General features: G+C 62.2%; 105 protein-coding genes and 1 tRNA gene (1 of these 106 running past the window's edge). 47 read left to right on the forward strand and 59 right to left on the reverse strand.

What is annotated here, in order from left to right:
• Positions 1-79: 79 nt before the first annotated feature.
• Positions 80-1,060 carry an endonuclease/exonuclease/phosphatase family protein gene (locus GTP58_RS17825; RefSeq protein WP_161078579.1) on the reverse strand — a complete coding sequence of 327 codons (981 nt, stop codon included), beginning with the start codon at positions 1,058-1,060 and terminating at the stop codon, positions 80-82.
• Between the two features lie 27 nt (positions 1,061-1,087).
• Here GTP58_RS17825 and ybaK point away from each other — a divergent pair, with 27 nt between their 5' ends.
• The 8 genes from ybaK (at position 1,088) to GTP58_RS17865 (ending at position 6,730) form a co-directional block, all read left to right on the forward strand.
• Entirely contained in the window at positions 1,088-1,579 is a 492-nt protein-coding gene (gene ybaK / locus GTP58_RS17830) for a Cys-tRNA(Pro) deacylase (protein ID WP_072788694.1), read from the forward strand.
• Between the two features lie 67 nt (positions 1,580-1,646).
• Positions 1,647-2,258, forward strand: coding sequence for a glycerol-3-phosphate 1-O-acyltransferase PlsY (plsY, locus tag GTP58_RS17835; protein ID WP_072788696.1), 612 nt, complete (start codon positions 1,647-1,649; stop codon positions 2,256-2,258).
• Complete coding sequence (locus GTP58_RS17840; protein ID WP_072788699.1) at positions 2,258-2,908, forward strand: DsbA family oxidoreductase; 651 nt, start codon at positions 2,258-2,260, stop codon at positions 2,906-2,908. The genes plsY and GTP58_RS17840 overlap by 1 nt, the downstream gene beginning before the upstream one ends.
• Positions 2,909-3,010: 102 nt before the next feature.
• Positions 3,011-4,063, forward strand: a complete 1,053-nt coding sequence (locus GTP58_RS17845; RefSeq protein ID WP_161078580.1) for a sensor domain-containing diguanylate cyclase — start codon at positions 3,011-3,013, stop codon at positions 4,061-4,063.
• 10 nt (positions 4,064-4,073) lie between these two features.
• Entirely contained in the window at positions 4,074-4,364 is a 291-nt protein-coding gene (locus GTP58_RS17850) for a DUF427 domain-containing protein (protein ID WP_072788704.1), read from the forward strand.
• Positions 4,364-5,104, forward strand: a complete 741-nt coding sequence (locus GTP58_RS17855) for an AAA family ATPase (protein ID WP_161078581.1) — start codon at positions 4,364-4,366, stop codon at positions 5,102-5,104. The genes GTP58_RS17850 and GTP58_RS17855 overlap by 1 nt, the downstream gene beginning before the upstream one ends.
• On the forward strand, positions 5,097-6,263 hold the full coding sequence (locus GTP58_RS17860) for a metal-dependent hydrolase (RefSeq protein ID WP_161078582.1): 1,167 nt from the start codon (positions 5,097-5,099) through the stop codon (positions 6,261-6,263). Before GTP58_RS17855 ends, GTP58_RS17860 begins: the two co-directional genes overlap by 8 nt.
• A gap of 284 nt (positions 6,264-6,547) precedes the next feature.
• A complete protein-coding gene (locus GTP58_RS17865; RefSeq protein WP_161078583.1) occupies positions 6,548-6,730 on the forward strand; it encodes a hypothetical protein in 183 nt (60 codons plus the stop codon).
• On the opposite strand, the gene tsaD is transcribed toward GTP58_RS17865, so the two are convergent.
• On the reverse strand, positions 6,727-7,767 hold the full coding sequence (gene tsaD, locus GTP58_RS17870) for a tRNA (adenosine(37)-N6)-threonylcarbamoyltransferase complex transferase subunit TsaD (RefSeq protein WP_161078584.1): 1,041 nt from the start codon (positions 7,765-7,767) through the stop codon (positions 6,727-6,729). The genes GTP58_RS17865 and tsaD overlap by 4 nt on opposite strands.
• Before the next feature lie 163 nt (positions 7,768-7,930).
• Here tsaD and GTP58_RS17875 point away from each other — a divergent pair, with 163 nt between their 5' ends.
• Positions 7,931-8,248, forward strand: a complete 318-nt coding sequence (locus GTP58_RS17875; RefSeq protein ID WP_161078585.1) for a hypothetical protein — start codon at positions 7,931-7,933, stop codon at positions 8,246-8,248.
• Positions 8,249-8,320: 72 nt separating this feature from the next.
• Here GTP58_RS17875 and GTP58_RS17880 read toward each other — a convergent pair whose 3' ends face one another.
• Positions 8,321-9,379 (reverse strand): 3-deoxy-7-phosphoheptulonate synthase, encoded by a 1,059-nt coding sequence (locus GTP58_RS17880; protein WP_161078586.1) that lies wholly within the window; start codon positions 9,377-9,379, stop codon positions 8,321-8,323.
• 77 nt (positions 9,380-9,456) lie between these two features.
• Here GTP58_RS17880 and ybiB point away from each other — a divergent pair, with 77 nt between their 5' ends.
• The 9 genes from ybiB (at position 9,457) to GTP58_RS17925 (ending at position 18,427) form a co-directional block, all read left to right on the forward strand.
• Complete coding sequence (gene ybiB, locus GTP58_RS17885) at positions 9,457-10,443, forward strand: DNA-binding protein YbiB (RefSeq protein ID WP_161078587.1); 987 nt, start codon at positions 9,457-9,459, stop codon at positions 10,441-10,443.
• Between the two features lie 34 nt (positions 10,444-10,477).
• Complete coding sequence (locus GTP58_RS17890) at positions 10,478-11,683, forward strand: NAD(P)/FAD-dependent oxidoreductase (RefSeq protein WP_161078588.1); 1,206 nt, start codon at positions 10,478-10,480, stop codon at positions 11,681-11,683.
• Positions 11,684-11,824: 141 nt separating this feature from the next.
• On the forward strand, positions 11,825-12,037 hold the full coding sequence (gene rpsU, locus GTP58_RS17895; RefSeq protein WP_008451879.1) for a 30S ribosomal protein S21: 213 nt from the start codon (positions 11,825-11,827) through the stop codon (positions 12,035-12,037).
• A 127-nt stretch (positions 12,038-12,164) separates the two neighbouring features.
• On the forward strand, positions 12,165-12,617 hold the full coding sequence (locus tag GTP58_RS17900; protein WP_072788720.1) for a GatB/YqeY domain-containing protein: 453 nt from the start codon (positions 12,165-12,167) through the stop codon (positions 12,615-12,617).
• Between the two features lie 87 nt (positions 12,618-12,704).
• A complete protein-coding gene (gene dnaG, locus GTP58_RS17905; protein WP_161078589.1) occupies positions 12,705-14,501 on the forward strand; it encodes a DNA primase in 1,797 nt (598 codons plus the stop codon).
• Between the two features lie 483 nt (positions 14,502-14,984).
• On the forward strand, positions 14,985-17,180 hold the full coding sequence (gene rpoD / locus GTP58_RS17910; RefSeq protein WP_373924754.1) for an RNA polymerase sigma factor RpoD: 2,196 nt from the start codon (positions 14,985-14,987) through the stop codon (positions 17,178-17,180).
• Positions 17,181-17,283: 103 nt separating this feature from the next.
• Positions 17,284-17,362, forward strand: a tRNA-Ile gene (locus tag GTP58_RS17915).
• Positions 17,363-17,439: 77 nt separating this feature from the next.
• The gene (locus GTP58_RS17920) at positions 17,440-18,069 is read left to right on the forward strand and encodes a hypothetical protein (RefSeq protein WP_161078591.1); all 630 of its coding nucleotides are present in this window, start codon (positions 17,440-17,442) and stop codon (positions 18,067-18,069) included.
• A gap of 148 nt (positions 18,070-18,217) precedes the next feature.
• Entirely contained in the window at positions 18,218-18,427 is a 210-nt protein-coding gene (locus GTP58_RS17925; RefSeq protein ID WP_072788727.1) for a hypothetical protein, read from the forward strand.
• Positions 18,428-18,438: 11 nt separating this feature from the next.
• On the opposite strand, the gene GTP58_RS17930 is transcribed toward GTP58_RS17925, so the two are convergent.
• Both GTP58_RS17930 and GTP58_RS17935 read right to left on the reverse strand, forming a co-directional pair.
• Positions 18,439-18,915: an AtaL-like protein gene (locus tag GTP58_RS17930; RefSeq protein ID WP_161078592.1), complete on the reverse strand. Its 477-nt coding sequence runs from the start codon at positions 18,913-18,915 to the stop codon at positions 18,439-18,441.
• Positions 18,912-19,787 carry an SDR family oxidoreductase gene (locus GTP58_RS17935; RefSeq protein WP_161078593.1) on the reverse strand — a complete coding sequence of 292 codons (876 nt, stop codon included), beginning with the start codon at positions 19,785-19,787 and terminating at the stop codon, positions 18,912-18,914. Before GTP58_RS17935 ends, GTP58_RS17930 begins: the two co-directional genes overlap by 4 nt.
• 101 nt (positions 19,788-19,888) lie before the next feature.
• Here GTP58_RS17935 and GTP58_RS17940 point away from each other — a divergent pair, with 101 nt between their 5' ends.
• Positions 19,889-20,782, forward strand: a complete 894-nt coding sequence (locus tag GTP58_RS17940) for a LysR family transcriptional regulator (RefSeq protein ID WP_161078594.1) — start codon at positions 19,889-19,891, stop codon at positions 20,780-20,782.
• Between the two features lie 3 nt (positions 20,783-20,785).
• On the opposite strand, the gene GTP58_RS17945 is transcribed toward GTP58_RS17940, so the two are convergent.
• The 4 genes from GTP58_RS17945 to GTP58_RS17960 all read right to left on the reverse strand — a co-directional run bounded on the left by GTP58_RS17945 (position 20,786) and on the right by GTP58_RS17960 (position 25,211).
• A complete protein-coding gene (locus tag GTP58_RS17945) occupies positions 20,786-21,583 on the reverse strand; it encodes an alpha/beta fold hydrolase (RefSeq protein WP_161078595.1) in 798 nt (265 codons plus the stop codon).
• Between the two features lie 88 nt (positions 21,584-21,671).
• A complete protein-coding gene (locus GTP58_RS17950; RefSeq protein ID WP_161078596.1) occupies positions 21,672-22,418 on the reverse strand; it encodes an ABC transporter substrate-binding protein in 747 nt (248 codons plus the stop codon).
• The gene (locus GTP58_RS17955; RefSeq protein WP_161078597.1) at positions 22,409-24,442 is read right to left on the reverse strand and encodes a sensor histidine kinase; all 2,034 of its coding nucleotides are present in this window, start codon (positions 24,440-24,442) and stop codon (positions 22,409-22,411) included. Before GTP58_RS17955 ends, GTP58_RS17950 begins: the two co-directional genes overlap by 10 nt.
• 130 nt (positions 24,443-24,572) lie before the next feature.
• The gene (locus tag GTP58_RS17960) at positions 24,573-25,211 is read right to left on the reverse strand and encodes a hypothetical protein (protein WP_161078598.1); all 639 of its coding nucleotides are present in this window, start codon (positions 25,209-25,211) and stop codon (positions 24,573-24,575) included.
• Positions 25,212-25,293: 82 nt separating this feature from the next.
• Between GTP58_RS17960 and GTP58_RS17965 the strand changes: the two genes are divergently transcribed.
• Genes GTP58_RS17965 through GTP58_RS17975 form a run of 3 tightly spaced genes read left to right on the forward strand, consistent with a single transcriptional unit; the run spans position 25,294 to position 27,446 of the window.
• Positions 25,294-25,659, forward strand: a complete 366-nt coding sequence (locus tag GTP58_RS17965; protein ID WP_072788745.1) for a DUF5710 domain-containing protein — start codon at positions 25,294-25,296, stop codon at positions 25,657-25,659.
• Positions 25,660-25,701: 42 nt separating this feature from the next.
• Entirely contained in the window at positions 25,702-26,790 is a 1,089-nt protein-coding gene (locus GTP58_RS17970) for a histone methylation protein DOT1-like protein (RefSeq protein ID WP_161078599.1), read from the forward strand.
• Entirely contained in the window at positions 26,790-27,446 is a 657-nt protein-coding gene (locus GTP58_RS17975; RefSeq protein ID WP_161078600.1) for a lysoplasmalogenase, read from the forward strand. The genes GTP58_RS17970 and GTP58_RS17975 overlap by 1 nt, the downstream gene beginning before the upstream one ends.
• On the opposite strand, the gene GTP58_RS17980 is transcribed toward GTP58_RS17975, so the two are convergent.
• A complete protein-coding gene (locus GTP58_RS17980; protein ID WP_161078601.1) occupies positions 27,415-28,305 on the reverse strand; it encodes a LysR family transcriptional regulator ArgP in 891 nt (296 codons plus the stop codon). The two genes, GTP58_RS17975 and GTP58_RS17980, sit on opposite strands and share 32 nt — an antisense overlap.
• Before the next feature lie 89 nt (positions 28,306-28,394).
• Between GTP58_RS17980 and GTP58_RS17985 the strand changes: the two genes are divergently transcribed.
• Together GTP58_RS17985 and GTP58_RS17990 are read left to right on the forward strand one after the other, a co-directional pair.
• Positions 28,395-29,000, forward strand: a complete 606-nt coding sequence (locus tag GTP58_RS17985) for a LysE/ArgO family amino acid transporter (protein ID WP_161078602.1) — start codon at positions 28,395-28,397, stop codon at positions 28,998-29,000.
• 405 nt (positions 29,001-29,405) lie between these two features.
• Positions 29,406-31,484 carry a bifunctional diguanylate cyclase/phosphodiesterase gene (locus GTP58_RS17990; RefSeq protein ID WP_229215625.1) on the forward strand — a complete coding sequence of 693 codons (2,079 nt, stop codon included), beginning with the start codon at positions 29,406-29,408 and terminating at the stop codon, positions 31,482-31,484.
• Here GTP58_RS17990 and GTP58_RS17995 read toward each other — a convergent pair.
• A complete protein-coding gene (locus tag GTP58_RS17995; protein WP_161078603.1) occupies positions 31,477-31,815 on the reverse strand; it encodes a hypothetical protein in 339 nt (112 codons plus the stop codon). The genes GTP58_RS17990 and GTP58_RS17995 overlap by 8 nt on opposite strands.
• A gap of 25 nt (positions 31,816-31,840) precedes the next feature.
• Positions 31,841-33,151, reverse strand: a complete 1,311-nt coding sequence (locus GTP58_RS18000) for an NRAMP family divalent metal transporter (protein ID WP_161078604.1) — start codon at positions 33,149-33,151, stop codon at positions 31,841-31,843.
• A gap of 200 nt (positions 33,152-33,351) precedes the next feature.
• On the opposite strand from GTP58_RS18000, the gene GTP58_RS18005 reads away from it, so the two are divergent.
• The 3 genes from GTP58_RS18005 (at position 33,352) to GTP58_RS18015 (ending at position 38,369) form a co-directional block, all read left to right on the forward strand.
• Positions 33,352-35,598 (forward strand): TonB-dependent receptor, encoded by a 2,247-nt coding sequence (locus GTP58_RS18005; protein WP_229215626.1) that lies wholly within the window; start codon positions 33,352-33,354, stop codon positions 35,596-35,598.
• Between the two features lie 112 nt (positions 35,599-35,710).
• Positions 35,711-37,417: a methyl-accepting chemotaxis protein gene (locus tag GTP58_RS18010; RefSeq protein ID WP_161078605.1), complete on the forward strand. Its 1,707-nt coding sequence runs from the start codon at positions 35,711-35,713 to the stop codon at positions 37,415-37,417.
• A 64-nt stretch (positions 37,418-37,481) separates the two neighbouring features.
• Positions 37,482-38,369: an acetoacetate decarboxylase family protein gene (locus GTP58_RS18015; protein WP_161078606.1), complete on the forward strand. Its 888-nt coding sequence runs from the start codon at positions 37,482-37,484 to the stop codon at positions 38,367-38,369.
• Here the strand turns inward: GTP58_RS18015 and GTP58_RS18020 are convergent.
• Entirely contained in the window at positions 38,358-38,768 is a 411-nt protein-coding gene (locus tag GTP58_RS18020; protein ID WP_161078607.1) for a MerR family transcriptional regulator, read from the reverse strand. The genes GTP58_RS18015 and GTP58_RS18020 overlap by 12 nt on opposite strands.
• Before the next feature lie 78 nt (positions 38,769-38,846).
• Between GTP58_RS18020 and GTP58_RS18025 the strand changes: the two genes are divergently transcribed.
• Positions 38,847-40,073 (forward strand): NADH:flavin oxidoreductase/NADH oxidase family protein, encoded by a 1,227-nt coding sequence (locus tag GTP58_RS18025; RefSeq protein WP_161078608.1) that lies wholly within the window; start codon positions 38,847-38,849, stop codon positions 40,071-40,073.
• Positions 40,074-40,148: 75 nt separating this feature from the next.
• On the opposite strand, the gene GTP58_RS18030 is transcribed toward GTP58_RS18025, so the two are convergent.
• Positions 40,149-40,331 (reverse strand): oxidoreductase-like domain-containing protein, encoded by a 183-nt coding sequence (locus GTP58_RS18030; protein ID WP_161078609.1) that lies wholly within the window; start codon positions 40,329-40,331, stop codon positions 40,149-40,151.
• Positions 40,332-40,339: 8 nt separating this feature from the next.
• On the reverse strand, positions 40,340-43,291 hold the full coding sequence (locus GTP58_RS18035) for a diguanylate cyclase (RefSeq protein WP_229215627.1): 2,952 nt from the start codon (positions 43,289-43,291) through the stop codon (positions 40,340-40,342).
• Between the two features lie 293 nt (positions 43,292-43,584).
• On the opposite strand from GTP58_RS18035, the gene GTP58_RS18040 reads away from it, so the two are divergent.
• Entirely contained in the window at positions 43,585-45,063 is a 1,479-nt protein-coding gene (locus tag GTP58_RS18040; RefSeq protein WP_161078611.1) for a DEAD/DEAH box helicase, read from the forward strand.
• A 42-nt stretch (positions 45,064-45,105) separates the two neighbouring features.
• Here the strand turns inward: GTP58_RS18040 and rffA are convergent, their stop codons facing one another.
• The 13 genes from rffA to GTP58_RS18105 form a co-directional block, all read right to left on the reverse strand.
• Entirely contained in the window at positions 45,106-46,233 is a 1,128-nt protein-coding gene (gene rffA / locus GTP58_RS18045) for a dTDP-4-amino-4,6-dideoxygalactose transaminase (protein ID WP_161078612.1), read from the reverse strand.
• A gap of 9 nt (positions 46,234-46,242) precedes the next feature.
• Positions 46,243-46,605, reverse strand: a complete 363-nt coding sequence (locus tag GTP58_RS18050; RefSeq protein WP_161078613.1) for an EamA family transporter — start codon at positions 46,603-46,605, stop codon at positions 46,243-46,245.
• A gap of 7 nt (positions 46,606-46,612) precedes the next feature.
• A complete protein-coding gene (locus tag GTP58_RS18055; RefSeq protein WP_161078614.1) occupies positions 46,613-47,323 on the reverse strand; it encodes a GNAT family N-acetyltransferase in 711 nt (236 codons plus the stop codon).
• Complete coding sequence (locus GTP58_RS18060; RefSeq protein ID WP_161078615.1) at positions 47,316-48,269, reverse strand: glycosyltransferase family 2 protein; 954 nt, start codon at positions 48,267-48,269, stop codon at positions 47,316-47,318. The genes GTP58_RS18055 and GTP58_RS18060 overlap by 8 nt, the downstream gene beginning before the upstream one ends.
• Entirely contained in the window at positions 48,269-50,296 is a 2,028-nt protein-coding gene (locus tag GTP58_RS18065) for a hypothetical protein (protein ID WP_161078616.1), read from the reverse strand. The genes GTP58_RS18060 and GTP58_RS18065 overlap by 1 nt, the downstream gene beginning before the upstream one ends.
• A gap of 205 nt (positions 50,297-50,501) precedes the next feature.
• Positions 50,502-51,701: a glycosyltransferase family 1 protein gene (locus GTP58_RS18070; protein WP_161078617.1), complete on the reverse strand. Its 1,200-nt coding sequence runs from the start codon at positions 51,699-51,701 to the stop codon at positions 50,502-50,504.
• Entirely contained in the window at positions 51,691-54,648 is a 2,958-nt protein-coding gene (locus GTP58_RS18075) for a glycosyltransferase (RefSeq protein WP_161078618.1), read from the reverse strand. The genes GTP58_RS18070 and GTP58_RS18075 overlap by 11 nt, the downstream gene beginning before the upstream one ends.
• 18 nt (positions 54,649-54,666) lie before the next feature.
• Positions 54,667-55,995, reverse strand: coding sequence for an FkbM family methyltransferase (locus GTP58_RS18080; protein ID WP_161078619.1), 1,329 nt, complete (start codon positions 55,993-55,995; stop codon positions 54,667-54,669).
• Positions 55,986-57,224, reverse strand: coding sequence for an ABC transporter ATP-binding protein (locus GTP58_RS18085; RefSeq protein WP_072788810.1), 1,239 nt, complete (start codon positions 57,222-57,224; stop codon positions 55,986-55,988). Before GTP58_RS18085 ends, GTP58_RS18080 begins: the two co-directional genes overlap by 10 nt.
• On the reverse strand, positions 57,221-58,021 hold the full coding sequence (locus tag GTP58_RS18090; protein ID WP_072788812.1) for an ABC transporter permease: 801 nt from the start codon (positions 58,019-58,021) through the stop codon (positions 57,221-57,223). The genes GTP58_RS18085 and GTP58_RS18090 overlap by 4 nt, the downstream gene beginning before the upstream one ends.
• A 110-nt stretch (positions 58,022-58,131) precedes the next feature.
• A complete protein-coding gene (locus tag GTP58_RS18095) occupies positions 58,132-58,881 on the reverse strand; it encodes a Crp/Fnr family transcriptional regulator (RefSeq protein WP_161078620.1) in 750 nt (249 codons plus the stop codon).
• Between the two features lie 104 nt (positions 58,882-58,985).
• Positions 58,986-60,197 carry a tetratricopeptide repeat protein gene (locus GTP58_RS18100; RefSeq protein ID WP_161078621.1) on the reverse strand — a complete coding sequence of 404 codons (1,212 nt, stop codon included), beginning with the start codon at positions 60,195-60,197 and terminating at the stop codon, positions 58,986-58,988.
• On the reverse strand, positions 60,194-62,050 hold the full coding sequence (locus GTP58_RS18105) for a CHASE2 domain-containing protein (protein WP_229215628.1): 1,857 nt from the start codon (positions 62,048-62,050) through the stop codon (positions 60,194-60,196). The genes GTP58_RS18100 and GTP58_RS18105 overlap by 4 nt, the downstream gene beginning before the upstream one ends.
• Before the next feature lie 268 nt (positions 62,051-62,318).
• On the opposite strand from GTP58_RS18105, the gene GTP58_RS18110 reads away from it, so the two are divergent.
• The 6 genes from GTP58_RS18110 to GTP58_RS18135 all read left to right on the forward strand — a co-directional run bounded on the left by GTP58_RS18110 (position 62,319) and on the right by GTP58_RS18135 (position 73,670).
• Positions 62,319-63,686, forward strand: coding sequence for a FecR domain-containing protein (locus GTP58_RS18110; RefSeq protein ID WP_161078623.1), 1,368 nt, complete (start codon positions 62,319-62,321; stop codon positions 63,684-63,686).
• A 350-nt stretch (positions 63,687-64,036) separates the two neighbouring features.
• On the forward strand, positions 64,037-67,222 hold the full coding sequence (locus GTP58_RS18115; RefSeq protein WP_161078624.1) for a DUF4214 domain-containing protein: 3,186 nt from the start codon (positions 64,037-64,039) through the stop codon (positions 67,220-67,222).
• Between the two features lie 156 nt (positions 67,223-67,378).
• Positions 67,379-68,917, forward strand: a complete 1,539-nt coding sequence (locus tag GTP58_RS18120; protein ID WP_161078625.1) for a class I SAM-dependent methyltransferase — start codon at positions 67,379-67,381, stop codon at positions 68,915-68,917.
• Between the two features lie 201 nt (positions 68,918-69,118).
• The gene (locus tag GTP58_RS18125; protein WP_161078626.1) at positions 69,119-70,945 is read left to right on the forward strand and encodes a type I secretion system permease/ATPase; all 1,827 of its coding nucleotides are present in this window, start codon (positions 69,119-69,121) and stop codon (positions 70,943-70,945) included.
• A gap of 3 nt (positions 70,946-70,948) precedes the next feature.
• A complete protein-coding gene (locus GTP58_RS18130) occupies positions 70,949-72,310 on the forward strand; it encodes an HlyD family type I secretion periplasmic adaptor subunit (protein WP_161078627.1) in 1,362 nt (453 codons plus the stop codon).
• 10 nt (positions 72,311-72,320) lie between these two features.
• Positions 72,321-73,670 carry a TolC family outer membrane protein gene (locus tag GTP58_RS18135; protein WP_161078628.1) on the forward strand — a complete coding sequence of 450 codons (1,350 nt, stop codon included), beginning with the start codon at positions 72,321-72,323 and terminating at the stop codon, positions 73,668-73,670.
• 38 nt (positions 73,671-73,708) lie between these two features.
• On the opposite strand, the gene GTP58_RS18140 is transcribed toward GTP58_RS18135, so the two are convergent.
• Positions 73,709-74,800, reverse strand: a complete 1,092-nt coding sequence (locus GTP58_RS18140) for an acyltransferase (protein WP_161078629.1) — start codon at positions 74,798-74,800, stop codon at positions 73,709-73,711.
• Between the two features lie 91 nt (positions 74,801-74,891).
• On the opposite strand from GTP58_RS18140, the gene GTP58_RS18145 reads away from it, so the two are divergent.
• Together GTP58_RS18145 and GTP58_RS18150 are read left to right on the forward strand one after the other, a co-directional pair.
• Positions 74,892-75,980, forward strand: a complete 1,089-nt coding sequence (locus GTP58_RS18145; RefSeq protein WP_161078630.1) for an acyltransferase — start codon at positions 74,892-74,894, stop codon at positions 75,978-75,980.
• Between the two features lie 29 nt (positions 75,981-76,009).
• A complete protein-coding gene (locus tag GTP58_RS18150) occupies positions 76,010-76,213 on the forward strand; it encodes a DUF6447 family protein (protein WP_072788826.1) in 204 nt (67 codons plus the stop codon).
• Positions 76,214-76,221: 8 nt separating this feature from the next.
• Here the strand turns inward: GTP58_RS18150 and GTP58_RS18155 are convergent, their stop codons facing one another.
• Positions 76,222-77,100, reverse strand: a complete 879-nt coding sequence (locus GTP58_RS18155) for a sulfurtransferase (RefSeq protein WP_161078631.1) — start codon at positions 77,098-77,100, stop codon at positions 76,222-76,224.
• Here GTP58_RS18155 and GTP58_RS18160 point away from each other — a divergent pair.
• From GTP58_RS18160 to dnaE, 3 genes are all read left to right on the forward strand, one after another.
• Complete coding sequence (locus GTP58_RS18160) at positions 77,099-77,425, forward strand: ParD-like family protein (RefSeq protein ID WP_229215629.1); 327 nt, start codon at positions 77,099-77,101, stop codon at positions 77,423-77,425. The two genes, GTP58_RS18155 and GTP58_RS18160, sit on opposite strands and share 2 nt — an antisense overlap.
• Complete coding sequence (locus tag GTP58_RS18165) at positions 77,422-77,706, forward strand: type II toxin-antitoxin system RelE/ParE family toxin (RefSeq protein ID WP_161078632.1); 285 nt, start codon at positions 77,422-77,424, stop codon at positions 77,704-77,706. Before GTP58_RS18160 ends, GTP58_RS18165 begins: the two co-directional genes overlap by 4 nt.
• A 69-nt stretch (positions 77,707-77,775) precedes the next feature.
• Complete coding sequence (dnaE, locus tag GTP58_RS18170) at positions 77,776-81,318, forward strand: DNA polymerase III subunit alpha (RefSeq protein ID WP_161078633.1); 3,543 nt, start codon at positions 77,776-77,778, stop codon at positions 81,316-81,318.
• Positions 81,319-81,405: 87 nt separating this feature from the next.
• Here dnaE and GTP58_RS18175 read toward each other — a convergent pair whose 3' ends face one another.
• Both GTP58_RS18175 and GTP58_RS18180 read right to left on the reverse strand, forming a co-directional pair.
• Positions 81,406-81,639, reverse strand: coding sequence for a DUF6139 family protein (locus tag GTP58_RS18175; protein WP_161078634.1), 234 nt, complete (start codon positions 81,637-81,639; stop codon positions 81,406-81,408).
• Positions 81,640-81,681: 42 nt separating this feature from the next.
• Complete coding sequence (locus GTP58_RS18180; RefSeq protein WP_072788833.1) at positions 81,682-82,656, reverse strand: VirK/YbjX family protein; 975 nt, start codon at positions 82,654-82,656, stop codon at positions 81,682-81,684.
• A 230-nt stretch (positions 82,657-82,886) separates the two neighbouring features.
• On the opposite strand from GTP58_RS18180, the gene GTP58_RS18185 reads away from it, so the two are divergent.
• Together GTP58_RS18185 and GTP58_RS18190 are read left to right on the forward strand one after the other, a co-directional pair.
• Positions 82,887-84,503, forward strand: coding sequence for an ATP-binding protein (locus GTP58_RS18185; protein WP_161078635.1), 1,617 nt, complete (start codon positions 82,887-82,889; stop codon positions 84,501-84,503).
• Positions 84,490-85,104 carry a response regulator transcription factor gene (locus GTP58_RS18190; RefSeq protein ID WP_229215630.1) on the forward strand — a complete coding sequence of 205 codons (615 nt, stop codon included), beginning with the start codon at positions 84,490-84,492 and terminating at the stop codon, positions 85,102-85,104. The genes GTP58_RS18185 and GTP58_RS18190 overlap by 14 nt, the downstream gene beginning before the upstream one ends.
• Positions 85,105-85,110: 6 nt before the next feature.
• Here GTP58_RS18190 and GTP58_RS18195 read toward each other — a convergent pair whose 3' ends face one another.
• Complete coding sequence (locus tag GTP58_RS18195; RefSeq protein WP_161078636.1) at positions 85,111-87,387, reverse strand: glycosyltransferase family 9 protein; 2,277 nt, start codon at positions 87,385-87,387, stop codon at positions 85,111-85,113.
• Between the two features lie 142 nt (positions 87,388-87,529).
• On the opposite strand from GTP58_RS18195, the gene waaF reads away from it, so the two are divergent.
• Both waaF and GTP58_RS18205 read left to right on the forward strand, forming a co-directional pair.
• On the forward strand, positions 87,530-88,597 hold the full coding sequence (gene waaF, locus GTP58_RS18200; RefSeq protein WP_373924755.1) for a lipopolysaccharide heptosyltransferase II: 1,068 nt from the start codon (positions 87,530-87,532) through the stop codon (positions 88,595-88,597).
• Between the two features lie 59 nt (positions 88,598-88,656).
• Positions 88,657-90,195, forward strand: coding sequence for a sensor domain-containing diguanylate cyclase (locus GTP58_RS18205; protein WP_161078638.1), 1,539 nt, complete (start codon positions 88,657-88,659; stop codon positions 90,193-90,195).
• On the opposite strand, the gene GTP58_RS18210 is transcribed toward GTP58_RS18205, so the two are convergent.
• From GTP58_RS18210 to GTP58_RS31810, 25 genes are all read right to left on the reverse strand, one after another.
• The gene (locus tag GTP58_RS18210) at positions 90,192-90,902 is read right to left on the reverse strand and encodes an alpha/beta hydrolase-fold protein (RefSeq protein ID WP_161078639.1); all 711 of its coding nucleotides are present in this window, start codon (positions 90,900-90,902) and stop codon (positions 90,192-90,194) included. The two genes, GTP58_RS18205 and GTP58_RS18210, sit on opposite strands and share 4 nt — an antisense overlap.
• Positions 90,887-92,647, reverse strand: a complete 1,761-nt coding sequence (locus tag GTP58_RS18215; protein WP_161078640.1) for a methyl-accepting chemotaxis protein — start codon at positions 92,645-92,647, stop codon at positions 90,887-90,889. The genes GTP58_RS18210 and GTP58_RS18215 overlap by 16 nt, the downstream gene beginning before the upstream one ends.
• Positions 92,648-92,668: 21 nt before the next feature.
• Positions 92,669-94,609 (reverse strand): hypothetical protein, encoded by a 1,941-nt coding sequence (locus GTP58_RS18220; protein WP_161078641.1) that lies wholly within the window; start codon positions 94,607-94,609, stop codon positions 92,669-92,671.
• A 34-nt stretch (positions 94,610-94,643) separates the two neighbouring features.
• Positions 94,644-95,582 carry a type II secretion system F family protein gene (locus tag GTP58_RS18225; RefSeq protein ID WP_161078642.1) on the reverse strand — a complete coding sequence of 313 codons (939 nt, stop codon included), beginning with the start codon at positions 95,580-95,582 and terminating at the stop codon, positions 94,644-94,646.
• Between the two features lie 9 nt (positions 95,583-95,591).
• Positions 95,592-96,566, reverse strand: coding sequence for a type II secretion system F family protein (locus tag GTP58_RS18230; protein WP_161078643.1), 975 nt, complete (start codon positions 96,564-96,566; stop codon positions 95,592-95,594).
• 2 nt (positions 96,567-96,568) lie between these two features.
• Entirely contained in the window at positions 96,569-97,924 is a 1,356-nt protein-coding gene (locus GTP58_RS18235) for a CpaF family protein (RefSeq protein WP_084560343.1), read from the reverse strand.
• A gap of 19 nt (positions 97,925-97,943) precedes the next feature.
• The gene (locus tag GTP58_RS18240) at positions 97,944-99,113 is read right to left on the reverse strand and encodes an AAA family ATPase (protein WP_161078644.1); all 1,170 of its coding nucleotides are present in this window, start codon (positions 99,111-99,113) and stop codon (positions 97,944-97,946) included.
• 25 nt (positions 99,114-99,138) lie between these two features.
• Entirely contained in the window at positions 99,139-99,399 is a 261-nt protein-coding gene (locus tag GTP58_RS18245; RefSeq protein WP_072788851.1) for a hypothetical protein, read from the reverse strand.
• Between the two features lie 8 nt (positions 99,400-99,407).
• A complete protein-coding gene (locus GTP58_RS18250; RefSeq protein WP_161078645.1) occupies positions 99,408-101,024 on the reverse strand; it encodes a type II and III secretion system protein family protein in 1,617 nt (538 codons plus the stop codon).
• Positions 101,025-101,042: 18 nt separating this feature from the next.
• Positions 101,043-101,915 (reverse strand): Flp pilus assembly protein CpaB, encoded by an 873-nt coding sequence (gene cpaB, locus GTP58_RS18255; RefSeq protein ID WP_161078646.1) that lies wholly within the window; start codon positions 101,913-101,915, stop codon positions 101,043-101,045.
• Positions 101,912-103,318, reverse strand: a complete 1,407-nt coding sequence (locus GTP58_RS18260; protein ID WP_161078647.1) for an ATP-binding protein — start codon at positions 103,316-103,318, stop codon at positions 101,912-101,914. The genes cpaB and GTP58_RS18260 overlap by 4 nt, the downstream gene beginning before the upstream one ends.
• An 8-nt stretch (positions 103,319-103,326) precedes the next feature.
• The gene (locus GTP58_RS18265) at positions 103,327-103,902 is read right to left on the reverse strand and encodes a prepilin peptidase (RefSeq protein WP_161078648.1); all 576 of its coding nucleotides are present in this window, start codon (positions 103,900-103,902) and stop codon (positions 103,327-103,329) included.
• 166 nt (positions 103,903-104,068) lie between these two features.
• Positions 104,069-104,173, reverse strand: coding sequence for a hypothetical protein (locus GTP58_RS31945; protein ID WP_373924756.1), 105 nt, complete (start codon positions 104,171-104,173; stop codon positions 104,069-104,071).
• 222 nt (positions 104,174-104,395) lie between these two features.
• Positions 104,396-104,545, reverse strand: coding sequence for a Flp family type IVb pilin (locus tag GTP58_RS18275; RefSeq protein WP_202413753.1), 150 nt, complete (start codon positions 104,543-104,545; stop codon positions 104,396-104,398).
• A 186-nt stretch (positions 104,546-104,731) separates the two neighbouring features.
• Positions 104,732-104,899, reverse strand: a complete 168-nt coding sequence (locus GTP58_RS18280; RefSeq protein WP_072788862.1) for a Flp family type IVb pilin — start codon at positions 104,897-104,899, stop codon at positions 104,732-104,734.
• A gap of 39 nt (positions 104,900-104,938) precedes the next feature.
• Complete coding sequence (locus GTP58_RS18285; protein ID WP_072788867.1) at positions 104,939-105,106, reverse strand: Flp family type IVb pilin; 168 nt, start codon at positions 105,104-105,106, stop codon at positions 104,939-104,941.
• Between the two features lie 430 nt (positions 105,107-105,536).
• Positions 105,537-105,704 carry a Flp family type IVb pilin gene (locus GTP58_RS18290; RefSeq protein WP_072788862.1) on the reverse strand — a complete coding sequence of 56 codons (168 nt, stop codon included), beginning with the start codon at positions 105,702-105,704 and terminating at the stop codon, positions 105,537-105,539.
• Between the two features lie 39 nt (positions 105,705-105,743).
• Entirely contained in the window at positions 105,744-105,911 is a 168-nt protein-coding gene (locus tag GTP58_RS18295) for a Flp family type IVb pilin (protein ID WP_072788867.1), read from the reverse strand.
• 235 nt (positions 105,912-106,146) lie between these two features.
• Positions 106,147-106,314 carry a Flp family type IVb pilin gene (locus tag GTP58_RS18300; protein ID WP_072788862.1) on the reverse strand — a complete coding sequence of 56 codons (168 nt, stop codon included), beginning with the start codon at positions 106,312-106,314 and terminating at the stop codon, positions 106,147-106,149.
• Between the two features lie 39 nt (positions 106,315-106,353).
• Entirely contained in the window at positions 106,354-106,521 is a 168-nt protein-coding gene (locus GTP58_RS18305; RefSeq protein WP_072788867.1) for a Flp family type IVb pilin, read from the reverse strand.
• Positions 106,522-106,694: 173 nt separating this feature from the next.
• Positions 106,695-107,867: an alpha/beta hydrolase gene (locus tag GTP58_RS18310; RefSeq protein WP_161078649.1), complete on the reverse strand. Its 1,173-nt coding sequence runs from the start codon at positions 107,865-107,867 to the stop codon at positions 106,695-106,697.
• Positions 107,868-108,022: 155 nt separating this feature from the next.
• The gene (locus GTP58_RS18315; protein WP_072789752.1) at positions 108,023-108,190 is read right to left on the reverse strand and encodes a Flp family type IVb pilin; all 168 of its coding nucleotides are present in this window, start codon (positions 108,188-108,190) and stop codon (positions 108,023-108,025) included.
• Between the two features lie 35 nt (positions 108,191-108,225).
• Complete coding sequence (locus GTP58_RS18320; RefSeq protein ID WP_072789755.1) at positions 108,226-108,393, reverse strand: Flp family type IVb pilin; 168 nt, start codon at positions 108,391-108,393, stop codon at positions 108,226-108,228.
• 238 nt (positions 108,394-108,631) lie between these two features.
• Positions 108,632-109,291, reverse strand: coding sequence for a response regulator transcription factor (locus tag GTP58_RS18325; RefSeq protein ID WP_229215631.1), 660 nt, complete (start codon positions 109,289-109,291; stop codon positions 108,632-108,634).
• A gap of 16 nt (positions 109,292-109,307) precedes the next feature.
• The gene (locus GTP58_RS31810) at positions 109,308-110,993 is read right to left on the reverse strand and encodes a histidine kinase (RefSeq protein ID WP_161078650.1); all 1,686 of its coding nucleotides are present in this window, start codon (positions 110,991-110,993) and stop codon (positions 109,308-109,310) included.
• Positions 110,994-111,357: 364 nt separating this feature from the next.
• Here GTP58_RS31810 and GTP58_RS18335 point away from each other — a divergent pair, with 364 nt between their 5' ends.
• The 3 genes from GTP58_RS18335 to GTP58_RS18345 are packed head-to-tail and all read left to right on the forward strand — an operon-like array spanning position 111,358 to position 113,808.
• Positions 111,358-111,831 carry a TadE/TadG family type IV pilus assembly protein gene (locus GTP58_RS18335; protein ID WP_072789779.1) on the forward strand — a complete coding sequence of 158 codons (474 nt, stop codon included), beginning with the start codon at positions 111,358-111,360 and terminating at the stop codon, positions 111,829-111,831.
• Complete coding sequence (locus GTP58_RS18340; RefSeq protein WP_161078651.1) at positions 111,831-112,454, forward strand: TadE/TadG family type IV pilus assembly protein; 624 nt, start codon at positions 111,831-111,833, stop codon at positions 112,452-112,454. Before GTP58_RS18335 ends, GTP58_RS18340 begins: the two co-directional genes overlap by 1 nt.
• Before the next feature lies 1 nt (position 112,455).
• Positions 112,456-113,808, forward strand: coding sequence for a VWA domain-containing protein (locus GTP58_RS18345; RefSeq protein ID WP_161078652.1), 1,353 nt, complete (start codon positions 112,456-112,458; stop codon positions 113,806-113,808).
• A 16-nt stretch (positions 113,809-113,824) separates the two neighbouring features.
• On the opposite strand, the gene GTP58_RS18350 is transcribed toward GTP58_RS18345, so the two are convergent.
• Positions 113,825-114,280, reverse strand: the 3' portion of a protein-coding gene (locus tag GTP58_RS18350; RefSeq protein ID WP_161078653.1) for a DUF3108 domain-containing protein. The gene runs 198 nt beyond the window's last position; 456 of the gene's 654 nt are visible here — the last part of the coding sequence; its start codon lies beyond the right edge, outside the window; its stop codon occupies positions 113,825-113,827.

Raw genomic sequence — 114,280 nt, forward strand, 5'->3', positions numbered from 1 at the left:
TCCAAGTGCGACAGCCAGAAGAATGCGATAAGCGGTGCAAAAGCACGCCTGAAATGCAGAAAACGCGGATGGCAGTGATTCAGTGCCTGTCGTACAGACGCAACCGGACCAGCACCTGGCCATGGTCGGACGCTTCTGGTTTTTCTTGCATCAAATGTTGGTTGAGGTAGCTCACTTCCAGCACTTCGCCCATGGCGTGGCGCGAGGCTGGATGGAATTCTTCCGACACCAGTACATGGTCGATGGTGGCGTAGCGGCCTTCATGAGCGATGGTGTAGCCGCCGTCGCGGTGGCTTTCGCGGCCCGCCTGCAGCTGGCGGCTGTCGAACAGCTGGCCGTGCAGCGCGTCGCCCGGCTCGCAGGTGGTGCCCGCGCCCATGACGATGGTGGTGGTGACCGCATCGACCGTGTCGTTGAAGTCGCCCAGCACCACGCGCGGGCGGCGCTGCTGCTGGTCCATGGCACTGATGAGGGCGCGCAGCGCCACCGCTTCAGTGCCGCGCCGTATCAGCGAGCGCAGGTTGGCCTGGGCATGCACCATGGGATCGTTGCCCAGGTCGCCGTTGCGGTAATCGGGCCGCTTGGATTTGAGGTGGACCACGATGACGTCCACCATCCGTTCATCCGGCAGCACCACTTGCGCATGCAGCGGCGCGCGCGCGAAGCGGTCGGCGTCGCGGCTGCCGTCGGGCAGGGCGACACCCTCGGGGAACATGATGTAGGCCTGGGCCGGCCCCGCCAGCGGCAGGCGCGAGATCAGCGCCACCTCCGGCGTCAGGCGCGGTGCGCCGGTCAGCGGATCGGGTGGCGGTTCAAAGCCGGCCAGCGTGGCGTCGCGGTAGCGCGTGCTGTGCGCCATGACGTCGCGCAGCGCCGCCAGCGAGAAAATTTCCTGCAGGCCGATCACATCGGCATCAAGCTGGTCCAGCTGTTGCGCGGTCCACGCGACTTTCGCTTTGTATTCGGCCTCGGTCAGCGGCGTCAGATTGTCGTACAATTTCGCCCCAGGCTGGGAAAGATTGCAAACATTGAAAGTGGCAAAGCGAATTTCCTGCTGCATAATGGACAACTCCTCCCCGATCTCACCATGGCGAAAAAAGAGCATATTTCCGAAACCCCGGCCACCCAGATGCTGCGCAAGCACAAGGTGGCATTCTCCGAGCACCCGTATGACTACGAGGAGCACGGTGGCACCGGTGTGTCATCGCGCGAACTGGGCGTCGACGAGCATCACGTGGTCAAGACCCTGGTGATGCAGGACGACGCGGCCAAGCCTTTAATTGTGCTGATGCATGGCGATTGCAAGGTCTCGACCAAGAATCTCGCCCGCAACATCGGCTGCAAGTCCGTCGAACCATGCAAGCCGGAGGTCGCATCGCGCCACAGCGGCTACCTGATCGGCGGGACATCGCCGTTCGGCACCAAAAAGACCATGCCGGTTTATGTAGAGGATAGCATCCTTGCGCTGGAAACGATTTATATCAATGGCGGAAGGCGCGGCTATTTGGTGGGCATCAAGCCGCAGGTGCTGACCGAACTGCTCAACGCCAGGCCGGTGCACTGCGCTCTGGCCGAGTAAGGCGCGGCAGTGTATATTCGTTGGCTGCCTTTTACTTTTATGGCGATAACAAGATTTTGAGGAAAAGATGAATACAGTTTGGATGACCGTGGCCGCTTACCTGATCGGTTCGATCTCGTTTGCCGTTGTCAGCAGCAAGTTGTTCGGCCTGGCCGATCCCCGTACCTACGGCTCGAAAAACCCGGGCGCCACCAACGTGTTGCGCAGTGGTAACAAGGGCGCGGCGATTGCCACCTTGCTCGGCGACGCCGTCAAAGGCTGGTTTGCAGTCTGGCTGGCCATCCATTTCCAGTCGCAGCTGAATATTGGCGATGCGACCATTGCCCTGGTGGCAATTGCCGTGTTCCTGGGCCACCTGTGGCCGGTGTTTTTCCGCTTTGTCGGCGGCAAGGGCGTGGCGACCGCGGCTGGTGTACTGCTGGGGCTTGATATCTGGCTTGGCGTAGCCACCTTGGTGACCTGGCTGGCGGTGGCGTTTGCATTCCGTTATTCGTCGCTGGCAGCCCTGGTGGCGGCGATCTTTGCGCCGTTCTATTATGGATTATTGTTTGGCGTGGATGCCCAGCTGTTTGCCGTGTTTGCCATGAGCGCGCTGTTGGTATTCCGTCATAGCAAAAACATCTCCAACCTGATCGCAGGTAAGGAGAGCCGCATCGGCAGCAAATCGAAAGGAAAATAATGGCCACTCCTGTCAAGATTGACTTTGTCTCGGACGTCTCGTGCCCGTGGTGCGCGATTGGCTTGAACTCGCTGGACAAGGCGCTGGCCGCCATTGGCGATGAAGCCGAGGTCCAGATTCACTTCCAGCCGTTCGAACTGAACGCCAAGATGCCGCCCGAAGGGCAGGACATCGGCGAACACCTGACCGAGAAATACGGCTCGACGGCGGAGCAGCAGGAACAGGCGCGCGAGATGATACGTGCGCGCGGCGCCGAAGTCGGCTTCGATTTCGCCATGGGTAAACGTAGCCGGATTTACAATACCTTCGACGCCCACCGCCTGCTGCACTGGGCTGGCCTGCAAGGCAAGCAGAAGGAACTCAAGCAGGCGCTGTTCAAGGCCTACTTCACGCAGGGCCTGGACCCGAGCGCGCACGAAGTGCTGATCTACGTGGCCGGCGAAGTGGGGCTGGACAAGGAAGCCGCGCGCCAGGTGCTGCATTCCGGCGAATATGGCGCGGACGTGCGCGAGGCCGAGGAGTTCTTCCACCGCCACGGCATCAACTCGGTGCCGGCCGTGATCATCAACGAACGTCACCTGATTTCCGGCGGCCAGCCGGCTGCCGTGTTTGAAAAAGCGCTGCGCGAAATCATGGCCAAGTCGACATAAAAAAGTGACTTCCGGGCGACAGGGTTTGCTCCTGTCGCTCTTGTTTTGCTATAAACTCACTGGGTAAAAAGATAAGAACGTCGTCACTACTCAGGGAGGCCCATGCTGGCTGCAGAAAACGTACATACGCTGGTCCCCACGCGTCCCCAGGCTGACCTGTTCCGGCTGGCTGCACTGCACCGCTATCACATCCTCGATACCCCCGCCTGCGAAGATTTCAGCTTCCTCACCGAGCTGGCCACCAAGGTCTGCGAAGTGCCGTATGCCTTCATCTCGCTGGTGGACGCGGACCGGGTGTGGATCAAATCCTGTTCCGGCATGCAGATGGGCGAACTGCCGCGCGGCGAGAGCTACTGCTCGCTGGCCGTGCTGGGCGATGCCGCCACGGAAATCCCCGACCTGACGCAGGACTACCGTACGGCCGGCATGGCGTTGACGGTCAACGCCCCGCATATGCGGATGTACAGCAGCGTGGCGCTGAAATCGTCGGACGGCCACGCCATCGGCACGCTGTGCGTGCTGGACACGCAGCCGGGCCGCCTCAGCGACGACAAGCGCGCCATGCTGGTCAAGCTGGCACGCCAGGTGATGGCGCTGATCGAACTGCGCGCCAACGAGCGCACGCTGGAAGCCACGGTGCGCGAGCTGGAAATGCTGGCCACCACCGACGAGCTGACCGGCCTGCACAACCGTCGCTCGCTGCTGCAGCGCGTGAAATTTGAAGTGGCGCGCGCGCGCCGTTTCCGCTCGCCGCTGTCGGCGGTCATGATCGATCTCGATCATTTCAAAAAGATCAATGACGAATATGGTCACGCGGTGGGCGACCAGGTGCTGGCCGCTGTCGGCCGCCTGGTGCGCGAGAACGTGCGCGTGATCGACGTTCCCAGCCGCTACGGCGGCGAAGAGCTGTGCGTGCTGCTGCCGAATACGCCCGTGGAGGGCGCGTGCAAGTTCGCCGAATCGCTGCGTCTGAAGATCGAGGCGCTGGTGCATCCGCTGGGGGCGCGTCAATTGCACGTCACGGCCAGCCTGGGTGTGGGATCATTCAATCACATGGAAATTGATGACGTGGAGAGCCTGTTCAAGCAGGCCGATGCCGCGTTGTACCGCGCCAAACACGGTGGCCGCAACCGCGTCGCGTGCGGATCGGACTAAGGAGACAGGTATGCCTACCGCCAGCTGGAATGGCGTCGTCATCGCCCAGGCGAACGACGACCAAGTTGAAATCGTTGAAAACAATGTCTACTTCCCGCCGTCCAGCGTCAAGCGGGAATACCTGCAGCCGAGCAGCCATACCTCGCGCTGTCCATGGAAAGGCCTGGCCAGCTACTACACGCTCAACGTCAACGGCAAGGTCAACGAGAACGCGGCGTGGTACTACCCGGAGCCGTCCGAGAAGGCCGCGCAGATCAAGGACCATATCGCCTTCTGGCGCGGCGTTGAGGTGCAGCGCTAGTGGGATTGCTGGCCAAGCCGTATCTGCAAAGGATTACGGCGCTGTTTGGCGACGACGTGGACTGGGAGCGCCATCCGTACCGCGTGCCGGCGGTGCGCGAACTGTCATCGCTGGACTTTCACGCGGATGTGACCTTCTTCATCGGCGAAAACGGCGCCGGCAAATCGACGCTGCTGGAAGCGATCGCGCTGGCATTGGGCTTCAGCATTGACGGCGGCAGCCGCAATATCAGCAACCTGAATACGGCGCGCGAGCGGGCGCCGTTGTTCGAATCGCTACGCCTGTCCAAAAGCTTCAAGACCCCGCGCGACCGCTACTTTTTCCGCGCCGAGAGCTTCCACAACGTTGCCACGCGCATGGACGAACTCTATGGGCGCGATGCGTCGCGGTCCGACTCGCTGCATGCGCGCTCGCATGGCGAAGCGTTCATGTCAGTGCTGCTGAATACCTTTCGTGGACATGGCCTGTACCTGCTGGACGAGCCGGAGGCGGCGCTGTCGCCGAACCGCCAGCTGGCGGCGCTGCGCGTGATCCATCAACTGGTGCAGCAGGATTCGCAATTCATCATCGCCACCCACTCGCCGATTTTGCTGGCGTATCCGAACGCGAAGATCCTGCTGTTCGACGGTACCGGCATCAGCGAAATGGCGTACGAAGACACCGAACACTACGCCATCACGCGCGACTTTCTCAATCATTACCCAAAGCGGCTGGAGCAGCTGCTGGACCCGGATGGATAACCTTACACATAGCATCATTGGATTTGGCGTTGGCGAACTGGTTCACCGTAGCCTGCCGGCGGAAGCAGACTCCCTTTCACAACGCGTGCGGCATCGCCTGCTGCTGGTGTCCTGCGCGCTGGCCAGCAACTTCCCCGATCTTGATTTATTCCTGACCAAGCTGCTGCCTGCGCCGCTGGGCTATCTGCTGAACCATCGCGGTCATACGCACACGGTGGCGTGGGCGGTGCCGCAGGCCTTGCTGCTGGCGTTCCTCCTGTGGCTATGCTGGCCGGGCGGGCGCGCCTTGCTGCGCACCAGCCGCAGCGCGCGGCTGGGATTCGCGCTCAGCGTCGGCATCGGCTTCGTGCTGCATCTGGCGATGGACTACACCAACTCCTACGGCGTGCATCCGTGGTATCCGATGAGTGGGCGCTGGTTCTATGGCGACATGGTCTTCATCGTCGAGCCCCTGTTCTGGATGGCGATCGGCGTGCCGATGGCGCTCATCATGCGCTGGCGTACCTTGCGCGTCGCAGGACTGGCGGGCCTGCTGGCGGCGCTGCTGTTCTTTGTCATGCGCGGCTATCTCGGATGGATCTCGCTGGCGGTATTGCTGCTGATCGCGCTGTTGTGCGGGTACGCGCAATGGCGTGCCGGTCCGCAGGGACGTGGAGGTCTGCTGCTGGCGCTGGGCATCAGCCTGGCGTTCATCGCGGTGCAAGGCGTCGCATCGCAGCAGGCGCGCGCGCAGCTGACTGCCGCCCTGGAAGCCAGGGACCCGCATGCACGCGTCATCGACATCGCCATGACAGCGTTCCCGTCGCAGCCCCTGTGCTGGCGCTATGCCAGCATCGCAAGCGACGGCCAGCGCTACAGCGTGCAGGGCGGCGTCACCAGCCTGGCCGGTGTGGTTTGTCCGGCAACGCTGGCGGTGCAATCCGACAGCATCAGCTTCAGTGGCAGCCTGCAGGAGCTGCGGACACTGAAAGCCAGCAACTGCCGGGCCGATGCCTGGCTGCGTTTTGGCCGCATCCCGTTGCTGGCCAATGGCGAGCTGTCCGACTATCGCTTCTCCACCACCCCGCGCGGCAACTTCACCACCATGCCGGTCACCCAGGCGTCCTCCTGCCCGCAAGGCGTCCCGGCATGGGACTACCCCCGCGCCGACCTCTTTTAAAACGGGGTCAGGTCCGTCATTTCTACACGGTCTCTACCGTAGCGCCGCTACGGTAGAGACCGTGTAGAAATGACGGACCTGACCCCGGATGGCTGTCAATGCGGTGAAATCAAGATACGGTGCGTGTGTGCACGGAAACAGTGCTTCGGGCGTTGTATCGTGTGGCTACTTCGCCACAAAAGCGCCTAGAATCAAGCTGTATAGGCGAGTTTCCGCCTGTTTGGTTGGCACAACAATTGCATTGCCCTCCAGAAAGGAACATGATCGATTACATGGAGGCTGTTATGAATACCGTAACTGAAAAAGATAATAAAACCGTGATACATGAATCGCCGGCAGATGAACACCGTCTGCGCAGCGAGCGCATTGCCGCCCGTGGCATCAGCCTGGGCAAGGGTAAGGTCAAGTATCTGATCCCGCTGGTTGGCCTGGCTGTGCTGGCCGGCATGGCGTTCGCGCAGGGTTAAATCACCCGCAACTCGTCGAGCGGCCAGCGTGGCCGGACGTTGAACGAGTAGTCTTTCTTGGCCGCGTCCGGGTTGATCATCAACCGCATGGCGCCAGCGAAGGCGATCATTGCGCCGTTGTCGGTGCAAAATTCCAGTTCCGGGTAGTAGACCTTGAACTTTTTCTTGGCTGCCGCCGCGTTCAGTGACGCGCGCAGCTGCGCATTGGCGCCCACGCCCCCCGCAATCACCAGACGTTTCAGGCCCGTGTGTTTGAGGGCGGAAACGCATTTGGCGGTCAGTACGTCCACGATCGCATCAACGAAGCCGCGCGCGATGTTGGCCTTGTCCTGCTCGCAGATGTTGGCGATGATTTTTTCTTCGTGGTTTTTTACCACCGTCAGCACGGCGGTTTTCAGGCCGGAGAAGCTGAAGTTGAAGTCTTTGGTGTGCTTCATCGGGCGCGGCAGCTGGTAGGCGTCCGGGTCGCCAAACTCGGCCAGACGGGAAATCGCCGGCCCGCCCGGATAACCCAGGCCCAGCAGTTTGGCTGATTTGTCGAAGGCTTCGCCCGCCGCGTCGTCCAGCGTTTCGCCCAGCAGCGTGTACTGGCCGACGCCGTCCACGCGCATGAGCTGGGTGTGGCCGCCCGACACCAGCAGGGCGATGAACGGGAATTCCGGCGGCTCCGATGCCAGCAGCGGCGATAGCAGGTGGCCTTCCAGGTGGTGCACGCCCAGCACGGGCTTGTCCAGTGACAGTCCCAGGCTGCAGGCGACCGACGAGCCGACCAGTAGCGCCCCGGCCAGACCCGGACCCTGGGTGTAGGCGATGGCGTCGATGTCTTCAGGCTGCTTGCCGGCTTTTTCCAGCGTCTGCATCAGCAGCGGGATGGCGCGGCGGATGTGGTCGCGCGAGGCCAGTTCGGGCACGACACCGCCATATTCCTCGTGCATGGCCACCTGCGAATGCAGGGCATGGGACAGCAGGCCGTGTTGCGTGTCGTATAACGCCAGGCCGGTTTCGTCGCAGGAGGATTCAACGCCAAGAACGATCATGGAAGCAGCAGCAATCAAAAGGGGAATCCGCCATTGTAATGTAAACCGCGTGCAAGCATGCACCAGGGCAGTCCGGCATCGCACCGGCCGGGTGCAGATTTTTGCCAAATGGCCAGATTTTCATGGCACCGCTTTTGCTTCAACCAAAGCGGGAGGGAGCGCCATGGACAGACACTGGAAGCTGATATGCAAACTAAAGGATGTGCCGCTGGACGGCGTGCGCCGGGTGCCGCGCGGGCTGGCCTGGCAGGAGTTGCCGGGCGTGGCGCTGTACCGCACCGGCGAGGCAAGCGTGCAGGCCGTGCTCGAATGCTGTGGCGTGGAAGCACGCCTGAGTCATGCGCGGCGTTATTCGGTGAAGGTGGAGGGGACTAAGGTCTATCTGGACCTGGAGGAGCTGAGTGCGCCCGCCAGCATGGCCGAGGCGGCGCTGGCGGGACAGGCGGGTGTGGCCACGAGTCTCGTGGCCTATTGCTACTGACCCCCAAGCGACCGAGGGGTCTGACCCCGTACGGGGTCAGACCCCGGCGATTGGTGCCGTGCGGGGTAATACTTAAGGACGGCCGAGCAGTTGCTGATGGGCGTCGCGCAGCATCTTTTCGGTGGTGTCCCAGTCGATGCAGCCGTCGGTGACGGAACAGCCGTACACCAGCAGGCTCAGGTCCGCAGGAATCTTCTGGTTGCCGCCGACGATGTTGGACTCGATCATCACGCCGACCAGCGACTTGTTGCCCTGGACGATCTGGTGGATGACGTCGGCCATCACCAGCGGTTGCAGCTCCGGCTTCTTGTAGCTGTTGGCGTGCGAGCAGTCGACCACCAGGTTGGCCGGCAGCTTGGCCTTGGCCAGCGACTGTTCGGCAATCGCGATCGACACCGAGTCGTAGTTCGGCCGGCCATCGCCGCCGCGCAGCACTACGTGACCGTAGGCATTGCCGCGGGTCCGTACCACCGACACATTGCCCTGCGCATTGATGCCCAGGAAGGCGTGCGGATGCGCCGACGACAGGATCGCGTTGATCGCAATACTGATGTCGCCATCGGTGCCGTTCTTGAAGCCAACCGGGGTCGACAGGCCGGACGACATTTCGCGGTGGGTCTGCGATTCCGTGGTGCGGGCGCCAATCGCGGTCCAGGCGATCAGGTCACCCAGGTATTGCGGCGAGATCGGGTCCAGCGCTTCGGTCGCGGTTGGCAGGCCCAGTTCGCAGATATCCAGCAGGAACTGGCGGGCTTTTTCCATGCCGGCGTCAACGCGGAAGGAATCGTCCATGTCCGGATCGTTGATATAACCCTTCCAGCCGGTGGTGGTGCGCGGCTTTTCGAAATACACGCGCATCACCAGCAGCATGGTGTCGGCGACTTCCGCCTGCAGCGCCTTCAGGCGGCGCGCATAGTCCAGGCCGGCGACCGGGTCGTGGATCGAGCAGGGGCCAACCACCACGAACAGGCGCTTGTCCTTGCGGTCGATGATGTTGCGCAGGGCTTCGCGGCCCTGCATCACGGTCTCGGAGGCCAGATCGGTCAGCGGCAGCTTGCGGTGCAAGGCTTCCGGCGACGGCATCGGAGCAAACGAGGTGACGTTGACGTTTTCAATATCTGGGGAAATCATGCGAACTCTACTGTGTTTTCATTTCGGGAATCAGATAGTGTAGCCGAAATGCGGCGGACTGGTTTAAGCTTGCTGCCATGACTCTATCCCACGAACCCTTCCCAGCTGCGCGTTTCATCAAAGAAATAGGCCGCGGCAAGAATGGCGCGCGCAGCATGACCCGCGCAGACGCCCGTGATTTGTACCAGGCGATGCTTGACGGCCGCGTCTCCGATCTGGAGCTGGGCGGCATTTTGCTGTCGATGCGTATCAAGGGCGAATCGGTGGACGAAATCGCCGGTTTCCTCGAAGCGGCCGAGGCGGCGTTTGAGCCGTTCAACGCGCCGCCGGGCCAGTTTGCGCCGGTGGTGATCCCGACCTATAACGGCGCCCGCAAGATGGCTAACCTGACCGCGTTGCTGGCCATGCTGCTGGCGCGCGAGGGCGTGCCGGTGCTGGTGCATGGCGTGGCGGACGATGTGGGCCGCGTGGCGACGGCGGAAGTGCTGGCCGCGCTGGGCGTCACGGCCGCACGCCACCGGACTGAGGCGGAGGAGGCCATGTCGCAGGGCCGCGTGGCGTTCATCACCATTGATACCATGGCGCCGAGGCTGGCACATCTGCTGTCGCTGCGCCGCATCCTCGGCGTGCGCAATTCGACGCACACGCTGGTCAAGATCATGCAACCGTTTGCCGGACCGGCGCTACGGCTGGTGTCGTACACGCACCCGGAGTATCTGGAGATGCTGGGCGAGTATTTCACCACCGCGGCGCCGCATGACCGCGGCGACGCCTTCCTGATGCGCGGCACGGAAGGCGAGACGGTGGCCAACGCCAACAAGGCGCAGCAGATCGACTGGTTCCACGGCGGCCTGCGCACCACGCTGGTACCCAAGCAGACGCTGGTCGGCGAGCTGCCGCTGCTGCCGGAAAACAAGGATGCGGCGACCACGGCGGCGTGGATCCAGTCGGTGCTGGATGGCGCGGTGGCGGTGCCGCCGCCGATCGCCGAACAGGTGGCGCAATGCCTGCTGGTGGCGCGGACCGTGCACTCGCGCCAGCAGGTCAGCGAGCCGATCGAGTAAAATCTCGCCCCTTCACTGATTTGATCGGAACAACATGGTAAAGTTTGATGTAGCGGTAATCGGCGCTGGCGCAGCCGGGATGATGTGCGCAGCCACCGCAGCCCAGCGCGGTCTGCGCGTGGTGCTGATCGACCATGCTGCCAAGCTGGCCGAGAAGATCCGCATTTCCGGCGGCGGCCGCTGCAATTTCACCAACATCAACGCCGGCCCGGCCAACTTCCTGTCGGAGAATCCGCACTTCTGCAAGAGCGCCTTGTCGCGCTACACGCCGCAGGACTTCCTTGCGCTCGTGAAGAAGCACCGCATCGGCCACCACGAAAAGCACAAGGGCCAGCTGTTCTGCGACGACTCGGCCGAGCAGATCATCGACATGCTCAAGGACGAATGCGCCGCAGGCGACGTGCACTGGCGCATGCCGTGCAAGGTTGACAGCCTGGAGCAGACCGCAGAAGGTTTCGTACTGCACACCGATAGCGGCACGATTGAAGCGCCGAGCGTGGTGATTGCCACCGGCGGCCTGTCGATCCCGAAAATCGGCGCCACTGACTTTGGCTACCGCATTGCCGCGCAGTTCGGCCTGCGCATGGTCGAACCGCGTCCGGCGCTGGTGCCGCTGACCTTTGATGCCCAGCAGTGGGCGCCGTTTGTCGAAATGGCCGGCATCGCGCTGGAAGTCGATGTGGAAACCGGTTCGCTCAAGGGTCGCAACCCGAGCGGTGGGCGCTTCCGTGAAGACCTGCTGTTCACCCATCGCGGCCTGTCCGGCCCGGCCATCCTGCAGATTTCGTCGTACTGGCAGCCGGGCACGCCTATCGTCATCAATCTGCTGCCGGAGCTGGACCTGGCGCAGACGCTGATCGAAGGCAAAAACACCATCAAGAAACAGCTGGGCAATGTGCTGGCCCAGTGGTTGCCGGCCCGTCTGGCGGACGGCTTGCTGCAGGCGCACGGCTTTGCGCCGGATGCCCGCCTGGCCGACATGCCGGACGCGCAGCTGCGCAAGCTGGGCGCCGCCATCAACCAGTGGACGCTGACGCCGAACGGCTCCGAAGGCTACAAAAAAGCCGAAGTGACGCGCGGCGGCATCGACACGCGCGAGCTGTCGCAGCAGACCATGATGGCCAACCAGGTGCCTGGCCTGTACTTCATTGGCGAAACCGTGGACGTCACCGGGTGGCTGGGCGGCTACAACTTCCAGTGGGCCTGGGCATCAGGTGTAGCGGCGGGGCAGGCGGTCTGATATACTGGCGGTCTGCACGTTGTTGTTTTTCTCATGAAAGCCGCATGACAGGCTGTTCCCGACAGCCCATGGCTTCCATTTTCCGGAAAAAGCTGCTATAGTCTCTGTCTCCCTATAACCTCCAACGGTTTGAATTTTTACATGACCACTATTCGCCTTAAAGAAAACGAGCCGTTCGAAGTCGCAATGCGTCGCTTCAAACGCACCATCGAAAAAACCGGTCTGCTGACCGAACTGCGCGCACGCGAGTTCTACGAAAAGCCAACCGCAGAGCGTAAGCGCAAGCTGGCCGCTGCTGTTAAGCGTCACTACAAGCGTATCCGCAGCCAACAGCTGCCGAAAAAACTCTTCTAAGATCGCTACGCAGAGCAACCTGGCCTTGCCGGTTGTGTTTAGCGGCATCTAAGAGAATACCCGCTCCGGCTTTTTAGCTGCAGCGGGTTTTCGCATTTTTACTCCACTATTTTCCGAGAGAAACGCCATGGGCTTGAAAGCACAGATTACCGAAGACATGAAAACCGCCATGCGCGCCAAAGAAGCTGGCCGTCTGGCCACCATCCGCCTGATCCTGGCGGACATCAAGCGCAAGGAAGTGGACGAGCAGATTGAAGTCAGCGATGAGCAGACCGTGGCCATCGTTGAAAAAATGATCAAGCAGCGCAAGGATTCGATCACCCAGTTTGAAGCCGGTGGCCGCGCCGACCTGGCCGACATCGAAAAAGCCGAACTGGCCGTGCTCAGCGCCTACATGCCAGCCGGCCTGTCGGACGAAGAGATCGCCGCCGAAGTGGCTGCCGCCGTGGCCGCCTCGGGCGCCGCCGGTCCGCAGGACATGGGCAAGGTCATGGGCATCGTCAAGCCCAAGCTGGCCGGCCGTGCCGACATGACCGTGGTGTCCGCCCTGGTGAAAAAAGCGCTGTCCCCAGCAGCCTAAGCAAGACCGCCGTAGCCGTTTGATCCGCGTCAAAGCGGAGCCGGCGGCTGCGGTATAGCCTGATTTACCACAAGACCGCTCAGCCCAGTGATTCCACAAACTTTTATCGCCGATTTGCTGAACCGCGTTGATATCGTCGACGTTGTCGGACGTTATGTGCAGCTGAAAAAAGGCGGCGCGAACTACATGGGCTTATGCCCGTTTCACAACGAAAAATCGCCCAGTTTTACCGTCAGCCCGACCAAGCAGTTCTACCACTGCTTTGGCTGTGGCGCCCACGGCACCTCGATCGGCTTCATGATCGAGTACTCCGGCATGGGTTTTGTCGATGCCGTCAAGGAGCTGGCGCAAAGCGTCGGCATGATGGTGCCTGAGCAGGATGACAAGATTCCGCCGGCCCAGCGCGCGCAAATGCAGGCGCAGACCATGGCGCTGACCGACGCCATGACGCGCGCCAGCGACTTCTTCAAGCTGCAACTGCGCAGCGCGCCGACGGCCATTGCCTATCTGAAAAACCGCGGCCTGACCGGCGAGATCGCGGCCCGCTTCGGCCTTGGCTATGCGCCGCCCGGCTGGGACAATCTGCGTTCCGTGTTTCCGGACTATGAGGCGGTGGTGCTGGCCGAATCCGGCCTGGTCATCGACCGGGTGGACGAGGATGGCGGCAACAAAAAACGCTACGACCGCTTCCGCGAGCGCGTGATGTTCCCGATCAGAAACACCAAAGGCCAGGTCATCGCGTTTGGCGGCCGCGTGCTCGATCACGGTGAGCCGAAGTACTTGAATTCCCCGGAAACGCCTTTATTTTCAAAGGGCCACGAGCTGTATGGCTTGTTTGAGGCGCGCCAGGCGATCCGCGATGCGGGTTATGTGCTGGTGACGGAAGGGTATATGGATGTGGTGGCGCTGGCGCAGATGGGTTTCCCGCAAGCCGTGGCCACCCTGGGCACCGCGTGTACCACCAACCATGTGCAGAAACTGCTGCGTCAGACCGATACGGTGATCTTCAGTTTCGACGGCGACAAGGCCGGCCGCCGCGCCGCGCGGCGCGCGCTGGAAGCCTGCCTGCCGCACGTCACGGACAACAAGACCATCAAGTTCCTGTTCCTGCCTACCGAGCATGATCCGGACAGCTACGTCCGCGCCTACGGCAAGGAAGGCTTTGAGCAGGAAATACAGGAGGCCATGCCGCTGTCGCAGTTCCTCATCAAGGAAGCGGTGGGCGAGCATGATATGAGCAGCCCGGAAGGCCGCGCGCGCGCGCAGTTCGACGCCAAGCCCATGCTGCAGGCGATGACGCCGACCGCGCTGCGCCTGCAGATCGTCCATGCGCTGGCGCAGGTGACGATGACGTCGACTTACGAGATTGAATCGCTGTACGAACTGTCCAAGCCGGTGGCGCCGGCCAGGATCGCGCCGCCGCGCAGTCAGCGTACCCAGCCGATGGGCCTGGAGTTGCAGATCATGCGCGTGCTGGTGGCGCATCCGGCGCTGGGGCTGGAGATTGACGAGGCGGCGCTGAACGCGTTCCAGTACTTCGGCGCCGAGCCAGCGGAACGCCTGGCGCAGCTGGTGGGTGCGGCGCAGTCGCTGGGCGAGAGCGGCAACTTTGCCGCCTTTGCCCAGCATCTGAAGTCGCAGGGCGACGAGTTTGACGGCCTGATTGGCGACATCGTCAAGGAGCCGGAGTCGGAGCGCGATACCGAGCGCCTGGTGCTGCGGGCGGCGATCCGCCAGGTCAAGCACGATGCGCTCAAGCAGGAGTTGAGCCAGCTGTTTGCGGCCGGACTGTCGGCCGACCAGCTCGGCCTGCGCTACCGCGAGTTGACTGCGCAGCAAGACCAGCTGTTGCGCGAGGCGCAGGCAGAGCTGGCGAATCGCTGAGCTTGTCGTGGGTTTTGTGTTGTAATATTTCTGTCATTATTCCAGCAGGGCAGGCTACCGGTCTTCCCTCTGGAAATTGAAAAGTGACGTGCTATAATAAAACGCTAAGTGTTGTAATTTTTGGCATCGTTTTTCTGTTCAGAGTGTGTTTGTTTTCAGTGAGTTAGGCTCTTGATCGATGCGGATGGACGGGTGTCGGCGGCCAGAGCCAGCTACGGTTCAGCAAATAGTCTGTTTGCTATCTAACCGAGTCAAGGTTTCTTGCCCCCACGCACGTATCTGATGCAGTAGAATTCTTGCGAGTTCTATTTAGATACCGGTCGGCCTGACCCAGGTGTAAGTAAGTCGTAGTATTGTCGGACTTGAGTGGTTCGCAAGTCCGAAGACGTAGGGGTCCCAAAAGGATCGAAACTTTATCCGTAATCGAAAGCGCCTGTGCCAATCAAGAAACCTGAATCCAAAGCGGCTGAAAAGCCGACTAAAGTGAGCGCAAAATCCGCTAAGACGGCGGACAAGCCGGAGACGCGCGTAGCCAGTCAACCGCCTGCGGTCAGCCAGACCACGGACGCGGCAGCATTGGCCGCGATTGATACCTCGGGTTACGTGCTGCCTTCGGTCAAAGTGCCGGGCCGGCGCGGGCGCAAACCGAAAGAATTCCAGCCTGAAAACGACGAAGTCGCCGCACTGAATGCGGTCGAGCGCGCCGAGCTCAAGGCGGTCGACAAGGCCAAGGCCAAGGATCGCAAGGCCAAGGAAAAAGCCCTGCTCAAGGACGCCTTCTCGTCGGATACGGAAGCGACCGAGGAAGAACTCGAGCGCCGCCGCCAGAAACTCAAGACCCTGATCAAGTTCGGCAAGGAACGCGGTTTCCTGACCTATGCCGAGATCAACGACCATCTCCCCGACAACATCGTCGATCCGGAAGCCATTGAAGGCATTATCGGTACCTTCAACGACATGGGCATTGCCGTGTACGAGCACGCGCCGGATGCCGAGACGCTGCTGCTGTCCGACAATGTCGCCACCGTCACCAGCGACGACGAGGCGGAAGCGGCGGCCGAAGCGGCGCTGTCCACGGTCGATTCCGACTTTGGCCGCACCACCGACCCGGTCCGCATGTATATGCGCGAAATGGGCTCGGTCGAGCTGCTGACCCGCGAAGGCGAAATTGAAATCGCCAAGCGCATCGAAGACGGCCTCAAAGACATGATCCAGGCGATTTCTGCCTGCCCGGTCACGATTGCCGAGATCATTGCCGCGTCCGACCGCATCCGCGCTGACGAAATCAAGATCGATGAAATCGTCGATGGCCTCGTCGACGAAAGCGCCGACCAGGCGGCGCCTGCACCTGCAGCCGCTTCCGACGAGGACGAGGAAGAAGAGGACGAGGAAGAAGAGGAAGAAGAGGAAGAGGAAGAAGCCAGCGCCTCCGGTGCGGCGGCGGGCTACTCGGCCGAACAGCTGGAAGCGTTGAAAGCCGCTTCGCTGGAAAAATTCGACGTCATCTCCCTGCAATTCGACAAGATGCGCCGCGCCTTCGAGAAGGAAGGCTACAACTCCAAGGCCTACGTGAAAGCGCAGGAAGCGATCTCGGCAGAACTGCTGGGCATCCGCTTTACCGCCAAGGTGGTCGAGAAGCTGTGCGACACGCTGCGCGGCCAGGTCGACGAAGTGCGTCACATCGAGAAACAGATTCTGGATGTGGCGGTGAACAAGTGCGGCATGCCGCGCGCCCACTTCATCAAAGTCTTCCCGGGCAATGAAACCAATCTGGACTGGGTAGATGGCGAAGTGGCTGCCGGTCACGCCTACAGCGCGATCCTGGGCCGCAATATTCCGACCATCAAAGAGCTGCAGCAGCGCCTGATCGACCTGCAAGCGCGCGTGGTGCTGCCGCTGCCGGACCTGCGCAACATCAACCGCCAGATGGCGGCCGGTGAAATGAAGGCGCGCAAGGCCAAGCGCGAAATGACCGAGGCCAACTTGCGTCTGGTGATTTCGATTGCGAAGAAATACACCAACCGCGGCCTGCAGTTCCTCGACCTGATCCAGGAAGGCAATATCGGCCTGATGAAGGCGGTGGACAAGTTTGAATACCGCCGTGGTTACAAGTTCTCGACCTATGCCACGTGGTGGATCCGTCAGGCCATCACGCGCTCGATCGCCGACCAGGCGCGCACCATCCGGATTCCGGTGCACATGATCGAAACCATCAACAAGATGAACCGTATCTCGCGCCAGATCCTGCAAGAGACGGGCGCCGAGCCGGACCCGGCAACGCTGGCCATCAAGATGGAGATGCCCGAGGATAAAATCCGCAAGATCATGAAGATCGCCAAAGAGCCGATTTCGATGGAGACGCCTATCGGCGACGACGACGATTCGCACCTGGGCGACTTCATCGAGGACAACAACACCCTGGCGCCATCGGATGCAGCGCTGCATGCGTCGATGCGCGGCGTGGTCAAGGACGTGCTCGATTCGCTGACGCCACGCGAAGCCAAAGTGCTGCGCATGCGTTTCGGTATCGAAATGTCGACCGACCACACGCTGGAAGAGGTGGGCAAACAGTTTGACGTGACGCGCGAGCGCATCCGTCAGATCGAAGCCAAAGCTCTGCGCAAGCTGCGTCACCCAAGCCGCTCCGACAAGCTCAAGAGCTTCCTGGAAGGTAACTAAGACTTGACTGGGGCCGGTGCTAACCCTTATGCTCGCGTGTTCGTTTTTCTAACGAACGCGCGTCACAAAGGCTAAGCAAGCTCCAGCGCAGCAACATCCCTTAGGGCCCTTAGCTCATGCTTGGTTAGAGCAGCGGACTCATAATCCGTTGGTGCCCAGTTCGACTCTGGGAGGGCCTACCAATACAAAAAAGGACTTAGGTGGAAATCTAGGTCCTTTTTTCTTTTCTGAAGTGAATAAACCTGTATCTAAGGATGTCATGAGCAAAGCGAGTGTCGGACTCATCGCCAGTAGCCTTGGCGCGCTTGCCCTGGTCGCGCTGGGGGCCTGTTCGGATACGCGGCATCCGCTGGACCGGCAGCTCAGCCAGATGAAACCCGTCGCTGTCGCGCTGCTACAGGGACTGGAATGGCCACGAGGTACGCTTCTGTGTCCGCTCAGCCCTTATCAAAGCGAACTGAGCGGAGATTCAGATACTACGCAACGCATCAATGCTTTTCTTAGAAAGAAACACTTTCGAGGAGATGAAGCTCACTGGTCGCTCGTGGTCGTTAGTCCCGCTCTCACTGAAGCTCCTGTCATCGAACAGCTCATTTTTGAGCGCGGTAACTATGACGTAGTGACGTCTTTGCCGCGGCCTGACGAAGCAACTGAACCCGTGCTCGCAAAATTCCAGCCTAAGCAATGTGTGGAAATACAGGAGGCACGTATTTTAGCGACCCACGGCGGGGCATTGCATCGAACGCAGATCAGGTTTGGAACTTCACGTCCCGGGAATTTTGCTGGTCATGTACTTTCTGGTGATGACACTGGTGTATTCCTGAACTCGCAGCAAGCTCAAGAGGCATTCGATATGCAATCAATAGCCTGGGCACGATTGGCACAATAAATTGTGGAGCTTTTCAAGGTTGATATACTCACAAGCCTAATCTTTGTCGCCCCGCGCCCCGTCTTCGCGCTTTCCGGTGACTTGAACTTCTCACCCCGCCCCGTGAGCGAATATCTGCCGATAGAGGTGAGAAGTAATGCAACCCCGAATGAACCACAAGCTGGCGGACACGCTAGAGCAGGCCGTCGTGATTGATGCGCTGAGTGGCGCTGCAACCGCCTGGGCTTTTCTGGAGGCGCATCATGTTCCGCGTGAGACGATTTTGCGGGTGCTGTCGACAGCATCGATGCGCCGCAGAAGCGATACGCCATCCGGGTTCACCATCGAGCGGTGCCGTTCGACACCGCGCGTCGTGTAATCCGCCATCTGTTACGGTCTCGTGCGCTCGGCCACCAGCGCACGCGTCCGTTTCAGCGTTGAGAGCAGCGCGGTTTTATAGCCGCCGTCGCCACTCATCCAGGCCTGTTCCGCCTGCTCTTCCGGGCCGTCAGCTTGCTTGCCGCGCAGGCCGAGGTAGCAGTAGAAGCGCAACTGCAATGCGCCGCTGGCATCTTCAAACAGCTCGTTGATGATGACGCCTTCACGCGGGCCGCTGGCCTGGAAGAAGGATACTTTTGTGCCTTCCTCAAAGCTGATGATCTCGCGCAGATCATCGCCTGCAATCGTGGCGACACGGACGATGTGGGTCGCGCTTTGTTCCACTACATCGCAGCGCGTGCACAGGCCAGGCGGCAGGAACTGGCGCGCATCGCGCGCCTTGAGTACCAGACCATCCCACACTTGTGCGCGTGTCAGCGGCGTTTCTCCTTCCGGGTTCACTGGCACCGTAGCAGTCGCATAGATCATGCTGTTGCTCCCTGGACGATTTCGGCAACGTAGTTGCGGTAGGTACGCAGTGGACGGCCCAGCATGGCGGTGAGGCGTTCGACATCGCCCGCCTCCGGCACCATGCCGTCGCTGATGAAACGGTCGGTCATCAGGCGCATGTCGTAAGCCATCCAGCCGGGCATGAAGTTGCGCAGGTTGTGTTCGAAGGCTGCGGTGTCGTCACCGGCGTAGCCGATCGCGCGACCCAGCACTGCGGACCAGATGGCGGCCGCATCCGTGCCGGTCAGGGTGTCGGGACCGACGAGGTTGATGCGTTTGAGCGGCATGGCGCCGCTGGCGTTGTGACGCTCAAGCAGCTCGATTGCGGCGATTTCCCCGATGTCGCGCGCATCAATCATGGCCAGGCCTTGGCTGCCAATCGGCATCGGGTAGACGCCGTATCCCTGCACCGCATCCTTGATGGTCAGCTCGTTATTCATGAAGTAGGCCGGGCGCAGGATGGTGGCGCTAAAGCCCATCTGTTCAATCATGCGCTCGACGCCGAATTTGCCGGCAAAGTGCGGCACGTTGACATAGCGGTCGCTGTGGATGACGGACAGGTAGACGACGTGCTTGACCCCCGCTTCTTTGGCAACATTCAGCGCGATCAGGGCCTGGGTGAATTCATCGGGCACCACGGCATTCAGCAGGAACAGCGTGGAGACACCGTGGAAGGCGCTGCGCAGAGAGTCTGGATCAAGCAGGTCGCCCTGCACTACGCTCACGCTAGCCGGGAAATCGGCTTTGGCAGGGTCGCGAACCAGGGCGAGGACGTTGGCGCCGCGCTGGATCAGTTGGTCGATTACGTTGCGGCCGATATTGCCGTTTGCGCCGGTAACTAAGATGGTCATGTTGTGCTCCTCAGTGGTTGGTAGATGCTTCCCATATTAGGTATTCCATTAATGGTCCGAAAGACGGTATATTTAGACAGACTGTCTCAATAGTGGAACATATGGATTTACTTGCACTGGTCGATTTCAACCTGGTTGCCCGGCATGGCGGGTTCGGACGCGCCGCGCGCGCCACCGGCCGTCCCAAGGCGACGTTGTCGCGCCGCGTGGCGGAACTGGAAAGCAGCCTGGGCTTGCGGCTGTTCGAGCGCGGCGCACGCATGCTGAAGCTCACGCAGGAAGGCAAGGCGCTGCATGAACGAACCAGCGGTTTGCTCAATGAGATAGAGCAAACCGCTACGGCCATCGCCTCCGGCGGCGACAAGCCGCGTGGCCGCTTGCGGATCAGTGCGCCGATGCTGTTCTCGCAGGCGGCGATGGGCAAGCTGGCTGCCGGTTTCGCGCTCAGATATCCGGAGATCCGGCTGGAGGTGACAACCGAGGACCGACCCGTCGATATGGTCGAGGAGGGGTATGACCTGGTGATCCGCGTGAATCCCGATCCTGATGAAAGTCTGATCGGGCGTATTTTTTTACACGACCGCCTGGTGGTCGTGGCAAGTCCGGGCCTGGCGCGGCCGGCCGACAACACCGCCGTGCCCGCTGTCGTGCGCGGAGACAGCGGCCAGCCCACCGTCTGGAAGATGACGGGCAGCAGCGGAAAAAACAGCATCGCCGTTGAGCCAGTGCTTTACCTGTCGTCGCTGTTCATGGTGCGCGATGCCGTGCGCGCAGGCGTCGGGGCGGCACGCCTGCCGTTGTCGCTGGTAAGCCATGATCTGACCGACGGACGGCTGGTCAGCTGGGGCGATCTGGATGCCCCGCCAACCGCGCTATGGGCGCTCTATCCCTCACGCAGGCTGCTGAGCACGCGCGTATCGGCCTTCCTGGATTTTTTAAAGCAAGCCTTTCCCGATGGTGCGCCGGAGGAACTGGCTTCCTACATCAACAGCTAGGGCTTACTTGTCCAGCACCTGCATCACTGCCGCGACAATGGCGGCGGGTTCTGTCTGCGGCACTTCGATGACCTTGATGTCGCCGAACGGTTTGCGCGCGGTGCGGAGCTGGTTGGCGCTGGTTTCCAGGCTGTCCAGTTCGGACGCGTGAGCGCGCCAGTAGGTGGGCTTTAATACCTGGTTGGCCTGGGCGGCGGCGAGGGCCGGGCCGATTTCGCCGTTGATGCCGGTTGCTGGATAAGCGCAGACGGGATCTTTCTTGCCTTGTTCGGCGGCGTTCAGGCAGGCCAGGGCGGCGTCGAGTCTGGCGGTGCGGTCGGCGGGCAGGGTGTCTTCGTGCATGGCGTTGACCAGCACCAGGCCGGTGACGTTGTTGCCGCGGCCGCGTAACGCAAAGTGCTGGGCGATCATGGCGCCGTAGCCCGCGCCAACCACCACGAACGGTCCGTCCACATGGCCGTTCTTGAGCAGGAAGTTGAGGTCCTTGCTGGCGTTGGCTACCGTCGAGGCACGGATGATGGGATCGCTGGAACCCATGCCGCCACGGTCGTACACGCAGGCGCGCGTGCGTTTGCCGACTTCCGGCAGTACCGCCGACCAGTCCCATCCCGCGCGTCCCAGGTCCGCTTCAAACACCACGGTCGGGGTGCCCTTGCCGGTGCAGTACAGATTGAGCTTGCGGCCGCCGACATCGACTTTGATTTGGGGGCCGGCCAGGGCATCCTGTCCTGCCGGTGGTGCTGCGTGAACGCTGGCGCTGGCCAGCAACAAGGCCAAAGCCGAGAGCGTAAATTTGATCATGGTCGCGATAAGGTGAATGGCGCTGGCGTCGGCTGGCCGGAAAGATGCTGCCGATATTACTATTGATGACTGCGCGGAACAAGCCACCTCAATTGGCGCTGATGCCGTACTTGCGCAAGATGCGCGCAGCGCTGCCGTCGGCGCGCAAGACTTCCATGGCGGCGCGCCATTTGCGGCCTTCTTCTTCGGTGAAGTCGAGTGAGCCGGCCAGCCACACTTCGTTTTGCTGGAACACGGGACTGAAGTCGAATTCGTTTTCTTTGTTGCCATCGAGATGGGTGGCGCTGCGCTGGGTATCTTCGGCGCCGTAGCTGGCGTCGGCAATGCCTTTCTTGACCATGCGCAGGCATTCGCGGACGGTGGTGCATTCCGAAACATCGGTGAAGCCAGCCTCCAGCAGCAAACGCTTGTAGGGTGTGCCGCGCAGCACCGTCAGACGCGCGCGCTTGAGTGCGGCGGTATCGGCGAGGTCATGGCTGCCGTGCAGGCCCACAAACACAAAGCGCTGCCTGACCAGCTTCACCAGCCAGCGATAGCGCGTCTCGCGTTCATCGTTGCGGGTTACGGGCAGGATCAGGGTGCGTGGCTTGAGTGACGCGGTGGCCAGTGCGCGCGACCAGGGATAGAACTCCACGTCCATGGGTATGCCCATGTGTTTGCCCAGCTCTTGCGTGAGCTCCACCAGCGCACCCGGCCCCGGCCCGCCGGCTGACATCGCATATGGCGCCATTTCGCCCACCACCAGTTTGAGCGGCGGCGCCGGATCGGCTGCGATGGCCGCCAGCGGCAGTAGCGCACAGCCTAGCGCCAACACGCGCCGTCTTGTTACGTGCATCCTGTCTCGTCTCCATGTAAGGGCAGGCGCAACAGGATGCACGTACCCTGGCCCGGCGTGCTCTCCAGCGACACCTGGCCTTTCATCAGATTGATCACCATGCCATGCACGCTGGCCAGCCCGAGGCCCATGCCCGTCTGGCCAAGCTGGGTGGTGTAGAACGGATCGAACACGCTGGCGACGTGTTCCTCGGCGATGCCGCAGCCGTCATCCTGCCAGCGTATCAGCACCGCGTCTTCCACCAGCTCGGCGGCGACGCTGATGAGGCCCTGGCTGCGGCCGGCAAATGCGTGCAGCAGGCAGTTGTCCAGCAGGTGCTGGAACACGATCTGGCAGGTGCCCGGATAGCCATACATCCACAGCGCGTCAGGCGCCGTCACGGTCATGGTGACGGCGCGCGCGCGCATCGTGTGTTCCCAGTGCGTGCGGAAGAAGTGCAGGCGTTCGCTGAGGTCAAAGCGGCCACCGCTTTCCTGCGCGGCATTCACGGACAGGCCTTTGAAGCGCTCAACCAGCTCGCCGATTTGCGACATGGCGCGTTCGACCAGCGTGCCGCCCTGGGTGACGCTGTCCAGCAGTCCGTCCAGCTGGCTGCGGCGCAGCGCGCCATCCTTCAGGCTTTGATGCAGTTCAGCGGCGCGTTCAGTGATCGCGCTGGCGGCCACGCGTGCATTGCCAAGTGGCGTGTTGAGTTCATGCGCCATGCCGACCACCAGGCGCGATAAGCCCAGCTGCTTTTCCTGCTGCATCAGCGATTGCAGCGCTCGCGCCAGTTCGGCGCTGCGCTCGCGCACTTTCTGCTCCAGCTCATCGTGGGCTTTTTGCAGCGCGGCTTCTGCCGCCTGGCGGACTTCCACTTCACGGCTCAGTTCCTGATTGCGCTGCATGAGCGAGTTTTCCAGCACCGTGCCGTGCTGCGCCAGCAGCGCGTTCTGGTACAGCAGCTGCGGGCGCTCCATCACGGCGCTCAGTGTCGCGCCGAGCGAATTGGTCAGCTCGCGTTTGTGCTCGCGCTCATTGGTCACCTGCGTCATGCAGGCTTCCAGTGCCTGCTCCAGATGGCCCCAGCGGCGGCCGTAGCGGCGTATCGCCATCAGGCTGATTTCACGCAGGCGCGAGGTGTTGAGCGGATCGCTTTTGATCCAGCCGTCATAGTCCAGCAAGGCCTGCCAAGCGACAGCCGGTGCGCCCTCCACGCATTGGTTCAGCAGCTCGCACAGATGCAGCCAGGGTTCCCAGTAGCCGTCGTAGCCGAATTGCGCGTGCAGCTGGCGCAGATAGTGGCGGCAGGCGTCCGGCATTTCGCGCGTGGCGCAGACGATGGAAAGATTGAGCAGCGCCAGGCATTCCTGCGAGCGCAGCTTGTGTTCGCGCGACATCTTGAGGACCTGCTCGCGGCGCGCGGAGCAGGCCTGCCAGTGCGGCTCCGCTTCGGGCCGATCGATATTTTCCAGCGCCAGATAGTAGGACGACGAGGCCGAGTAATCGAGCAGCATGGTGTGGATAGCCGGCGTCAGCGTTTCCGGCCGCGACAGCATGTCGTCGCAGAACGCATGCAGCTCCTCGTGCATTTCAGCGCTGAGCATGACGCGGCAGCGCGCCGCGCGCGTTTGCACCGCCAGTGCCGGCAGCGCGCAGCGTTCGTAGAGTTCGGCGGCCTTGGCCAGGCTGTCCAGCGCCGCATGATGCAGGCGCAGGCGCATCTGCACCCAATGCAGAGCGCGCAGCGCGGCGGCCTGGGCCAGTGGATATTGCGCCGTCTGCGCCTGCAGTTGCAGTTCTTTGGCAGCGATGAGGATGGCGTCGGCGGAGTGGTGCAGGTCAGCCGCCTTGGCCAGCAATTCGAAGGCTTGCAGCTCCAGCGCCTGCGAGGCGTTCAGCTTGAGGCTGCTGAGCTCCAGCAGCGTGGTGCGGAAATGCGTGAGCTCGTGCGCCATCAGACATTCGCGCAGTATTTGCAACTGCGCCTCTGCATCGGCGGCAGCGCGCGCGGCGACCTGGGTTTGCTCTTCTGATTCTGTCATGAGACTGCCTCCACAAGCCCAGTATCCCATACGTCCTTGCATTTGAGCAGCTGACATTGCCGTCAATACGACAGTTGTTTCATTTCCGTGAGGTTTACGCCGCAATCAAATCGGCAACATTAACCATCTACTAAAATGCAGCGCTGTCTTCGATGGCGCGCACGTCCTGCATGGCGGCCACCAGGTCGGTCAGGGTGAGCGCTTCCTTGAGCGGAAAGCCGTCTTCCAGCGCGACCACGGCGCCATCGGCAATGCTGCTGTCCGCCTTGTTGGGCGTATGCGGCATGTAGGCGAATTGCGGGAAGCGGGTCTGGCCGCGCTCGGCGATGTCATGCAAGGTGCGCGGTGCCGCGCGCAGCAGGCCGTTGCGGACGCGGCGCTGGCGTTCTTCGGCGCGCTGTTTCAGCTGTTCGGACAGCTGGGCGATTTCTTCGGTGAGGCGGTCGGACTCGGCCTGCTGGGCGTGGATTTCATCGTCGCTCAGCGCTTCTTCCCACTGCGTCAGCTTCAGCAGGCCGCGCTTGTGCATGGTCTGGCGCTGCAGGTCGATTTCCAGCGTGGAGTAGCGTGTCTTGTGGGCTTCCAGCGTCTGCTGAACGGCCGCATCGCCATTCGCGCGATGCCATTTGTCGTTGAAGTCGAACACCAGGCCGTCAAAGTAAAAATACATGGGCAGCGTGTGCGGGGTTTCCAGCACCTGTTGTGGCGTCATGTTCCAGCGCTGGGCCAGTTCGTCCAGCGTAAGAGTAAGAGGTTCTATCGTAGGCATGCCGCCATTCTCGCACGCCGATGCACTGCGATAAAGCGGCAGACAGTAAAATGCTGGTGTTGCTGTATCGGAGTATTTGACGATGATGTATTTAAAAGTACCGTTCGCGGAAAAAGAAGAGGCCAAGGCGCTGGGCGCGCGCTGGAACAATGAGCGCAAATCCTGGTATGTGCCGGAAGGGAAAGATGCGGCGGCATTTGCGCGCTGGCTGCCGCCCGGCGGCGCCGACTTTGTGCCGGCGATTGCCGCGCCATCGCTGAAGTCGCGCCCGGTAATGACCGACTCGTATGCTGGCAAGCCGGTCATCGGCCGCCACTATACCGACCTCCAGCACGACTGCGATCCGTTCGAGGTGTGCCCGGTCTGCGCGCCCAAGCTGGCCAGTTCCGGCTGGCAGGCGGCGTATGACGATGTTGCGAAGATGCTAAAGGTGTTGCGGGCAGCGTAGTGTTCTATTTACAAAACAGGCGGGAAATGCAATCCTCGCCTGATGAACAGCACGACCCTGCAGCCCATTTTCCGCACTGAGAATCGCCCCACGATTGCGGTGCAGCGCTTTCGCCAGCCGGCCGATATTTTTGAGGCGCTGTTCCAGAGCATCCAGGGCGGCGAAACGCACGCCCGCCCCACGCTGGACTTGACGCCAGACTCTCCCTTCCTGCCCTTCCTTGAGATTGGTTATGCGCTGCGTGCCTGCCTGGAAAAGCCGGCGCGTCACGACTACCTGCTGCAACGCCTGCGGCCGCATCTGAGTGTCATGATCGGCTCGCTGCCGGCCAGCATTCTGCCGATGGGCATGTTGCCCAAGCTGGCGCCACTGCCCGGCTTCCGCAGGCTGGAAGACATCGGCGATGACGAAATCCATGACTGGCTGATCCAGGAGGGAGGGCTCATCTACGGCGAAATGCAGCGTTTTGAGCTGGAAAACTATTTTGATGCCGTCAAACCGTTTCTGCCGCCGGGCGGTGTGATGGTCGATCTTGGCAGCGGCCTGGGCAAGGTGGTGATGACTGCTGCGCTGACGTTGCCGTTTATCCGCTGCGTTGGCGTGGAGTTGCTGAATTATCGCCACCGTTTGGCGCAGGAGCGCCTGGTCCGGTTGCTGACGCTGGCGCGCCAGGGTGTGGACGCCTTGCCCGAACGCCTGACGCTGGATACCCCGCTGAAACTGCCATCGGGCGTCATGACCACGGGCCATCATCTGCTGGAGCTGGGCGCGCGCATTGCGTTTATCGAAAACGATATGTTCAAGGTAGATGTGCGTGGCGCCAGCCTGGTGTTCTTGTACAGCACCTGCTTTGGCCCGCTCATGGACGCCATCAGCGACAAACTGGCGCGCGAGTTGCCCGAAGGCGCGCTGGTCAGCACCACCACCTATCCGATCAAGCATCCGGCATTCCGGTTGCTGCAAACGTATGCTCCGGGCACCTTGTCCTGGACTAGCGTCATGATTTATCAGCGCGTGGGGCCGCAAATGGCGCAGCCGGCTTCCGAAGCACGCTATTTGCACCAGCCGGACATCGACGCCTGGGAAGCCCGCGTGCGCGAAGAGCTGGCCGCCATGACTGGGAGAATGTAATGCCGCTGGCAATTCTGATATCCGCGCTGTTGGCGATACTTGGCTCCACGTTGGGCGGAGATGCGCTGTGGTTACACTATATTTTCAAGCCGCTCACAACCTTGCTGGTGTGGGCCATGGTGTGGCGTGCGACTGCAACTGCGGATCCGCTGTACCGCAAGGCGATCCTGGTGGCGCTGCTACTGTCGCTATGCGGCGATGTCTTCCTGATGTTGCCGATGAAGCTGGGCTTTGAGCTGGGACTGGCCAGTTTTCTGGTTGCGCATCTGTTCTTTTTGCGCGCGTTCACGCGCGATGCGCCCCTGTTCGGCAAGCGTTTGCCGCTGATACTGCTTTTGGGCTTGAGTCTGGCAAATCTGCTGGTGCTGTGGCCGGGTGTGGGCAAGGGCTTACAGATTCCTGTCGTGGCTTACATGGTGTGTCTGGTGGCGATGACGGCGCAGGCCGTGTCGCGCGGGCTCAGCCTGGGCACCGCCAACGGCCGGCTGGCGGCCTGCGGCGGTGTGGCTTTCCTGATTTCCGATACCACGCTGGCGTACAACAAGTTTTATGCGCCGTTGCCGGCCTCCGCCTTGCTGGTACTGGGCACCTATTATGTAGCCCTGTACCTGATCGCGCTGTCGGTCAAATCTGCATCAGCCACTTACGCGCGGTAGCGATCAGGCTATCCGACAAGGCCCGCGTGAACGGGGTCTGGATATCCCACATATGCCAGACCAGCGGCACGTCCAGCCACTTGCCGGGCGCCAGGTCAATCAGCGTACCTTCCTTGAGCTGCCGCCCGCATTGCTGGATAGGCAACATGCCATAGCCGAATCCTGCCTCCACAAAGCGCACAAAACCGTCTGAACTGGACAAGGTATGGTGCGGGTAGCGGCCCGTGTAGCCCGTGTGCTGGGCAATAAAGCGGGTTTGCAGCATGTCCTTGCGGTCGAAATTCATGACCGGCGCATGCTGGACTGCTTCCGCCGTCATGCCATGCGGGAACCAGCGGGCGGCGAATGCCGGGGTGGCGACGCAAAAATAACGCATCACGCCGAGCGCGGTGACGGTGGTGCCGGCGACCTGGGCGGTTTCACTGGTCACGCAGCCGAAGACGCGGCCTTCGCGCAGCATAGTCAAAGTGTGGTCCTGATCGTCCAGACGGATTTGCAGCATGCAGTCGCCATTGGCCATGAGCGGGCTGACGGCTTCCTGCAGCCAGGTCGCGGCACTGTCGGCGTTGACCGCAATGGCAATTTCCGGCCGGGATTCGGCGTCGCCGGGACGCTTGGCCAGTGCCGATTCCAGCAGACGGACCTGGCGGTAATGGGCGATCAAACGTTGTCCGGCTTCGGTCGGCGAGGGGGGCTGGCTGCGCACAATCAGCAATTCGCCAGCGCTGTTTTCCAGCATGCGGATGCGCTGGGAGACCGCCGATTGGGTGATCGACAGCGCGGCAGCGGCCTTGTCAAAGCTACCATAATCGATCACGGCATCCAGCGCCGCCAGTCCGCGATAGTCTATCCGGCTCATTAGCTCACCTAATGTTTGGCAAATAATATTAATTATACTTATCTTCTGAGGAGCCGTAATCTGGCGTCTTTTTACAGCCGGGGAAGGCCATGGAAGTGACTGCTTTTTTAAAAGGCATCGGTTTGGGCGGGAGTTTGATCGTTGCCATTGGTTCACAAAACGCTTATTTACTCAGGCAGGCGTTGAAGCGTGAGTTTGTATTTACTTGCATCGCCATTTGTATTGTCTGCGATGTGGTGTTAATTGCAGCAGGTGTTGCCGGTATGGGGCAGCTGATAACCGAGGCGCCATCGTTATTATTCTGGATAAAAATAGCCGGCGCCGCGTTTTTATTCTGGTATGGCTTGCGTGCCGCACGTTCTGCTTTAAATCCTTCTGCGATGTCGGCAGCGGACAATAATACAGCGCCAGATCGCCGTACGGTCATTGCCGCCATGCTGGCATTCAGCCTGTTAAATCCCCATGTTTATCTGGATACCGTGGTCTTATTAGGTTCGATAGGCGGGCAGCAGGCAGGCAATGGACGGCTATATTTTGCTCTGGGCGCAATGTTGGCATCGACCATATGGTTTAGCAGTCTGGGACTTGGCGCCCGATATTTGACGCCGATATTTTCCCGGCCCGGTGCTTGGCGGGTTTTGGACGGCATTATCGCGCTGGTGATGTGGGTGCTTGCCGTATCGCTGTTTCTCTAGGCTTCAAGCTCAAAACTGGCAAGTACATGCTAATTTTTAGCATAAAATACCCTGCAAAACGCAGTTGTGCCAATCGGCAACACTTGTGTTGCCAAGATGCCGCTTGCAGCTGAGTTCGGCTTACAATGGCGCTAGTCACCTTGAAACAGCGCCGTGCGGCGCCGCATGCCAATGAGCGCAGACCCTGGCTATCTCACAGCGATGGTGGTGGAATTTTCCGCCGATACCATATTAAGTGCATTACTGATTTTCCTTTGGCTCATGCAGCGCAAGGAAAAACATGCGCTATGCTGGGGCATAGGGCAATTGGCCATCATGGCTGGCGGCGTGTTATGGTTTTCCGGAACGAATATAATATCGCTGCCCTTGCGTATATATTTATGTGGGCTGTTTTTAACGCTGGCCATGGCCAGTTATTGGAGCGGCACCTTATTCTTTATCGGTAAATTACGTGCACCGCATGTGCGCTGGATGGCACCTGGCATATTGGTGCTAAGTGGTGCTTTTTATTTCCTGTGGAGTTCAAATACCGGCTGGCTAGCGCCTGGTAGCGCTGCTGCATTAGGCCTGGTCATGCTATGGGCCGGTGCACAATTACTCAATATTCATCACCGCTATCGTTTATTGGGCCTGGCCTTGATATTGCGCGGCGGATTTAATCTGCTGAGCGCGGCCAGCCTGAATCCCGATTTGTATGTGGTGTGGTTTGTGGTCACCAGCCTGCTCAAACTGGTCGTCATGCTGGGCCTGATCTATGCCGTGCAAGATGAAATTCAGCAGCGTTACGCGCGCACCATCGACAGCCTCAGTCATGGTTTTTTGATACGGGACCGGCGCGGCTACATCCACGTTGCCAATGAACGTTGTGCAAAGTTGCTGGGATTTAATAGCGCGCAGGAACTCATCGGTTTGCACGTTTGCGACCTGCTGCCCAACCTGACGCGCGACATGGCGGATCAGTATTTCCGTCTGTTTGAAACCGACGGCGTGCCCTATCCAGTTACCAATACCGCAACATTGAATTTGCGGAATGGCACCAGGCTGCCGGTTGAATTGCTGGGTTCGCCATACTTCGAGCGCGGCCGGTTGTATTGCCTGGTGCAATTGCTGGATATCAGTGAACGCAAAAAGAAGGACGATTTGCTGTACCAGGCGGCCCGGATCGATCCCGTCACCGGCTATTTCAACCGCCACGCTTTGTCTTCCGAGTTGATGCTTGCTTTGGAGAAAGCCACCAGCGCGGGCCGCGAATGTGCAGTGCTGTTTATTGACCTGGACAAATTCAAGCGCGTTAATGATTCCTTTGGCCACGCTGCTGGCGACCAATTGTTGCTTACCGCCGCCCACCGGCTGCATCGTCTGCTGCGTCCGGTCGATGTGCTGTCCCGTTTCGGCGGGGATGAATTTATTGTCATCATCCCGGATCTGATGCCGGGCCGCGCCGAACAAATGGCCCTCGATTGCGCGACCGAAATTATCGCCGCCATGGGCAAAGGCTTTGAAGTGTCCTACCACGCGATCAGCGTCACGGCCAGCATAGGCATCGCATGCTATCCAACTCACGGTAGCGATAGTGAAACCCTGATACGGAATGCCGACATTGCCATGTACGAGGCAAAAAAAGCCGGCCGTGGCGAGCTGCTGATTTTCAACGATGCCATGACCGCAGTGGCCAAGGACGGCCTGGTGATCGACGGCGCGTTGCGCGGCGCCATCGCCGCCAACGAGTTTTACCTGGTTTATCAGGCCATTACCAATGCCAATACAGGCAAGATGACCAAAGTAGAGGCGCTGCTGCGCTGGAACAGCTCGCTGCTGGGGCCAGTGCCGCCAGACCGCTTTATCCCGGTCGCGGAAGACAGCGGCATGATTATCGAGCTTGGCACCTGGGTGCTGGAGGAAGCGTGCCGCCAGATGGGAAGCTGGAAGCAAAGTGCGCTGCGCGAGGTGACCATCAGCATCAATGTCTCGGCCTGGCAACTGGCTGACCCGCAATTTGTCACGCTGGTATCGCAGGCGCTGATGCGCAATGGCCTGTCGCCACACCAGCTGGAACTGGAACTCACCGAGCGCGTGCTGATCGAGGACGCGGCCAATGTGCAGGCCGTGCTGGCCCAGCTGCGGGCGCTGGGCGTGAGCGTGTCGCTGGATGATTTTGGTACCGGCTATTCCTCGCTGAGCTATCTGACCCAGTTCCACCTCAACACGCTGAAGATCGACCGCGCGTTTGTGATGGATATTGAGCATAGCGAACGCAGCAACAGCCTGGTGCATGCCATCATCGCCATGGGCCACAGCCTGGGGCTGCAACTGGTGGCGGAAGGCGTGGAGACGGCGGGCCAGGCGGAGATCCTCGAAAAGATGGGTTGCCACTATCTGCAGGGCTATCACATCTCGCGGCCGGTGCCGCCGGATGAGCTGCTGCGCTTTGCCGGCAACCGCGTCAGCGCCGCGCCGCAGCCTTACTCGAACTTTGCTATTTAGTAGCCGCTGCGGCTTCGGCCGCAGTGGGCACTTTCTGCGCCGCTTCTTCCGGGGTCAGTATCCAGATGCGGTCGATATTGCCCATGCCATCCACCGTGTAGTTGACCACCAGGTCCTTGCCACGCAAGGCTGCAGGCATCTCAATCCTGTTGTCCTGATTGAAGATGCGCGCGGCGGGCGATAGCTGGCGCGCCTTGCCATCCAGCGTGATGTCGGGGAAGTAGCCCGGCGTGAATTTGCCGCGCAGGATGTTGGCAGGGAAGGGACGGTCGATGGCCAGTGCTGGCACGGTGACCAGCACGGCCAGCAGCAGTGCAATCAAGCGTCGCATCGCCCCTCCTGTTGAAAATGTCAGCTTACCCCAGTGTGGCAAACATCGCCAGCACCGCCAGCGCCATCACGCCCGTGCACAGCCAGCCCAGCACGCGCAGGCGGCGTGAAATCACGAACGCGCCCATGACCGCAGGCCGCACGGCCAGCAGCATGACCACCACCATCACCGGCACCGCAATCACGCCATTGACCACTGCGCTCCAGTACAGCGCCTGGATCGGATCGATCGAGGTGAAGCACATGGCGGTGCCGACCAGCGTGGCGCCAATGATGATGGCATAGAACTTCCTGGCGCCAGACAGTTGCAGCTCCAGGCTGTTTTTCCAGCGCATGGCGCCTGCGATGGCATACGCGGCCGAGCCAGCCAGCACCGGCACCGCCAGCAGGCCGGTGCCGATGATGCCCATGCTGAACAGCGCAAACGCGAAGTCGCCCGCAATCGGCCGCAGCGCTTCTGCCGCCTGGGCCGAGGATTCGATATGCGTGATGCCATGCGCGCCCAGCGTGGCCGCCGTGGTCAGCATGATGAACATGGCCACCAGGTTGGAGAAACCCATGCCGGTCATGGTGTCGATGTTGATGCGTTTTAGCTGGTCGCAGGCCTGGTCGGTGGCGTGCTTGAGCGGCTGCGCGTTGGGATCGGCGCGCAAGTCTTCCACTTCCTGTGAGGCCTGCCAGAAGAATAGGTACGGGCTGATGGTGGTGCCAAAAATCGCCACCACGGTGGTGATGTAATCCTTGTCCCAGCTGATCGAGGGCAGCACCGCCGAGCGCATAATTTCCAGCCACGGCAGCTTGAGCGTGAGCGCCGTGGCCACATACGCCAGCAGCGCCAGCGTCAGCCATTTGAGCACGCGCACGTAGCGCTGGTAGGGCAGCATCACTTGCAGCACGGCCGACAGCACGCCGGCCGCCGCCGCATACCAGTGCGCGCCGCCGCCCACCACCAGGCTGGCGGCCTGGCCCATGGCCGCGATATCGGCCGCGATGTTGATGGTGTTGGCGGCCAGTAGCAGCGCGACGATGCTGTACAGCAGCCAGGCCGGGAAGTGGCGGCGGATATTGGTCGCCAGGCCGTGTCCGCTGACGCGGCCGATGCGCGCGCTGATCGCCTGGATGCCCACCATGAGCGGATAGGTCAGCAGCAGCGTCCACAGCATGCCGTAGCCGAATTGCGCGCCAGATTGCGAATAGGTGGCGATACCGCTGGGGTCGTCATCGGCGGCGCCGGTGATGAGGCCGGGGCCGAGTTTGCTGAGCCAACTGGTATTGGTGCTGGCGCGGGCCTGCCCGGCGACCGGGGGCGCTGGCGGTGTAACGGTTTCTGTGTCCATGGTGTCTCCTGTCTGGCCCATGCTAGGGCGGCCAGCGCCACACTTCCGTGCGCAGACGTACTCAGGCCGACACTGAGACTACGTGAATAAGTGTTGCCATGTCATCAATATGTCACACAGTGGTCATCCCCGCGTCATATGGGCTTCCTACAATCTTGCCAGTTAATTTATCACCAACCTAGCAAGAAAGAACAACAACCATGTCACAGCGCTTCCCTCTGAAACCTATGTGCCTGCTGGTCCTGCAAGCACTGGCTTGCCACGCTTACGCGGCTGATCCTGTTGACGCTGCTGCCGACGACAGCGCAGCTGTCGCCGCCATGGCCGGTCCGGTGCAAACGGTGGAAATCACCGGCCGCGGCCAGTCGCGCCAGGTGCAGAACATCAACAAAGCCGACCTGGCCGAAGCGCTGCCAGGCACCAGCCCGCTGAAAGTCCTGGAAAAACTGCCAGGCGTGAACTTCCAGTCGTCCGATCCGTTTGGCGCCTACGAATGGTCGACCCGCTTCAGCATCCGCGGCTTCAACCAGAACCAGCTGGGCTTCACGCTGGACGGCATTCCGCTCGGCGATATGACCTACGGTAACAACAACGGCCTGCACATCAGCCGCGCGATTTCGTCGGAAAACATCGGCAACGTCTCGGTGTCGCAAGGCGCGGGCGCGCTGGGCACTGCGTCCTCCAGCAACCTGGGCGGCACTGTGCAATTCTTCACGCTGGCGCCTACCGATACGCGGGGCCTGACCTTCTCGCAGACCTTCGGCAGCGATTCCACCTCGCGCACCTTTGCCCGCGTCGACACCGGCCTGATCAACGGCGTGTTCAAGGCTTCGCTGAGCGGCACCCGCCAGCGCACCGACAAGACCAAGGGTTCGGGCGGCCAGGACCAGGATCAATGGAACTCGCGCTTCGTGTTCAACTTCGGCGAAAACAGCCTGACCGGTTTCCTGAACTACTCGGACCGCAAGGAAATCGACTACCAGGATATGTCGCTGGAAATGATCAAGCGCCTGGGCTACAACTGGGACAACTACCAGCCTGACTGGAACCGCGCCGTGAACGCCGCCAAAGGTATCTTTACCGGCGGCGTCAACAGCCTGGACGATGCCTACTACTCGGCCGGCGGCCTGCGCAAGGACACCCTGGGCGGCCTGACGCTGGACCTGCAGCTGACTTCCAGCCTGAACCTGAAAACCACCGTCTACCACCACGACAACAAAGGCCAGGGCCACTGGTACACGCCGTACGTCAAGACCGATGCCAACAACCCGATCTCGCTGCGCACCACCGAGTACAGCATTGGCCGTGACGGCATCATCAGCGACGTGACCTGGGAAATGGGCAACAACACGCTGAGCGCCGGCCTGTGGGGCGAGCGTAACAACCACACCGCCAGCCGCAACTACTACGGCGTGACCGGTCCGGCCGACACCATGTACTACCTGAGCAACCCGTTCGCCACCGACTGGAAGCAGAACTTCATCACCACCACCTCGCAGTACTACGTGCAAGACACGCTGGCGCTCATGGATGGCAAGCTGAAGATCAACGCCGGCTTCAAATCGCTGGACGTGGACATCAAGGCCACCAACCTGGTCGGCACCCGTGCCGCCGGCACCCTGAACGCCGAGAAGAAGTTCCTGCCGCAAGCCGGCTTTAACTACGCGCTGTCCAGCGATGACGAAGTGTTCGGTTCGGCATCGAAAAACATGCGTGCCTTCCAGCCGGGCGTGACCGGTCCGTTCTCGCAGACCCAGGCCGCCTACAACGCGGGCGTCGGCACCCTGAAGCCGGAAACCTCGGTCAATATCGACCTCGGCTACCGCTTCAAGCGCGACAACCTGCAAGGCTCGCTGGCCGTGTACAACGCGCGCTTTGACGACCGCCAGCTGAGCGTAGCCACCTGCGCCGGTATCGTCGGCTGCCCATCGACCCTGGTCAACGTGGGTAAAGTGGACACCAAAGGTGTGGAAGCGATCGCCGTGTGGAAGTTCAACCGCGAAATCAGCTGGTTCAACTCGTACACCTTCAACGATTCCAAGTACAAGTCGAACTACATGGACGGCACCAACCTGGTGGCCGTCAGCGGCAAGACCGTGGCCGATGCGCCGCGCCAGCTGTTCAACACCGAAGTGTCGTATGAAACCGGCGCGTGGTTCGCGCGTGCAGGCGGCAAGTACACCGGCAAGCGCTACTACACCTACATGAACGACGCTGGCGTGCCATCGTTCTGGCTGGCCAACCTGTCGGCCGGCTACAAGATGAAATCGCTGGACTTCGTCAAGGATCTGACGCTGCAAGTCAACGTCACCAACCTGTTTGACAAGCAGTATGTGAGCACCATCGGTTCGAACGGCTTCCAGGCTACCGACCCGAACGGTACTGCACAGACCCTGCTGACCGGCGCGCCACGCCAGGTATTTATCACCCTGAGCGGCAAGCTGTAAGTATCAAAGCGTAACGCTGTTGCTTAGGATACACAGCAACAGCGTTACGCTGGCATGGCGCTGAACATAGTTGCATACTGGATGACCCGCCAGCAGCTATGAGGAGACAGCCATGAAATGGTTTTACGATCTGAAAATAGCCACAAAACTGATCGTGTCGTTTGGTGCCGTGCTGTTGTTGACGCTGGTGCTCGGCCTCAGCAACATCTTCTCGATGAACCACGTCAACCAGGCCTCCAACGACCTGGCGGAAAACTGGATGCCCAGCGTGCGCGCGGTGATGCAGCTGCGCATCGACCTGGGTGAGCTGCGGCGCTGGGAACTGTCGCACATGCTCAACGACAAACCTGAACAGGTGAGCATGTATGAGAAGCGGCTCGAGGAATCGATCGCCACCATCAAAAAGCACCGGCAGGAATACGAAAAACTCATCTCCAGCCCGGAAGAAAAAGCCACTGCCACGGAATTCGACAGCAACCTGGCGGCCTTCCTGATTGACCACGAAAAAATGATCGCCCTGTCGCGCGACGGCAAGAAGCTGGAAGCGCGCGAGCTGGCGGCCAGTACCTCGGCCAAGTCGCTGGGGCTGCTGACCGATAACGTGAACAAGCTGGTCAAGATTAATGTCGATGGCGGCGACCAGGCCAGTGAGGATGCCACCTCGACCTTCCAGAATGCACGCACGACCTCCATCGTTTTGCTGGTGGCGAATATCGGCATCGGCATGGTGCTGGCGCTGTGGGTCGCGCGCATCGTCTCGGCGCCGTTGCAGCAGGCGGTGTCGCTGGCGCGCGATGTGGCGGGCGGCGACCTGACCCGCTCCATCGATGTGACGAGTGCCTGCGAAACCGGGCAGCTGATGCAGGCGCTCAAGGACATGACCGGCAACCTGCAAACCCTGGTCAGCCAGGTGCGCCATGGCACGGATACGATTGCAACGGCCTCATCGGAAATCGCCAGCGGCAACCAGGACCTGTCCTCGCGCACTGAGGAGCAGGCCAGCTCGCTGCAAGAGACCGCCTCTTCGATGGAGGAACTCACCAGCACCGTCAAACAGAACGCCGACAACGCGCGGCAGGCCAACCAGCTGGCGCAGTCGGCTTCGGGCATCGCGCTCAAGGGCGGCGATGTGGTGGGGCAGGTGGTGGGCACCATGGCCTCGATCAATGAATCCGCGCGCAAGATTGTCGACATCATTTCGGTGATTGACGGCATTGCGTTCCAGACCAATATCCTGGCGCTCAACGCAGCGGTGGAAGCGGCGCGCGCAGGTGAGCAGGGCCGCGGCTTTGCGGTGGTAGCCAGCGAGGTGCGCAACCTGGCGCACCGTTCGGCCGCCGCCGCCAAGGACATCAAGCTGCTGATCAGCGATTCGGTGGAAAAGGTGGAGGCGGGATCGGCGCTGGTCAACCAGGCCGGCGAGACCATGAGCGAGATCGTCACCAGCATCACGCGCGTGACCGACATCATGAGCGAGATCACCTCGGCCAGCGTGGAGCAGAGCGCCGGCATCGAACAGGTCAACACCGCCATCGTGCAGATGGACCAGGTGACGCAGCAGAATGCGGCGCTGGTGGAGGAAGCAGCGGCAGCGGCGGAATCGATGCAGGAGCAGGCCGCGCGCCTGAGCGAAGTGGTCAGCGTGTTCAAGCTGCTGGCTTCGCAGACGCCGCCACCACGTGCGGCCGCACCGCTCAAGCGCTCGGTGCCGGCAGCCGTGGTGGCCAGCGTCAAGGCGCCTGCGGTGGCGGCGCCCAAACCGGCCATCAAAAAGCCCGTCAAGGAAGTGGTGGGCGGCGATGAGTGGGAAGCGTTTTAACGCTTGACCTTCAACCTGGCTTCAACCTTATCCTCCAGTCGACATCAACGTACTGGAGGAGACGATGGACAAGCGCTATACACAGGTGGAGTTCGGCTCCCACAAGGTCGAGGTGCCGGCGGGGGGCTACTACGACCGCTACCGCATGCATCCCGATCTGGATGAAGTGGCGCGCGATCCGGCGGCTGGCAATATCGATTTCTTCCGCCGCTTTCCCAAGCAGCAGCAGGCCTCGCGCGTGGGGCCGGTATGGGCGCCGAATTTCTACTACCGCTCCAGCAATGTCCAGCTGCTGATGCTGGCGCCGCTCGCGCGCCTGCGCGCCGCCTTGCCGACACCGCTGGAACCGCTACAGGCCGTGCCTGGCTATGGCCTGGTGGCGCTGACCTTCTTTTCCTACGCTCTGTGCGACAACGATCCGTATGACGAGGTGTCAGTCGCGGTAGTGATCCGCGAGCCGGCGCGTGGCGGTCCGCACGCGCTGGAGCTGTTGAACGCCATGCGGCGGCGCAGCTTCTTTGCCCACGTGCTGGCGCTGCCGGTCAATACCGACATTGCGCGCGTGCGCGGCGTGCATGGCTATCAGCTGCCGAAGTGGCTGGCGGACATCCGCCTCAGTCTTGATGGCGAGGTGCGCGCCAGTGTCGGCAGCACGCAGCCAGACCTGACGCTGCATGCGCCGTTGCCGGCCCAACAGCGCGTGACGCCACAATCCCATCTGGCAACCTCCACCATGGTGCATCTGGTGGATGGCGCCTGGCATCAGACGGCAGTGCAGAGCAATACGCTGTCGTTCGCGCAGCGCCTGTTCCCGCGCGATGTGCAGCTGACGCGCCACGGTGGGCCGCTGAGCCAGCTGCTGGATGGCCTGGGCGCATCCACCATCTTGCGCTTCGATGTGGTGGCCGATGCGCAGGTGGTACTGAACCTGCCGCGTCCCTTAGCCCTTTGACGCGCGCAGCCGGTCCAGCACGCGCTGCGTGCGGTCGGCGCACTCGATATCCTGCGGCTGGCTTTCAATGGTCTGGATCGCGTTGAGCAGCTGCTTTTTGTTTTTGGCGAGACGCTTTTGCAATTGTTCGATTTCCTCAACCTTGCGTTTCAGGCCATCGAGCAGCTCGTCGTGCTTCCAGGTGCCGGGGCCGACGGGCAGCAGCGCGCGGATCTCGTCCAGCGAGAAACCGGCATTTTGCGCGTTGGCGATAATCTCCAGTATCCACAAGGCGTCCGGCCCGTAGTAGCGGTAGCCATTGGCCTTGCGCTCGGTCGGCTTGATCAAGCCGCTGGCTTCATAAAAACGGATGCGTGACGCGGCCAGTCCCGTGTGTTTGGCGAGTTCTCCGATCAGCATATGCGACCCCGAAAATAGTGGTTGACCTTAAAGTTCACTTTAACGTTAAAGTGTGTTCATTGTCAAACGAGGTCCATCATGAAGCTATTCGAAAAACTGCCATTATCTAACGGTTCCAGCATTCCGAACCGTATCGCCAAAGCTGCCATGGAAGAAAACATGGCGGACGCTGACCACGCGCCATCGGACGAACTGCTGCGCCTGTACCAGGCCTGGGCCGAGGGCGAGGCCGGCCTGCTCATCACCGGCAACGTGATGGTCGACAGCCGCGCCATGACCGGCCCGGGCGGCGTGGTGCTGGAAGATGACCAGCACCTGGAACGCTTCAAGCAATGGGCGCGTATCGGCCGCGCCAGGGGCGCGCAGTTCTGGCTGCAGATCAACCATCCGGGCCGCCAGATGCCGGCCAATCTGGGCCAGCCGACGTGGGCGCCATCGGCAGTGGCGCTGAACCTGGGCTCGATGTCCAAACACTTCAATCTGCCGCAGGCCATGACGCCGGAGGTGATTGCCGATGTGATCCGCCGTTTTGCGCGCACCGCGCAGCTAGGCGAGCAGGCCGGCTTCACGGGCGTGGAGATCCATGCGGCGCATGGCTATCTGCTGAGCCAGTTCCTGTCGCCGCTGAGCAATCAGCGCGACGACCAGTGGGGCGGCTCGCTGGAGAACCGCGCGCGGCTGCTGCTGGAGATCGTCAAGGCGGTGCGCGCGGTGGTGTCGCCGCGCTTTGCGGTGGCCGTCAAACTGAACTCGGCCGACTTCCAGCGCGGCGGCTTCAGCGCCGACGATGCGCGCCAGGTGGTGCTGATGCTGAATGCGCTGGCGGTCGATCTGGTCGAGCTCTCGGGCGGCAGCTACGAGGCGCCGGCCATGCAGGGCGAGGCGCGCGATGGCCGCACGCTGGCGCGCGAAGCTTACTTTGTCGATTTCGCGCGCGAGATCCGCACCGTGGCCGATATGCCGGTCATGGTGACGGGCGGCATACGCCGCCGTCCGGTGGCGCAGCAGGTGGTGGCCAGCGGTGTGGACATGGTCGGCATCGGCACCGCGCTGGCCATCGATCCGTATCTGCCACGCGACTGGCGTGAGGGCAAAGACAATGCGCCGGCCTTGCCGCCGATTACGTGGAAGAACAAGGCGCTGGCGTCAGTCGCGAATATGGCCACGGTCAAATTCCAGCTGCGCCGTCTCAGCAAGGGGCGCGCGCCGCATCCGGATGTGGCGCCGTGGCGCGCACTGGTCCAGCAGCAGCTGGGTAACGCCTGCCAGGCGCGCCAGTACCGGCGATGGGTGGCGCAGCGTTAAACCGCTTCTCGCTGCGGAGATGCTGCACTCTTTCAACCCGCACACCGCTGCGGCCAGGGTCTGACCCCGTCGGGGTCAGACCCTTTCGTTTGGGGGGATGTCGGGGTGGCGTTGTTGCCACGCCTTGAGGTCTTCGCGGTATTTGTCCAGCGCTTCCTGGTACAGGTCTTCCACGCAGTAGGTGCAGCCGCTGTGGCAGCAGTCGCCCGGGGCGGGCGATACCGGTGGTTCAGGTTTCGGGTCGTTCTGATCGTTCATTACTTTACTCACATCGGCGGCATGGCCAATAGCGCCATGTTGCGGCCTTTTTCTTTTGCACGGTACAGCGCCTGGTCGGCGGCATGCACCAGGTCTTGCGGCGAGGTGTCTTCGGTCGGCACCATGACGGCCACGCCGATACTGATGGTCATGATACCGAATGGCGACTGCTCGTGTGGCAATTGCCGGCGTACCAGCTCGGCGCAGATCTCTTCCGCCACGCCAAACGCGTCGGTCGCATCGGTGGCGGCGGCCAGCAGCGCGAACTCCTCGCCGCCGTAGCGCGCCACGATATCGCTGGTACGGCGGCCGTGGGTGGTGATGAGGTCCGCCACCGTGCGCAATACGGCGTCGCCGGCCAGGTGGCCGTAGTGGTCGTTGTACTTCTTGAAGTAATCGACGTCCAGCATCGACAGCGCCAGCGTCTGGCCGGTGCGCGCGGCGCGGCGCCATTCGGCTTCCAGCGCCAGGTCGAAGCCGCGGCGGTTGCTGACGCCGGTCAGGCCGTCGGTGGTGCTCAGCGCGGCCAGCTTGCGGTTGGATTCTTCCAGTTCGGCGGTGCGCGCGGCCACGGTTTGTTCCAGCTCGGTCTGGTGGCGTGTCAGGCGGTTGATGCGGGTTTTATACGCCAGCACCAGCGTGCCGACCACCAGCGCTGCAAAGCCGGAGCGGAACCACCAGCGCTGCCAGAACGGCGGCGTTATGGTGATGTCGAGCGTGGCCGGCTCTTCGTTCCACACGCCCAGGTGGTTGGCGGCCTTGACGCGGAACACATACTTGCCTGGGTTCAGATTGGTGTAGCTGGCCGTGCGGTGCGCGGCGTCGGTTTCCACCCAGTCGCGGTCGAAGCCTTGCAACTGGTAGGAATAGCGGTTGCCCGATGGTTCGGTGTAGTGCAGCGCGGCGAACTCCAGTGCAAACACCGAGGCCTGCGAGGACAGGGTCAGCGCGGTGGGCGCCGTGACCGGGCCTTCCGCCTTGACGTTCTCGGCCGGCTGGCCGTTTTGCAGCGAGTGGTTGAACACGGTGATGTCGGTAATGGCCACTTGCGGCGGCACCGAGCTGGTCTTCACCTTGCCCGGCACCACGGCAGTCATGCCGTGCACGCCGCCAAAGTACAAGGTGCCGTCGGCGCCAAACGCGGCCGAGTTGACGGTAAAGCCTTCGGTCAGGCCGTCGGACGCGGTGAACAGCGTGATCTTGCCGTTGTCGGGATCGAGCCGGTACAGGCCGGCGATGGTGCTGCACCAGATCTTGCCGTCGTTGTCGTGCTCGATCGACAGGATCTTGGCCGCGCGCATCCCCACCGCATAGGATTTGAAACTGATGCTGCCGTTGGGCTTGAACACCACCAGGTCCAGGCCCTTGCTGGTGCCGACCCAGATGCGGCCCTGCGCATCCTCATGCAGGCTGGCGATGTTGTCGTCGCTGAGGCTGCTGGTGTCCTTGGCCGAATGGCGGAAGTGGCGGAACTTGCCGCTGGCCTGGTCCAGCAGGTCGAGGCCGCCGCCATTCCATTCCGAGCCGGCCCACACGCGGCCCTGGCGGTCTTCCAGCACGGCTGAGGTGCCGTTGACGCTGCGCGAATGTGGATCTTGCGGATCGCTGTAGTAAATCTTGCGGGCGTCGGTCTTGATGTCGTAGCGGATCAGGCTGTTGCCGGTGGCCAGCCACAGTACGCCGCCCGCGCCTGGCGCAATGGCGTTGATGTAGTCGCTGGCGGTATTGCCGAAGTGGATCGCCTGGAACGGGCTGTCCGGCGAGTCGAGACGGTTCAGGCCGTTGGACGTGCCCAGCCACAGCGGGCCTTTGCCGTCGTCATCCTGGTACATGCTGTAGACGATGGAATGCGACAGCTTGCCGGGGGTCTTGTCGTCGGCGCGGTAGCTGCGTACCACGGTGCTGGTGACGGGATCGTACAAGCTCATGCCGACGTTACCGCCGAGCCAGATCTTGCCGCCTGGCGCGCGGGCCAGGCTCAGCAGCGCATTGCTGGCGGGCGCCGAGCGGCTGTCGATGCGGAACGGCACGTGGCGCGTAAAGCCTTCGCTGCTCAGGTTGGCCAGCGAGATGCCGTCGGTGAACGAGGCGATCCACAGCATGCCACCGCGGTCCTGCATCACCGCGCGCAGATTGTCGCCGGGCAGGCTGTAGGGATCGTCGGCGGCGTGCACGAACTGGTCGAACTCGTCGTTGGACTCGTTCCAGCGCAGCAGGCCGGCCGACAGCGTGGTGGCCCACAGCACGCCCTTGTTGTCGATGCCGAAGTTGGTGATGCGGCTGTACGGCGAAGTGATTGCCTTGCGCGTATCCCAGTCGTTCTTGCCGTCCCAGCGGATGATGCCGGACTCGGTGCCGATCCACAGTGCGCCGTGGTTGTCGAACTGCAGCGCCCGCACGATGTTGACGCGCGCATCCGGCTTGGCCGCAGGATCGACCTGGTGATGCTTGAACACCTTGGTGCCGGGCGCCAGGTAGTCCATGCCGCCGGGCCAGGTGCCGATCCACAGGCCGCCCTTGGCGTCCAGCGCCAGCGCGTTCAGGTCGTTGCTGGCCAGGCTGTCCGGATTATTGTCGTCATGGGCGTAAATGGCATCGAACTTGCCGGTATTCGGGTCGAAATGCTGCAAACCGCCCCAGGTGCCGATCCACAGGCCGTCCTTGCCGTCGGCAATGATGTTCTTGACGATGCGGTGGTTCTTGGGCGCCTTGTCGCCGGCGGCAAAAGTGGTGAAGTTGTTCGTTTCGGGATTGAAACGCGCCAGGCCATTTTGCGTGGCGGCCCAGATCCGGCCCTGCTTGTCCTCGAAAATCGACGACACGCGGTCGTGCGGCAGGCTGGCCGGGTCGCCCGGGTTATTGATGTATTTAACCGCCTGATAACCGTTGTAACGATACAAACCGTTGGTATGGGTGCCGACCCAGATAAAGCCCTTTTTGTCTTGCAATAGCGATAACATTGACGGTTCATCCCCGCCCAGCGGCCCCAGCTTTTTAAAGCGCAAGGAGGGGGCCGGTGCGGCGTGGGCCTGGCTCAGTAACAGCAGTTGGGCGAGCAATAAGCAGAGGGAAATGACGCGGCGCAGGGCCGATAGGGGGGCTTGCATGGGGGTGGAAGTTAACCTGGTTTCTGATCAGGAAGGTTATTATACATGCCATTGATGCAATGGTTTCGTGATAAAAGCTGCTGGTTTTTAGCGCAGTTGCCAGAAATTAGGGTATAGTTTACGGCGCTTCACCATCCGCCCACATTATGTCCGATACCGAGATCACCATCCCTTCCGCCCCCGAGCAGGCCGCCGCCGCCCCAGCCCCAGTCCGTTTTGCCGACTTCGGCCTGTCGCCGGATATCCAGCGTGCACTGGACGAGCAGGGCTATGAGCATCCCACGCCGATCCAGGCGCAAGCCATCCCGGTATTGCTGCAAGGCCGCGACGTCATGGGCGCCGCCCAGACCGGTACCGGCAAGACCGCCAGCTTCTCGCTGCCGATCATCCAGATGCTGCTGGCGCACGCCAACACCAGCACCTCGCCGGCGCGTCACCCGGTGCGCGCGCTGATCCTGGCGCCGACCCGCGAACTGGCCGTGCAGGTAGCCGAGAACGTCAAGGCCTACGCCAAACATACGGCAGTGCGCTCGACCGTGGTATTCGGCGGCATGGACATGAAGCCGCAGACCGCCATCCTCAAGGGCGGCGTCGAAATCGTCATTGCCACCCCGGGCCGTCTGCTGGACCATATCGAACAAAAGAACATCAGCCTGAGCCAGGTGCAGATGCTGGTCATGGACGAAGCCGACCGCATGCTGGACATGGGCTTCCTGCCGGATCTGCAGCGCATCATCAACCTGCTGCCGAAGCAGCGCCAGAACCTGATGTTCTCGGCGACGTTCTCGCCTGAGATCAAGAAGCTGGCCAACACCTTCCTGAGCAACCCGATCACGATCGAGGTGGCGCGCAGCAACCAGACCGCCGACAAAGTCACCCAGGTGGTCTACAAGATCGCCGAAAACCAGAAGCACGCGCTGACCGCGCACCTGCTGCGCCAGCGCGAGCTGAAGCAGGTCATCATCTTCTCCAATACCAAGATCGGCGCCTCGCGCCTGGCGCGCGAGCTGGAACGCGAAGGCATGAAGGCGGTTGCCATCCACGGCGACAAGACCCAGCAGGAACGCATGGCCGCGCTGGACGCGTTCAAGAAAAACGAGATCGACATTCTGGTCGCCACCGACGTTGCGGCCCGCGGCCTCGACATCTCCGACCTGCCGTGCGTGATCAACTATGACCTGCCGTACAACGCCGAAGACTATGTGCACCGTATTGGCCGTACCGGCCGCGCGGGCGCCTCGGGCGATGCAATTTCGATTTATTCGGACAAGGACGAGCGCCTGCTGGTCGACATTGAAAAGCTCATCAAGCAAACCATCAAGCGCGCCGAGCCGGAAGGTTTCGTGCCGGGCGGCTTTGCCGACGAGCGCGGTGAACGCCGTCCACGCCGCAGCGAAGACCTGGCCCGTGGCCCGGCAGGCCGCTCGGCCGACCGCGCGCCGCGTACCATGGGCGCCGCGCCGCGCCGCGACAAGGTTGATCCATGGTTCCTCAAGCCTTATGAGCCGGCCAAGGCCGCCGTGCCGGTGGCTGCCGCGCCAGCCGGTGGCAGCGCCATCACCAAGGCCAAGCCCAAGCTGGCCTTCCTGCTGGGCGGTGCGCCCAAGCAGCCGACGCAGCAGTAAAAGCCGTCCATAAAAAAACCGCCTTCCGGCGGTTTTTTTACGTTACAGCGCTTCGCGCAGCGCGCGGATCACGCGCTCCTGTTCCTCTTCCAGTCCCACCCACAGCGGCAGACGCAGCAGGTTGTCGGACTGCTGGTTGGTGTGCTGCATGTCGCCGTGGTGGCGGCTGTTCTTGACGCCGTAGGGCGCGCTGTGCAGCGGCACATAGTGGAACACGCAGTTGACGCCCTGGCTCTTCATATTGGCCAGCACCCTGGTGCGCTGCTCCAGCGAATCGAGCAGGATGTAGTACATATGGGCGTTGTGGGTGCAGCCTTCCGGCACCACAGGACGGCGCAGGCGGCCTTGCGCTTCCAGCGGCGCCAGCGCTTCGTGGTACTTGTCCCACAGCGCCAGACGGCGCGCGGTGATGCTGTCGGCTTCTTCCATCTGGGCCCACAGGAAGGCGGCAATCACTTCGCCCGGCAGGTAGGACGAGCCGATATCGACCCAGGTGTATTTGTCCACCTGGCCACGGAAGAACTGGCTGCGGTTGGTGCCTTTTTCGCGGATGATCTCCGCGCGCTCGGCCAGTTGCGGATCGCTGACCAGCAGCGCGCCGCCTTCGCCGGCAATGATGTTCTTGGTTTCGTGGAAGGAGTAGGCGCCCATGTGGCCGATGGTGCCCAGCGGCTTGCCCTTGTAGGTTGACATGATGCCCTGGGCCGCGTCTTCAATCACGATCAGATTGTGGCGCTGGGCGATGTCCATGATGGTATCCATCTCGCAGGCCACGCCGGCGTAGTGCACCGGCGCGATGACCTTGGTGCGCGGCGTAATCGCGGCCTCGATCTTGGTCTCGTCGATGTTCAGCGTGTCGGGACGGATGTCGACAAACACCGGCACCGCACCGCGCATCACAAACGCGTTGGCGGTCGAGACGAAGGTGTAGGACGGCATGATGACTTCATCGCCGGGCTGCAGGTCGGCCAGCAGCGCCGCCATTTCCAGCGCCGCCGTGCACGAGTGGGTCAGCAGCGCGCGCTTGGCGCCGGTGCGCTGCTCCAGCCAGGCATGGCACTTCTTGGTGAACTGGCCGTCGCCGGACAGGTGGCCATTGGTGTGGGCCTGGGCGATGTACCACAGCTCGCGGCCGGTCATGAAGGGTTTGTTGAACGGAATCGGGTTCATGCTAGCTCCTTAGCCTTGGGCGGCAACGACGGTGCCGATGCAAATTAACGCGACCCCGGCAATGCGGGTCACGGACAGGGGTTCGTTAAACATCCATGCGCTGAGCAGCAGCACGATGACGAAATTCAGCGCCATGAACGGGTAGGCGTGGCTGAGCTGGAACTTGGTCATGGCGCCCATCCACGAGACCGAGGCCAGGAAGGCGGCGGCAAACGCGGCGATGATCCACGGGTTCAGCAGCAGCTTGATGAGGAACCACAGCTTGTCGCCGGAATCGGCCGGCAGCGCGCCGGCCTTGGAGACTTGCATTTTGATGGCGAGCTGGCCAAATACGGTCAGCACGATGGTCATGACGATGTACAGATAATTCATGGGGTGCTCACTTGACGATACGGTGGTAGATGTCTTGCGGATGGCGGAACGAGAAGCCTTGCGTGGCATACAGGTTCAGCACCGCCAGATTGCTGGCCGAGATGGAGCTGGTGACGGTGTCGTGGCCGGCGTTGAGCAGCTCGACGATGACCTGGCGCCACCAGTACTTGGCCAGGCCGCGGCCACGGAACTCGGCCGCCACGGCGTGTAGCACCAGCGCATTGCCGTGGTAGCCGATGAAGCCGGCCAGCTGGTCTTGCGCGTACAGCGCCACCACCTGGTCCGCTGCCGCCAGCTGGCGCAGCCAGTTGTCGTAGCGCAGTGCTGCGGCGGCCGGATCGACCTGGAAGTCGCGGTGGAAGCGTCCATGGGCAAACGCGCCATGGCAGATGGCCAGCATGGCGTCCAGGTCAAAGTCGCGGCGGATGCTGACGATCTTGGCCGCCACCGACATATTGTGGCCGTCCAGCGGTTTCAGCGCGCGCAGCTGCTCGCGCGTGGCCACGGTTTCCAGCAGCGTGTCGGCGTAGTAAAAGCCATGCTGATGCAGCAGGCCCTTGTCGGCCAGCGGGTCGAGCTTGACGGTCTGGTGGCCGGCCACCGTGTCTGCTGCCGCCAGCGCCGCTGCCGAGTATTCAGTGAGTTCCCAGGCCGGATAGCCCAGTGCTGCCACATCCCATGGCGCGCTTTTCAGGAACGGGGAAACGGCGTCAGTCATCGGGCATCTCCGCGGCGTTGGGGGTCATGCGGCGCACGATGTACAGCGGCCGCTTCTTGGTTTCGTCAAAGGCCTTGCCCAGGTACACGCCCATGATGCCGAGGATGCCGATAATCAGGCCGCCAATGAAGTACAGCGAAACGATCAGGCTGGACCAGCCGGCAATCGGCGAGCGGTGGATGATCGAGGAAATCAGCAGGTACAGGCCGAACGCCAGCGAGACGGCGGCCATGCTCATGCCCAGCCGCGCGGCCATGCGCAGCGGCTTGTCGGAGTAGGCGATGATGGTATCGGCCGCCAGTTTCCACAGCTTGGCAAAGGTGTAGGTGGACTTGCCCTCGGCGCGTTCGGCGTGCTGCACGCGGATGCCGGTGGTGGGGAAACCCATCCACTGCACGTGGCCGCCAAAGAAGCGCAGCTGCTCGCGCATGCGGTTGAAGTTGTTGACCACGGCGCGCGACATGATGCGGAAGTTGCCGCTGTCACCGTCGAAGTCGATGTCGGCCAGGTAGCTGAAGATGCGGTAGAACAGCCATGAGCCGAGGCGCTTGAGCGGCGGATCCTGGCGCTCGCCGCGCAGGGCCAGCACCACGTCGTAGCCTTCCTGGGCCTTGGCGTACAGGCGCGGGATTTCTTCCGGCGCGTCCTGCAGGTCGCAGTCCATCACCACCACCCAGTCGCCGCGGCACTGGTCCATGCCGGCCGTGATGCCGTAGTGCTGGCCGAAGTTGCGCGAGAACTGCAGGCCGACCACGCGCGGGTCGGCTTTGGACAGGCGTTCGATGACGTCCCACGAGCGGTCGCCGCCGCAGTCTTCCACCAGCACGATTTCAAAGTTCGGGCTGATGGTTTCGATTGCATCGCGCAAGCGCGTGTATAACTCGTCGAGCATTTTCTCGGCCTTGTAGACCGGAACCACGACCGAGATCAGGGGGACTGCTTGCATTACGGTTTCTCCTGGACTTGAGGGATGCGCACGACGTCGATGCCGTTCAGGGCAAAGCGGCCGCGGCCCGAGCTGAAGACACGGAACTCCACCATGTCCAGCGTATTCGGGGTGCTGAAGCACAGCGTGATGTGCTGCTTGCCAGCGGTGGTGACCTGCTGGCGCGCATGAACTTTGTGGCCGGACTGGGTGACAACGTCCAGCATGCCGTAGTCGCCCTGGCCATCGCCGCTGGTGTCGAGATCAAAGGTGACCGCATAACTGCCCGCGCCCAGCATACGCATCGGGCCGAAGTGCAGCGTGCCGGCTTCGCCAGGCTGGGCGGTGATGCTGCCGTCGGCCAGCGTGCCGCGTTCGTGCAGTGTCTTCTCATTCATGCTGTAGCGCACCGGCTGGCGTACCGCGATGTCCCACTCGGGCAGCACGGCCGCCAGGTTGTGCGGGTAGACCAGGATGTTGGCGTCCTGGTAGCGCAGCACGCGTGGCTGGCCCGCCTGGCTGGCCAGCAGGGCCTGGTCCAGCAGCGGCATCTCGCTGTCGCGCAGCAGCAGGAAGGTCGGGCCTTGCCAGGCTTCCGGCGTGTACCAGCGGTTGGAGCTGAGCTTGCGGGTCGGCAGCGGCAAGCCATGGTCGAATTCGACCGGCCGCAGGCGCACCGCGCCGCTGGACAGCACCGTGTTCTTGCCGGCGTTCCAGAACGTGGCATAGCCGTATTGCAGCCCCTGGTCTTTGAGGAAGCGGGTCAGCTGCTGATCCGGCGTTTTCAGGATCAGGCCTTCGCGTCCCATGTGCGGGTTTTCATTGAACGGGTACAGATACGCGGTGGGTGCGCTGGTGGCCAGCAGCACAATGGCCACCAGGCCGGCGGTGCGCGTGGTCGGCGGCAGTGCGCGGCGGTCCACCAGCAGGCCCACCAGCACCAGCAGCATGTACAGCAGCGACGGCACCAGGTAGCGGATCGAGGCGTCTGGCGCATTCATGTCCGCCACCGAGGTGGCCAGCATGATGAACAGGTTGGCGGCAAACGAGACGGCGGCAAACACCACCACCAGCTGGCGCGGGCCACGGCGCGGCTGCAGCGCCTTGCACAGGCCCCACGGCAGTAGCAGCAGCATCAGCAGCGCACCGATCAGGCGCAGCGCGGCATAGCCGCCCGCCAGCGAAGCCACCTTGCCCTGCGGGTTGGGGATGCCATCAAACAGGCTCATCATGCCGCTGAACACGCCCAGCAGGTTTTGCTGCATGCTGTTGAGGCTTAGCCAGTGCACCACGGTCAGGCCCTGGCTGCTGTTGACGCGGCCCAGCGTATAGCTGCTCAGCAGCACACCTGCTATCAGACCCAGCAGGACCACGCCCATGGCCTGGGCCTGGCGCCATGCCACCGCGCGGCGCTCGTCGCGCGCGGCGCGCCACTCCAGCGCCTGTTGCACGGCGCCGCCCGCCAGCAGCGGCAGGCCGTAGAACAGCAGCGCGCGTTGCGGATTGGCCCAGAACACCAGCAGCGTCAGCACCGCAGTGGCGCCGCCCCACCACAGGCGCTTGCCGCCGCTAGCCTGGCTGAACGACCAGTAGGCATAGATCAGGAAGCAGGCCATGTAGTACATCGAGCCGTAGGCGGCCTGGCCGTAGATGTGCTCGGCCATGATGAATGACATGCCGCCCGACATCACGAGCATGCTCAGCAGACGCGCCAGGCGGCTTTGTTCCAGCAGACCGGTCAGCAGCCAGCTGCCGTACAGGATCAATGTGGCCGAAACCAGGTCGGACGCCACGTGCAGCAGATAGCCGTTGTGGAAGAACGGCAGCAGGGGAATGATGAAGGTCTGGGTATAGAACACCCACAGGTCATGGTTGACGTAGTTCCATTCGAGCGGGAAATACTGGCCGGTCTCGTAGATTTCCTGTGCCAGCAAATTCTTGACGGCGGAATCCGACTGGAACGCCAGCTGGTAGTCCATCAGCAGGTAAAAGACCAGCAGCAGCAGGTTGAGGCCGAGGAGCAGTGGTAACCAGCGTCTGGTCAGCATCCCAGATTGAACCAGGCGTGGGAGCATAGGCGTGAGGTAAAAATAGGTAAAAGTATCCGCCAGTATAAAGCACCATTGCGAAATCGGCAATTTGACGGTGTCTCTGCGGAGCGTGCGGGAAACCGCGCAAACCCGCATGATTGCTGGCTTTGCGCGGCACGGCCCGGTTGTGAACCGGGCGCTTAAATTGTGATAATTTGTAAGCCTAAGGCAATTTCACCGGAGCGCGGCAATACCACCGGCCATCCACCACGCAGGCCAGCAGCTGCGCCGTGCTGGCGGCCCAGTCCAGGCGCGGCATGCCGCCCGAAGCAGGCGCCTGGCCCTGCGCGTGCAGCGCCAGCCAGTCGGTGAGCGCGGTGGCCAGTTGCGCGCCATCGTCGGCGTGGAAGTACCAGGCGTGCTGGCCGCCCACTTCGCGGAATACTGCCAGGTCGCGCGCCACCACGGGCAGGCCGTGCTGGGCCGCTTCGATCAGCGGCAAGCCATAACCCTCGCCCTGCGAGGCGGCCAGCAGGGCGCTGCTGTGCTGGTACAAATGCAGCAGCAATTCGTCGCTGGCGCGCTCCAGCCAGAACAGGCGGCGGCCTTGTTCCGGGTGCGCGCGCAGGCGCTCCGCCAGCGCTTCCATGCGCCAGCCGGGCTTGCCGACGATGACCAGGTTGAGATCCTGTTCCTGCTGCCACAGCTGTTCGAACGCTTCCAGCACCTGGCCCTGCATCTTGCGCGGTTCCAGCGTGCCGACCATGAGCAGCGTCGGCCGCTGCGCCAGCAACGGCAGCAGTGCCGCCTCGCTGGTGCTGATGCCGCTGCTGGGCAGCGTGGCAGCCAGGTCGGCGCCCAGCGCGGCGCAGCCGATCTGCAGCGCTTGCGCGCGCTGGGGCGGATGCTCGTCCAGCCACGCGAGCAGGTCGTCGGCGGTGGCGTAGGAATTGCAGATCAGGCCATCGGCCAGCGCTGCCACCGCGTGCAGCCAGTGGCCGAAGGCGATTGCCAGGCCGTCGACAAACCACGCCGGCTGGCGCACCGGCAGCAGGTCGTAGACCATGAAGTACAGGCGCACCCCATGCTGGCGCAAGCTGGCCAGCACGGCCTGGTTGCGCACCACGCTTTCGATGCTGAGGTCGATACCGACGAACAGGTCGCCTGGGCGCACCTGCAGCGGCGTGTCCGTGCCGGCGGCGGCCGGCACATAGCGCGCCTGGCCGGCGTCATCGGTTTCGGTGCCGGCGTAGGCATAGTAGCCGCCGGCGTCGTACACCGGCCGCACCTGGTAGCCGGCCGGCGGCGCGGCCAGCAGCGTTTGAAGCATGCCGCGCACCACGCGCTGGATGCCGGAACGGGCGTCATGCCGCACCAGCTCCGACAGGTCAACCAGCAATTGCGGCATCGCCTCAGTGTGCATCGGCAGTCCCTTCGGCGGCGGTGCTGACGGCGGTCGCGGCGGTCAGTGCGGCGTGCTCCGGCGGCAGCAGCGCCGCCAGGTCGGCCTGCGCCAGCACGGTGACGCCACGGTTGTGCAGCCATTGCGGCGGCGTCGCGCCGGCCAGCACCAGCAGGCTGTCGCGCTGCTTGATGTCGGCGACGGCGTCGTCCAGCACCATGTCGCTGCGGCCGATCAGCGCCAGCGTCTTGCTGCGCGCGTACTGGTAGTACTCGTCGATGCGCAGCACCGGTTCCACGCGGTAGCCGGCCGGCGCCGCCTGCAGCAGGGCCAGCAGTACAGCCTGGGCGGCGCTGTCCTGGTCGATATCGCTGATGTCCACCAGCAGCTGCGGCACGCCGGCGGTTGGCGTGTTGGCGGCCAGCGCGGTCACCACCTTGACGAAGTCGTGCTCGGTCGGGGTGGCGCTGACGCTGATCTCGCCCAGGCGGCGCATCAGCGTGTCGTACTGGGTACGCGGGCTGTGGCGGGCAAAGTGTTCGATGGCGTCGTGATAGGCGGCGCCAATCGCAGCCGGGTGGTGTACACGCTGCATGTATTCGGCCGCGCGCTCGACCAGTGCGCGCGTGCGCTCCGGCGCATCGCGCAGCTGGATGATGGCGGCGCTGAGCTCCTCGTCGCTGAATTCGTCGGGCAGCTTGACCACCACCTGGTCCGGCATTTCGGCCGCCGAGCCGTGGGCGTTGATGATGGTCGGCAGGCGGTAGGCCATGCTGTCGAGGATGGTGCCGGACGTCTCGCCGCGCGAGCGGCTGCGCAGCTGCACCGCGCAGTCGGCCGCCGCCAGATAGGTGCGGAACATCTCCATCGAGACAAAGCCGGTGATCTGCACATTGTGCTGGCCCGCCATGCGCGCGGCCAGCGCGTCGCCGAACGGACCGACATTGTTTTCGCCGACGAACACCAGGCGGCTATTGACGTCCTGCGCCAGCGTCGAGTTGAGCCAGGCTTCGAGGATTTTCTCGTTGCACTTGGTGATGGCGATGAGGCCGAAGGAACACACCAGGAAGTCGTCGTCGCTCAGGCCCAGCTGGGCGCGCGCGGCGGCGCGGTCGAGCGGACCGGGCAGGGCGCGCAGCAGCGGGATGTAGCGCCAGTCGGCCGCCGCATCGGCGCCATACCAGCGCGCCGCCAGTTGCTGCGAATAGCGCGAGTGGGTGATGATGCCGCGCGCGTGGTCCAGCACCGCGCGGTTGCACGGATAGTGGTAGAACGACGCTTCGCGGCCCTGTTGCAGTTCCTCGATCAGTGCCTGGTAGCCGTGCGACTCGTACAGCATGCGCGCGTAGGCGTTGAGTTCGTGCTTGAGCGAGGACAGGTAGTGCGCCGCGCCGCTCAGGTAGAAATCGTGCAGCACCACCACGCCCGGGTGGCGTTGCAGCAGGCCGAACATATGGGCATGGAAACCGGAATTGCCAAAGTGGTAGAGCACGCGGTCATAGCGGCTGGCGTTGGCCTCGAACCAGTCGACGCTGCGCACCGGGAAGTTGGACAGCAGCCAGCCGGCTTCCACTTCCTGCTGCTGCACAACCACCTCGATGTCGTAGTAGCGCGCCAGTTCCGGCAGCAGTTCGGCGCTCTGGTCGGCCACGCCGGTGCGCTCGGGTGGCAGCGGCGACACATAGGCCAGGCGCGGCCGTGGAGCCGAGACCGGCACCGCCGGCACTTGCACGCGGGCGGCGTCCTGGCGGCGCGCGTGCTGCTGTTCAAACGCGGCCAGGGTTTTCTGTGCACTGGCGTCCCACGAGAATTGCTTGCATTGCTCGAGGCCGTGCGCGCGCAGCACATTGGCAAAGTCCGGCTGCTCGATCACCTGCAGCATCTTGTCGCGGATTGCGGTGACCTTGGTCGGGTCGAACATGGCGTCGGCGCGGCCCAGCACTTCGGGAATACTGCTGTTGTTGGAGCCGATCACGGGCACGCCGCAGGACATGGCTTCCAGCACCGGCAGGCCGAAGCCTTCCTGCAGCGACGGGAAGACGAACAGGTCGGTCAGGTTGTACAGCGACACCAGGTCGTCATCCGGCACGAAGCCGGTCAGCACCAGCTCGTCCGGCGCCAGGCGGAAGCTGGACGCCAGCGCCTGCAGACGCAGACGGTCGTGGTCGGGCACATTGCACACCACGGCCAGCTGGTGCGCCGCGCGCACCGGTCCCGGCAGCAGCGAGTAGGCCTCGATCAGGCCCTCGATATTCTTGCGGTAGTCGATGCCGCCCGTGTACATGATGTACTTGCGCTTGAGGCCATAGCGCTCGCGCAGCGCCAGCTCGGCTTCGGCCGACAGGCGGCGCGGGACGAAGATGTCGTCCACCGCCGACGAGATATTCGCCACCTGGTGGTCGGGCAGTTGCAGCGCATCCATGGCTTCCTGCTTGGAGTGGCCGGAAATGGCCAGCAGCAGTTCGGCGTTCTTCAGGCTTTGCAGCTTGCGGTAGTACCAGCTGGCCACATGCGGGTCGGCCAGGTAAGGGCCTTTGCGGATCAGCGGGATCAGGTCGTACAGTGTGACGGCGGTGTCGAAGCGGTTGCGGCTGTGCATGACCGAGACGCAGATATCTTCGCCCACGCCTTCAAACAGGCTGGAGATGTGCACCACGTCCGGCTTCAGGCTGGCCAGAAAGTGTTCACGCAGCTGCTCGGCGGCGTGCAGGCGCCAGTGGTTCTGCGCCTGGTGCTCATAGATCGGCCCGGGCAGTTCATAGGCGTGGATCTGCTCTTGCGGCATGAGTTCGCCCAGGGTCTGGCGCAGGCGCGTCACGCTGTCCGGGAAGCGGTTGTTGAGCACGATGTGCAGGTCGTGGCCGCCGGCGCGCTTGAGCATGGCTTGCAGCAGCGCCATGGAATAGCGGCCGATGCCGCGGTGTGTGCTGGAACCCTGGCAGGCTTGCAGGTCAATTACGATACGCATGGGAGGGACTCGCGAAGATCAGGAGTGAGGCGCGGCGCGGCGCAGGTCGGCAAACATGCGGCGCGCGGCGTCCGGAAGCTGGTTGAGGTCAGGCGGCAGGGCGACTTCTTCCGCCGGCGCGGTCTTGGCGCGCAGGTACAGCTTGATGGCCAGCGCACGCAGGAACGGCACACGCATCAGCGCGCGGCGCAGGAAGAACGACAGGCGCGGACGCGCGATCACATAGCGCACCATGGCGCCCAGCAAGCGCTTGATCCGGCGCAGCACGCCATTGACCAGGCGGCGCGGCAGGCGCCGCAGCCAGCCCGGAGCGCTGCTCAGCATCAAGCTGCCCTGGCGCAGCGGACGCGTGATGCGCCATGACAGGCTGGCCAGCAGCGCTGCCTCGCGCGCTTCGACTGCTTGCACCAGCGCCTGTTCGTTGACGAGCCGCTGGTCCATGATGGCGCGCTGTTCCAGGTAGTGCTGGCGGTCGTGTTCAAGACGGCCAGCCTGTTCTTCGACCATGCCGCGTACCTGGTTCAGTTCGCGGGCCAGCTCGTCGGCGCGCGCGCGCTGCTGTTCCAGCTGGCCGTATTTGTGCTTCCACTCGGCCACGTGGGCCTGGGCCCAGGTGCGCGAGGTGGCGGCTTCCGCTTCGGCCGCCGCAGTGCGTTGCTGCCACGCGGTCAGCGGGAAGCTGTGGGGGTGGCCTTCGGCCAGGATATAACCGTCGTCCGGATTCGGCGGCAGCTGCAGCGCGGCGGCCAGCGCCGCCTGTTGCGGCGCCACGTAGTACTGCTTCCAGCCGTCCTGGTAGGCCAGCGTGTAGCCGGCCGCCTGCAGCGCCGGCTGGGTGGCGCCGGCGTGCGCGCGCAGCACTACCAGCCACGGCTGCCAGCGTTGCAGGTCAAAGCCAGCCAGCGCGGCGGCCGGATCGGCCATGCCCAGGTGGACGAAATGCAGCGGGCCTTGCAGGTGCTCGGCGCATACCTGGTCCAGCGTGCGCAGCGCGGCCTGGCGCAGCACCACGTCCTGGCCGTGCGCGCGATATGCTTCGGCCTGCGCGGCGTCCAGCGTCGACAGCGGCGTGTTGGGCACTTCGTAGAAATCGGCCGTGCCTTCGGCCGCAGCGGCGGCCAGTTGCAGGTTGATGTCGGCCGGGCGCGCGATGCGCAGCTGGCGCAGCGGCGTGTAGGCCGGTTCCAGATTGATGCCGTGCCAGCCGCGTTCATAGAACAGCTGCGTGGCCGAGCCGGCCAGCGGGTCGCCGGCGCCGACGTCGAGGTACTGGCCGTGCTCGATCTGGCGCAGCGCGCGCCACAGCATCAGGTCTTCGAAATGGGCGGCGTAGGATATCAGGCGCATGGCGCGTCTCCGTGGTCGATCGCTATTTCCGGATCGAGCCAGGTGCAGCCCTCGAAATAGCTGTGTTTCAGGTTCATCACTTCAAACACCAGCGCCAGGTCGCGCCACTCATAGTTGGCGGTCAGGTGGTTGTCGCTGCTGTGCAGCGCGGTGGCCACCGAGTAGCTGCCTGGCCCCAGGTTGAGCGGGAAGCTGGCGCGCACCGTCAGGCGCTGGCCGGCGCGCAGATTGGTCAGCGGCTTGAGCTTGTGGAAGGTGTTGGTGCCAAAGATGTTCTGGCCCAGGCGGTCCTTGATGCGGTAGCCCAGCGTCATTTCCGGCAGGTCGTCGTGGATCGCCACGCGCATTTCCAGCGTGACGTTGGTGCCGGTGCCGTGCACCTCGGCCGGTTCGCCGTCATCCTTGAGCAGGGCGACGTGTTCCACCGTGGCCTGGCCGGTGCCGGAAATGGTCTGCACCTTGCCGCTGTCGAGCGTTTCCTGGCGCACGTTGTCGCCTTCGCGTTCGGCCAGCATGGCGTTGTACAGGTCCATGATTTCTTCGGGCGTGCCTTCCTTGCTGACGCGGCCGCGGTCGAGCAGGATGGCGCGGTCGCACACCGACTGGATCGCGCCTTTGTCGTGCGAGACGATCAGCAGGGTGGTGCCTTCGGCGCGGAAGCCGCGGATGCGCTCAAAGCTCTTGTGCTGGAAGTAGGCGTCGCCCACCGACAGCGCCTCGTCGACAATGAGCACGTCGGGACGGCGCGCGGTGGCCACGCTGAACGCCAGGCGCATCTGCATGCCGCTGGAATACACGCGCACCGGCTGGTCGATGTATTCGCCGATTTCGGCAAACGCTTCGATCTCGGGCATCAGGCGGTCCAGTTCATCCACGGTCAGGCCCAGCAGCTGGCCGGCCATGTAGCAGTTCTGGCGGCCCGTGAAGTCGGGGTGGAAGCCCATGCCCAGTTCCAGCATGGCGGCCACGCGGCCGTTGATGGTGACGCTGCCGGTACTGGGGGCCACGGTGCCCGTGATCAGCTTGAGCAGCGTGCTCTTGCCGGCGCCGTTGATGCCGATGATGCCCAGCGCCTGGCCCGGTGCGACTGCAAAGCTGATGTCCTTGAGGACCCAGATGGTTTCGTGGCGCGGCCGCGACGGCATCAGCCATTCGAGCAGGCGGGCGCGGTGGCTGTGGTAGCGGCGGTAAGCCTTGCCCAGATGATTTACGCGGATGCTGCCGTTCACAGTTCGTCTACCATTTCTCCCGCGCGCTTGCGGAACAGTTGCATGCCCAGCAGGCACAGGATGACCGCCACGGCGGCCGGTTGCAGCAGGCTGGCCCAGTCAGGCGCGCGCTGGTGTACCAGGATGTCCTGGAACGCGGCGATGACCGGCACCATCGGGTTCCAGGCCAGCCAGGCGCGCACGCCTTCGGGCAGCACGTTGGCCGGGTAGACCACCGGCGTGAACCAGAACCAGAACTGCAGCGCGATCGAGAAGAACTGGCCGACGTCGCGGAAGAACACGTTGAGCACGGCCAGTATCATGCCCAGGCCAATCGCCAGCAGGATTTCCAGCAGCAGCACCGGCAGCATGGCGGCATACGGCCAGCCCGGGAAGTCGCCCGAGAACACCAGGAACAGCGTGAACAGCGTGAAGATGATGGCAAAGTTCAGCAGCGCATTGCTGACCACGATGATGGGCAGGCAGATGCGCGGGAAGTTGATCTTCTTGATGAGGCCAGCGTTTTCAATGAAGACGTTCTGTGCCTTGCTGGTGATTTCGGCAAACAGGTTCCAGGTCAGCACGCCGGCGCACAGGTAGATGCTGTAGCCGAACGCGGAGGTGCTGCCGGCCAGGCGGTTGTGCATCACCTGCGAGAAGATCACGGTGTAGACCACGATCATCGCCAGCGGATTGAGCACGGTCCACGCGGCGCCGAGGATCGAGTTGCGGTATTTGGACTGGAATTCGCGCTGCACGCTGCCGAGGATGAAGCCGCGGTAGCTGGCGATGTTGCGCAGGCGGCCGAGAACGATCATGCTCGGACTCCCGGGGCGCGGTGGAAATGGGTGTGTGGTGTCATGGTTGGGGACAGTGGGACGCCGCGCGGACTGCGTCGGCAAAAAAGCGCGCAATTATACATTGCGCTTCAGGGGCCTTCGACCAGCTTTTGCAGGCCTTGCGGATCGACGATGATGAGACCCTGGCTGCCTTTCTGGATGATGCCCTGCTGCACCAAAGAAGTCAGTGCGCGGGTCACGGTTTCGCGGCTGGTGTTAATCATATTGGCGATGTCCTGGTGGGTCGGCAGGTTCTTCACCACCTCCGGCTCGCCGGGCTGTTCGGGCGCGCTCTTCATCTGCACCAGGTAGGTGTAGATGCGGCGCGAGGTATTGTTGATGCTGAGCAGCGAGCGGAATTCCGAATCGCGCTGGATCTTGGCCGCCAGGTGGCGCAGCATCAGGTTGGCCACCGAAGGCGAGTGCGAGAACAGGTGCAACGCCGCCGGCGCCGGCAGGAACGCCACCAGCACCGAACTCATGGCCACCACCGAGGCGGTGCGCTGGGAGCCGTTGATGACGGCGATCTCGCCAAAGAAGTCGCCCGGCGCCAGCATGCGCAGGCCGATCGCGCGGCCATCTTCGGTGACGTCGATGACTTGCAGCTGGCCCGACAGCAGGAACAGCAGGCCGTCGCCGGCCGCGCCTTTCTGCAGCACGATGTCGCGCTTGTTGTACTGGCGGAAGCGCAGCTCGGGTTTGAGACGCTGCACTTCCTCATCACTGAGGCCGGCCAGCAGCGGAATCCGGCGCAGGTGTACCTGCACATTCTGCGCAGACGCCTCGTTGCCTTCGGCAGGGGCCGGGGCCAGCTGTTCGGTGTCGGTTGCTTTTGTCATCAGTGTTGAACTCGTGGCGGCGACTGGCAAGCCGTACGCCTAAAACGTTACTTATACACAATTTCACCCAGGAAGCGGCGAATTGTTGCAGTTTGTTGCAGCTGTCACAGGTTGGACCAGCGCCAGCTCAACTGGATCTGATGGGCATCGTACTGGAAGATTGGAATGTTCTCCCGGTTCCGGACCTCGCGCCATTCCAGCTGCAGGGTCTGGTTACGTTGCAGCGAATAGCTCAGCACACCGCGCAGCACGACATTGTTCTGTTTGCGTATCACATCAATCACCGTGGGCGAATACACGCTGGCACCGGTCCAGCGCTGGCCGCTCAGTTCCAGCTCCGCCTGCAAGGCGTCCGTGACGACGCGCCGGCCGTACAGCCGTGCCGACCAGCCGCTGCGGTCGCCGCCAGGACGCAGGTCGCTGCCGAGGTCACGCTGGTAGCCCACTGCGAACTGGGCCTGGGTGGTGTCATTCCGGTAGCCCAGCATATTGCGCAGCTCGACGGTGGTGGCGTCGAAATGGGCCAGGGTTTTATAACTGGTGCGCGACACGCTGCCCAGCAGGCTGAAATCATAACCCTTCGGCAATTTCCACGGCGGCGCGGCGCGCAATTGCACTTGCGCCTGTTCCTGGTACAGCACGCCGCCCAGCGTCAGCGCGCCCAGCAAGCCGGTGCTGCGCAGCTGCCAGCGGCCCGCCTGCCATGGATGCTCGGCACCGACAAACAGCGACGCCGTATTATAGCTGGACTGCCGGTCGTACTGGCGCAGGTGTGCCTGGGCAAAAGCCAGGTCGCCGTCGGGCGTGATCTCGCGCAGGTAGTCGCCCGACGCCACGCTGTAATGGTCGCTGTGTGGCTTGTATTCCGGCAAGAGTTCCAGCGGAATGCCGTTGCTGTCGGTGAAGTAAGGCGTGCTGGCGCCCTGATTGACATTGCTGTCGTAGCCGCGCGCGCCCGTGACGTTCCACAGCGTCTGCGCCTTCCAGCGGTAGCAGCCCTGTTCGCGTTGCTGGGCGATGATGTCGCGGATGCCAGGCGGCGGCTGGAAATCGCGCTCGATGCGCGCGAACAGCGCTTCGGCGTCGGCGTCGTGGCCCAGCGCGCACTGGATCATTGCCAGGTCCAGCCATTCGCCGGCATGCTGCGGGCCGCGCGCAATCAGCCGTTCCAGGATCAGGCTGGCGTCGGCGCGGCGGCCGTCGGCAATCGACTGCATGGCTGACAGGTACAAGTCCTCCTCCACCGGCGTTTCCTCAGCGCAGGCAATGGCGGCGAACAGTAATCCACCCAGCAGGGCAGGCAGGTATTTCTTCACAAAACTCCTTGTTGCAGCGCTGGCGCTGCCAGGGTATACAGAGTAGTCGGATGCTCCTTGCCGCGCAAAGTGAGCTCACCGATATGGCGCAGCCGGTGGCGCTGGCACAACGCCGCAGTGCCAGGGCCGATAATCACGTCGTGTGGCAGATCGCGCGCGGCCGTCTCCAGCCGCGATGCCACGTTGACGCTGTCGCCGACCGCAGTATAAATGCTGCGTGCGGCCGAGCCGAAATCGCCGGCCATGGCGCGCCCGCTTTCAATGCCGATGCGGACCCGCACCGGCGCCAGACCTTGCCGTAGGCGCGCAGCGTTAAACTTGGCCATGCCGGCCTGGATGGCTTCGGCGGCGTCCAGCGCCTGGTCGGCGTGGTCCGGCACCGGCAGTGGCGCGCCCCAGAACGCCACCAGGCCGTCACCGGTGAACTTGTCCAGCGTACCGCGCGCGGCCAGTACCGGGCCGGTCAGGCAATCGAGGAAGGCGCGCGTCAGTTCGGCGGCCTGTTCCAGCGGCAAGGCGGCCACGTGGCTGGTATAGCCTTGCATGTCGGCAATCAGCGTGGTGACGTCGCAGTGGCTGGGTTTGAGCGGGTCCAGCAGATTGTTGCGCAGTAATTCATCGACCACGGCGTCGGCCACGTACTGGCGCAAGGTATCGAGCAGGCGGCGCGACTGGCCTTGGGATTGCTGCCATGCAAATGGCACGCCCACGGCCAGCAGGAACAGATTGCCCAGCAGCGGGCCGCTGATGCCAAACACGGCGTCATGCGGCGCCATGTACCAGCACAACACCAGCCACAGCGCCGACGCGCCGGCCAGCACGGCGACATTCACCAGTGCCGACTTGCGTGGCATTGCCCAGACGCACAGCACAATCGTGGCGCCGGCAAACAGGACCGCAATCAGGCGTCCCGGCCAGGAGGCGGGCGCCTGGCCGGCGCGCACGTCGAGCTGGGCGGTGAGCGCGGCCGCGTGGACCAGCAATCCGCTGGTCGAGGCCGACAAGGGTGTCGCTACGCGGTCGGCCAGGCCCAGCGACGAGGAGCCGATCAGCACCAGCTTGTCCTTCAGCAAGTCCGCAGGCGCGCTCAGGTCGAGGATCATGCTGGCCGGGATCACCACATAGGCGTCCCATTTGAGCCGGTAGGGCAGGCGGCGCAGGCCATCGCCCTGCTGCATGCCGCCCGTGGGGCCGGAAGTCGCCGGCCTGGTCGCGCTGCAGCAGCCCAGCAGGGCCAGCGACAGCGTAGGATAGGTGCGGCCATCAAACCAGGTCTGCATGGGCAGGCGGCGGATCACGCCGTCCGGATCGGGCAAAAAACCGATATTGCCAATGTGGGCAGCTTGCGCCAGACCGGCATGATTGGCGATGTAGCCGCTGGCCGGCACGGCGTCGCCTGTTTTGGGGGCGGGCGTGCCGCCAGCCAGCTGGCCGACGCGCAGCGGCATATTGCCGTTGTAGTCAAATGCCTGGGGCAGCACCAGCGGGCCGTGCTGGCTCAGCATGGCCAGCCGCGTATCGCCGCCGGCATCGGCCGGCTCCGGCATCACCAGGTCGAGGGCGACGCCGCGCGCGCCATAGGCGCCCAGCAACTGCTCGATCATGCTGGCAATGCGTTCGCGTGGCCAAGGCCATGGGCCGGCTGCCGCCAGACTGGTTTCGTCGATATCAATGACCGCGATGCGCTGCTCCTGCTGGGTGGAAGCCTGACGCAGGATCAACTGGTCGCGCAGCCACTCGTCGGCACTGGTCCAGGCCAGCCCGCTATGCTGCCATTGTCCACCGACGGCCAGCAGCAACGCTGCCAGCGCGATCACGCGACGCAGATTGGCGGCTGAAATTGAGAGTGGCAAAAAAGGCAACTTCATCGATGCAAACAGGTCATTCGGGGCAGGGTAGGGCGTTGGATTTATTGGCTAGTCAGCAAGTATAACTTGTTGCTAAGAAATGCGAGTGGCCACAAATGTGTAACAAATAGTGAAAAACAGTAACAGCGGTAGCTGGGGGCTTACTGACAGGCTACAGTGTAGCTTAGAGTAAAGGGTCTGCGTGCGAATGTGACGGGCATCACAGGATTTTTTTCACGCTGGCCGCAAAATGTGCCCAAAAGGAGTAATGAATATGTGGTCTCAACTTTCGCCGAATAATCTGCTGCGCAACTGGCAAGGCTTTGCGCTGGGCGCAGCCCTGCTGGTGGGCGCCAACGCGTATGCGGGCGAGGCGGGCCGCATTGTTTTCGTTACCGGTGAAGTCTATGCCGACAGCCGCCGTGCCGCGCTCAACGATGCGGTCCAGGAAGGCCAGGAGCTGAGCACCGGCAAGGATGGCTATGTCTACCTGAAAACGGCGGACGACGGCCTGCTGATCCTGCGCCCGGCCAGCCGTGCGCGCATCGTGGCCTACCATGTGGACCGCCAGGTGCCGTCCAATACCCACGTCAAGCTGGAATTGCTTTCCGGCGTAGCACGCAGTGTTTCCGGTACCGCCGTCAAACAGGCGCGCCAGAATTTCCGTTTCAATACGCCCGTGGCCGCCATCGGCGTGCGCGGCACCGACTTTACCGTCTTTACCGACCAGGAAAGCTCGAGCGTGACCGTGCTGTCGGGCGCAATCGTGGTCAGCGGCTTTGGCGGCGCCTGCCTGCCAACCGGCGGCGGCCCATGCGAACACACGGCCAGCCGCGAGCTGGCGGCTGGTCAGGGCGGCCAGATGCTGAAGGTGAAACGCGGCGAGACTGCCCCGCAGTTGCTGAGCACCGGTAGTTCGGCGCCAGATGCGGTGTCGCCACCACGCAGTGATGAGCCATCCGGCAAGAGTGGCGGCGGCCAGGCGCTCAGCGAACCGAGCCTGGATGCGCAAAAGGCGGCACTCGTGATACAGCAAGTGCGTAACAACGTTTCGACCAAGAACGATCAGCCGACTGTGACTGTGCCACCGACTGAAATCATTACCAATCCGCCAGTGGTGACGCCGCCAGCGGCACCGCCTAGCGAGCTCGTTTGGGGACGCTGGGCAGTCGTGGCCGAACAGGCGCCGACCATTGACACTGCGCCCTTGCTGGCAGCTGGTGGTAAGCGGGTGGCGTATAACTCGTATTACACCATCGTGCGTACCAAAGGGGCGGACTGGGAAGTGCCGCAGCAAGGTATGGTCGGCTTCGTGCTGCGTGACAGCGAGGCTTTCGTAATGAACAATGAGACTCAGTTGGCTAGTGCGGCCACACTGCAAAACGGACAGTTGCAAGTGAACTTTGATAAACGCACTTTCAACACCGGATTTGATTTGCTCAATGGTGGTCAGACCTTTAAGTTGCAGGCTAACGGTTTCGTTGGTAACAACGGTGAATTGAGCGGCGGTATGGTATTCGTTCAAGGGACCAATATGGCTGTCAGTGGTGCGCTCGGCGCCAACAATAACGCTGCCTATATATTCAACTCACGCCTGGATGAAAAGCGCACGGCCAACGGCGTCACTTACTGGACCAAGTAGGTCGCTGCGAAATAGAAAAATGCCGCTTTTGCGGCATTTTTTTTGCCTTTTCATTTGAGCGCGCCGATATTCTTTTTTTAAATATACTAAAACCCTCATTAATCCTGCGGGAATGAATGTTGTAGCTGGTTATACATTAAGCGCTGAGCACTATTGATTTCCCCATAAGCTTCTCCCATAATGCTTCTCGCACTTTTTTATAGAAAAAACCTATGAAAATAAGAAGATTCCGCAGTTTCGTGTGATGGCTGTCACATAAAGCTGTGCAAGCTTCTGCCATTATGGCTGCCGTAGTACTGCAAGCTCATTGCTGCGAAGCAGAAAATTTATTAATCCTTAGGAGTTATTCAATGGCTACCGTTACCGCCGCAACCGCGACTGATATCCAAACCCTGTACGTAGCGTACTTCAACCGTCCAGCAGATCCACTGGGCTTGCAAGCTTGGCTGAACACCGGCGCATCGATCTCGCAGATCGCTGCTGGTTTCTCGGCTTCGCAAGAATACAAAGACACCTACGCTGGCAAATCGAACCTGGACCTGGTGGATTCGATCTACCTGAACCTGTTCGGCCGTCACGCTGAAGCAGCTGGCCTGGTGTACTGGGCAGGCAAACTGCAAGCTGGTACCGAAACCTTCGGCAGCATCGTGCTGACCATCGCTGGCGCCGCTCAAAACGATGACCTGGTATCGATCAACAACAAGGTGACTGCTGCTACCACCTTCACCACCTCGCTGGACACCGCTGATGAAATCCGCGGCTACGACGGCGCTGCTGCTAACAACGTGGTTAAAGCATGGCTGGCTGGCGTTACCACCGACGCAAGCCTGACTGCTGCTACCACCGCTGCCGCTCTGCAGACCGTGGCTGCTAACGCCGCTGCTGCACACGAAGGCACCCTGAACACCCCACAAACCTTCACCCTGACCGCCAGCGTTGACGCAGGCGCTGCTTTCACCGGTGGTAAAGGTAACGACACCTTCAACGGTAACGCCACCACCCTGTCGGCTCTGGATCAGCTGGACGGCGGCGCTGGTACCGATACCCTGAACCTGTTCTCGGTTGATAAAGACGGCCTGTCGGCTGCGCTGGATCTGTCCCTGCCAACTTCGGTGAAAAACATCGAAAACCTGGTTGTGACCTCGACCACCACCAACCTGGCTGGCAATGCTGCTAACGTTAAAGGCTGGACCGGCCTGACCAACGCAGTGTTCAACGTTAAAGGTGCAACCGCGCAAACCATCACCGTCGCTGACACCACTGCTGTGACCGTGAAAAACTCGGCTGGCGGCGTGACCGTCAACGGCGGCACCAACGTGACCGTCGCATCGGGTGCACAAGCTTCGGCTGGCACCGGTTCGGCAAGCTCGCTGGCTGTGGCTGATGCTGCTGCTGCAACCAAAGATACCAACTACACCGCTGCCAACACCGCGGCTATCACTGCTGACGCTAACACCACCAACACCGGTAACTCGACCGCTGACTTGGCTGCGATCAAAGCTGCATTCGCTGGCGCGACTGGCGTATCGGCTGCTGACATCGCTGCTGTGAACGCAACCACCACCGACGCAGACGCTCTGGCGCTGATCCTGTCGCTGAAAACCGCTGCTACCGCAGCCCACACCGCTACCACCGCAGCAGTCAATGCTGAAGGCGCTGGCGTCGTGACCATCAGCGGCGGCACCGGCCTGGTAAGCGCTACCGTTACCGGTGGCACCACTGTTGCCGTTACCGATAACGGCGCTGCTACCCTGACCACCGTTTCCCTGAACGGCAACTCGGGTGCTGCTACCCTGACCAGCGATGCACTGACCACCGTATCGATCGCTAACACCGCTTCGGCTACCACCGTCGCTAACACCACTGCTAAGCACACCTTGAACCTGGGCGTGAACGCAGTGACCGGCGGCGCAGTTGTAACCGACGCTGCAGCAACCACCGTCAACCTGTCCGTAACTGGTCCTAAAGCTAGCACCGCGTCGAACATCAACCTGACCGCTGCTGCTCTGACCACCCTGAACGTGGACACCGCTGCTGCGCTGACCCTGACCACCACCGCACTGGCAGCCGCTGACACCCTGAAAACCGCAACGGTTAAAGGTGCTGGCAGCTTCACCGCTGACCTGTCGGGCGTGGGTTCGCTGACCTCGTTGGACATGTCCGCTGGTTCGGGCAAGCACACCGTGACTCTGGACGGCACCATCGCTGCAGCCACCATCAAAGGCGGTTCGGGCGTTGACGTTGTCACCGTAACCGGCGCGCTGGATGCGAAGAGCAACATCAATCTGGGCGCTGGCAACGACATCTACAAATTCAGCACCGCTGCTGCTGCTGGCGCAGTAGTCAACGGCGGCGACGGCACCGACACCCTGGCTGTTGCTAACGGTGCCCTGCTGGATGCAGCTGCTGCTAAAGTGTACACCGGCTTCGAAGTGCTGGAAGTTGCAGGCGGCACCGGTACCTACGACATGTCGATCCTGAGCCTGAATGCAGTGACCCTGACCGGCACCGCACTGACCGGCACGACCACCATCAGCAATGCAACCGCTGCTACCACCGTAGCCGTAGTGGCTAACGCTAGCACCGACTTCACCGCTGCTGGTTCGCTGATCTACTCGCTGAAGGATGCAACCGGCAAAGCCGACTCGCTGAACCTGACCCTGTCGGCTGTTGACGGTAACAACGACGGCGTAGCACAAGGTAAAGTTGGCCTGACCGCAATCACCGCTGCCGGCATCGAAACCGTCAACGTGATCTCGAACGCTACCGCTGACGTTGCTGACGCAACCGCAGGCACCAGCGCTGTTGCTGCTAGCAAGTATGTCAACAGCATCGGCACCATCACCGCTGACTCGGCAACCAAACTGGTTCTGACCGGCGCCGCAAGCACCACCATCACCACGATCCAGTCGGACACCCTGACCAAGATCGACGCTAGCGCAGCAACCGGTAACATCACCGTGACCAATGCTGTTCTGGCTACCGGCGGCGGCGCAGCTCTGGGTGCAGTTACCTACATCGGTGGTTCGGGCGTAGATACCTACACCGCTACTGCTAAAGGCGACGTGTTCTCGGGTGGTGCAGGTGCTGACGTTGTGACCCTGGCTGGCGGTAAAGACACCATCGTTCTGACCAAGGCTTCGGACTCGATCCTGACCCTGAAAGACACCAGCACCCCAGCTGATGGCATCGCTGATACCGCAACCGGCTTCGATACCGTGAATAACTTCACCTCGAACAGCGACAAGATCGATATCTCGCTGCTGAACATCGCTACCGGCGCAGCACGTGGTTCGATCACTCTGCATACCGCTTCGGCTGACACCGCAGCTGCTCTGCAGACCGCAATCGGCACCGGTACCGGCTTCTTCAACGATGGCGTTGCTAACCGTGGTCTGAGCCTGGTAACCGCTGGCGCGAACAGCTACCTGTTCATCGATGCCAATAACGACGGTAACTACACCGCCGGCACCGATGCAGTGATCAAGCTGGTTGGCGTAACCGCACTGGTTCTGACCGACGTATCCTTCGGTTAATTCTGTCCGCAAGGGGAGGGATCGCACGGTCTGCTCCTCTTGTTGTGGAATTCCATACAAACCCGCCTCCTGGCAACAGGAGGCGGGTTTTTTTCAATTGAACTTACTATACTATTGGCTTTTCTTTATTAAAGTGGTGTCACACAAGGAGAGGTAATGTCTGAGTGGTCTGCTGGTTATGTAGCTGATATAGGCTACACCTATGGTTATTACACCGAACTGAATCCGCTGCGCATCCGGATGGCGTTTCTCAACGCCGGGCTGGTCTTCCCGGAGGTTGGCCATGCGTGCGAACTGGGGTTTGGTCAAGGTCTGAGTGTGAATCTGCATGCCGCCGCTTCTCTGGCAGAGTGGCATGGCACCGATTTCAATCCCAGCCAGGCTGGCTTCGCGCAGGAAATGGCTACCGCTTCGGGCGCCAAGATTCAATTGCGTGACCAGGCTTTTGCCGAGTTTTGCGCGCGCGACGACTTGCCTGAATTTGACAGCATTGGTCTGCATGGCATCTGGAGCTGGATCTCCGATGAAAACCGTCACATTATTGTGGACTTTATTCGCCGCAAATTAAAGGTGGGAGGCGTGCTGTACATCAGCTATAACACCCAGCCGGGCTGGGCTTCTATGGTGCCTGTGCGTGATCTGCTGACGGAATACAACGAAGTGATGGGGGCGCCTGGTAAAGGAATTGCCGCCCGTATTGGCGATTCGCTGGACTTTGCCAGCAAACTGTTTGCAACCAATCCATCTTACAGCCGCATCAATCCGCAGGTGGTGGAGCGGATAAACAAGATGAAAGAGCAAAACCGTAGCTACGTGGCGCACGAATATTTCAATCGTGATTGGCTGCCTATGTCCTTTGCGGACATGGCACGCTGGATGGAGCCTGCCAAACTAAACTATGCTTGTTCTACGCATTACCTTGACCATATTGAAAATATCAACATGAATGAAGCGCAGCGCGCGCTGATAAACGAGATCACCGATCCGATGTTCAAGGAAACCGTGCGGGATTTCATGGTGAACCAGCAATTCCGTCGTGATTACTGGGTGCGCGGCAGCCGTAAGTTGGCACCGCTTGAGCAGGCGGATCAGATTCGAGAGCAGCGTGTGATGCTGGCGGTACCGCGGGCCGATGTGGCATTGACGGTGATGGCCGGCTTGGGAGAGGCCTCGCTGCAGGAGGCAGTGTATTGCCCAATTCTGGATGTGCTAGCCGATTACAAACCACGCACCATAGCCAAGCTCGAGCAAATGCTGGTTGGTCAGGACATTAAGTTTGCACAATTGGTGCAGGCCGTGTTTGTTCTGCTGGGCGCCAATACCTTGCAAGCAGTGCAAGAAGACGCGGTTATTAATAAGGCGCGTATCCAGACCGATAAGCTCAACTCCTATATCTGTAGAGTGGCGCGTAGCCGCAATGAAATCAATTATCTCGCCAGCCCGGTGACGGGCGGGGCGGTGACGGTTACCCGTATCGGCCAACTGTTCTTGCTGGCGCGCGCGCTGGGGCGGAAGACGCCTGCCGAATGGGCTAAATACGCTGCCGACGTGTTTACACAACAGGGGCAACGCATCTTGAAAGAGGGGAAAATGGTGGAAACTGCCGAAGATGAGTTGGCTGAACTGACCGCTCAGGCAGAAAAATTTGCAGAGAAAATGCTACCTGTCCTAAAGGGTGTAGGCATCATTTCCTGATACACAGGATGGCCACGGCGTCTTTTCCGCCGTGGTCCATACATTACAGTGCGGATAGCTTTTTGTGTAAAAAATGTGACGCAAATCACATTTGGCATTATTTTTGGTAGATAATGCTGCTTTCTGTCAAATCGCTTTTCTTTCTGAAAGCGATGGGGCATGTCCGGGGAGGCTACCCCCTCACGCACTGTGATGCACTCAATGAAAAAAATCTTTCAACCTAAAAACGAGATCGCGCAGGTTCTGATCTCCTTTAAAAAGACGTTTGTAACGGTAGGGGCATTTAGCGCCATCACCAACCTGTTGATGCTGGTACCGTCTCTGTACATGCTCCAGGTGTATGACCGCGTGCTGGCTAGTCGCAGCGAACTAACGCTGTTGATGCTCACCATCATTATGATCGGCGCATATTTGCTGATGTCGGCGCTGGAACTGGTCCGCAGTTTCGTCCTGGTGCGAGTAGGTGCGCGCTTTGACATGGAGCTCAACAAACGTGTCTACACGGCGGCGTTTGAGCAAAATCTCAAGCGCACAGGCGCCAATGCCGGCCAAGCGCTTCAGGATTTGACCAATGTCCGTCAATTCCTGACGGGGAATGCGCTGTTTGCATTTTTCGATGCGCCTTGGTTCCCGGTCTACCTGATTGTCATTTTTGTGTTCGAGCCATCTCTGGGCCTGTTCGCGCTGTGTGGTACGGCTGTGCTGGTGCTGCTGGCTTACGTCAATGAGCGCGTTACTCACAAACCATTAGCGGAAGCCAATGCTACGGCGATCGCATCAAGCACCCAGGCGACGAACAATCTCCGCAATGCCGAAGTAATTGAATCCATGGGCATGCTGCCCAGCTTGCTGAACCGCTGGTATAAGACTCATGGTCGCTTCCTTCACCTTCAAGCAGAAGCCAGCGAAAAGGCTGGCCTGATTGCGTCTGCTACCAAGTTTGTGCAGGTTTCGTTGCAGTCCCTGGTGCTGGGTTTTGGCGCACTGCTGGTTATTGAAGGCAAAATCTCGCCGGGCATGATGATTGCCGCGTCGATTCTGGTTGGCCGGGCATTGGCCCCTGTGCAGCAGGTTATCGGCGTGTGGAAGACCTACAGCAGCACCCGCAGCGCTTATGAACGCCTGACCGCGCTGCTGGCCAGTAATCCAGAACGTCCAGCTGGCATGGAATTGCCCAAGCCACAAGGCGCATTGGCAATTGAAGGCGTCACCGCCGCCCCGCCTAATGTGCCTACGGCTGTGCTGAAAGGAATTAATTTCGCGATCGCCCCTGGCGATGTGCTGGGCGTAATTGGCCCTAGTGGTTGCGGCAAATCTACGTTGGCACGTCTGATGGTGGGCGTGTGGCCGAGCGCAGCCGGTAAAGTTCGTCTGGATGGGGCTGATATCTATCAATGGAACAAGGCCGAGCTGGGACCGTTTATTGGTTATCTGCCGCAGGAAATTGAACTGTTCAGCGGTACCGTGAGTGAGAATATCGCGCGCTTTGGCGAGATCGATGCAGAAAAAGTGGTCGAAGCTGCCAAGCGTTCCGGTGTGCATGACCTGATTCTGCACTTGCCGCAAGGTTATGACACCATGCTCGGCGACGGTGGTGCTGGTCTGTCCGGCGGTCAAAAACAGCGTTTAGGTCTGGCCCGTGCCATGTACGGCGATCCTTCGCTGATCGTGCTGGATGAACCAAATTCGAATCTGGATGATGTGGGCGAAGCGGCCCTGATCCGTGCCATTAATGACCTGCGTCAGCGCGGCAAGACGATTGTGTTGATAACGCATCGCACATCGGCAATAGGCGCGACGAATAAATTGCTGTTGCTGCGTGACGGAACCGTCAATATGTTTGGTAATACGCAGGATGTGCTGAATGCGCTCAACGAAGCAAATCAAAAACAGATGATGGCGCAGCAACAGGCACAAGCACAAGCCCAGGCCCAAGCACAAGCACAAGCACAAGCACAAGCACAAGCTCAAGCTCAAGCTCAAGCTGAAATGCAGGCTGCAGCAGCGCGCGCTGCGGAACAGGAGTAACCCATGCAAAATTTAACTACCCGGAATAATCAAGCGACAGAAGTTGTGACTCATGACGTCACACCTCTGGCGGTTAATACGGATGCCTCGTCCTATGCCCGCATTGGCTGGCTAATCATGATCGTTGGCGTATTTGGCTTCATCTTGTGGGCGTCGTTGGCTCCGCTTGACAAAGGTGTGCCGATGGCTGGTACCGTAGCCAAGGAAAGCAGCCGCAAGGCGATTCAGCACCAGACTGGCGGTACTATCCAGGACATTCTGGTCAAGGATGGCGATGTAGTAAAAGCTGGCCAAGTACTAGTCCGTTTGAATAATACTGTGGCCAAGTCGCAGGCGGAAACTTCGCGCGCGCAGTTCATCGCTGCCCGTGCGACGGAAGCGCGCCTGATTGCTGAGCGCGATGGCGCGAGCAAGCTCACTTTCCCGCCGGTGCTGTCGGACAATAAGGCGGACCCGCGTATTGCCGCTGCAATGGAGCTGCAAAACCAACTGTTTACCTCGCGCCGCACTGCTTTGGCAAGCGAGCTGAGCGCCTATGAGGAGAACGTGGCTGGTCTGAAGTCGCAACTGAGCGGCTTGCAAGAATCGCGTGCCTCCAAGCAGCAGCAGGTGGTTATTGTGAAAGAGCAGCTGGACAATATGCGTGATCTGGCCAAGGATGGTTATGTGGCCCGTAGTCGCATGCTGGATGTGGAACGCACCTACGTGCAGCTGAATGGCGCGATTGCTGAAGATGCCGGCAATATCGGCCGTACACAACGCCAGATCTCAGAAATATTACTGCGTCGTCAGCAGCGTACCCAAGACTACCAGAAAGAGGTGCGTACGCTGCTGTCCGATACGCAGCGTGAGGCTGAAGCGCTGGATAGCCGCCTGGACGGTCAGGACTACGAGCTGGCCAACACGGAAATTAAGGCGCCGGTCGATGGTACCGTGGTCAATCTGGCGGTATTCACCAAGGGCGGTGTAGTGGCTCCTGGCTTCCACATGATGGACCTGGTTCCTAGCGATGATGCGCTGGTGGTGGAAGGCCAGTTGCCGGTTAATCTGATTGATCGTGTCCATACTGGCCTGGAAGTGGAAATGATGTTCTCTGCGTTTAACTCCAACCGTACACCGCATATTCCGGGCGTGCTGATCCAGGTATCTGCCGACCGCACGGTGGAAGAGCGCACTGGTCAGCCTTATTACAAAGTGCGCGCGCGCGTGACCAAGGAAGGTCAGCAGATCATCGCTGCCAAAAAACTGGATATCCGTTCCGGTATGCCGGTGGAGTTGTTTGTAAAGACTGGCGAGCGCACCATGATGAGCTATCTGCTGAAGCCAGTATTTGACCGCGCCAAGTCGGCCATGTCGGAGGATTGAGTTGAAGACAATGCACAAACTTGCCCGCCAGCCCAAGCTGGGTAAGCTGGTTGGCGCGGTGCTGGCCAGCCTGCTGGCTGCTGGCAATGCTTCCGCAATTAGTCTGATGCAGGCCTATGAGGCGGCGCTGAATAATGACCCAACCTACCTGAGTGCGCTGCATGATGCACAGGGGGGCAAGGAGTACGCCAACCTCGGGCGGTCTAATTTGCTGCCAAGTGTACAGGCTAGCTATTCCGCGGCGAAGAACCGCGCTGACCAGATTACCCATCTTAAGCAAGGTGATCTGCCACCAGACCATCCGGTCTACTACAGCCGTTCAAGCAGCGTAACGCTGAGGCAGCCTGTTTTCAGTTTGGATGCCTGGGCGCGCTACAAGCAAGGTAAAGCGCAGACCGATTACAGCGATGCCAATTACACCGGCCGTCTGCAAGAGGTGATGGTGCGCGTCAGTGGCGCGTATGTCGAAGCACTGTTCGCTAATGAGCAGGTGCGGATCATTGAATCGCAGCGCGCCATGTATCTGGAACAGAAAAAGGTCAATGACCGTATGTTCGCGAAGGGCGAAGGCACCAAAACGGACATGCTGGAAACCCAATCCAAACTGGATCTCGCCGAAGCGCAGCTGTTGGAAGCGTTGGATAATCAGCAGGTAGCGCGGGCAACGCTGGGGACGCTGATCGGGCAAGATGTCACGCAACTGGACGAATTGCTGCCACAGTTCCGCATTGCGCCTATGCCAGAAGGTGGTTTCGAAACCTGGCATAAAATGGCACTGGAACATAATCCGGACCTTGAGGCGCAGACCTATGCGATCGAAGCGGCTAAGCAAGAGGTCAATAAAAACCGGGCAGGTCATACACCGCGTGTAGACTTTGTTGCCAGCTACACGAAAAGTAACTCGGACACACTGAATACCTATAACCAGGATCAGACCGTGCGCTCAATCGGTGTACAGATCAACATTCCATTGTATTCTGGTGGTGCTGTTAGCGCTTCTACGCGTCAGGCTGCTGCAGGCTTGGCCAAGGCACGCGATGAGCTGCAGATTCGTACCGATAAGGTAATGCTAGATCTGCGCAAGCAATATACGACCGTGGTCAGCAGTGTCGCGCGAATACGTGCATTGGATCAGGCGGTTGACTCGGGGCAGTTGTTAGTTAAGGCGACAGAGCAAAGTATCAAAGGTGGTATTCGCATTAATCTGGATTTGTTAAATGCCCAAGCCCAGTTGAACGCCACTTACCGCGATTTGGCTCAGGCTCGCTACAACTATCTGATGTCGTCGTTGCGGTTGAAGTCGGCGGCAGGTGTTATTAGTATCGACGACATTCGTGAAATCGGTAATTATTTCCATTAATTTGGATGAATGAAAATGGCAGCCTCGGCTGCCATTTTTTATGTCTGCGCTACCGCTGGCAGTTTGTCCCGTGATAGTGCGGCAGCCCAGCGGCGCCCCAGGGCATTGCTGCCATTTTCCATCGTACGGTGTACCGCGTACGCCAGCGCCAGTGTGCAGGGCAGGGTAATCAGCATCGCCACGCCGTAGCGGCAGCCCTGGTCGATCAGGATCTTCAGTGCGCAGTAGCCGAACAGTGCGTGCACGCAGTACAGCGGATAGCTGATCGCGGCCAGGAAGTCCAGCACGCGCACGGGGCGGAAGCGGTCGCGCAGCGCGTAGCACACGCCAAACACCAGATACGCACAGTAGTACCATACGGTCACCGCCGGGAACTGGCCCTGCTGCGGCCCCATCGACCAGCTCCAGCTGAAGGCTGCCACCGTCAGCAGCGAACGCCACACCAGCGCGCGCGTGGAGATCAGTTGCGTGGCATGCTGGTAGAACAGGCAGCCGGTCATCATGAAAACGATATAGTTCAATTCCATCAGCAGCGGCGTGGCGATGGCAACGCCATGTTCGCCGTTCCACGTCAGCGCCAGTGCTGCCGCCAGAAAGCCCAGCAGCCACACCGGGGACGGCCGGAACAGCGCTGCCGCACCCACCGCCATCAGCAGATAGAATTTGATTTCAATTGCCAGCGTCCAGTTGACCGCATCCATGGACGGGAAGCCCAGCAGGTTGTGCACCAGCAGGGCGTTGGCCGCGAGCACCTTGGCGTCATAGGTGAACGCCTGGCCCCAGTAGCGCGCGCTCAGGTAGACCGCCAGCGTTCCCAGCGCGAGGCAGCAGGCATAGGTCGGGAAAATCCGCAACGCGCGGTTGACCAGGAAGCCGGGCAGGCTGGTCTTGCGCAGGCTGAACGGGATGACGAAACCGCTGATTAAAAAGAACAGGCCCACGCCAAACGGTCCCTGGTATTCCAGTTCAAAAAAATGCACCCAGGCGCCCTTGAACAGGTGCAGATTGGGCGAGAAGGTGCGGGCCGCCAGCAGATCCTGTTCGGCAAAAAAGGTGCCGAAGTAGTGGGTCATGACCACCAGCATGGCGGCGATGCCACGCAACTGGTTGGCGAAGATGAATTTTTTCATGGCGAACCGCAATACAGTTGAACGGGGTTTCAGATTGTTGCGCGCTATTATAGTGTGCAAGTTCTTCTTTGAAACGGGAGATGGCCAGCCGATGAAGTCACTGAACCTGCCCTATAGCGTACGGATTGACCAGTTGCGCTGGTTTGCCGCCACGCTGGTGTTCCTGTTTCACTTTGAGCTGAAGTGGCGCAACCTTGGCGGCGGCGGTATCGACAGCAAATGGGCCGGGCTCATCATTGAAGGCCACACTGGTGTGGCGTTGTTCTTCACCTTGTCCGGTTTCCTGTTCATGCGGATCGCCCAGTTCCAGCGGCAGATCGCTTATGCGCCGTTCGTGCGCAACCGCGTGCTGCGGATCGCGCCGCTCTATCTGACCATCTTCGTGCTGGCACTGTCGCTTAACCGCGACAGCTTCCAGCCACAAGACCTGTTTTACCTGTTCACGGCCAACCTTGGCGACTCGCCCACCTCGCGCAACCTGATTACCGGCGCGGCCTGGTGCATTCCCCTGGAATTCATGTTTTACCTGCTGTTCCCGTGGCTGAGCCGTTTTGCCATGGAACGTGGCATGCGCTATCTGCTGCAACTGCTGGCCATGCTGCTGATCTTCAAACTCATGGCCTATCGCGAGAGCGTGCACAGTTCGCTGATGTACTTCAGCACCTTTGTCGGCCGCTTCGACCAGTTTGTGATGGGCATGCTGGCGGCCATGCTGTACCAGCGTCACCAGTTGTGGCTGCAGCGCTGGGCGGGGTGGTTGCTATTGCCCGCGCTGCTGTTGGCGGCCGGCGCCAGCGCCTTGCAGGCGCACGTGGCGCCGTACAACGTGGCGCCGCACGCGCCGTTCTGGATCAGCTGGTCAATGATGGAAAGCCTGGTGTGGGCGGGTGTGATCCTGAGCTGGGTCAGCTGGCAGGGCCGTTTGCCCGGATGGCTGGAGCGCGGGCTGGCGCATGGCGGCAAGATCAGTTTTTCGTTTTACCTGCTGCACATGGGCGTGATCCAGATGCTGGCGCAGAAATTCGGCCTGCCACACTGGACCGGCATTGCCTGGCTGGACGCGGGGCTGGTGCTGGTGACGGTGTACGGTCTGGTGTGGGCGGTGGCCACGCTGAGCTATCACACCATCGAAGAACCGTTCCTGCGTTTGCGGGGAAGTTATGGTGCGGTGCGCTTATAATTCTGCCTCACGGTTTCAGGAGGGCAGGCATGGATGATGAATTGGAAGTGACGGTCGATGGCATCAGCTACAAGGTGAGTGAGCTGAGCCAGGAAGCGCAGGAGCAGGTGGCCAATCTGCAGTTTGTCGATGCCCAGATGGCGCAGCTGACTTCGCAGCTGGCGGTGTATCAGACCGCGCGTAACGCCTATCAGGCGGCGCTGCAGCAACTGGTGCCGCGCGCGCGCCAATAAGCTGTTGCTTACTGCTTGCCGTAGCAGTGCGGGCAGGATTTTTCGTAGACGTATTCCGGCGCCAGCTGCTGGCGTGGCGTGACCACGGCGCGGCAGTTGAAGCATTGTACGGTTTCGGTCGGTTCCAGTTTCGGATTCAGCGCGGTGCGGTAGTCGAAAACGAAGCAGTCGCCCGTGTAGTGCGCGCCGCCGACTTCCTCGAAGTACTTGAGGATGCCGCCTTCGAGCTGGTAGACGTTGTCGTAGCCGATGTTCTGCATGTGGATCGCGGCTTTTTCGCAGCGGATGCCGCCGGTGCAGAAGGTCACCACCGTCTTGCCTTCAAAGTCGTCCTTGTGGGCGGCGATCATGTCCGGGAACTCGGTGAATTTCTTGATGCGGTAGTCCACCGTGTTGTCGAAAGTCCCTACGTCCACTTCAAAGTCGTTGCGGGTATCGACCATGACTACCGGCTTGCCGTGGTCGTCGACGCCGTTGTCGAGCCAGCGCTTGAGCGTGTGCGCTTCGACGAATGGCGCGCGGCCGTCTTCCGGCTTAATCAGCGGCATCCGCATGGTGATGATTTCTTTTTTGATCTTGACCAGCATGCGCTTGTGCGACTGTTCGGCCGAGAGGCTTTCCTTGACTTCCAGATCGGCAAAGCGGGCGTCGCTGCGCACCCAGCGCAGGAATTCGTCGATGTTTCCGCGCGGACCGGACAGGAACATATTGATGCCTTCCGGGGTCAGCAGGATGGTGCCTTTCAGGTCCAGGCGGCTGCAGATGTCCTGGTACTGAGGGCGCATCGCTTCGGTGTTATCGAAGGTGACGAATTTGTAGGCGGCGATGTTGACGTGCTGAGCAGCGCCAGCATGCGCTTCAGCTTGTAAAGCAGTATTAGCTTGCATGATGGTGTGGGAACAAAAAAGGGAAAGGCGACATTATACGCGTTTCGGTGCTAAGATTATTACCACAAATGTAGTAAAGGAGCTTGCGATGGCTGGAAGCACGTCAATCCGTATTAATCAGGACCTGTATGAACAGGCCAAGCAGGACGCTGCCATTGAGCATCGCTCTATTGCAGGGCAGATCGAGTTCTGGGCGCGTGTGGGCCGGGCAGCGCTCGACAATCCCGATCTGCCGGTCAGCTTCATCGCCGAGTCGCTGGCCTCCCTGGCCGAACCGCGCGAATCCGCCCAGGCCTTCGTTCCCCGCAGCAGTCGGAGCAAATGATGTGGGCGGTTCGGCAGACCAGACGCTTTGCCCGCCAATACAAGAAATTGCCGGACAAAATAGCTGCCGATGTCGATACTGCCGTCGTGGCGGTGCAGTCTGATCCGCATGGGGGAGAGCGCAAGAAGGGCGACCTGGCGACGCTGTGGGTACACAAGTTCCGCAGCGCAGGCCAGCTCTATTTGCTGGGCTATACGCTGGACGATGGCATACAGATAATCTATCTCGAAGCGCTTGGCCCGCACGAGAACTTTTATCGCGATATCAAGCGCTCTGGCTGAATCAGATTTATCGGTATGGTCCGCTGCGCGGTAAAATAGGGGGTTATTGAACCTGTATTGAACCCGCCTATGAACATGGTAGCAAACGAACAAGCAATGGCTGGCACCGCCGTGGTGCCGGCGGGACCGTCCTTCGTCCATTTGCGGGTGCACTCCGAGTATTCCATCGTCGATGGCCTGGTGCGGATCGACGATCTGATCAAGCAGGCGGCCAAGGATCAGCAGGGCGCGCTGGCGGTCACCGACCTGGCCAATATGTTCGGCATGGTCAAGTTCTACAAGTCCGCGCGCGGCAAGGGCATCAAGCCGGTGGTTGGCGTCGACTGCTGGATCACCAACGATGAAAACCGCGAGAAGCCGTCGCGCCTGATGCTGTTTGCCAAGAACCGAATGGGTTATCTGCAGCTGTGCGAACTGCTGTCGCAAGCCTGGCTGACCAACCAGTACAAGGGCCGCGCGGAGATCCGCACCGAGTGGCTGCAAGAGCTGACGTCGAAAACCTACGCGCTGCTGCCGGACGATTCCCCGGCCAACGGCCTGATCGCCCTGTCCGGCGCCCACTTTGGCGACATCGGCATGGCGATTGAAAACGGCAACCCGGCGCTGGCCGAGGCCAACGCGCAAAAGTGGGCCGGCATTTTCCCGGGCCATTTCTACATCGAGATCCAGCGTGCTGGCCAGGCCAACCAGGAGATGCAGGTGCGCCACTCGGTGGCGCTGGCGTCCAAGCTGGGCCTGCCGGTGGTGGCTACCCATCCGGTGCAGTTCCTGTCGCAGGAAGAATTCATCGCGCACGAAGCGCGTATCTGTATTGCCGAAGGCGAGATGCTGGCCAATGCCAAGCGCGTGCGCAAGTTCAACGAGCAGATGCGTTTCCTGACGCAGGCCGAGATGGGCCAGCTGTTCCGCGACCTGCCGGCCGCGCTGCAAAATTCGGTGGAAATCGCCAAGCGCTGCAACCTGACGCTGACCCTGGGCAAGCCGCAGCTGCCGAACTTCCCGACCCCGGGCATGACGATCGACGAGTTCCTGCGCGCGGAAACCCGCAAGGGCCTGGAAGAGCGCCTGGAGCAGCTGTATCCGGACCCGGTCAAGCGCGAGCAGAACCGCGCGCGCTACGAGGAGCGCCTGGAGTTCGAGAACAACACCATCATCAACATGAAGTTCCCCGGCTACTTCCTGATCGTGGCGGAGTTTATCCAGTGGGGCAAGAACAATGATGTGCCGATTGGACCGGGCCGGGGGTCGGGCGCGGGTTCGCTGGTGGCCTATGCCTTGAAAATCACCGACCTCGATCCGCTCAAATACAATCTGCTGTTCGAACGTTTCCTGAACCCTGAGCGGGTCTCGATGCCCGACTTCGATATTGACTTCTGCCAGGAGAAGCGCGAGCTGGTGATCCAGCACGTGAAGGATCTGTACGGCCGCGATGCGGTGTCGCAGATTGCCACCTTCGGTACCATGGCGGCCAAGGGCGCGATCCGCGACGTCGGCCGCGTGATGGACTTCGGCTACAACTTCTGCGATGGCGTCTCCAAGCTGATTCCGTTCAAGCCGGGCAAGCCGGTGTCGATTGCCGAGGCGATCGAGGAAGAGCCGATGCTCAAGGAGCGCCAGCAGAACGAGGAAGAAGTGGCGCAACTGCTGGACCTGGCGCAGCAGGTGGAAGGCATCACGCGTAACATCGGCATGCACGCCGGTGGTGTGCTGATCGCGCCGGGCAAACTGACCGACTTCTGCCCGCTGTACACGCAGGGCGGCGATGGCGGCGTGGTGTCGCAGTACGATAAGGACGACGTCGAAGCCGTCGGCCTGGTGAAGTTCGACTTTCTGGGGTTGACCACGCTGACCATCCTGGACCGCGCGGTCCGCTACATCAAGGCGCTCGATCCGGAAGAGAAGGACTTCGACCTGGCCAAGCTGCCGCTGAACGACCGTCCTTCCTACGATCTGCTGACCAAGGCGAAAACCGTCGCCGTGTTCCAGCTGGAGTCGCGCGGCATGCAGGGCATGCTGAAAGATGCGCGTCCCGACCGCTTCGAAGACATTATCGCGCTGGTGGCGTTGTATCGTCCGGGTCCGATGGACCTGATCCCGGACTTCTGCAAACGTAAGCACGGCGAGAAGTTTGATTATCCCGATCCGCGCACCGAATCGATTCTGTCCGAAACCTACGGCATCATGGTGTATCAGGAGCAGGTGATGCAGATGGCGCAGATCGTCGGCGGCTACTCGCTGGGCGGCGCCGACATGCTGCGCCGCGCGATGGGTAAGAAAAAAGCCGAGGAGATGGCCGAACACCGCGCCATCTTCCGCGCCGGTGCGGCCAAGGACGGCCTGACTGAAGCCAAGGCCGACGAGATCTTCGACTTGATGGAAAAGTTCGCGGGCTACGGCTTCAACAAGTCGCACGCTGCCGCTTACGCGCTGCTGTCCTATCACACGGCCTACCTGAAGGCCCACCATCCGGCCGCGTTCATGGCAGCCAATATGTCGCTGGCCATGGAGGACACCGAGAAGGTCAAGATCCTGGTCGAGGATGCCATCGATATCTGCGGCCTGACCATCCTGCCGCCGGATATCAACAAGTCCGACTTCCGCTTTGTGCCGGACGGCCCGCCGCCTTCGGTGAGCGGCAAGAAAGTCACGCAGATCCGCTACGGCCTGGGCGCGTGCAAGGGCGCCGGCCAGAACGCCATCGAGGCCATCATCGCCGCGCGCAATGCCGACGGTCCGTTCACCAGCCTGTTCGATTTCTGCAAGCGCGTGGACAAGAAGCAGATTAACCGCCGCACCATCGAGTCGCTGATCCGCGCCGGCGCCTTTGACAGCTTTGGCGTCGACCGCGCTGTGCTGCTGGCTTCGGTCGGCTTTGCGATGGAATATGCCGACCAGCAGGCCAAGTCGGCCAACCAGGTCAGCCTGTTTGGCGGCGACGACAGCGACCTCGAGCCGCCACCGGACTACGTCAAGGCCGCGCCGTTCACCGACCGCCAGAAGCTGGCCGAAGAAAAGATCGCGCTGGGCTTTTACCTGTCCGGCCACATGTTCGATTCGTTCGCGGGCGAAGCGCGCCGTTTTGCGCGTACCAAGCTGGCCGACCTGGAGCCGTCGCGCGATCCGCGCATGCTGTGTGGCGTGATCACCGGCATCCGTCCGCAGATGACCCAGCGCGGCAAGCTGCTCATCGTCACGCTCGATGACAAGAGCGCGGTGGTGGAAGTCACCGTGTATGCCGAGGTGTTTGAAGAACACAAGCACATGTTCAAGGAAGATGAATTCCTGGCCGTGATCGGCAAGGTGTCGGAAGACCGCTTCAATGGCGGCCTGCGCATTTCGGCCGAGAAGGTGTTCGACATCATCAGCTCGCGCGTCAAGCACGGCAAGCAGCTGGGCATGGCGCTGCCGACCACGGTCGATGCGAAAAAGGTGGCGGAAGTGCTGGCGCCGTACCGCCAGGCCGATGGCTTGCCGATCTCCGCGCGCATCCAGCCGCAGGGCGTCAGCTGCGTGCTGCAGCTGGGCGAAGCGTGGCGCGTGGCGCCGTCGGACGAGCTGCAACTGGCGCTGCAGCAGGTGCTGGGCGCGCGCGACGTCGCGGTCGAATATTAACTAACCCCGCACAGAAGGGTCTGACCCCGCATGGGGTCAGACCCTGGCGCCAACGGTGTGCGGGGTATAAAGGTGCCGCCCCAGCCGTCAGAACTGCTGGCTGACGCCGGTGATGGCATAGCCCTTGGCGCCGATCTGGGCCAGGGGATGCTCGATATGGTAGTGGGGGAGTTCGTCGTGGTCGTCGTCGACTTCCACATGCTGGGCTTCGGGGTGCCAGTCGGTGTTGGTGGCTTCCTGTGGGATCGGTTTACCCTCAGGAACCGCCAGATAGCTATGCTTGCCTTGTGCTTCATCTCGGCAATAAATATCCACACGCATGGTATTTCTCCTCGGACGAAAAGCCCATGGTACCGGATTTTCTTACGCTAGTGCGTACTCATCTCCATCGCGCGCGCCAGGCGCCAGCGTCACGTACTGCTGGCCCAGCGGCGTCGGTACCGCTTCGATGCGTGGTGCGTGCAGGCTGATTGCCATGGCCTGCGCCAGTTCGCACAGGGTTTCATGGCGCTTGCGCGCTTCCGAACGTTTCTTCGACGGGATGGCTGCCAGGTCCGGCGCGCAGATGGTTTCGCTGACCAGCTGGTAGTCGCCATCGGCACGTTGCACTGCACCCAGTTCCTGCCACAGCGTGTCGTAGTCGGCGTGGACCTTGCCCTGGCGCGTGGCGCTGCGCACGGTACGGTTGTCATTGCCCACCAGGCGCAGCGCGACGCAGCCGTGGTCGGCCGCGAACTGGCTCAGCAGCTTGATCATCATGTTTTTCGGGCGCATGCCGTGCAGTTCGCGCGTGGCGTCCTTGATGCGCTGCAGGCCGCGTTCATCCTTGGGACCCTGCATGCAGCCGATGCCCAGCATCATGCCGGTTTCCCCCTGCATGAAGGAGAACGCGCAGCTGTAGACCAGGCCGCCGTCCTGCATCAGTTGCAGCACCAGTTCGCCTTCGCGTTCCATCGGTTCGATCGCGCGCAGGTGCAGCTGGTAGTGCAGGCCGCCTTTGCCTTCGATGTTGGCCAGCGTCACCGGGCCACGCGCCGCCTGCACCGCCAGCGGGCCGAGGCCAAGGCGGAACAGATGCCGATAATGCGTGCGCAGCAGCTCCAGGCGCTGCACGCAGTTCATGGTATCGGTGAGGTAAGGGCGATAGATTTTGTAGATCAGACGTGGGCGGGCTTTGACCAGGTCGACAAACAGTGGATGAGAGTTCAGCAGTTCCAGCCAGCCAAAGGTCGCGCGGCGCTGCAGGGCAGCGCGTGTCGACAGCTTCAGCGCTTCGCGCCACTGCGTCAAACCGACAAAGCCGGCAACACCTGAGAGGATGGTAATGGACTGCGACATCGTGAACTCTTCTAGAAAAGCCATAGGCGAGTCGCGAGTGTAAATGCTGTGTAACGTATTGTAAATTGGGGTAAAGAACTACGGTTTTCCCTTAATAATTGCTACTTAGACAGTTGAAGTGTTGTATAGAGGAGATGTTGGAATGCTAAGGGTTGCCCGTAGTTGCAAAAAGCAATGCAAGATGAAGATTGGCAACGCATAATGATACATTGCGATACACACCCGCCCGTATGACCGCAAGCTCTCCGACCCGCTATCTGGTATTCCCGGCGTTCATCGCCTTATACCTGCTATTCGACTGGGCAACTTATATTGATCCGCTGTATGGACTGAATATCACGCCCTGGAATCCCGACCCGGCGCTGGGCCTGGTGTTCTGGCTGATTTACGGCTGGCGTTCGGCGCTGCCGTGGTGGCTGGCGCTGGTGCTGGGCGAAGTGCTGGTGCGCGGCATGCCTGCCGGGCTGGTGCTAACCTTGCTGTTATCGTTGTGGCTGGTACTGGGCTATGGCCTGATTGGCGTCGTGTTAAAACGGCAATTCGGCAATAGCGGGGTGTTTGACAGCCGCAACAAGCTGTTCCAGTGGCTGCTCATCGTGGTGGGCGGCTGCCTGCTCAATGATGTGGTGTATATGTCGCTGCTGTCGCTGGCCGGGCTGATCCCGCCGGGACAGTGGGCGGCCGTGGTGTTGCGCTTTGGCATAGGCGACATCGTTGGCGTGGTGGTGTCGATGCCGCTGGTGTGGATGTTGTCCAGCGCACCAGGACGGCAGCGTTTGCGTGATACGGTGTGGCAGTATGAAACGCTGGGCTACCTGACGCTGGCCATTTGCGTGCTGTTCCTGGTGTTTGGCACCATCGAGACGTCGGAGTTCAAGCATTTCTACTTCCTGTTCCTGCCCGTGATCTGGGCGGCGTCGCGGCAGGGCCTGTACGGCACGGCGCTCATGGTGTTTGTGCTGCAGCTCGGTATCGGCGGCCTGGTGAAGTGGAATAACGCCGTCAACATCGAGGTGCCGGAGTTGCAGATGCTGGATGCGATGCTGGCGCTGGTGGGGTTTTCGCTGGGGATCGTGGTCGATGAGCTGCGCCAGGTGTCCAACGACTTGAAACAGTCGCTGCGGCTGGCGGCGGCAGGCGAGATGGCCGCCGCGCTGGCGCATGAGCTGAACCAGCCGCTGACCGCACTGGGCGCCTACGGCAAGGCCTGTGAATACCTGGTCGAACGCGGCGAGGGCGGCGACATGCTGAAAAGCGCGATCCAGCGCATGATGGCTGAGTCTTCGCGCGCGGCCGACGTGGTGCGCCGCCTGCGCGACTTCTTCCGCACCGGCGCCATGAAATTGGAGCCGGTCGATGCGGCGCAGCTGGTGTCCAACGTCAGCCAGCAGTTTTTCGCGCTGTTGCGCGAGCACGGCGTGACGCTGCAGGTGGACGAGATGCCGGCGCTGTCGATGCTGGCCGACCGCCTGCAGATCGAGCTGGTGCTGCGCAACCTGCTGGACAACGCGCTGGACGCGGTGCGCGAGCAGCCCGGTGGTGCGCGCAGCATCCGGGTCTCGGCGCAGCAGCTCGACAGCAAGCGGCTGGGCAAAGGCAGCTGCCTGCAGCTGACGGTGGAAGATAGCGGCAAGGGTGTGTCGACCGATCTGGCGGCGCGCCTGTTTGAACCTTTTGTATCGTCCAAGGCCAGTGGCCTGGGACTGGGCCTGGTGCTGAGCCGGGCCATCATGGAAGCGCACGGTGGCTCGCTCTGGGCCGAAGTGGGCGATCACGGTATTTTCAGATTGGCGCTGCCGTTGGCGCGCCGTGTAGTTGAAGGGCAGGAGAACTATGTTGCAGCATGATTTAACCGTATTCATCGTCGATGACGACCCCGCCGTGCGCGATGCGCTGGGCCTGCTGCTGGGGGTGCGCGGCTACCGGACCGCAGTATTTTCCAGCGCCGAAGCGTTTCTGCAGGGCTGGCAGGCGGCCTGGAATGGCTGCATGCTGGTGGATATCCGCATGTCCGGCATGGACGGGCTGACCTTGCAGCGCGAGCTGATCAATCGTGGCTGCCGCATGCCGGTGGTCATCATGAGCGGCCATGGCGATGTCAGCACGGCGCGCGCCGCGTTCAAGGCCGATGCTGTGGATTTCCTGGAAAAGCCGTTTGACGACGCCAAGCTGATTGCCGCGATTGATGAAGCGCTGGAACGCGCGCGCACCAATCACAGCGAGCAGCAGCGCCGCAGCCGCAGCGTCAACCTGCTCAGCGAACTGACGCCGCGCGAGCGCGAAGTGATGCAGCTGGTGGTGCTGGGCCGGCATAACCGCGATATCGGCCCGGCGCTGGGTATCAGCGTGCGGACGGTCGAGGTGCACAAGGCCCGCCTCATGAGCAAGCTGGGGGTCGACAACGTTGCCGACCTGGTCCGTATCAGCATGCTCGAACAGGAAGAGTAAAACGCCTCAGGCCGCTGGCGCCAGCTGTTCGGCGCGCCAGCCCTGGATCACGGCCAGCACCTGCTGTGGCGTGATGGCCAGCATGCAGCTGCACTGGGCCGGATCGGCGCAGTGGCCGCAGGACGGCTCATTGACCAGATTGTGGGCGCGCTGGCCCAGCGCGGCCCAGCGCACCGGGTCGATCGGCTTGAGCGGCGGGAACAGGCCCACCACCGGGCGCCCCAGTGCGGCAGCCAGGTGCAGCGGACCGGTGCCGCTGGCCACCAGGCCATCGCAGCCGCCGACCAGCGCGGTAAATGCCGCCAGGTCCAGACGGCCGCACAGATTCTCCACATTCGGCAGGGCCAGCAGCTCCGGCGCCTGCTGCGCCAGCAGTTCGCCCTCGGCCGGGCTGCCCGTGACCAGCACGCGCACGCCATCCATCTTGCCCAGCAGGCGCGCCAGTTCGGTGTAATGGGCCAGCGGCCATTCGCGGCCATTGCCGTTCGATTTCGGATGCAGGATCACCTTGAAGCCAGGGCCGGCCAGCACGGCGTCGGCGTCCGGATGGCGGGGGATGTCCAGGCCATACAGTGTCCAGATCTGCTCGCGTTCGGGCACGTAGTCGATGCCCAGCGGCAGCAGCAGCTTGAAGCTGAGCTGGGCTTCGTGCAGGCGTACCCCCAGCGGGCTGGTCAGATTGACCAGGCGGTTGCAGCTGAGCCAGTGATAAATGCGGCGCGTGCTGCCGATGCGGCGCGCAATGCCGGCGCGGCGCGCGGCCCAGGCCAGTTCGCGGCGCGGGAACGCAAACAGCACGGTGTCGCAGCCGGTCTGTTTCAGTCCGCGCGCCAGGTCCGGTCCCAGCTCTTCCAGCGTCAGCACGCGGTCAACGTGACGGCACTGGGCCACCACGGCGGCGGCGTAGCGGCGGCACAGGAACACGATTTCGGCCTGCGGGTACAGCTGTTTCAGGTAGCCGGCCAGCGGCAGCGTCAGCACCACGTCGCCGATATTGTCGGTGCGTGTGATGAGGATGCGGCGCGGCGTCGGCGCGCTGTGGCGCACCGCCAGGCACATGCCGATCAGGCTGCACACCATCATCACGTAAAACACTTTTGGCATCATCAGCCAGAACATCACGTCGGTCAGGCCAAAGCCGATGAAGGCGGCCACCAGCACCACGCCGGCCAGCGCCAGCGGATGCTGGCCCTGGTCCTGGCGGCGCAGTTCGGCCGTGAAGTAGCGCAGCGGCGCGACATACATCATGAGCAGCAGGCTGGCGTCGAGGATGCCGCCGGTGGCCAGGTGGTGCAGCAAATCATTGTGGCTGCTGCTGTATTCGAGCGCCGGCGATTGCTGCAGGCGGCCGCTGGCGGCCAGCGCGTGCAGCGCGTTGTCAAAGCCGTCGCGGCCCACGCCCAGCAGCGGGTGTTCCATGAACATCATGACCGAGGCGCGCCACAGTTCCAGGCGGATGCCGACTGACGTGGTGGCGTCGCCCGTATCGAGATAGCGGCGCACTTCCATGAGCGCCAGCCAGACGCGGTCGGCAACGCCGGTGGCGGGAATGGCAAACGCCAGCGCCAGCAGGCCCAGCATCAGGGCGCACAGCAGCGGCAGCTTGTTGCCGTACATGCGCTTGCCATAGGTGAGCAGCGGAATCAGCACCAGCGGCAGCGCCAGCCAGCCGCCGCGCGAGCCGGACAGCACCGAGGCCAGCAGGCCGGCCACCAGCGCCAGGCCCGGCAGCCAGTTCAGGCGCACCAGGCGTGGATCGCGGAACGCCGCCAGGCCGCAGGCCGACATCAGGCCGGACGCCAGCGCCAGGTCGCCAAAGGTGATCGCGTGGTGGGTGAAGCCGATCGCGCGTTCCATCTGGCCGCTCAGCACCTGGTAGGCTGCCACCGCCGCCGCCAGCAAGGTGGTGATGCACAGGCCCAGCCAGAAGTAGCGGATGCGCGGGCGCAGGTAGTACATGACGCCGATGCAGGACAGGCCAAACAGCAGCCGTGACGGCCCGTCCAGCGTGTGCAGCGGCTGGTGGTCGACCACCATGCGCACCAGCGAGACCAAGAAGTAGAGCAGGAATGCCAGCGTCACGCCCGACAGCTCGCCCCAGTGGCGCAGGTAGCCGCGCAACACCGGGGTGAAGTGGCGGATAAAGATCAGCAGGATCACCAGCTGCACGGCGCCGAGGCCGGATTTACTGCTCAGCGCGAGGGCCGGCAGGGCAAACAGGAGCGTCGAGGAGGCCGGGCTGCCACTTTCGGTGAGCGGCCGCGAAGAGCTGACAGTATTCATTGGTGCGCGTTAGGGTGATCGACGACGATGATAAATAAAATGATTATAACAGTGGCGCCCGGGGCGGCGATGGCTTGTGGCGGGGGCGGCGATGGGCGATAATCGGCCGATCCGGGCTGCAGCCCTGACGACGAGAGAACGCGTGTCACCCGAAAAAACCGCCAGTGCCGGCGTTACGCCGCGCACGCTGATCATTTCCCCCAACTGGATAGGCGACGCCGTCATGGCGCAACCGCTGTTGCAGCTGCTGCGTGCCGCCCATCCGGAGCGGCCGATCGATGTGCTGGCGCCGCCGGCCGTGTCGCCCGTGTGGCGCCAGGTGGCCGAAGTCGATGAGGTGCTGGAAACGCCGTTCCGCCACGGCGCGCTGCAATTGCGCCAGCGCTGGAAGTTCGCGCGCCTGCTGCGCCAGCGCGGCTATGCCGATGCTTACGTGCTGCCCAATACCATCAAGTACGCGCTGATCCCGTGGCTGGCCGGCATCCGCCAGCGCGTCGGCTACAAGGGCGAAAGCCGCTACGGCATGATTAATGTGATGCACCACGACGAACTGCCGCCGCGCCCGATGGTGCCGTTTTATGCTGCACTGGCCAGGCCGCCCGTGACGGTGCAGGGACCGGGCTTGCGCGCCGCGCTGCCGCGGCCGCGCCTGGTGGCCAGCGACGCCCAGGTGGCGGCGGTATTCGAGCGCACCGGCCTCGATCCGGCGCGGCCGGTGGTGGCGATGGCGCCCGGCGCCGAGTTTGGCGGCGCCAAGCGCTGGCCGGCGCGCCATTTCGCCAGCCTGGCGCAAGCGGTGCTGGCGCGTGAACCGGCCACGCAGATTGCGCTGCTGGGTTCACCCAAAGACCACGAGGCTTGCGCCGAAGTGGCCGCCGCGCTGCCCGCTGCGGCCGTGTTCAACCTGGCCGGCGTTACCAGCCTGGGCGAAGCGATTGCACTGCTGGCGCGCACGGCGGCCGTGGTGGCCAACGACTCCGGCCTGCTGCACATCGCCTCGGCGCTGAACCGGCCGGTGCTGGCGCTGTATGGCCCCACCGATCCCGACCACGCGCCGCCGTTTTCCGATCTGGCGGCGTCGCTGTCGCTGCGGCTCGCGTGCGCCCCATGCAAGCAGCGTGAATGCCCGCTGGGCCACCAGGACTGTATGGTTAAACTGACGCCGGAACTGGCCTGGCAGAGTCTGCAGCCCATGTTGGCAGCAGCTTAAGCGGCACAGCCACCCAATTTGCGGTATAAAGCAGAGATAGCAACGCTCTGCGTTTCAATATGTTCAAGCGCTATTCCATCACCTTCTGGGCCACTGTGTTTGTCACGGTGGTTTGCCTGTCGCTGGTCGCCCTCGATGTATGGCGCAGCATCGACGCGCGCAGCGGCCAGCTGCAGGAGATGGAACGCCTGAGCGCCAACGTGGCGCGCGCCATGGCGCAGCAGGCCGACGACACCATCAAGGCGGCCGACACCTCGCTGGCTGACATCGTCGAGCGCATCGAGACCGAAGGCCAGGACGGCAAGGTGCTGGTGCGTGTGCAAAAGCAGATGGCGGCGCAGGTCGAGAATCTGCCGCAGCTGGTGGGGCTGTTTGTCTACGATGAGCGCGGCCGCTGGGTCGTCAATTCGCGCGGGGTACAGAACCAGGCCTACAACAACGCCGACCGTGAATATTTCATCTATCACCGCAACCACGCCGACCGTGGCCCGCATGTGGGCAACCCGGTCATCAGCCGTTCCACCGGCAAGTGGATCATGCCGGTGTCGCGCCGCCTGAACCGGGCCGACGGCAGTTTTGGCGGCGTGGTGCTGGCCACGCTGGACATCGATTACTTCCGCCGTTTCTACCAGAGCTTTGACGTCGGCAACCGCGGCGCGGTGGCGCTGGTGTCCAACACGGGCGTGCTGATGCTGCGCCAGCCGTTTGACAGTGAACGGGTGGGCGGCAGCATGCGCGACAGCGAATTGTTCCGCCACTACGCGGCGCTGAGCGGCGCCGCACGCACCGGCAGCGCCTTCTTGCACTCTTTCCACGATGGCGAGGTGCGCCTCAACAGCTACCGCCCGCTGGAGCACTATCCGCTGTTCGTCTCGGCCGCGTTGTCGCGCGAGGAAATGCTGGAGCGCTGGCGGCGCGACACCTTCACGCGCTCGGTCGGTGTGGTGGTGCTGGCCGCGCTGATCGGTTTCTTTGGCAAGCGGCTGGTGGACCAGATCCGCCTGCGCGCGCAGACCGAAGCGGCATTGCGCGAGGCGCGCGACGCGCTGGAAAGCGCCAACCGCACGCTGGAGCGTCAAGCCATGCAGGATGGCCTGACCGGGCTGGCCAACCGGCGCCAGTTCGATGTCACGCTGGGCAATGAATTCAGCCGCGCCACGCGCCATGCGGATACGCTGGCCTTCATCATGATCGATGTCGACTACTTCAAGCAGTACAACGACGTCTATGGCCACAGCGCCGGCGATGAAGTGCTGCGCGCCGTGAGCAAGCTGATACGCGCGCTGACGCCCAAGCGCCCCGGCGACCTGACCGCGCGCTACGGCGGCGAGGAAATCGGCATCCTGCTGCCGAATACCGACATTGAAGGCGCGCAGGCGGTGGCCGAGCGCATCCGTCTCGCTGTCGAGCAGTTGCAGATGCCGCACAGCGGCAGTCCGCTGGGCCAGGTGACGCTGAGTTCCGGCGTGGCCACCATGTCGCCCAAGCGCGGCGTGCACGCGGCGTCGATGCTGGTGGAGGCAGCCGACAAGGCGCTGTATGTGGCCAAATCGGCCGGGCGCAACCGCGTCTGCCTGGCGCCGCCGGTCGACGGCTAGCGCGCCGCCAGCTGCTGCAGCGCGGCGCGCGCAACCGGCGGCGACACGATGTGGGCGCCGTCGAATTCCTGGTACTCGACCACGTAGCCTTCCTGCGCCAACCGCTGGGCGATCGCCTGCCCGCGCTGTACCGGCAGCACCGGATCATCCTTGCCGTGGGCAACAAAGATGCGCGGCTGGCCCAGGCGCCGCAGCGGCGACATGAAGCCCGGCGAGAACGCCAGGATGTCGCTGAACAGATCGCCGTTCATGAGTCCCACGGACAGCGCGTAGGACGCGCCGTCGGAAAAGCCGGCGATGGCCATGGCCTGTTGATCCACTTCGTAGCGCTGCATGGTCCACAGCAGCGTGCGGTCGAGGAAGGCCAGGTCAGGGCCGTAGCCGCCGCGCAGGAAGTCCCAGCTGGTCCCAGCCGACGCGGGCATCAGCAGCAGCACGCCGTGGCGGACCGCATACGCCAGCGCGATGTGGTCGGCGCCGCCGTGCTGGCCGCCGGCGCCGTGCAGCAGCAAGAGCAGCGGCAGCAACTGGCCGTCGGCGTGCGGCGGCACGTGCAGGATGGCGCTACGGCCGTCGGCAAACGACAGCTGGTGCGTGCCGGTTTTCAGCGGCGGCTGGCGCTGGTGGGCGATCTGCCGCAGGATATCGGGCCGCGCATGCAGGCAACCGTCGGCATAGGGCGGTGGCTGGTTCAGAATTCCTCCCACTCGTCGCCGCCGGCTTTGGTGGTGCTACGCGGTGCGCGCGCTGCCGGTGCCGCTGCCGGTGCCGATGCAGCGGCCGGCGCTGCAGGTGCGGCAGGCGCGGACAATGCGGCAGCCTTGGCACGTGCCGGCTGGGCTGGCGCCAGGCGCGGCGCGGCCGGGCTGGCCGGCGGCGCGCTGACCGCCGCCGCATAGCGCGTATCGAGCTTGAACACGCTGACCACATTGGCCTGGCTGGCCGCCTGCTCCTGCAGCGCAGCGGCCGCAGCGGCGGCCTGTTCGACCAGGGCGGCGTTCTGCTGCGTCACATTGTCCATCTGGCTGATGGCCTGGTTGATTTGCTCGATGCCGGCGATCTGCTCTTCGCTGGCCGAGGCAATGTCCTGCATGATGGTGGTGACGCGCTGCACGCTGCCGACGATTTCTTCCATCGTGATGCCGGCCTGCTCGACCAGCTTGCTGCCGGCATCCACCTTGTCGACTGAATCCACAATCAGCGCCTTGATCTCCCTGGCCGCAGCGGCGGACCGCTGCGCCAGCGTGCGGACCTCGGAGGCCACCACCGCAAAGCCGCGTCCCTGTTCGCCGGCGCGCGCCGCTTCCACGGCCGCGTTGAGCGCCAGGATATTGGTCTGGAACGCAATGCCGTCGATGACTGAAATAATCTCGACGATATTCTGCGACGAGGCGCTGATCGACTGCATGGTTTCCACCACCTGCGCCACCACCGCGCCGCCCTTGCTGGCCACTTCCGACGCGGACGCCGCAAGCTGGTTGGCCTGGCGCGCATTGTCGGCGTTCTGCTTGACGGTGCCGGTCAGCTCTTCCATGGACGACGCGGTTTCCTCGAGCGAGCTGGCCTGCTGCTCGGTGCGCGTCGACAGGTCCTGGTTGCCGCGCGCGATTTCGCTGGTGGCAGTGGCAATGGTGTCGGTACCGCGCCGCACCTCGCCCACGATGTTGAGCAGGCTCTGGTTCATATCGCCGAGCGCCTGCAGCATCTGGCCGGTCTCGTCGCGCGAACGCGCCTCGATGTGGCTGCTGAGGTCACCGCTGGCCACGGTGCGCGCGATGCGGACGGCATCGCTGAGCGGGCCGACGATGCTGCGGCTCAGTATCCATGCCAGCGCGGTGGCCAGCACAATCGTCAGCAGGCCGCCAATGATGATGGTGTTGGCGGTCAGGCTTTGCAGCGAGGCGGCGTCGGCGGCGCGCTTGCCCAGCAGCGCCGCTTCCGCACCGCTGATCTCGTCGAGCAGCGCGCGCATGCTGTCCATGCCGGCGCGGCCGCGGCCCTCGCGTTCAAAGTTCAGCAGCGGATCGATGCTGCCGCCGTCGTTGGCCTTGGCGCGCATGGTCAGCGCCGGTTCGATGGCGCTGGCATACCAGGCTTGCTGCGCCTGCGCCAGCTTTTGCAGGCGCTCCTGCTGGGTGGGGTTGTCGGCCGTGAGTTTGCGCGCCTGCTGCAGGTGGGCCTCAAACGCGCTCTTGCCGGCGTTGAGCGGCGCCAGCGAGGCCTGTTCGCCTGTGAGCGCGTAGCCGCGTTCGCCGGTTTCCATATTGAGCAGGCTGGCCAGGATGGACTGGGTTTCCGCCATCACTTCGTGCGTATGGTTGTTCCAGCCGTTGGCCTGGACCAGGCGCTCGAAGTTGGTGTAGGCGCTGCCCAGCAGCACCGCCAGAATTACGACCACCGCGCCAAAGCCCAGGTAGAGCTTGCGGGTGATGCCAAAGTCGGAGAATCGCATGGTGATACCCCCTGTTGATCATTAATCCGTCACGGGGAAGCTCGCTTGGGTGACGGTGCCGTTAGGCGTGGTGATGGTGATATTCAATACACCGCTGGTGTTGATGTTGCCGCAGGTGAGTGCGGTGGTTTGCGAGGCATCGCTGATCATGGCCACGGTGTAGACCCAGTTGCTGGAATCGGCGCCGTTGCCGTTGGCCACCACCACGTTGGACGGGCTTTGCAGCAGGCCATTGGAGGCGGTGAACGCAATGCGTGTCCCGGCCGGCAGCGGATTGCCGGGACGATCGGCCTGCCACAGCGCATCGCCAGCATGCTGCGCTCTGCGGTTGGTGGCAAACACGGTCGGGTTGTTGTCGCGGATAGCGAAGTAGAAGGAATGCGTATTGTTGGTGAAGGCGGTACCGTCGGTGCAATGGTCGAGCGCCAGCGTGTTGCTGCCGCTGCCGCCGCCATTGAGCAGCGTGATGGCGGACGTGCTGTTGGACAGCACCATCACCAGCGACTGCCGCACATGCACGCTGTTGGCCGCGCCGCTGGCCGGTGCCGTTTGCAGCACGCCGTTGTAGCGGCCGTCGCCGCTCAGGTCCCAGCTGCCGTTGCCATTGGTGTCGATGTACTGCTCGCCGCTGGCGCGCGTGGTGTTGCCGGTTACGAAAGCGTCGTCGATGCCGTTGGCATTGGCGTCGGTGACGGCGCGGTCGTTGCGGAACGGTTCGCCGAGGTCGGTGTAGGCCTCGCCGGCGTCGTAGCGGTTGTTGCCGTTGGCATCCACAAAGCTCTCTTCGCCGAGCGCATAGGCCAGCACGGTGACGCGGCCGTCGGCCGGGCGTGGATTGCCGGCGCAGAAGCGCACCGTGCATTCGCCCGGCGTGCCTTTCTGCGTGATGACGGTGCCGTCGGTCAGCGTGGTTTGCGTGAGGCCGGTCAGGCAGGAGGCGTCAATGCTGCCGCCTTCGGCCGTGAAGCTGACTGCGGTGCCGTCGGGCACCGGATTGTGGAAGTGGTCGGCCAGGCGCGCGGTGATGTTGGTACCGGTGGGGGCGGTGCAGCCGTTGAACTGGCCGCCTTCCACATTGAGGATGGCGGCGCTCAGCGAGAAGCTGTTCTGCTCGGCCACGCCAGTGGAGACCACCAGCTGGTCGGACACGGTGCTGATGGTGCTGCCGCTCAGCGTCGCCGTCACGCGCACCGGCGTGTTGATGGTGCCGGAAGCGATGCTGGTGGTGACCAGGCCGGCCGGGCTGCTGACCGCGCTGGCCGGGGTCAGCGTCAGGCCGCCGACCGTGGTGTTGAGCGCGAAGTTGACCTGCTGGCCGCTGACCACATTGCCGCTGGTGTCCATGACCTTGAAGGTGACGGTGGCGGTTTCCTGGCGCCCGGCGCCGCCCGTGCCCTTGAGCGCGATGTTCTGCGGCAGCGCCGAGACGAACACCAGCTGGCTGGCGCTGGCGGCCGGCGCCGCGCTGACGCTGTAGTTGGCGCTGACCGTGAGCGGCGTCGACGCCACGCTGGCGCTGGCGGTCACCACATAGCCGCCGGCCGCGCTGGCGGCGCCGGGGCTGAGCTTGATGGTGGCCTTGCCGCTGCCGTCGGTGACGGTGGCGCCGCCGGCCGAGGAGAACACGGCGTTCTTGTCGGTGCTGGTGAAAGTAACGGTGGTATTGGGCACGGCGGCCGCGTTGGCGTCCTGGAGCACGGCCGTCAGCGTGGCGCTGCCGCCCGGCGCCAGCGTGGTGAGCGTGGCGCCGCTGGCGTCCAGCGCGGTCATGGTCAGCGTCGGCTTGCCGGTCGGCGTGGTGGGATTGCTGGTGCCGCAGCCCGGCAGCTTGGGGTCGCGGTTGGGATCGATGACGCTGCAGCCGCCGTTGCTGCCGCCACCGCCGCCGCAGGCGGCCAGCAGCAGCGTGTACATCAGGGCCAGCAGGTAACGTGGGAGGCAGTCGATCCAGCGCAAAGTCATGGTTACTCCTGATGTGGTCTATCGGGTCTATCGGTCAATTGGCGCCGGCCATGGCGGGCAGCAGGTTGCGGTACAGGTTGAGCATCGCCGGTCCCAGCAGCACCACCAGCAGGCTCGGGAAGATGAAGAAGATCAGCGGGAACAGCAGCTTGAGCGAAATCTTGGCCGCGTGTTCCTCGGCGCGCTGGCGGCGCTTGGTGCGCAGCTGTTCGGACTGCACGCGCAGCGAGTCGGCGATGCTGGTGCCGAAGCGGTCGGCCTGGATCAGCATGGTGACCAGCGCATCGACGTCTTCGACGCCGGTGCGCAGCGCCAGGTTGCGCAGCGCCTTGTCCTTGGCGCTGCCGGCGCGCAGCTCCAGCGTCACCAGCTGCATTTCCTCGGCCAGCACCACGCTTTTGAGGCCGATCTCGTTGGCCACGCGCGCCAGCGCCGCATCCATCGCCAGCCCCGCTTCCACGCACACGGTCATGAGGTCGAGCGCGTCGGGGAAGCTTTCAAAGATGTCGCGCTGGCGGGTCTTGACCACGTGGTTGAGTACGACGTTGGGCAGGTAGTAGCCGAGGCCGCCCGCGACCACCATCCACAGCATCTTGACGTTGCCATCGGTGGCCACGGCCTTGCTGCTCAGGTAAAGGAACACGATCAGCGGCAGCAGCACGGCCAGTCCGGTTTTACCGGCAAAGAACAGCGCCGGCGTGGACGGCGTGCGCCAGCCGGCGTTGATGAAGCGCATGCGCACCGGCGAGTTTTCCCAGCCCTCGGTCGGCAGCGACAGGCGCGCCAGCGGCGCCGCCAGGTTGACGATGGAGTCGATCCACACGGCGCTCTTGCGCGTGACCTGGCTTTGTTCGCGCAGCGCTTCCAGCCGGTCCTTGACGGGATTGGCAGTGAACAGGCGCACCGCCAGCACCACGCCGCCAAACACGGCAATGAACACCACGATCAGGAACATGAGCTGGACGATGGTCATGGCCGCCTCTCAGATCCGGATGGTGGTGATCTTGCGGATCGCCAGCATGCCTATCACCATCAGCGCGGCGGCCACGCCCAGCATCTTGCGCCCGCCCGGATCGGTGAACAGCAGTTCGAGCGAACCGGGATTGACCACCGACACCAGGCCGCCCACCGCAAACGGCATCAGGCCCAGCACCCAGGCCGACATGCGGCCCTCGGCCGACATCACCTTCACCTGGCCCAGCAGCTTGAGGCGGTCGCGGATGATGGCGCTGATCGAGGCCAGCAGGTCGGTCAGGTTGCCGCCTGTCTCGCGCTGGATCAGCACGGCGATGACGAAGTAGCGCAGGTCGGTGCTGGGCACGCGCAGCGCCAGGTTCATGAGCGCGTCCGGCATCGAGACGCCGAAGTTCACTTCATCGAATACGATGCGGAATTCGGCGCCCAGCGGATCGGGGATTTCCTCGCCCACCATCTTCAGCGCGGTGGGGAAGGCGTGGCCGGCGCGCATTGCGCGGCCCATCATGTCAAGCGCGTCGGGCAGCAGCGATTCAATCCGCAGGATGCGCTTGCGCTTGGCGCGCATGGCTTCCAGCACCGGCAGCGCGGCCACCACGCCGCCCAGCGCCAGCATGCCGAACCACGGCAGCCGCAGCGAGATGGCCAGGATAAAACCCACCAGGAAGCAGCCGGCCATGAGCGCGCTGAGCTGGGCGGTGCTCATGCTGCGGCCGGTTTGCAGCAGCAGCCGGTCCAGCTTCTGGATGCCGGGAATGCGCGTCAGCAGCTGCTGGACGCCGGGATCGTGCGACAGCGTGCGCTCCTTGGTGATGGACACCGCCAGTTCGCTGCCGCTGTCGCCAATCGCATTGCGCAGGCGGCGCGCGATGCGTTCCGCTTCCGGGCCGCGCGTGCTGTTCCAGCCGACGTAGGCGCCCCACACCAGCAGCGCCACGGCGGCAAAGATTAGGATGATGAACAGCAGCAGCCGCAGGTCCATGGTCAGTACCCCGACGGATCGAACGCGGTGGAGGCGATGTTGACGCCGAAGTTGCGCAGCCGTTCGATGAAGCGCGGGCGGATGCCGGTGGCCGTGTGGTGGCCCAGCACCTTGCCGTCGTCGGCCAGGCCGGTCTGCTTGAAGGCGAAGATTTCCTGCATGGTGATGATCTCGCCCTCCATGCCCGTCACCTCCTGGATCGACATGACCTTGCGCTTGCCGTCGGTGAGGCGCGAGACCTGGATCACCACGCCGACCGCAGAGCTGATCTGCTGGCGCATGGCCTTGGTGGGCAGGTTGGAGGCGGCCATCGACACCATGTTCTCCAGCCGCGTGAGGCCGTCGCGCGGGGTGTTGGCGTGGATGGTGGCCATCGAGCCTTCGTGGCCGGTATTCATGGCGCCCAGCATGTCCAGCGCTTCGGCGCCGCGCACCTCGCCCAGGATGATGCGGTCGGGCCGCATGCGCAGCGCATTGCGCACCAGTGCGCGCTGCGTGACTTCGCCCTTGCCCTCGATGTTGGGCGGCCGGGTTTCCAGGCGCACCACGTGCGGCTGCTGCAGCTGCAGCTCGGCCGCGTCTTCGATCGTGACGATGCGTTCGTTCTGGCTGATGAAGCCGGAGATCACATTGAGCATGGTGGTCTTGCCGGAACCGGTGCCACCCGAGATCACGATGTTGACCTTGGCCTTGCCCAGGCCTTGCAGCACTTCGGCCATGTCGGCCGTCATGCTGCCGTAGGCCACCAGGTCGGCCAGGCGCAGCGGGTCGGCAGAAAAGCGGCGGATCGACATGATCGGACCATCGATCGCCAGCGGCGGGATGATGGCGTTGACGCGCGAGCCGTCCGGCAGGCGCGCGTCCACCATGGGGCTGGATTCGTCGATGCGGCGGCCCACGCGCGAGACGATCTTGTCGATAATCTTCATCAGGTGGGCGTCGTCGCTGAAGGTGACGTCGGTGAGTTCCAGCTTGCCGCGCCGCTCGACATAGATCTGGCGGTAGGTATTGACCAGGATGTCGGACACGGTGGGGTCTTCCAGCAGCGGCTCGAGCGGGCCGAAGCCCAGCATCTCGTTCTGGATGTCGCGCGTGAGGTTTTTGCGCTCGGCATCGTTGATGACCACCGCGTCTTCTTCCAGCAGTTTTTCGACCAGGTTGCGCAGCTCGGAGCGGATCTGGTCCTGGGTCAGGCGTTGCAGGCTTTCCAGGTCTACGCGGTCGAGCAGCGCCGCATGCAGGCGCTGCTTGAGCTTCTGGTAGGCGCGGTTGTCGATGCCGCCCTGCACACGCTGGCCGGAACCGCGGATGTCGGTATTTTCCAGCCGTTCGCGCAAGGAGACAGGTGTGGTGCTCATGATGCGTTCCTTTGCTTACTCATTTACGCAGGCCCAGCTTGCCCAGCCAGCCGCCGCCTTGCTGGGACGGCGCCGCTTCGCCGCTGAGCTTGCGCGCGAGTTCGGCCAGCGACTGGCTCAGCGGCGCGTTGGGCGACAGCTGCAGCACCGGCACGCCCTGGTTGACCGAAGCGGCGGCGGCGTCGTAGTTGTTGGGCATGGTGAAGGAAATCTCGGCGTCAAACGCGCTCTCCAAATCTTTCAGGCGGATCTCGCTGTTCTTGTCGTGGCGGTTGACGATGAGCTGGATCTTCTCCTTGCCGTATTCCAGCGAGCGGAACACATTGAGCAGGCGCTTGCTGTCGCGGATGTAGGGCAGCGTGGTTTGCAGGATGGGGAAGATCATGTCGGCATGGTCGAGCGCGCGGATGCTGACCGCGTCCAGGCTGCGGCCGACGTCGAGCAGCACGAAGTCATACTGGCGGCGGGCCAGCTTGAGGATGGCGTCGATGTGGTCGGGCTTGACGTCGTTGGCGTGCGCCGGGTCGGATGGCGCCGCCAGCACGCCGTAGTTGGACGTGATGCTGAGCATGGACGACGTCAGGAACGACGGGTCGAGCCGGTGGATCTGCTGCGCCACATCGCTGAGCGTGGCCAGCGGCTTGTGGTCGGAGACGAACAGCGAGGCGTCGCCGAATTGCAGGTTCATGTCGATCAGCGCGACCTTCTGCTTGCCGCTGGCGGCCAGCGCGTAGCCGAGGTTGGTGGCAAGGAAGGTGGCGCCGCTGCCGCCCTTGCACGAAATGAAGGCCAGCACCTTGCCCTGCGTCTGGCCGCGCCGCTCGAGTTTTTCGGCGATGCGTTCCATGGCCGGATACAGCGCCGAACTGGTGACGGGCGAGGGCAGCACTTCGCGCACGCCGGCGCGCATGGCTTGCAGCAAGAATTGCGGGTCCTGGTCCGGCGTCAGCACCACGCAGGCGATGTTGGGATGCTGGGCCGAGAAGCGTTCCAGCTGTTCCATGTCGTCTTCGCCGGTTTGCGGGCGGTCGACGATGAGCACGTCGGGCAGCTGCTCGTCGTTCAGCGCGGCGGTGCGGCCGACCGCGCCGGCCAGCTGGTCGATTTCATCGGACGCCGAGCGCGCGCGCAGCAGGCGCATGAGCTCGGCCAGGTGGCGTTCATCGCGGGATATGACGGTGATCTTCAAGTGAGGCGCTCCTTGCGTTGCTGCTTCAGCGCTTGCTGCCGACGCCGATGGTAAAGCCGTTGCCCTGGTCTTCCCGGTTGATGAAAGACTGCTGGTAATTCTGGTAGGCCGCCGCTGCCGCCGGCGCATCGAGGCCGTTGACGGGGCGGCGGTCCTGGCCCGCCTGCGGGTTGATCGTCTGCTGCGCGCGCATCAGCCGCAGGCTGTCGCCGAACTGGCGGTCCAGGCGGGGCGAGGTGCCGCAGGCGGTCAGCAGCATGGCGAGCAGGAGTAGGGGATATCGCATGGCGCCTCCTAGTGGTCGCCGCCGGATGGCGTGGTGGCCGGGGCGGCTGGCGCTGCCGGTGCGGGCGCCGGCGTGCTTGCCGGTGCAGCGGGTGCGCGGCCTTCCAGCTTACCGTTGAGGAAGAAGTCAAAGCGGTTGGGCTGCACGTAGTCGTCAGTGGGCAGCTTGTGGTCGGGCGGCAGCGGCTGTGCCAGGTGCGGCGTGACGATGAACACGAGTTCGGTGCGGTCGTTCTGGAAGTCGCTGCTGCGGAACAGCGCGCCCAGGATCGGAATTTCACCGAGGCCGGGGAAGGCCTTGATGCTGCTGGTGACGTTGTTCTTGATCAGGCCGCCGATGGCAAAGCTCTGGCCGTCAAACAGCTGCACGGTGGTGCTGGCGCGGCGCGTGGTGAACGAAGGCAGCACGGCGGTGGCGGTGCTGCCGGTGGCGCTGATACCGATGCCTTCGCGGTTGAGCTCGGACACTTCGGGCGTCACGCGCAGATTGATGCGGCCGTTGTCGAGCACGGTGGGGGTGAACTTGACGGCGATGCCGTATTCTTTTTCTTCCAGCGTGACTTGCGGCGTGCCAGCCGTGTTGTTCTGCGACACGGGAATGAAGATCTTGCCGCCCGCGAGGAAGCTGGCCTCCTGGCCGCTAATCGCCATCACGGTGGGTTCGGCCAGCACCTTGACCAGGCCGTCGTTCTTTTGCGCGTCCAGCGTGACGAACTTGCCGCTCTTGTTGTTGAAGGCGTCGATCTTGCTGGGATTGCCGCTGAGCAGATTGGACAGCATGGTGTAGGTCCAGCTGCCGCGCGTGCCGTTGAGGCCGACGCTGGCGCCGAGCTGGTCGACCAGGGTTTTGGACACCTCGGCAATTTTCACTTCCAGCATCACCTGCTGCGGCGCGGCGATGGCCAGCATATTGACCACGCGGCCGCTGCTGCCGCCGCCCTGTGACAGGCCGGACATCGGGTCCATGGCGGCCTGGAAGGCGGCGCCGGCCGCTGCGCCGGAAGCGGCGGTAGGCGCGCCGCCGCCTGCTGCCGCCTGGGCTGCCTGCGCGGCCGCGTCGGGCGTGGCGGCATTGCCTTGGTTGCCGCTGCGTGCGTTGCGCTGCAAATAGGCGCTGGCCACGGTGACGATCTGTGACGCACGCACCGCATCAGCCACGGTGCCGGACAGGATCAGCGAATTGCCGGAGACGGTGATGCGGATGTCGCGCTCATTCGGGAACAGCTCGGTGAACTGCTGGCGCAGCGCGGCAGTGTCGAGGCCGACGGTGATGTCGATGACGCTGGCCTGGTTGGCGCGGTTCCAGACGATGAGGTTGGTGGAGCCGGTGGTCTTGCCCAGCATGTAGATTTCGCTGGGATTGAGCAGGATGACGTCGGCAATCTTGGCGTCGCCGACGGCCACGCGCGCGGCGGGCGAGGGCAGGCGCATCAACGTGGACTTGCCGGCCGAGAGCGTGATCTCCTTGGCCAGTTCCATGCCGGGGGCGGCCGTGGCGGCGGGTGGGGCTGCGGCCAGCGCGGCCGGCGCTGCGGCGCCCAGCAGGGCGGCGAGGGCGACTTGGGCCACAAGGGCCTGGGCCCGCAGCGGCGTCGTGGGGAAAGGCGCAGAAGATACGTTGCTCAAGTCGCGTTCTCCGGTGGCTTAAAATTGTTGTGAACTGCGTTCCAGACCCTTGATGACTTCCACCTTGTCGCCGTCGCGCTGCACCTTGGGCAGCGCACGCGCAGCAGCTGGCGCGGCGGCCACCGGTGGCGGCGCCACAGGAGGCGCGGGCACCTCGCGTACCGGTGCGGTGCTGACCGGCACGCCTTCCAGCAGGCTGCTCTTGGTGGCGCCGCCGGTGTTGGCGGAATTCGGATCGATCTGGTTGCGCAGCACCAGCGACAGCGTGCCCACGCTGCGCGCCAGGTCCAGCTTCTCCACCTGCTCCGGCGTGAGTTCCAGCGTGACGGCGTTGACGACTTTCGGCTTGGTATCGTCGCGGTTGGATTCCTGCGCAATCGCCAGCACCAGGATGCGCTCCAGCACGATCTTGGAGATCGCCTGTTCGCGCGTCAGGTTGTCGCCGCGGTTGTCGCTCGAGGTGTTGACGAGGATATCGACATAGTTGCCGGGCAGTGCAAAGCCGGCCACGCCCACCACATCGTTGACGCGCACGGTCATGGCGCGCTTGCCTTCCGCCACCACGGACGACAGGCCGCCTGCGGTGCCGGCCGGCGCCAGCTTGCCTTCGGTGATGGGCTCGCCGCGCTGGATGTTGGAGCGCGTGATGCGCCCTTCGAGCGCCTTGGCATCGGTCATCGCGCCGGGCGGTACCGAGCTGGCGGGCCAGTCCACCATGTGCACCAGTTCCGGCGTGAGGCGCGCGCCCATGCTGATGTCCAGCATGGCGACCGCGACCCGGTTGCTGTTGCTGGCCGACTGCCCGGAGATCCATTGCGCTGCCACCACCACGGCTGCCAGCGCCAGAAACAGCGCCACACCGATCATGACCAAAGCCCGAGTATTTCTCATCCCGACCTTCCTTGATTAAGCGGATTGGATTGTTGTTCGCGTCGTTCGCGTTCTTTCTTCTGCTGTTCGGCGGCGACGCGTCGGGCGCCGGCGCCGGCAAAGTAGTTGTGCCAGGCCCAGTCCAGCGAGCGCTGGCTTAACGTGGGCGGCGTGCTTTCGTAGCGGGCCAGGTCGCGCACCTGGCGTATCAGGTCGCGCGGATAGCAGGCCAGCAACGGCGTCTCATCCTTGGCATGCAGACCGCTCAGCAGATAGTCGAAGGCGGCGGTGTCAAATGCAATGCCGTACTGCGCGCAGGCCTGGCGGAACAGCAGCTCATATTCCTCGGGCGATTGCGGCGGTACTTCGATCTTGTATCCCAGCCGGCGGAGGAAGGCACCATCCGATAAACGTTCCGGCAGAAAGTTAGACGAGAATACCACGACCACATCGAAAGGCACTTGAAAAACCAGTCCGGTGTGCAAGGAAAGATAATCGACGCCACGGTCCATCGGCACGATCCAGCGGTTCATGAGTTCCAGCGGCGAACAGCGCTGGCGGCCCAGGTCGTCGATGATGAAGATGCCGTTGTTGGCTTTCAGATGAGGAGGCGCCTGATACAGCCGCGTGTTGGCGTCAAAGCGCAGGTCCAGCATTTCCAGCGTGAGCTCGCCGCCGGTCAGCGCGGTGGGCCGCTGCAGGCCGCGCACCCAGCGCGCATCGAGCGTACGCAGCAGGTCGCCGCTGTCCTCGGCGGGCGTCGCGCCGCTGAGCGGACGGTGCTGCACCGGATCGTAGAAGGGCACGACTTCGCCATCAATCATGATGGCGTAGGGGACGGCGATGGCGCCATGCAGCAGGCCGCACAGGCGTTCTGCCAGATAGGTCTTGCCGCTGCCGGCCAGGCCGTAGATGAACATGGCGCGGCCCGAGTTCATGGCAGCGCCAAGCTGGTCCAGCACTTGCGGGCTGGCGACGACATCGTGGAAAGACGCTTGCACCGCTGCGCGCGTGACGTGCAGATGGCGCACGCTTTGCGATTCCATCTGCGCCACATAGGCGGCCAGCGTGACAGGCGCGGGACCAGCGTAGGAGTTGCGGTTGAGGCAGGCGATGGCGCGCTGCATGCCGGCGTCGGTCAGGTGGTAGGTGAGGTCGGCATCGGTGCCGCTGCTGCCGCTGCGCGTGACCTCGCACAGTTTTTCGTTGCGTAAATGCGTCACTAGCGGCGTGATGACGCTGACACTGAGTTTTAAATGGCCAGCCAGTTCCGGCAATCGGACCTGGCCGCGCTGGAACAGCACCTTGCACAGCAGCTCGACCAGGAACAGAAAGGGCAAGCCCGTTTCGTCCGTGGTCCGGGGGGCGCGCGCCTCGGCGGGAGGCGGCAGCGTGGGAGAGTCTGTAGCCTGCTGGGTGTGCATGGTTCCCCTTAGAAGAACAGGCTGCGTCCGGTGCTGGCGCCGAAGATCAGGTAGGGCGCGGCGCCGGCGGCAATCGCCACAGCGTAGGGCAGGCGGCCGCTGGGCGTGGCCGGCGCGTCCATCTTGGGCACTTCGCCCGCGAGCGAGCGTAGCATGCTGTATTTGAGCAGGTGCCAGGTGTTGTACACCATGGGCTTGAGGCGGCCGTTAAAGCCAGCCACCACCAGCGCCAGCACGCCGCCCGCGAGCAGCGTCAACAGCCAGATGCCGGTCACCGCGCCGGGGCCGACAAACGCGCCGATCATGGCCAGCAGCTTGACGTCGCCCGCGCCCAGCGCGCGCATCGCGTACATGGGCAGCAGCAGCAGCAGGCCCACGGCCAGGCCGGCCAGCGCCTTGAGAAAACCGATGCCGCCAAAGACTTGTATGAACAGACCGTCGCCAGGTGGCAACGCCGTGTTCAGGATCAGGCCCAGCACGGCGCCGCCGAAGACCAGGGCATTGGGAATGCGGCGTGTCCGTAAATCGTTCCACACAGCGAGTGCCAGCAGTACACACAGGAGAATCAGCGGCAAAAAGGTCATGAGTTCGCCTTATGAAAAGGGAGCAGACAATTGAGTGTATAGAAAATTTCCGGAACGGCGTACACCGTTCCGGAAATTTTTTGCAACTTGCATCTCAGGAGGATTGCCGCCGCTGCCGATGTCGTTTGACGACAGGCAGGACCGGCTGGCCCAAGGGGCTAATTGCTCAGGACGATTTGATCAGGCCAGAAATATAGGTCAGCGAGGCGGTCAGCTTGGGACCCAGGATGGCCAGACCGGCGGTGATGGCGGCGGCGATGGCAGCTGCCATCAGGGCGTATTCGATGGCGGTGATGCCGTCTTCGTCGCGGATGAAGTGTTTGATTGCGTTAATGATGAGCCTCGTTAAAGTTGGTTGAATGAGAGTGTTTTCTGCTTCAACTAAAACGGGGTTCAGGTTTTAGGTACTGCTGATGTAAGTCATTCTATGCAGCTTGCTGCTGGTGCGCAGCGGACAAACGTCACGTTGTGCCGTGACATTTGTCACGGTGATTCAGGTCTTGGAACCCAGCACGGCCAGTACCGCAATGAGGATGATGACCGACGCCAGGGCTGCGATCAGCGCGTATTCCAGCAGCGTGGCGCCGTCGTCGTTGCGGACGAAGCGGGCGAGACTGCGGTGAATGAGGGACGTGCGGCGCATTACAGACTCCTGGCTGGGCGAGTGATTCAAAGTCTCATTGTGGCGGGGGCGGAGCGTTTTCGCATCGGACAAACGTCATGGCGTGGCGTGACATTTGTCATTATTTTTTGTCTACGTTGCAGGCAAAAAAAAGTCCGGGCCGAGGCCCGGACAAATACTAGGAGCTTACAACGAGGAGACTGTGAATCAGGAGGACTTGATGAGGCCCGAAATGTAGGTCAGCGAAGCGGTCAGCTTTGGTCCCAGGATCGCCAGGCCAGCGGTAATCGCAGCGGCGATGGCAGCGGCCATCAGGGCGTATTCGATTGCAGTGATGCCGTCTTCGTCGCGGATGAAATGTTTGATTGCGTTCATGATGCGTCTCCTTGAGAGATAGTCAATGTTGTACGGGGATTACGACGATTTGATCAGACCGGAGATGTAGGTCAGCGAGGCGGTGATCTTTGGTCCCAGGATCGCCAGGCCAGCGGTGATCGCGGCGGCGATGGCGGCTGCCATCAGGGCGTATTCAATGGCGGTGATGCCAGCTTCGTCGTTGATGAACTGTTTGACTGCATTCATGATGAACTCCGTAAATTAGTTGAGAGAGAGGGTGGCTTCAACTAAAACGGGGTTCAGGTTTTAGATACTGCGTTGTTTCTGTGCTGCCGATGAAAGACATTCTACGCGTGCCGTCGCCAGCAAACATCCGACAAACGTCACTTTGTTCGATGACATTTGTCACCTATATGCATGGGGGAGTCAGCTACGGCTCCCTGTGGATTTTGCTCTGCTTTTATCCCTGCTTTGTTCTGCTTTTCTCTGCTTTCTTCTGCTTTTGAGCGGCACAGCGCATTGCAGGACAAAATAGGAGAAAGCAGAACAAAACAGAAGAGAAAGCAGAACGAAATCCACAAGGAGCTGGGCGGCGACACCGCCACCATACCGACAAAAAAAATCCGGGCCGAAGCCCGGACAAATACTAAGGAGGTTACTACGAGGAGGCTGTGAATCAGGACGACTTGATGAGGCCCGAAATGTAGGTCAGCGAAGCGGTCAGCTTTGGTCCCAGGATGGCCAGGCCAGCGGTGATCGCGGCGGCGATGGCAGCGGCCATCAGGGCGTATTCGATCGCGGTGATGCCGTCTTCGTCGCGGATGAAATGTTTGATTGCGTTCATGATGCGTCTCCTTGAGAGATAGTCAATGTTGTGCGGGGATTACGACGATTTGATCAGACCGGAGATGTAGGTCAGCGAGGCGGTGATCTTTGGTCCCAGAATCGCCAGGCCGGCGGTGATCGCGGCGGCGATGGCGGCTGCCATCAGGGCGTACTCGATAGCGGTGATGCCAGCTTCGTCGTTGATGAACTGTTTGACTGCATTCATGATGAACTCCGTAAATTAGTTGAGAGAGTGGGTGACTTCAACTAAAACGGGGTTCAGGTTTTAGGTACTGCGTTGTTTCTGTGCTGCCGATGAAAGACATTTTACGCGTGCCGTCGTCAGCAAACATCCGACAAACGTCATTTTGTTCGATGACATTTGTCACGCCTGACATGCAAAAAAATCCGGGCCGAGGCCCGGACAAATACTAAGGAGGTTACTACGAGGAGACTGTGAATCAGGAGGACTTGATGAGGCCCGAAATATAGGTCAGCGAAGCGGTCAGCTTTGGTCCCAGGATCGCCAGGCCAGCGGTAATCGCGGCGGCGATGGCAGCGGCCATCAGGGCGTATTCGATCGCGGTGATGCCGTCTTCGTCGCGGATGAAATGTTTGATTGCGTTCATGATGCGTCTCCTTGAGAGATAGTCAATGTTGTACGGGGATTACGACGATTTGATCAGACCGGAGATGTAGGTCAGCGAGGCGGTGATCTTTGGTCCCAGGATCGCCAGGCCAGCGGTGATCGCGGCGGCGATGGCGGCTGCCATCAGGGCGTACTCGATAGCGGTGATGCCAGCTTCGTCGTTGATGAACTGTTTGACTGCATTCATGATGAACTCCGTAAATTAGTTGAGAGAGAGGGTGGCTTCAACTAAAACGGGGTTCAGGTTTTAGGTACTGCGTGTACGACTCGGTGCTACTTGTGTGCTGCCGATGAAAGACATTCTACGCACCCCAACGCCAAGAGACATCGGACAAACGTCACGATTTGCAGTGACATTTGTCACCCTGCATTTACGTGCAGCGTAGTCTGTGTCTTGCACCTCATCCGGTTAGCCAGTGCCCCTGGAACGGCTTCGCCAATGGTCCAGAAACCATTGTTGTAGTTCCAGAGGGGCGCCGGCCTTTCCGGTGTATTCCTGCGTATCAGGTTTTTAATGTCAACCAGTAGCGGCAAGGCTTCCGCAAAATAGGCATGGGCCGGGATATCGTCTGGAATAAACGACACGACGTTGTCGATCCCTTTAATCATGACCTGTGGCACATCGCCGCAACCCACGCGCGGATAGGCGTGCACCAGCCCTGAGGCGTGTACCGCATAGTCATAGGGCGACAAATACACTGTGGTCCGCTGCGCCACTTTGAGATAGTTGGGACCGAGTTGCGCGAACAGGTCACGGTCAACGTCCGCGGCGGCCAGAATAATCTGACCGAATTGCATGTGCTGTGCTGCCGAGGCATTTTCCAGGCTGGCCACGATGGTGCGCAGCAAGGCGCGGTTTCCCATGCTGTGAGCGATCACATGGACTTGGCGCGTACCTGCACCTTGTATCACGCTTTGCAGAAAAGTCCGAAGATAGATTTCGCTGGCGTCGACAGTGGCCTCATCGACGGTGTACTGATCAATTGAACTCCGCGCGGCCCACGAAAAAAACATCATATTGTTTTCCGGGACATCCAGGTCCGCACCGATTTGCGCCGCGCGAATCGCCGCATCATTGAAAGAGTTATTAAAGCCATGGATAAAAACCACAACATAGTCAGATTGGGTCTGGCGGATGTTGCTCAGGCTGCTTTGCATCAGCCCTACGAAGTCGTCCTGACTGCGTAAGGGGTTGATCTCTTGCACGGACAGACGGGTATCGCTGCGCCACGGCCAGATGGCTTTCTTTCCAAGCGAGCCCGTTACATGACCTTTGGGAATCTTGACCATCACTTTGCCATAGTGAACCTGTACATCGCGCTGATCCGAATAAGTACCGTCGCCCAAGGGCGCCCTGGTGGTGCCATACAACACCGGATATTGACGGTCTTCCTTGGTCTCTTCGGCGGATACGGTTGCCGGTGGTGTGAGGGAGGCTAATTCGGCGCTGGAGATTTCGCGTGTGCCAAGTGTGCTGCAGCCGGCAAGCACGGTCGTACTGACTGCCAAGATGAGTCGCACCAGGTACCCCATGATTATTCTCCCGATTTATTATGGATTTGTTTTTACTGGCGAGCCCATCATAGTATGAATAATAAGATGGAAAACTCACCAATATTTTCAGGGAGAAGCAGCACCAAAAAAAAATCCGGACCAGGTCCGGATTCAAGCAGGGGGCAGGGCGGTGATTACGACGACTTGATCAGGCCCGAAATGTAGGTCAGCGAGGCGGTCAGCTTGGGACCCAGCACCGCTACACCGGCGGTCACTGCGGCGGCGATGGCGGCGGCCATCAGGGCGTACTCGATCGCAGTGATGCCGTCTTCGTCGCGGATGAAGTGTTTGATTGCGTTCATGATGCGTCTCCCTCTGTGTGGTCGGTGTGTTTGAATTACGACGATTTGATCAGGCCGGAAATATAGGTCAGCGAAGCGGTGATCTTCGGCCCCAGGATGGCCAGGCCGGCGGTGATCGCGGCGGCGATGGCGGCGGCCATCAGGGCATACTCAATCGCGGTGATGCCAGCGTCGTCGTGGATGAAATTTTTGACTGCGTTCATGATGGACCTCGTTTAAGTAATTAGTGTGAGAAGACTGGGTGGCAGCGGCTTTATCTAAAACGGGGTCCGGGTTTCAGTGCTACGTTTGTGCTGCCGATGTAAGACATTCTACGCACCGCACTGTCACGGCACAGCGGACAAACGTCCTGATCTGCGATGACATTTGTCACCAATTCTCACACTCTGCAGGTAAAAAAAATCCGGACACTGTCCGGATTGGACGGGAGCCTGGCGACGGTTAAGCCGTCATGCCGTGCTTGGTGGCATACACATACAGCTCCAGCCGGTTGGCCACGCCGAGCTTCTGGTAAATCGTGGTCAGGTTGTTGCGCAGCGTGGGTTCGGCAATGAACAGCTTGGAGGCCAGCTCCTTGTTGGGCGCGCCATTGCCTTCCACCACCACGGCGACGATCTTGCGTTCCTTGGGCGTCAGCGAGGCGATGCGCACCGCTTCCGGATCAGCCTTGGGCGGCGCCGACAGCTGGCCCAGCAGCGCGTTCATGAGCACCGGATCGAGGCAAGTCTCGCCACGCGACACGGCGCGGATGCTATTCAGTACCACATCGGCCGGCGCTTCCTTGCTGACCACGCCGCGCGCGCCCAGCTTGACCGCCTGCGTCAGCAAGCCCTGGTCGCGGTTGCCGCTGAGGATCATGACCTTGGCGCCGCTCGCTTGCAGCAACTGCGGCAAGATCTCGATCGAACTGCGGCCTTCCAGGTCCAGGTCGAGCACGATCACATCGGGCTTCAAGGCGCCGCCCTGCTGCAGCGCGGTGTCGTTGTTGTGGGCAGTGCCGACCAGTTGCAGATCGTCGCCGCCGCCCTCGATGAGCTTTTCCAGGCCCCACAGCATGGTCTTGTGGTCGTCTACCAGCATGATGCGGATAGGAGTCGTCATAGTGTGCCTCGGTCAGTTATACCGGGATGGCGATGCTGACGGCGGTGTAGCCAGAGGCCGAACAGTCAATCGCGATGGTCCCGCCCAGCGCGGCAGTGCGCTCGGCCAGCGATCCAGGCAGGAATGGGGCCGATGGACCTTCAGGGCTTTCGTTTTCGATGCGTATCCGCAGCTGGCCGTCAGCGTTGCTCAGGCTGATCAGCCCCGTGCGGGCACGGGTATGTTTACGTATATTGTGCATGCCTTCATTCACGATCTGGAACACTTCCGCCGCCAGCCGGTCGCTGATGGTCAGGCCATCTTCGGCCTGTATCGTAATCTGGATATCGTAGAACTCTTGCACCTGCTGCGCCTGCCGGCGCAAGGCCACCAGCAGTTCCGCATCGGTGGTGGCCGCGCCTTGCCGCACATTGCGCGCAAACTGCCGCATATCACCGATGACCTGGGTGGTCATGTCGAGCAGTTTATCAAGTTCCGCGGACACCGGGTGGTCCGCCTGCAAAGATTGCCGCACCGCGCTGATGCCATGCCGCAGTCCGATATACGGCTGGATGGTGGTGTCGTGCAGGTCGCGCGCGATCTTCTGCCGCTCGCGGAAGGCGGCGTCCGAGGCCAGCCGGTCAAGCAGCACGATGTTCTCGATGACGGGAAACACCTGCGCGGCCAACTGTTGCAAAAATACCGCATCGGCGCGGCTGAAGCGGTGCTGGTCCGACACCACGTAAATCCGTCCTTCCCCCTTGCGCAAGGGCAGCGGCGCGCTGACGAAGGAACTGGCATCGAGCAAGTCGATGAGCTGTTCCACCTGCTCCGGCGGCAACGGCTGCCAGCGCGTGGCGTCCGGTGCGCGCTGGCGCGACTCCAGCGAGCCAGGCAAGCGCGGATGCAGCGCGGCCGCATACTGCACCAGCGCCTGCGGCGCAAACACCAGCAACGGCGCGGCCGCGCCTTCCGGCAGGCGCGACAGCGATGTGCGGCCGTCCGGCGCACCGGACGAATGCAGCTGCCACAGCTCATCCGGCCCGTCGCGCATGAGCAGCACGCAATTGCTGGCATGGTAGAAGTCGCGCGTCTGGATCAGCATGGTGGCAATGGTCTGGTCGACGCCGAAGCGCGGATTCGACAGCCGGCTCACATCGCGCAGCAGGCGCAGCCGGCGCCGCTGGGCCACGCCCGTGCCGCCCCAGTAGGCGATCATGTAGCCGAGCGCCAGCACAAACGCAGTGCGCAGCAGCAGGTGGCCTTCGTTGATATTGCTGTCGGACAGCCAGGTGGCAAACGCCAGCGCCAGCGTGGCGCCCAGCGTGATGCGCGCGCCTTCGTCAAAGCCCCACTGGAACGAGGCGGTCAGGATCACAAAAAAGAAGAACGGAAAGAAGAAGCTGTTGCCGCCGCCGGTGCAGTACACCATGAGCGCATACCAGCCGAGGTCGATCCAGTACACCGCCTTGCCATGCCAGAACGGATTGCGGTGGCGCCGCGCGGCCAGCAGCAGCGTCAGGCTGTGCAGCAGGTAGGCGCCGAAGATCAAGGAGCTCAGCAAGGTACGCTCGCCGTAGCGGTTGCCCAGCTCGCCCGGCGCGACAAACAGCGTCAGGATCGCCGTCAGCGCCAGCACCAGCCGCATGACAAACACCATGGACGCGCCGACGGCGTCGCCGCCCGTGCGTGTAGCGTTGGCCCTGCTGCTGTCTGCTATCACTGCGGTGTCTCCTGCATACAAGCAAACTAAACGAAGTAGCGATTCGATAGTTGTTGCGAACACAATCGAGTCTACGCAGTCGTCGCTGCAATGTCTAGCCGGAGCATGGTACGCTGCACCTAGGATTCACGCCCGTCCTTGGCGGGCGCCATGTTTTTGATGCCTTTAAAGAACATTAAATAACTAGGCGAAAGAAAATGAATCGCGTTAGAATCACTTACCGTCACCTCATTCCTGTGGCGCTGCCGCCGGCCCATTGCGCGCCGGACAGCCCGACGACAGTGCCGCGCCATCTGCGCTCCCGCCTGTGTTTCCCACTGTGTTACCCATTTTCGCAACCCGACCGTCTCACGGACGCAACATCATGAATGTGCCTGCCTTCCTGCGCCGCCAACGTGGCTCGGCTGTCGTCGAGATGGCCATTGTTGCGCCGGTCGCCTTCCTGCTGCTGATCGGCGTGATCGAGTACAGCATCCTGTTCTACACCACGCTGGCGATGCAGTACGCGGTGCGCGAAGGTGCGCGCTACGCCATCACCGGCCGCACCGACAAGGACCCGGCCACCAGCAACCAGCAGCGCTACCTGGCCGTGATCCAGGCCATCAAGAGCAACTCGATGGGCATGTACGACAGCGTCAATCCGGTGATCTCGGTCAACGGCACCAGCTACGCCAGCAGCAGCGCGTATTCCGCCACCATGTTCGGCAACGCCGGCGACATTGTGGTGCTGCGCCTGGACTGCACCTGGAAGCTGGCGACGCCGATCGTCGCGGCCTTTTTCCCGAATGGCGAATACAAGTTCACCGTGGCCGCCACCATGCAGAACGAGGCCTTCTGATGCAACGCCTGCCGCCCCGCCAGCGCCGCCAGGGCATCGCCGCCGTGGAGTTCGCGCTGCTGCTGCCGATCCTGCTGGTGCTGCTGATTGCGCTGCTGGACATGGCGCGCGGGCTGCAGGCCAATATGATCCTGGTTAACCTGAGCCGCGAAGGCGCCAACCTGGCCTCGCGCGGCAAGCTGCAGCTGTCGGACAATGCCCAGACCATCATCGGCCAGGTCGCGGCCTCGGCGCCGCCGCTGGACATGAACAAGCTGGGCATGATCTACATTACCCGCATCATGGGATCGACCTCGGGCGGCACCACCAAAAGCATCGTGCTGGAGCAGTACCGCTGGGACGACAGCGTCAACAACCGCGGCTACCGCGTCAGCAGCTATGCGCCGGCCAGCAAGATCTGGTCATGCTCCAACTGGGCCAGCGGCACGGCCGGCACCTGCGTGGTGCCGAGCGGCAGCAACGCGCCCGTGGTGTCCATGATGAGCGGCCAGCTGCTCGATGGCGAAGTGATTTATGTGGTCGAGGTCTACTACAAGTTCAACATGCTGTTCCAGACCTTTACCTTCGGCAGCTTCAGCACGCCCACGCTGGGGCCGGAGTTCTACTCGATGACGGTGTTCTGACATGGCTACTACCCTGCAACGCCAGCGCGGCGGCATCACCGTGATGGTCATTATCTCGCTGACCACCTTGCTGGCCGTGGTCGGCCTGGCGTTCAGCGCCGGCATGAGCTACATCGTCAAGGCCAAGCTCAACGCCGCCACCGACGCCGCCGGCCTGGCCGCCGCGCGCGCCATCAGCAACGGCGCCAACCAGAGCGAGCAGACCGCCAACGCCAAGGCCGCCGCACAGCGCTTCTTCTACGCCAACTTCCCGGCCAACTACCTGATGTCCAGCGCCACGCTGAACGATGTCGGCGTCTCCTTCAGCGGCAGCGAAGTGACGATTACCGTCAGCGCCTCGGCCACCATGCCGACCGCGCTGTTTGGCGGCTTCAATACCGGGCCCATGTCGCCCGGCGTGCTCACGGAAACCAAGCGCAAGGACCTGGACATGATCCTGGTCATGGACACCTCCGGCTCGCTGGCCGGCTCGGCGGCCAATGTGCGCAGCTCGGCAGTCACCTTCCTGGGCCAGTTCAACAGCGACCGCGACCGCGTGGGCCTGGTGCACTTTGCGTTTGGCTCCATCGTCGATGATGCCATCCGGCCGATTGCGCGCGGCTTCGACCGCACCACCATGACCAACCACATCAAGGCCTTCTCGTTCAGCGGCGCCACCGCGTCGGCGGAGGGCATGTACACCGCGCGCCAGCAGATCAACAGCGTGCCGACGGCCAACCTCAACCGCTCGAACCTGCGCGTGATCGTATTCTTCTCGGATGGGGCGCCCAACTCCATCGGCGCTTACCTGAACTGGAAGACGGCCAGCACCTGCACCCAGCCCGGCGTGGTCTACACCGACGACGACGGCTCGGGGGCCCCGGCCGGCCTGTTCAAGCTGGACCAGCAATATGACGACATCGGCGGCAACTGCACACCGTCCGACTTGCCCAGCAAGGTGACCTCGTTGCCGGACTGGTACAACGCGCGCAACCCGGCGACGTCGCCCAACGATCCCACGCTGCGCGAGTTCCCCATCGTCACCACCTCGCCGCGGGTGGTGACCAATGCGCTGACCTACGCCAACGTCAACCGCGCCGCGCGCAACCTGGTGGAAGCGATGGCGTCGAAATCGCGCGACGAAGGGATTTATGTGTTCACGCTGGGGCTGGGCTCCAGCCTCAAAATCGCCACCGGCTACGATGGCGAAAAAGGCGAGGACACCCTCAAATGCATGGCCAACACCGTCGATGCGCCGGCGCGCTGCTTCAACGCCGCCAAGCCGGTCGGCGTGTACTGCTTTGCCGCCACCCAGGCCGACCTGACGCCATGCTTCTCCAAGCTGGCGTCCGCCATCCTGCGCATCTCCAAATAATCCGGGGAGGGCGGCCTTACTTGCGCACGTAGGCGGTCAGCTCCCAGCTGTCGCGGTTGTAGATGCGGCCTTGCCAGTCGGTGTCGCGGTAATCGAGCTTGACGAAGTTGTTCAGCTCCGGCACGAACCACACGGTTTCCGTCAGCTGGCCGCTGCCGTTCTTGGTGAACGTGTCCTGGGCGCTGTAGGTAGCTTCCACCACGATTTTCAGCGCATCAAATTCGCCGGCCGGCACTTTGACCTTTTCCCAGTCCAGCACCTTGCCCTTGATCTGGTAGCGCCAGTTCTTGCCCTGCTTGGGGTTGTTGCCGGTGACATCGCTGTTCCATTCCTTGCCCGGCGCCAGCGGGAAAGCGTAGCGCGCAAACGACGGCGCAAAGTGCATGGCGCCGCGGTCGACCGGGTTCATTTGCGGACTGAACAGCTGGGTGCTGATCAGGGCGCCGCTGGCAGCGCGCTTGACGTCAACGTG

The sequence above is a fragment of the Duganella sp. CY15W genome (genome assembly GCF_009857555.1).
Taxonomy (GTDB): domain Bacteria; phylum Pseudomonadota; class Gammaproteobacteria; order Burkholderiales; family Burkholderiaceae_D; genus Rugamonas; species Rugamonas sacchari.

Bases quoted from the DNA above. Each gene is read 5' to 3' on its own strand.
- GTP58_RS17825 (WP_161078579.1), bottom strand. From the start codon at position 1,060: ATGCAGCAGGAAATTCGCTTTGCCACTTTCAATGTTTGCAATCTTTCC.
- ybaK (WP_072788694.1), top strand. From the start codon at position 1,088: ATGGCGAAAAAAGAGCATATTTCCGAAACCCCGGCCACCCAGATGCTG.
- plsY (WP_072788696.1), top strand. From the start codon at position 1,647: ATGAATACAGTTTGGATGACCGTGGCCGCTTACCTGATCGGTTCGATC.
- GTP58_RS17840 (WP_072788699.1), top strand. From the start codon at position 2,258: ATGGCCACTCCTGTCAAGATTGACTTTGTCTCGGACGTCTCGTGCCCG.
- GTP58_RS17845 (WP_161078580.1), top strand. From the start codon at position 3,011: ATGCTGGCTGCAGAAAACGTACATACGCTGGTCCCCACGCGTCCCCAG.
- GTP58_RS17850 (WP_072788704.1), top strand. From the start codon at position 4,074: ATGCCTACCGCCAGCTGGAATGGCGTCGTCATCGCCCAGGCGAACGAC.
- GTP58_RS17860 (WP_161078582.1), top strand. From the start codon at position 5,097: ATGGATAACCTTACACATAGCATCATTGGATTTGGCGTTGGCGAACTG.
- GTP58_RS17865 (WP_161078583.1), top strand. From the start codon at position 6,548: ATGAATACCGTAACTGAAAAAGATAATAAAACCGTGATACATGAATCG.
- tsaD (WP_161078584.1), bottom strand. From the start codon at position 7,767: ATGATCGTTCTTGGCGTTGAATCCTCCTGCGACGAAACCGGCCTGGCG.
- GTP58_RS17875 (WP_161078585.1), top strand. From the start codon at position 7,931: ATGGACAGACACTGGAAGCTGATATGCAAACTAAAGGATGTGCCGCTG.
- GTP58_RS17880 (WP_161078586.1), bottom strand. From the start codon at position 9,379: ATGATTTCCCCAGATATTGAAAACGTCAACGTCACCTCGTTTGCTCCG.
- ybiB (WP_161078587.1), top strand. From the start codon at position 9,457: ATGACTCTATCCCACGAACCCTTCCCAGCTGCGCGTTTCATCAAAGAA.
- GTP58_RS17890 (WP_161078588.1), top strand. From the start codon at position 10,478: ATGGTAAAGTTTGATGTAGCGGTAATCGGCGCTGGCGCAGCCGGGATG.
- rpsU (WP_008451879.1), top strand. From the start codon at position 11,825: ATGACCACTATTCGCCTTAAAGAAAACGAGCCGTTCGAAGTCGCAATG.
- GTP58_RS17900 (WP_072788720.1), top strand. From the start codon at position 12,165: ATGGGCTTGAAAGCACAGATTACCGAAGACATGAAAACCGCCATGCGC.
- GTP58_RS17920 (WP_161078591.1), top strand. From the start codon at position 17,440: ATGAGCAAAGCGAGTGTCGGACTCATCGCCAGTAGCCTTGGCGCGCTT.
- GTP58_RS17925 (WP_072788727.1), top strand. From the start codon at position 18,218: ATGAACCACAAGCTGGCGGACACGCTAGAGCAGGCCGTCGTGATTGAT.
- GTP58_RS17930 (WP_161078592.1), bottom strand. From the start codon at position 18,915: ATGATCTATGCGACTGCTACGGTGCCAGTGAACCCGGAAGGAGAAACG.
- GTP58_RS17935 (WP_161078593.1), bottom strand. From the start codon at position 19,787: ATGACCATCTTAGTTACCGGCGCAAACGGCAATATCGGCCGCAACGTA.
- GTP58_RS17940 (WP_161078594.1), top strand. From the start codon at position 19,889: ATGGATTTACTTGCACTGGTCGATTTCAACCTGGTTGCCCGGCATGGC.
- GTP58_RS17945 (WP_161078595.1), bottom strand. From the start codon at position 21,583: ATGATCAAATTTACGCTCTCGGCTTTGGCCTTGTTGCTGGCCAGCGCC.
- GTP58_RS17950 (WP_161078596.1), bottom strand. From the start codon at position 22,418: ATGCACGTAACAAGACGGCGCGTGTTGGCGCTAGGCTGTGCGCTACTG.
- GTP58_RS17955 (WP_161078597.1), bottom strand. From the start codon at position 24,442: ATGACAGAATCAGAAGAGCAAACCCAGGTCGCCGCGCGCGCTGCCGCC.
- GTP58_RS17960 (WP_161078598.1), bottom strand. From the start codon at position 25,211: ATGCCTACGATAGAACCTCTTACTCTTACGCTGGACGAACTGGCCCAG.
- GTP58_RS17965 (WP_072788745.1), top strand. From the start codon at position 25,294: ATGATGTATTTAAAAGTACCGTTCGCGGAAAAAGAAGAGGCCAAGGCG.
- GTP58_RS17970 (WP_161078599.1), top strand. From the start codon at position 25,702: ATGAACAGCACGACCCTGCAGCCCATTTTCCGCACTGAGAATCGCCCC.
- GTP58_RS17975 (WP_161078600.1), top strand. From the start codon at position 26,790: ATGCCGCTGGCAATTCTGATATCCGCGCTGTTGGCGATACTTGGCTCC.
- GTP58_RS17980 (WP_161078601.1), bottom strand. From the start codon at position 28,305: ATGAGCCGGATAGACTATCGCGGACTGGCGGCGCTGGATGCCGTGATC.
- GTP58_RS17985 (WP_161078602.1), top strand. From the start codon at position 28,395: ATGGAAGTGACTGCTTTTTTAAAAGGCATCGGTTTGGGCGGGAGTTTG.
- GTP58_RS17990 (WP_229215625.1), top strand. From the start codon at position 29,406: ATGGCCAGTTATTGGAGCGGCACCTTATTCTTTATCGGTAAATTACGT.
- GTP58_RS17995 (WP_161078603.1), bottom strand. From the start codon at position 31,815: ATGCGACGCTTGATTGCACTGCTGCTGGCCGTGCTGGTCACCGTGCCA.
- GTP58_RS18000 (WP_161078604.1), bottom strand. From the start codon at position 33,151: ATGGACACAGAAACCGTTACACCGCCAGCGCCCCCGGTCGCCGGGCAG.
- GTP58_RS18005 (WP_229215626.1), top strand. From the start codon at position 33,352: ATGTCACAGCGCTTCCCTCTGAAACCTATGTGCCTGCTGGTCCTGCAA.
- GTP58_RS18010 (WP_161078605.1), top strand. From the start codon at position 35,711: ATGAAATGGTTTTACGATCTGAAAATAGCCACAAAACTGATCGTGTCG.
- GTP58_RS18015 (WP_161078606.1), top strand. From the start codon at position 37,482: ATGGACAAGCGCTATACACAGGTGGAGTTCGGCTCCCACAAGGTCGAG.
- GTP58_RS18020 (WP_161078607.1), bottom strand. From the start codon at position 38,768: ATGCTGATCGGAGAACTCGCCAAACACACGGGACTGGCCGCGTCACGC.
- GTP58_RS18025 (WP_161078608.1), top strand. From the start codon at position 38,847: ATGAAGCTATTCGAAAAACTGCCATTATCTAACGGTTCCAGCATTCCG.
- GTP58_RS18030 (WP_161078609.1), bottom strand. From the start codon at position 40,331: ATGAACGATCAGAACGACCCGAAACCTGAACCACCGGTATCGCCCGCC.
- GTP58_RS18035 (WP_229215627.1), bottom strand. From the start codon at position 43,291: ATGTTATCGCTATTGCAAGACAAAAAGGGCTTTATCTGGGTCGGCACC.
- GTP58_RS18040 (WP_161078611.1), top strand. From the start codon at position 43,585: ATGTCCGATACCGAGATCACCATCCCTTCCGCCCCCGAGCAGGCCGCC.
- rffA (WP_161078612.1), bottom strand. From the start codon at position 46,233: ATGAACCCGATTCCGTTCAACAAACCCTTCATGACCGGCCGCGAGCTG.
- GTP58_RS18050 (WP_161078613.1), bottom strand. From the start codon at position 46,605: ATGAATTATCTGTACATCGTCATGACCATCGTGCTGACCGTATTTGGC.
- GTP58_RS18055 (WP_161078614.1), bottom strand. From the start codon at position 47,323: ATGACTGACGCCGTTTCCCCGTTCCTGAAAAGCGCGCCATGGGATGTG.
- GTP58_RS18060 (WP_161078615.1), bottom strand. From the start codon at position 48,269: ATGCAAGCAGTCCCCCTGATCTCGGTCGTGGTTCCGGTCTACAAGGCC.
- GTP58_RS18065 (WP_161078616.1), bottom strand. From the start codon at position 50,296: ATGCTGACCAGACGCTGGTTACCACTGCTCCTCGGCCTCAACCTGCTG.
- GTP58_RS18070 (WP_161078617.1), bottom strand. From the start codon at position 51,701: ATGCACACTGAGGCGATGCCGCAATTGCTGGTTGACCTGTCGGAGCTG.
- GTP58_RS18075 (WP_161078618.1), bottom strand. From the start codon at position 54,648: ATGCGTATCGTAATTGACCTGCAAGCCTGCCAGGGTTCCAGCACACAC.
- GTP58_RS18080 (WP_161078619.1), bottom strand. From the start codon at position 55,995: ATGCGCCTGATATCCTACGCCGCCCATTTCGAAGACCTGATGCTGTGG.
- GTP58_RS18090 (WP_072788812.1), bottom strand. From the start codon at position 58,021: ATGATCGTTCTCGGCCGCCTGCGCAACATCGCCAGCTACCGCGGCTTC.
- GTP58_RS18095 (WP_161078620.1), bottom strand. From the start codon at position 58,881: ATGACAAAAGCAACCGACACCGAACAGCTGGCCCCGGCCCCTGCCGAA.
- GTP58_RS18110 (WP_161078623.1), top strand. From the start codon at position 62,319: ATGTGGTCTCAACTTTCGCCGAATAATCTGCTGCGCAACTGGCAAGGC.
- GTP58_RS18115 (WP_161078624.1), top strand. From the start codon at position 64,037: ATGGCTACCGTTACCGCCGCAACCGCGACTGATATCCAAACCCTGTAC.
- GTP58_RS18120 (WP_161078625.1), top strand. From the start codon at position 67,379: ATGTCTGAGTGGTCTGCTGGTTATGTAGCTGATATAGGCTACACCTAT.
- GTP58_RS18125 (WP_161078626.1), top strand. From the start codon at position 69,119: ATGAAAAAAATCTTTCAACCTAAAAACGAGATCGCGCAGGTTCTGATC.
- GTP58_RS18130 (WP_161078627.1), top strand. From the start codon at position 70,949: ATGCAAAATTTAACTACCCGGAATAATCAAGCGACAGAAGTTGTGACT.
- GTP58_RS18135 (WP_161078628.1), top strand. From the start codon at position 72,321: ATGCACAAACTTGCCCGCCAGCCCAAGCTGGGTAAGCTGGTTGGCGCG.
- GTP58_RS18140 (WP_161078629.1), bottom strand. From the start codon at position 74,800: ATGAAAAAATTCATCTTCGCCAACCAGTTGCGTGGCATCGCCGCCATG.
- GTP58_RS18145 (WP_161078630.1), top strand. From the start codon at position 74,892: ATGAAGTCACTGAACCTGCCCTATAGCGTACGGATTGACCAGTTGCGC.
- GTP58_RS18150 (WP_072788826.1), top strand. From the start codon at position 76,010: ATGGATGATGAATTGGAAGTGACGGTCGATGGCATCAGCTACAAGGTG.
- GTP58_RS18160 (WP_229215629.1), top strand. From the start codon at position 77,099: ATGATGGTGTGGGAACAAAAAAGGGAAAGGCGACATTATACGCGTTTC.
- GTP58_RS18155 (WP_161078631.1), bottom strand. From the start codon at position 77,100: ATGCAAGCTAATACTGCTTTACAAGCTGAAGCGCATGCTGGCGCTGCT.
- GTP58_RS18165 (WP_161078632.1), top strand. From the start codon at position 77,422: ATGATGTGGGCGGTTCGGCAGACCAGACGCTTTGCCCGCCAATACAAG.
- dnaE (WP_161078633.1), top strand. From the start codon at position 77,776: ATGAACATGGTAGCAAACGAACAAGCAATGGCTGGCACCGCCGTGGTG.
- GTP58_RS18175 (WP_161078634.1), bottom strand. From the start codon at position 81,639: ATGCGTGTGGATATTTATTGCCGAGATGAAGCACAAGGCAAGCATAGC.
- GTP58_RS18180 (WP_072788833.1), bottom strand. From the start codon at position 82,656: ATGTCGCAGTCCATTACCATCCTCTCAGGTGTTGCCGGCTTTGTCGGT.
- GTP58_RS18185 (WP_161078635.1), top strand. From the start codon at position 82,887: ATGACCGCAAGCTCTCCGACCCGCTATCTGGTATTCCCGGCGTTCATC.
- GTP58_RS18190 (WP_229215630.1), top strand. From the start codon at position 84,490: ATGTTGCAGCATGATTTAACCGTATTCATCGTCGATGACGACCCCGCC.
- GTP58_RS18195 (WP_161078636.1), bottom strand. From the start codon at position 87,387: ATGAATACTGTCAGCTCTTCGCGGCCGCTCACCGAAAGTGGCAGCCCG.
- GTP58_RS18205 (WP_161078638.1), top strand. From the start codon at position 88,657: ATGTTCAAGCGCTATTCCATCACCTTCTGGGCCACTGTGTTTGTCACG.
- GTP58_RS18215 (WP_161078640.1), bottom strand. From the start codon at position 92,647: ATGCGATTCTCCGACTTTGGCATCACCCGCAAGCTCTACCTGGGCTTT.
- GTP58_RS18220 (WP_161078641.1), bottom strand. From the start codon at position 94,609: ATGACTTTGCGCTGGATCGACTGCCTCCCACGTTACCTGCTGGCCCTG.
- GTP58_RS18225 (WP_161078642.1), bottom strand. From the start codon at position 95,582: ATGACCATCGTCCAGCTCATGTTCCTGATCGTGGTGTTCATTGCCGTG.
- GTP58_RS18230 (WP_161078643.1), bottom strand. From the start codon at position 96,566: ATGGACCTGCGGCTGCTGCTGTTCATCATCCTAATCTTTGCCGCCGTG.
- GTP58_RS18235 (WP_084560343.1), bottom strand. From the start codon at position 97,924: ATGAGCACCACACCTGTCTCCTTGCGCGAACGGCTGGAAAATACCGAC.
- GTP58_RS18245 (WP_072788851.1), bottom strand. From the start codon at position 99,399: ATGCGATATCCCCTACTCCTGCTCGCCATGCTGCTGACCGCCTGCGGC.
- cpaB (WP_161078646.1), bottom strand. From the start codon at position 101,915: ATGAGAAATACTCGGGCTTTGGTCATGATCGGTGTGGCGCTGTTTCTG.
- GTP58_RS18260 (WP_161078647.1), bottom strand. From the start codon at position 103,318: ATGCACACCCAGCAGGCTACAGACTCTCCCACGCTGCCGCCTCCCGCC.
- GTP58_RS18265 (WP_161078648.1), bottom strand. From the start codon at position 103,902: ATGACCTTTTTGCCGCTGATTCTCCTGTGTGTACTGCTGGCACTCGCT.
- GTP58_RS31945 (WP_373924756.1), bottom strand. From the start codon at position 104,173: ATGGCAGCTGCCATCGCCGCCGCCATCACCGCCGGTCTGGCCATCCTG.
- GTP58_RS18275 (WP_202413753.1), bottom strand. From the start codon at position 104,545: ATGCGCCGCACGTCCCTCATTCACCGCAGTCTCGCCCGCTTCGTCCGC.
- GTP58_RS18280 (WP_072788862.1), bottom strand. From the start codon at position 104,899: ATGAACGCAATCAAACATTTCATCCGCGACGAAGACGGCATCACTGCA.
- GTP58_RS18285 (WP_072788867.1), bottom strand. From the start codon at position 105,106: ATGAATGCAGTCAAACAGTTCATCAACGACGAAGCTGGCATCACCGCC.
- GTP58_RS18290 (WP_072788862.1), bottom strand. From the start codon at position 105,704: ATGAACGCAATCAAACATTTCATCCGCGACGAAGACGGCATCACCGCG.
- GTP58_RS18295 (WP_072788867.1), bottom strand. From the start codon at position 105,911: ATGAATGCAGTCAAACAGTTCATCAACGACGAAGCTGGCATCACCGCT.
- GTP58_RS18300 (WP_072788862.1), bottom strand. From the start codon at position 106,314: ATGAACGCAATCAAACATTTCATCCGCGACGAAGACGGCATCACCGCG.
- GTP58_RS18305 (WP_072788867.1), bottom strand. From the start codon at position 106,521: ATGAATGCAGTCAAACAGTTCATCAACGACGAAGCTGGCATCACCGCT.
- GTP58_RS18310 (WP_161078649.1), bottom strand. From the start codon at position 107,867: ATGGGGTACCTGGTGCGACTCATCTTGGCAGTCAGTACGACCGTGCTT.
- GTP58_RS18315 (WP_072789752.1), bottom strand. From the start codon at position 108,190: ATGAACGCAATCAAACACTTCATCCGCGACGAAGACGGCATCACTGCG.
- GTP58_RS18320 (WP_072789755.1), bottom strand. From the start codon at position 108,393: ATGAACGCAGTCAAAAATTTCATCCACGACGACGCTGGCATCACCGCG.
- GTP58_RS18325 (WP_229215631.1), bottom strand. From the start codon at position 109,291: ATGACGACTCCTATCCGCATCATGCTGGTAGACGACCACAAGACCATG.
- GTP58_RS18335 (WP_072789779.1), top strand. From the start codon at position 111,358: ATGAATGTGCCTGCCTTCCTGCGCCGCCAACGTGGCTCGGCTGTCGTC.
- GTP58_RS18340 (WP_161078651.1), top strand. From the start codon at position 111,831: ATGCAACGCCTGCCGCCCCGCCAGCGCCGCCAGGGCATCGCCGCCGTG.
- GTP58_RS18345 (WP_161078652.1), top strand. From the start codon at position 112,456: ATGGCTACTACCCTGCAACGCCAGCGCGGCGGCATCACCGTGATGGTC.